We start from the raw sequence: 115,343 nt of genomic DNA on the forward strand, positions 1-115,343 counted from the left end.
AAGCACTCCGTGCAGGATGCGCACAAATGCGCAAGGAATCTATTTGCCTGTGGCAAATTGCATTTGGCGCGCAAAGTGTACAAGCCCCTCAAAGAGTGAGGGGTTGGGGGAGATGAGGTAGGCGTGTCCACTTTGTTCTTGCAGAGGTGTGAGGCAGGTTTGCCCGCTTTGTTTTGGTATGCTTTATTTTACATACTTCTGTACGATATTCTGCAGTTCTTCCGGGTTTTGTTTGATCCAATCAGCATATGTTGTGTGTGCTTCCTGTACAGTGAGTCCGATCTCCTTTAAAAACTCAGGAATATCCGCTTCTAAAATGGTTCCCGCATCCTCACCGAACGTTTCTTCTCCCTGGATATCGCTGCCGCCGATATAGAGCTGAAATGCAGAATGCGGTTTTTTATCAATGACCTTCGTAGCACCCCGGAATCCAAGAGTTCCGATCTGATGGGTACCGCAGGATGACGGACAGCCGGAAATATGGATTCTTGGAAGGGTTCCGTCAGGGAAATCAAGCGGTCTGATTTTGTTCATGATTGTATTATATAATTTTTGTGAATCTCTGAGTCCTACCTGGCAGATTCCGCTTCCGATGCAGGCAACAGAGGTTTCAAAAAGATTTGAAGCACTGTCTTTTGTAAGCGCCAGAAGCTCTAATGCCTCATCTCTGGTACAGTTAATAAAGTAAAGAGATTCATCCGGCGCCACTCTCAATACAACCTGATCCATTTTCTGAACAGCTTCATTGATCGGTGCAATTAGTTCGGGAGGGACATTTCCGCCAAAAGGATGGTATAAGACACTGTATAGTCCGTCCTGTTTCTGAGCAGTGATGCGGAAGCTTTCCTCCAGTGTGCCGTCTCCCTCCTTTGTCACAGGGGTTTCCTGCACATCAAGATCCAGTGATTCGGTCTCCATAGCTTTCTTAAGATTTGATAAGAAAGCATCCCGATAACCTTCCCGGCCTAAAGTATCCTGCATGTACCGTGTTCTGGCCTTTCCGCGGTTTTTATAATTTCCATGCTCTGTAAATGTCATCATCATTGCTTTGATATAATAGAGGACTTTGGAAGGATCAACATGCTTGTCAATCAAAACTCCCATTTTAGCGTTATTCCCAAGGCCTCCGGCACTGTAAACCTCAAAGGTATGATCTTCACAGGCAACAAAACCTAAATCCCGGAACGTGGCGTGTGTCTCGTTTTTAGGGGAATTGGAAAAGCATACTTTTAATTTTCGCGGCATCTTCACTTTCTTTATAAAAGTAAGAAGATAATCTGCGGCCTCTTTGGCATATGGGAGAACATCAAAATACTCTCCTTTTTCCACTCCCGACAGGGGAGAGACCATCACATTCCTTGGAAAGTCGCCGCCGCCTCCGCGGGTAATAATATCGTGTTCAAATGACTCTTCTATAAGAGAAGAAACCGTAACATCACTCAGATTATGAACCTGCACGGATTGGCAGGTAGTGAGATGAAGCTTGTTAATCTCATATTTCCGGACACTGTCTGCAATAAACTGAAGCTTGTCCTTGGTGATCTCTCCGCCGGTAAAACGGAGTCTCAGCATGCTGGATCCGCCGCCTCTCTGGGCATAGCTGCCGAAGCCGCCGGAAAAACTTTTGTAGTCTTTCACGCTTACTTCTTTTTGATAGAATTTTCTAGTCATTAAATGAAATTCAGCCAGATCAGACTGAAATTCTTTTTTTAGTTCCTGGTTCATTGTTATTCTCCTTTGCGTTTCTCTGATAACGATTATAGCATTTCTAAGTGTGGGCGTCCACATTCAGGGGAATTTGGTTTTTTTTCAGTTATATGCTAGAATAGGACAAAAGAAAAAATAAAGGATGGAAATACGAAAAGATGTTTGAAAAGTTTTACCCGAATGAATATATGGACAGCACCTATTCTATTAACTTTAAAGATTATTATGACCGGGGATACCGGGGAGTTCTGTTTGATGTGGACAATACACTTGTGCCGCATAACGCACCTGCAGATGACCGGGCAATCCGTTTTTTCAGGGAATTAAAAGAGATTGGTTTTGATTTTTGTTTTATGTCCAATAATAAAGAACCCAGAGTTAAGAAGTTTTGCGAGGCAGTAGAAGGAACCTATTACATTTATAAAGCGAACAAGCCTATGGTTGGAAGCTATGAAAAGGGTATGAAGCTTATGGGAACAGACAGGTCTAATACCCTGTTCGTGGGAGACCAGCTGTTTACAGATGTTTATGGAGCCAACAGGGCAAATGTTTACAGTATCCTTGTAAAGCCTATGAATCCAAAAGAGGAAATACAGATTGTACTGAAACGGTATCTTGAAAAGATTGTGCTGCATTTTTATAAGAGAAAGTGAGAATGATACATCATGGCATATGAGAAGCTGTCCAAAAGGGCATTATATTGTATGTATACAGCAGGGGCTGCAGCGGGTACCGCAGCATTAGCGGCAATCGCAGCGGTGAATTACTTTTGGCTGTTTCCGGCCGATATCGGAACGGGAAAGCTGATCTCCCTTATTCTGATCATCCTGACTATATTTGATATGGCGGCAAGCCCGGTATTCCGGTTTCACAGATACCGTTACAGCATCAATGAGGAATGCATTGATATCAAAGAAGGATATCTGTTTGTAAAAAGGGATATCGTTCCCATAGAGAGGCTTCATAAGCTTCAGACGGCGAAAGGCCCCATCGACCAGATATTTAAAGTGGCCAAGGTCGTTGTGACAACGGCAGGCGGAGATGTGACGATTCGGTTTCTGGACGAAGAGAAAGCGGAGCACATTGCCGAGAGTCTGAGAAACCGCATCAACGAGATCGCGGCAGCGCAGAAGGAAGAGACATATGGAGAATAATGTAAGATTCCGTAATCACATCTCTATTGTGGCCGAGAGAATGGGAAGTGTACTGATTTTTGTCTTTCTTGCGTTTATGAGCGGCCTCAGTCAGAATATAAAAACACTTTTAGAGAAAGATATCCGCCTGGACGGAAAAATAGCAGAAGCGCTTCTTCCGATTCTGGCCGTTTTGGCCGTCTTTCTTTTGATTGTCATATGGCAGGTAGTGGTCTGGTCCAAAACTTATATATCCATTGTAGAAAATACTATTGTAATTGAGAAAAACACTCTGAACCGCCGGAAGAACACCATCGGTATTAAAAATATCTCCAATGTAAATACAGAGCAGAATCTATTTGAGATGATTCTGGGAACCTGTAAAGTGAAACTCGATACCGACAGCCTCTCTACAGCAGATAAGACGGACGTTAAGATTGTGCTGAAGAAAGCTGAGGCGGAGAAGTTCCGCCTCAGGGTCATGACACTTATGCGCCAGGCAGAGACAGGGGGAGCTGAAGCGGTTCCAGAGCCGGAAGCGGCTGTGCAGTATGATATAGAGGCAGGACCGGGTGACATGCTGGTTCACGGGCTTTTTTCTATGAATCTATTTTCCGTTCTTATTCTGGCAGGCTGTATTGTGGGAACAGCAGAGCTGTTTACTCAGGTTTTTGGTGCCGGAACAGCGGAAAAAGGTATCCTGGCTGTGCTGGGCAGTGCGGCGGTACTAATATTTTTCTTTTTTTCGGCACTGTGGGATATTGTAAAAGGATTTGTGCAGTATTATGATTTCAAGGTAAAGCGGCTGGAAAACAAAATATACTTAAGCTATGGTCTTTTTAAAAAAGTTCATTACACGATACCGGTAGATAAGGTAAATGCAGTAAAATTGACTCAGTCCCTTCAGGCAAGAGCGTCGGGAAGATATATGGCTGAGCTTATCAATGTAGGAATGGGAGACGACGGGAGCGAGAAGAAAGCTTTTTTAATACTCTATTCTTCAAAAAAAGATATTCAGAAATATCTGCAGCAGCTTTTGCCTGAATTTCCCGATATTCTTGCGGTCCATGTACAGAGGCAGCCTAAGTCGGTATGGGCTGCATGGCTGATCCCTGTGACAGGCGTCATTACGATGATTTCAGCGGGTCTTTTGGGCATACTGGAATTCTGGCCGGGTTTTCTTTTGCGGACTTCAGCGTCAGCAGCCGGCATTGCAGTGCTGTGTTTAGCGGGAGTTATATGCAGATATCTTACAGCAGGAGTATCTGTGGAAGATCGGTACCTGAAAGTTGCAGCAGGATATGTACGGCGTTCTATTCTTTGTGTCAGTTATGATAAGATTCAGCATCTGGAAGTAAAACAGAATTTTATAGCCCAAAAAGCAGGAATCCAGAAAGGAACCATCTATCTGCTGGCATCAGCGTTGAATGTGACACAATCTGTACCTTATTTTAAAGAAAGAGAACTGTTAAAGATCAAAAAACGGATGTTGAAATCAGATCAAAAGAAATAAAGGTCTTTGGGGAAATTAATTTTCCCAAAGACCTTTTTTATTTCATATATAATTCATATATAAATTTATTGGAAGCTGATGCTTTTATAAGAAGTGATGTCTCTCCAATGCGATCAGAATATCACGTCCTTCTTTGACACCTTCGATCATACGCCTTGTTTTTGCACTGTCTCCGATGTTGAGGACTTCAATGCCTTCATCTACAAAATGATCGTACAGAGCCTGCAGTGCCGGAGTGGCAGACTGCATTCCAAGGCAGATAAATCCGTAGTTAAAGTCTAATTCCAGATCCTTATAGTCATGACGGACAATGAAAGAGTTTTCTTTTACTTCCAAAAGATTGGCATTTGGATACTGAGTGACTTTGTATTTTTCCAAAAGCTCATTGGCTCCGGTTCTTGTAACAAGGTCCAGATCTTCTCCAAAATGAGGTTTTTTCTCCACGATGGTAACGTCAGCTTTTCTAGGTGCAAAAAATTCGACTACATCCAAACCGACATTTCCGCCGCCGATGACAACGACTTTTTTACCGGAAAGATCTGTTTTTTCAAATGTTTCAACATTGTCAACCAAATCAAAGATCGTAGAAACGTTGCCTTTTTCAAGATTTTCTTTGAGCCCCGGAATATTTGGGAGAAGAGGATTGGAACCGGTTGCGTTGACAACGATGTCCGGTTTGAATCCATCCACAAATTCAGCGGTAGCCTCAACATTCTTACAGATAAACAAGTTTTTAAGGGCCATAGCTCTTTTTTCCTGATAAGCAGGGAAATAACCGAGCCTTTTTTTGTTCGGCATGTTGCCGACACGTCTTGCCAGTCCGCCAAGCTGGTTCGTCTTCTCAATCAGAACAGTAGAACATCCCACCTCTGCGGCAGTACATGCTGCCTCAAGACCTGCGGTACCGCCTCCGATAACGACCACATTGCAGGGTTTTTTGACATGTTCTTTTTTATAGTTTTCCCCGCTTACTACAAACGGATTGACTGTACAGCGCATTGGCTTGCTGCTGAGTGTTGCAGTACATCCGTTGTTGCAGGAGATACATTTGTTGATGTCATCAGTGTTGCCGAACTGCACTTTATTGACCCATTCAGGATCTGCAATAAGTCCCCGTCCGATACCGATCAGATCAGACTGACCGCTCTGAAGAATCTCATTAGCGATTTCAGGTTCACGAATATTTCCTTCAGCGGTACATGGTTTTCCGGTCTTTTTCCTTACAGCTTTGGACATGTAAGATTTCCAGCCGTCCGGAAGGTAATCGGCGTCATGCTGATACTGGATCGTACAGGTAAGACCTGCTGATACTGCAAATACATCTACATATTCTTCAAAATATTCTACGATCTCTAATGTGTCGTTCAGTGAGTTGCCGCCTTCGGTGAGCTCATCTGCACTGATTCTTAAAAAGATCGGAATATTCTCGCCTACAACTTTGCGGACTTCTTTTAGTACAAGAGTTGTGAATCTTGCCCGGTTTTCTTTAGAACCGCCGAACTCATCTGTCCTGTCGTTGGTCAGAGGAGATAAGAACTGGTTCAGCAGATAACCATGTCCTGCCTGGATCTCAACAGCGTCAAAACCAGCGGTAACTGCACGTCTAGCAGCGTCTGCAAACTTCTGGACAATGCCATGGATCTCTTCAACTGTAAGAGGTCTCGGAATGTCTCCGCCCGCTTTTGACGGAATATCAGAAGCAGAGACAGGCTGGATGTTTGTCACTGAGCCGTCAGAGTCGGCACCGCCGTGATTAAGCAGAATGGAAGCATTAGAGCCATACTCATGGATGGCCTCACAAAGCTTGTACAGGCCGTGGATATAGTTGTCATGATCAATCCTCAGCTGGTTCGTACTTAAAGAACCCTGAGGAGATGCAACACTGGCACCCTCCACTGTGATGAGGCCTGTGCCTCCTTTCGCATGTTGTTTATAATATGCAATCAGTTTGTCACTGACTTCTCCTGTTCGCTCAGCAAAATTTGTTCCAATCGGCGTCATGACAATACGGTTTTTCAATGTCATTGATTTTACTGTAAATGGTTCAAATAGATTGCGGAAATTCTTTGCTGCCATAGTTAGTTCCTCCATTTTTCTTTCTTTTTCACTGCAATAATTATATCAAACTGTGTATACAAATGCAATGAATAATCTGCCGGCAGGGCACAGCGTATGATAAATCCTCCGGATGGACGTGCTTCATGCGGCAAAGTATGATATACTCATAACTAAGAAACCTATTCCGGAGGGATTATATGAATCTGAATCATCTGTATTATTTCAGGACGCTGGCAAAAGAACAGCATTACACAAAAGCCGCCCAGATATTGAATATCACCCAGCCAAGTCTGAGCCATGCCATCAATGCTCTGGAAAAAGAATTAAATGTCAAACTGTTTGAAAAAGTAGGAAGAAATGCAAGGCTCACCAAAGAAGGGGAGCTTTTTTGGCGTTATGTGGTGCAGTCTCTGGATATGCTGGACGAGGGCAGGCGTGTGGTAGGAGAAGTGTCAGGGCTGGCAGGCGGATTCATTGACATCGGATATATTTATACGTTAGGCAGTCATTTTATTCCGCAGAATATGAGTGACTATATGAAATTAAATGAGGGGAAAAATATCAGGTTTTCCTTTGGACAGGGAACTACAGAACAGATGATTGAGGAATTAAAAAAAGGAACCTACGACCTGGTGTTTTCTTCTTATAAGGAAGGGGAAGACCGTCTGAACTTTATTCCTGTCGTGGAGGAGGAGCTGGTGCTGATCACACCAAAAGGGCACCCTCTGGCCCGGAAAAAGTCTGTTGATCTGGCAGAGACGACCTCTTACCCGTACATTATGTTTTCCCGGAAGAGCGGTCTGAGGCCGTTTATCAATAAACTGTTTGCAAAGGTAAAAGCACAGCCTTTTATTGCATATGAGGGGGAAGAAGATTCTTCTGTGGCAGGCCTTGTGGCTGCCGGACTGGGGATCTCCATTGTGCCCAAGATTCCGATTCTTGAAACTATGGAGGTAGAAGTAATCCCAATCGCAAGACCGGAGATCAAGCGGTACATTTATCTTGTCACACAGAAGGACAAATATCTGACTCCGATCGTGCAGGATTTTATCCGGTTTATAAAATCCCGCCACCATCTTTAAACAGGAATGCAGAAGTATCCGCAGAAGATTTTCCGGTACGAGTCCAATATTGAAAGAAATGCCGGATTATGGTATACTGAAGCACATTAGACTACGATTGAAGAAAAGCGAGGAACACAATGGGAAAGTTAGAAGAGATCAGAGAGAGACTGGAAGTCTGTGACAAACAGATTGTATCTGTGCTGGAAGACCGGATGGATATTATCAAAGAGATCATGGAGTATAAAAAAGAGAAAGGGCTGCCGATCCTGCAGCCGGAACAGGAAAAACGGCAGAGAAAAATGCTCAAAGAGCATGTGAAGGAAAATACATACAAAGAAGAAATTCTTGATATTTTTACTTATATTGTGGAAAACAGCCGGAGAATCCAGGCAAGAACCTTGTTTACCCATAATATTTTCCTGATCGGATTCATGGGAGTGGGAAAAAGTACTGTGTCAGACTATTTAAGCAAGATCCTTGCCTCTCCGCAGGTGGAGATGGATCAGGTGATTGTTGAAAAAGAGAAGATGTCGATCAACAAGATTTTTGAAGAATATGGAGAAGAATATTTCAGAAACTGTGAGACCAATCTGCTCATTGAGCTTCAGAAGAAAAATAATCAGATTGTTTCCTGCGGAGGCGGAGTTGCCATGAGAGAGATCAACGTGCAGGAGATGAAAAAGAATGGAAGAGTGGTTCTTTTGACCGCTTCTCCAGAGACGATTTTAGAGCGTGTCAAGGACAGTGACGAGCGTCCGCTGCTCCGGGGACGTAAAAATACAGAGTATATCTCCGAACTGATGGAGATCAGAAGGCCCAAGTACCGGTCTGCTGCAGATGTGATTGTAGATACAGACCAAAAAAATGTCGAAGAGATCGCAGAAGAGATTGTTGGAAAGTTAACCCATCTATAAAATAGGAGGAATGAAGATGCAGTCATTTACCCATCACACACCGACAGAGATTATTTTTGGAAAAGCTTCCGAGAACAAAGCGGCGGAACTGATTAAGAAGTACCACGGTTCTAAAGTCTTTGTTGTATACGGAGGAGGAAGCGTTGTACGGTCCGGACTTCTGGACAGAGTGGCAGAAACGCTGGAAAAAGCAGGACTTCAGGTGGAAACCATCGGCGGAGTTAAACCCAATCCGAGACTGGATTTTGCCAGAGAGGCTGTGAAGAAAGCCATAGAGTTTCAGGCGGATTTTATTTTGGCTGTAGGCGGAGGAAGTGTCATCGATACGGCAAAGGCCGTGTCTCATGGGGCTGCAAATCCGGACATTGATATCTGGGAGTTCTGGTCCCGGAAAAAGACGGTGGAAAAAACTCTTCCAGTAGGCGTGATCCTGACCCTTGCGGCTGCAGGAAGTGAGACAAGTGATTCCGCAGTTCTTACAAATACAGAGATCCAGGTCAAAAGAGGTTTGAGCACAGATCTGAACCGTCCCGAGTTTGCCATTATGAATCCGGAACTTACCTATACACTGCCAAAGTATCAGGTGGGATGCGGGATTGTAGATATTATGATGCATACGTTAGACCGCTATTTTACAAAGACAAAGGGCAACCAGCTGACGGATGAGATTGCAGAAGGCCTTCTGCGAACCGTAATTGCCAACGGAAGAATTGCCATTCAGGATTCCCATAATTATGACAGCATGAGTGAAATTATGTGGTGCGGAAGTATTTCTCACAACGGACTGACAGGGCTGGGTGCAGAAAAGGACTTTGCACCTCACCAGCTGGGCCATGAACTGAGCGCCAAGTTTGACATTGCCCATGGGGCAAGCCTTTCTGCAGTGTGGGGAGCATGGGCAGAGTATTCCTATATGGAAGATGTAGACAGATTCGTACATTTTGCAGATAAAGTATGGGGGATTTCCGGAGACAACAAGGAAGAAGTGGCGAGAAAAGCCATCAATGCTACCGTCAATTACTTTAAGTCACTGGATATGCCGACCTGTTTTTCAGAGGCACCGGAAATCGGCATAAAAACAGAGGATGAGCTGTGGGCTATGGCCGATGGATGTTCCTACCAAAACACTAGAACGATCGGGTCCTTCCGTGTCCTGAATAAAGAAGATATCTTTAATGTATACAAATTGGCAAATAAATAGTTGATAAGAACTACCATTTATTATAGAATGTTATAGAACAAAATGATTAAGGAGGAAATTACGATATGGTATCCGCAGGAGATTTTAAGAATGGGTTAACCATCGAATACGAAGGCAATATTTATCAGATTATTGAGTTTCAGCATGTAAAGCCTGGAAAGGGAGCAGCCTTCGTGCGCGCCAAGTTAAAAAATATTAAGAGTGGGGGAGCGATTGAAAAATCTTTCCGTCCGTCAGAAAAGTTTGAGAATGCTCACATCGAACGTAAAGAAATGCAGTATTTATATACAGACGGTGAATTATTCCATTTCATGGATCCGGAGACTTTTGACCAGATCGCATTAGATCCGGACACCATCGGAGATTCATTAAAGTTTGTAAAAGAAAATATGAACGTTACTTTAGTTTCACACAATGGGACAGTATTCCAGGTAGAGGCTCCTCTGCATGTTGAGCTGCTCGTTACAGAGTGTGAGCCTGGAGAAAAAGGAAACACAGCTCAGGGTGCTACAAAGCCTTGTACAGTAGAGACGGGTGCGAATGTTTATGTTCCTCTGTTTGTCAACCAGGGTGATACATTAAAGATTGATACAAGAACCGGAGAATATTTATCCAGGGTGTAGACTTGTCAAGCAGTCAAAAGATCCGGGGGATTATCTGCATCATTCTGTCAGCATTTTGCTTTGCATGGATGAATGCATTTGTTAAGCTTTCAGGCGATCTCCCGTCGATTGAAAAGAGCTTTTTCAGAAACCTGGTAGCCCTGATCTTTGCATTTGTAATGATCAAGAGAAGCGGCGCCGGATTCCGGTTTCAAATGAAGAATCTGCACTGGTTTATCCTAAGGTCCCTGGCAGGGACCTTAGGTATTTTTTGCAATTTTTATGCCGTGGATCATCTAGTGCTTTCCGATGCATCTACGCTGAATAAATTGTCACCTTTTTTTGTCATTGTATTTTCTTATTTGATTCTGAAAGAAAAGATTACCGTATTCCAGTTGACTTGTATCACATCCGCATTCGTTGGCAGTATGTTTATTGTGAAGCCGAGCTTTGCATCGGTTTCTGTTCTTCCGGCATTCATAGGATTTCTGGGAGGATTGTTTGCAGGCTGCGCTTACGCCTGTGTCAGAAAGCTCGGCACCAGAGGGGAGAGAGGACCGTTTATTGTCTTTTTCTTTTCTACGTTTTCCTGCATCAGCTGTATCCCGTTTATGATCGGTGATTTTCACCCTATCTCAGGAATTCAGCTTATATATCTGCTTCTTGCAGGACTTGCGGCAGCAGGCGGACAGTTTGCCATCACGGCAGCTTATACCTATGCGCCGGGCAAAGAAATATCGATTTATGATTATACACAGATTATTTTTTCTACTCTGCTGGGATTTTTCCTGTTTGGGCAGGTGCCGGACGGATTCAGTATTCTTGGATATTTTATCATCATCGCGGCAGCGGTTGTCATGTTTTTCTACAACAACCGCAGTAAGAAAACAGAATAATATCGTTTTTTAGAGAGGAAGTTCTCCGATTTTCGGAGGCTTCCTTTTTTCTATTCTAAATGCCTTGTCTTGTTCATATATTAGGGTTATACAGCTTTACGAAGAAGGAGGAGTTCTATGGAAAACACAAGTGAGATCTACCATATTCTTCCGAGGTCTGTCCGGGGATTGATGCAGAAGAGCGGCCTGAAGCCAAATAAGCTGCAGGAAATAAGGCTGAGGATTCATCAGCCGGTGATCATCCGTTATGAAAATAAGGAGTATTTTTTGTCAACCGGCGGAAAGCTCACTTCCAGCCATCATTTTGTACATGTTCTCACAAGAGAAGAATTGAAACAGATGATGGAATATATCAGCAATTACTCTCTCTATGCCTATGAAGATCAGCTGAGACAGGGGTTTCTGACTGTAAAAGGAGGACACCGGGTGGGAGTTGCAGGCAAGGTTTCTATTGAAGACGGGGAGATCAGGACCATGAAGCATATTACGTTCCTGAATATCCGGGTGGCTCATGAAGTCATCGGCTGCGCAGAAAGTGTATTCAAACTGTGCACGGAAAATGGACAGCTTCTGCCTGTACTGATTATCTCACCGCCGGGCAGGGGAAAAACAACGCTTTTAAGGGATATGATCCGTCTGGCGTCAGAGGGCGGAGAGACCGTCGGTGTGGTAGATGAGCGCAGTGAGATTGCGGCTTCTTATATGGGGGTGCCGCAGAATAAAGTGGGCATCCGCACGGACGTTATGGACGGCTGTCCGAAGTCTGAAGGCATGATGATGCTGGTGCGTTCTATGGCTCCGAATGTAATCGCTGTGGATGAGATAGGAAAAAAAGAGGACGTGGATGCTATGCTGTACAGTGCCTACTGCGGCTGTACTTTGATGGCGACAATCCATGGAAAAGATATGGAGGAGTTAAAAAGAGTGCCGTATGTAGGGGAAATGATGCGAAGAGATGTCTTCCGGCGTTATATCGTTCTCAGTGAACAGGGAGATGCAGGCAGCGTCAAAGAGGTATTAAATGAGGAGGGGGTGAAGCTTTATGGTTAAGCTGCTTGGGGCGGCCATTGTAATTATTTCAGGGGGGATTCTTGGATTTTACCGGGCAGCACGTGAGAGGAAGAGGCTGGAGCAGGGGATTGAACTGAAACGGCTGCTTTATCTTTTACAGGGAGAGATCCGTTACGGCCTGACACCGCTTCCTGATGCCATTGGCACAATAGCGGGAAAGATGAATTCGGAGTTTTCTGTCTTTTTAATGGATGTATCAAAAAAGCTCTCATCCTATCAGGAAGAAACTTTCTCCCAGGTATGGAAGAGTTCTGTGGAGAAAGATCTTATGCCCTTTATTCAGGAAAAGAAGATGCTGGAGCCGTTTTCAGACATGGGGGATACCATCGGATATCTGGATAAGGACATGCAGGTGAAGACTATTGATTTTACCATCGAGCAGATTGAGGAGAGGATGTACCAGATTAAAGACCAGGTGATCAAAAACTGTAAACTATATCAGAGCCTAGGATTATCCTTTGGACTTCTCGTAGTGATTATTTTATTGTAAGGAGGATCTTATGAGCGTAAACATTATCTTTCGGATTGCGGCAGTGGGTATTCTGGTCACAATTCTTGTGCAGGTACTGAAACACTCAGGGAGGGATGAGCAGGCATTTTTGATTACCCTTGCCGGACTGATTCTTGTACTGTCATGGGTGATCCCTTATATCTATGATCTTTTTGAGAGTGTACAGACACTGTTCACCATATCTTAGGAGGCAGCGATGGTTAAGATTGCACTTTTCGGCATCATAGCCAGTATTTTGACACTGAAAATAAAATCCATAAGACCGGAATACGGCCTGGTGATCGGCCTGGTGTCCAGTTTGTTTCTGGCAGTTTATGCCCTGGATGAGATGGGCAAAATCATCGATTTGTTTGATACCATTGAGTCTTATTCCGGCATTCCGGGAACGTACATACAAATCCTGCTGAAGCTGGTGGGCATCTCTTTTCTGTGTGAGTTTGCCGCCAATGTCTGCAAGGATGCCGGACAGGCAACCATGGCAAAACAGGTGGAGATGGCAGGAAAGCTGTCTATACTGGTAGTGAGTCTGCCGATCCTGGAATCACTGCTGACTACACTGGAAAGGCTGATGGGATGAGACAGAAGATCATATTGCTGGCATTTATCTTTGTTTTGATGTTTACGGCAGAGGTGTCTGCAAAAGAAGAGGAAGATTTAAGCGATTATTCATTTGAGCAGGTGGAAAAGACACTGGAGAAAGCAAAGATTCATTTTTCTTATGAAGAGCTTGTAAAAAAACTTATAACAGGCAACATTAAGGGTGCTTTTTCCATGGTGACGGAAAGTATAGGCAACCAGCTGTTCTCTATCCTTTCTGAAAATAAAAATTTCATGAAGCAGCTGATCGTTGTGGCAATCATCGCAGCAGTGTTCAAAAATTTTTCAGATGCATTCTTTCAGGGAAATACGGGGGATACAGCATTTTATGTGACTTATATGATTCTGATCGGGCTGATGGCAAATTCATTTTTCTTTTTGAACTCTATTACAGAGCAGGTGATTTCCACACTTATTGACTTTATGAAAGGACTGATTACAGCATATTCCATTGCAGTGGTTGCAACCACCGGGGTATCCACATCGGTGGCATTATATGAAATGTATTTGTTTGTAATTTATATTATCTCACTTTTGGTACAGAGTGTGATTTTCCCTGCGGTCAAGATCCTGTTTGTCTTAAAGATTGTAAACCATATTTCTCTGGAAGAAAAGCTGTCCAGGCTGTGTGATGCACTGGAGTGGGCCGTAAGAGCACTTTTAAAAGGACTTTTGGCGGTAGTGCTGGGGATTCAGATGATCCAGGCCATGCTTCTGCCGGCCGTGGATTCTGTAAAAGACGGAATTTTAAAAAAAGGTGTCTCCATGATCCCGGGTGTGGGACAGGGAGTCAGCACAGTGACAACTACACTGATAGGATCAGCAGTAGTCATCAAAAACAGTATCGGGGCGGCCGGAATCTTTGCTCTCTGTGTTATCATTCTGGTGCCGCTGCTGCAGATCGGGGGAATTCTTCTTTCTTATATTGGGACAGGCATTCTGCTACAGCCTGTATCGGATAAGCGGATTACAGGTTCCCTGGATGCAGTGATCAAGAGCGGCAAGCTGCTCATCAGAACGGTATTCACACTGAGCATTTTATTTATTCTGTCTATTGCTATTGTGGCATTTTCCACGAACATTAATTACTATACGGGGTGACGGCTTATGCAGTATATTAAAGCGATTGTATTTTTCCTGATTCTCATGACACTGGTAGGACAGCTGTGTCAGGGAGAAAAATATAGGCCATATATCCGTCTGGTAACCGGATTTATGCTGCTGGCACTTATGATGAAACCGGTGGCATACGTTATGAATCTGGGACCTGAAGATCTGCCTGTATTTTCAAATATGGCATCGGGGAGCACGGAGTCTTCCTTCCGCAGCAAGGCTATAGACAGCTATAAGGACAGGGAGGAAAAGAAAATAAAAAAAATCCTTGCCTCTTATAAGATCGAAGCCGAAGAAGTAGAAGTGGATGTAGATGATGGAAAGGATGAGACGGAAATCAGCGGCATATCTGTAAAAGTGAAAAATGAGAAATCAGAAGGAAAGAAAGTAAAAACCATACTTTTGAACTTCTATAATGTAGATGAGAGTCATATCAATATAAGTGAGTAGGAAGTGTATGATGGACAAAAAGGAACTGATTCAAAAAATTGAATCTATGGGTACAAAAAAAATCGTCTTGATTTTCGTTCTCGGCATTGCTCTGATCGTATTTTCTTTTCCTTCAGCGGGAAAGAGCACTTCAAAGAGTGAAAAGAGCACAGAAAGCCAAGAGGATACGTCATCCACGGACGCCTATGTCAAAAAACAGGAGAAGCGGCTTGTAGCTGCTCTGAAACAGGTGGAAGGTGTGGGAAAAGTTAAAGTGATGATTACTCTGAAATCTTCAAAGGAGTCGGTTGTCAACAAAGATACGCCGTATGAGGAAAGTACAAAAAAGGACGAAAAAACAGTGAAGGAAGACGAAGAGACTGTTTTGGTCGAGAAAAACGGGGAAAAAGTCCCTTACATAGTGAAGGAAGTAGAACCTGAAGTGGAAGGAGTTGTAGTGGTGGCACAGGGCGGAGGAAGCGATATCATCAACCAGAATATCGTCGATGCGGTGAGTGTGTTGTTTCACATTTCATCTTATAAAATAAAGGTGTTAAAAATGGAGGACTAAGGAAATGAAGAAAATCGTGAAAAAAAATCAATTAATCATCACAACTCTGGCTGTTATTATCGCGGTCGCGGGCTATGTCAATTATACGGGGCAATACATCACGACTTCAAAGGATAAAGCAAAAACTGTGAGCAATACGGCAAAGACAGCATCCCAGAGCCAGGCCAAGGATGACATTACAGACGTGGGAGAGGCAGTGCTCACCAATGCCCAGGTCAGCAATTATGTGGCGAAGGCAAAGCTTGAAAGAGAGCAGACCCACAGCAAGGCCAAAGATACTCTGGAAGAGATCATCAAAGACAAAACAGTCAAAGACAGTGTGAAGCAGGATGCGGTTGATAAACTTTCCACACTTGCAGAACAGATGGAGATGGAGACGGCTACCGAAAATCTGCTGGGAGCCAAAGGATTTTTGAATTCCATCGTAACGATCCAGAACGGAAACGTGGACGTTTTGGTAAACCTGAAAGATATATCAAAAGTGGAGAGAAGCCAGATTGAGGATATTGTCACAAGAAAAACCGGCTGCAAGCTTGAAAATGTAGTAATCACATCAATTAAAACAGAAGATTAGAGATTCGGTGTGTAAATTCCAGGGGACGGGATTTGCACACTTTCTTTTTTCTTGCATAACATCAATAAGTTTTGGTATAATTAACATACTGTATATATGAAGGATCATAAAACAGAAGGAAAAGTTTTTAGAAGCAATCAGCAGGAGGCTTTTTATGGAGAATAAAAGTAGTAGTTATAAGGTTGAGGAAAAAGGGCTGCTCGGAGAAGTGAAAATCGCAGATGAAGTCATTGCGATCATCGCGGGGCTGGCAGCGACAGAGGTAAAAGGCGTTGCAGGCATGTGCGGCAATATTACAAACGAGCTGGTGAGCAAGCTGGGCATGAATAAGCTTTCCAAGGGAGTTCGCGTCAATGTGGAAGGGAATCATGTCAGTGTGGATCTGGCTATAGAGCTGGATTACGGCGTCAGCATTGCACAGATTTCAAAAAAGGTGCAGGAGAAAGTGAAGACAGCCATAGAAAATATGACAGGGCTGACCATTGAAGAAGTAAACGTAAGGATCGCCGGCGTAGCGCTGGAAGAGGAATAATCAAAAGAGGCGGAGCTGTGAAGAGCAGTTCCGTTCTTACTGTAAAGAGAAAGGACCGTAAGATGACAAGGAGTAAATTAAGAGAGCAGATGTTCCGTCTGTGCTTTTCCATTGATTTTCATGCAAGTGAGGAGTTTGAAGCGCAGGCTGACCTGTACTTGGCAGAGAATGATATTTTCAGAAACAAAGAAAAAGATTACATTAAGAAAAGGACTCTCGACATGCTGGCCCATCTTGATGAGATAGACCAAAAGATCAATGAAAACAGCAAAGGATGGGATATCAAAAGGCTTGGAAAAGCAGAGCTTACGATCTTAAGGATTGCAGTTTTTGAGATTATGTTTGATGAGGATATCCCTGATAAAGTGGCGATCAATGAGGCCGTGGAGCTTTCCAAGACCTATTGTAATGAAAAGGCAGCCTCTTTTGTCAACGGGATCTTAGGAAAGATTGGTTAAATGAACAAAATATTTTCAGTTGCGCAGATTAATGCGTATATTAAAAGGATCTTTCAGAGCGATTATGCTCTGAACCGGATCTATATAAAGGGAGAGGTCTCCAACTGCAAGTATCACTCATCCGGCCACATTTATTTTTCGCTGAAGGATGATAAAAGCCAGATTTCCTGCGTAATGTTTGCCAATCAGAGGATGAGCGGGCTGGATTTCGACATGGAGAACGGACAGACGGTCATTGTCTCAGGCAGTATCAGCGTGTTTGAGAGAAACGGCACATATCAGCTCTATGCCAATGAGATTTCCCTGGACGGCATCGGAAGGCTTTACGCAGAGTTTGAAAAGCTTAAGGAAAAACTGTACCGGGAGGGCTTATTTGACCATGAAAAGAAAAAACCTGTCCCCAAGAATCCAAAGACTGTGGGCATCGTCACGGCAAAGACCGGGGCAGCCATCCAGGATATTATAAGTGTGGCAAAGCGCAGGAATCCTTATGTGCAGCTGGTGCTGTATCCTGCACAGGTACAGGGTGACGGCGCGGCGGATACCATCGTAAAGGGGATCCAGGCTCTGGACCGGTATGGCGTGGATACGATCATCATTGGCCGGGGCGGCGGCTCTATAGAGGATCTCTGGGCATTTAATGAGGAAAAGGTGGCAAGAGCAGTCTATGCGGCCAGAACACCGATTATTTCCGGTACAGGCCATGAAGTGGATACAACGATAGCGGATTATGCGGCAGACCTGAGAGCACCTACGCCTACAGCGGCATGTGAGCTTGCAGTACCGGATATCAGAGAGACATTGGATGCCATTGACGCAAGGAAGCGTAGGCTTTCTGCACAGATGCAGTACATTACTGGTAATTACCGTTTGAGAGTGGAGAGATACCGCAGGAAAATGCACGGCTTTGATCCGAGGCTTAAACTCCAGGAACAGAAAATGATCTTTGCAGAGCTGGAAGAACGGCTCCGCGGGCGGATGGAGTATCTTCGCAAAGACTACCGCCACAGGCTTGAGATTTATATGGAACGGCTCCACGGCATGTCACCTACAGCAAAGCTGATTGGGGGATATGGATACCTGTCAGTGGGAGAAAACCAGCCGGTGACGTCTATAAAAGATGTCCGGGAGGGAGATGAGGTGATGATTACCATCGCCGACGGACAGATCCGTACAGAAGTTAAAGAAAAGCTAAAAAATGTATGACAATCAGTGTCAGATAGAAATAGAAACTGTGGACATAGTCATGATCCACGGTTTCTTTTTTTATTACATTTGGAGTGCGATTTCCCAAATTCAAGAATAACAGAAAAAACAGTAAATATAATTATAATATAGAGACAAGCAAATTCACACGATACTCAGATGATGTCTGGTATCAGAAAGGAGTGAAGACAGGCATGGGGAAAGTAATTACCGCTGGCAACTGGATGGGATTTTTGGACGGGGAGAAAAAACTATCTGAAATTAACCTTCCCGGCACACATGATTCAGGGACAAAGTACGTGGAAAAAAATAAAGAAAAGTACTGCTGCCAGTCATTGTCGCTGGCAGAACAGATGGAAATCGGAGTTCGATATTTTGACATACGCTGTGTTGCTGGGTCCAAAAAAGAAAGCCCCGGTATAAAACACGCTGACACGTGGTGCCTGAATCCGGAAATGAAAACTGAACATCTTCATTTGGACAAGCTGGTTCAGGATGCAAAGTATTTTTTACAAAACCATCCTACGGAAACTTTGGTCTTTCAGATTAAGAATGAAAAATGGAATTCTGGAGATGCAAATCTGGTTTTTCATATAGGAAAATATATTAAAGACGGAACTATGTGGGCTATGGATAGGATTCCTAAAATAGATGAAGTCAGAGGGCGGATTGTACTGGTCCGCAGGTTTACTTATTCAAAAAATGATTATGGACTTGAGAAACAAGAATTTGGCCTGAACTTAAGTTCATGGGATTCTGAATGTATGTGGAAAGCGGGGGAACATACTTTTGTTTGGGTGAATGATAAAGCATATATTCAGGATCGTTATAAGACCACAGCAGAAGAGAAACTGAAATTACTTAGTAAGGCATTGGCTGAGATGAATAATCTGAATAATAACAAAAAGACAATTCCCGCCCTCGAATGGTGTATTAATCTTGCTAGCTGTACCAAGCCAAATCCTAAACAAGCTGCGGTAGAAGTGAATCAGAGGCTGAAGGAGCAATCTCAATTCTGGGATGGAAGGAAACTGGGGATGTTCATCGTAGATTTTGCCGAAAAGGACTTAATATCTAAAATTTATCTTTCTAATTTTGAGAACTTTAACGGGGAGGAAAAAGAAATTCACAGAGAGGAAACAATCCTAAGCCATGCAAAACCATTTAGGGGACAGACTCACAGGTCCAGCGGCAATTTTTCCACCCGGTACATACAGGATCCTAATGGAAAAGAACCAAAGTCATTATTGTGGGAAATTATAGCCGGCGACAATGATGAGGCATCAAAAATTTCATTCCAGGTTTATGAAGATGTAGCCGGAGGATTTGATAAAGGAAAGTTTGGTGATAAAAGGATTACATCCGGAACGAGAACTCCGTTTATAAAGGAGAGAGAAATTTATATATATTGTCCGGAAGGAGCAAAGGCTTCATTTAATGTACGGATTACAGGAATGGATACTGCACCGGATCCAAAGTTTAAATAGAAAAAGAAATTCAGGACAGTGATGTCAGCAGAGCGGCCGAGAACAGAATTATGGCGGCTCTGCTGTTTTTTGATTTTATAAAAATTTAAGTTGAATGAACGTCTGTTCAGCATTATAATAAGAACAGTCGAAATAAGGAAAAGATAATTCAAAGAAAATATGATATAATTTAAAAAATAGATGCAGAAAGGGTATGAGGTATCACAGATATGGCCAAGAAGAAATTTCAGATAGATGAAGGGTTTTCACAGCTGGATGAGATCATCAAGCAGCTGGAACAGGAGGATGTGAAGCTGTCGGACGCTGTAGATCTCTATACAAAGGGTGTGGAGGTTTTGAAGGAATGCAGAGACTCCCTGGATCAAGTGGAGAAGGAACTGATCATTTTGGAGCAGGATGGAGAACAGAATGGATAATTTTAAGCAGGAGATGGCAAATAGGACGGAACACATCGAAGCAGTGCTGGACCATTATCTTCCCAAACCGGAAGGACCGGCAAAGACAGTGCTCACGGCTATGAATACAACGGTCAGAGCAGGAGGCAAGAGACTCAGGCCCATGCTGATGGAAGAGGCCTATAAGATGTTCGGAGGTGAGGGAAAGGTTATAGAGCCATTTATGGCTGCGATTGAGATGATTCACACCTATTCCCTGATTCACGATGATCTGCCTGCTCTGGATAACGACGATTACCGAAGAGGGCAGAAAACCTGCCATATTGTCTATGGAGAAGATATGGCAGTTCTTACCGGGGATGCTCTGCTGAATTATGCTTTTGAAACTGCCGCCGGAGCCTTTGATATGGAGGGGACAGATCTTATAAGGACTGCAAAAGCAGTACAGATTCTGGCCTGCAAGCCGGGCATCTACGGGATGATCGGCGGCCAGGTGGCTGATGTGGAACTGGAAGGCAGAGAACTTTCTATTGACGAGATCATGTTTATTCACAGCAACAAGACCTCAGCACTGATCGAAGCATGCCTGATGATCGGCGCAGTGCTTGCCGGTGCTTCGGACACCCAGGTTCATGATATGGAACAGTGCGGCAGGAAGATCGGACTGGCATTTCAGATTCAGGATGATATTCTGGATATTACAGGCAATGAAGACGAGATCGGGAAACCAGTGGGAAGTGATGAAAAGAATCACAAAACCACATATGTGACCCTCAAAGGGCTTGAACAGGCCAAAAGAGATGTGGAGAAGATCTCTATGGAAGCGGCCGCTGTCCTTAAAGACTATGATGAGCCGGACGGCTATCTGACCGGTCTGGTGGAATATCTGATACACAGGACCTATTGAGCAAAAGGCAGATATTGAAGGAGTCAATATGTTAGAACAGATAAAGCATCCCAACGACATTAAAAATATAAATCCCAAAGATTACAGACTTCTGGCAAAAGAGATCCGGAAGTTTTTGCTTTTGAATGTGAGCAGGACAGGAGGCCATCTGGCTTCCAATCTGGGAGCTGTAGAGCTTACGATGGCACTGCACCTTACGATGGACTTTCCGAAAGACCAGCTGGTCTTTGATGTGGGGCACCAGTCCTATGTCCATAAGATCCTTACCGGCAGGATGGACGGGTTTAAAAGCCTGCGTCAGTATGGCGGGATGAGCGGTTTCCCAAAACGTACAGAGAGCGACTGTGACGCCTTTCACAGCGGCCACAGTTCTACTTCCATAGGAGTTGCTCTGGGCCTTTCACAGGCCAGGGATCTGAGGGGAACGGATGAGACGATCGTGGCAGTTCTGGGGGACGGGGCACTTTCCGGTGGTATGGCCTATGAAGCTTTAAACAACATGGTCAGGCTCAGAGAAGAGAAACGAAAGCTGATCGTAGTTCTCAATGACAATAAGATGTCCATATCGGAAAATGTAGGCGGCATGTCCGGCTACCTGAACCGGGTCCGCTCAAAAAAAGAATACGTAGACTTTAAAGGAAATATAGAAAAATCTCTTATGCAGATCCCGGTGGTGGGGGAACCTATTGCCAAAGGATTAAAGAGGTCCAAAGACTCGATCAAACAGCTGTTTGTGCCGGGTATGATGTTTGAGGACATGGGGATTACTTATATAGGCCCCATTGACGGACACAATGTACCGCTTTTGGCGGAAACTTTTCAGCGTGCCCAGAAGCTGGAGGAGCCGATTATTGTCCATGTGGTCACCAAAAAGGGAAAGGGATATAAGTATGCAGAACAGGATCCTTCCCGTTTCCATGGAGTAAACCCATTTAACGTAAGGACTGGAAAAGCGCTTAAAAGCGGGTCCGGGCCGACCTGTACGGATATATTTTCGGACACGGTTGTGGAGCTTGCCAAAGACGACCCGGATATTGTGGCTGTTACAGCTGCTATGCCGGAGGGCACAGGACTGTCTAAGTTCCGTGACAGATATCCGGAACGTTTTTTTGATGTGGGCATTGCCGAGCAGCATGCGGTCGCATTTTGTGCGGGTATGGCGGCAAAAGGACTGAAGCCCGTTGCGGCCGTTTATTCAACATTTCTCCAGAGGGCTTATGACCAGCTTCTTCATGATGTGGGCATCGGAAATCTACCTGTGCTGATCGGCGTGGACCGGTCCGGCCTGGTTGGGGCTGACGGGGAGACACATCAAGGTATCTTTGATGTGACGTATCTGTCCTCTATCCCCAATTTTACAGTGACAGCGCCTGTCAACGGAAGGGAATTAAAAGAAATGGTCACCTATGCACTTACGGAAGAGGAAGGGCCTGTGGCCGTAAAATATTCCAGAGGTCCGGCATCAGACCTGTTTGAAGAAGATTTTTCGCCGGTTAAAAAGGGAAAAGGATGTATATTGAAGAAAGGTACAGAGATTGCCCTGATTCCTCTCGGCAGTATGATGGAGGAAGGTTATGAAGTGTATAAGGAGCTGGTGAAGCTGGGTTATGAACCGACGCTGGTGAACCCGAGATTTGTAAAGCCTCTGGATACTGATCTGATCTGTTCTCTCATGGAAGGGCACCGCTTGATTGTGACAATGGAAGAGGGTGTCTTAAACGGAGGATTCGGACAGCAGGTGACTCAGACTCTCACAGAACATGATTACAAAGGAAGGATCCGGAATATCGGCATTGATGACCAGTTCGTAGAGCATGGTTCTGTGGATGAGCTTCGAAAGATGCTGGGGCTTGACAGCGCCTCAATGACAGACAAGATCAAAGAGTGGATTGGAGATAAAGCATGAAAGAACGATTAGATGTCCTGCTTGTAAAAAGAGGACTGGCAGCATCACGTGAGAAGGCAAAAGCCATTATTATGTCCGGTGTAGTCTTTGTGGACGGACAGAGAGAAGATAAAGCCGGGACGATGATCAAAGAGGAACTGCCCATTGAAATCAAAGGAAAAACTTTAAAATATGTGAGCCGCGGGGGGCTGAAACTGGAAAAGGCGATGAAGCAGTTCGGTATCTGTCTGGACGGCAGGGTGTGTATGGATGTGGGTGCATCCACCGGCGGTTTTACCCATTGTATGCTGCTGAACGGGGCCAAAAAAGTTTATTCCGTAGACGTGGGACATGGACAGCTGGACTGGAGCCTGAGGAATGATGAAAGGGTTGTATGCATGGAGCGCACGAATATGCGCTATGTGACTCCTGAGGATATTGATGAGCCTGCACAATTTGTATCCATTGACGTCTCTTTTATCTCACTGACCAAGATCCTGCCTGCAGTTTACGGGATACTGGAGACCGGAGGAGAGGTTACCGCCCTGATTAAGCCTCAGTTTGAGGCCGGCAGGGAAAAGGTTGGGAAAAAGGGCGTTGTGAGAGATCCTGCAGTTCATGAGGAAGTCATTGAAAAGATCACAGAGTTTGCCTGCTGCAGCGGTTTTGAACTCCTCCACCTGGACTATTCTCCGATCAAAGGACCGGAGGGGAACATTGAGTACCTCCTTCATATGAAGAAAACAGAAGAAATGCAGCATGAGAATGTTCTAAAAGAAAAAATTCCGGAAGTGGTGGGGGCATCCCATGGCGATCTGGAAAAGGCAAAAGAGTAGAAGAAGGTAAACAATGAAGAATTTTTTGATTATGACCAATGAAGTGAAGGATCCCGGTTTTGCTGCATCGAACCGGATTAAGGATTATCTTGAGGCGAGGGGCGGGAAGGCTGTCCTGCGGGAAGATTTTACGGAGGACACACAGACCTACTCCAACATTCCGGAAGATGCGGAATGTGTAATTGTACTGGGAGGAGACGGAACCATGCTTCATGCATCCCGGCTGATCGCACCCCATGATCTCCCTGTGGTAGGGGTCAATCTGGGGACGCTGGGATTTCTGACTGAGATCGAAATGTCCCATCTATCAGAGGGCCTTGATGACCTGCTCAGCGACCGCTTCCATATCGAAGAGAGGATGATGCTGGAAGGATGTATCTTTCACCGGGATATTTCCTGTTACCGGCTGTCCGCCCTCAACGATATTGTGATTACCAGAAGCGGTTTCTCCAGGATCATTTCGTTTAAGATCATTGTCAACGGTGAACTTCTGGATGTATATGCGGCGGACGGAGTTATTATCTCCACGCCTACCGGATCTACAGGATACAATCTCTCTGCGGGAGGGCCTATTGTCAATCCGGAGGCAAATGTCATACTGATTACGCCGGTATGCCCGCATTCCCTGCAGGCGAAGAGTATTGTTTTGGGAGAATGGGACACCATAGAGATTCATATACAAAAGGTGAGGAAAACCCAGCTTGAAGAGGCTTTGGTTACCTTCGACGGCCAGGTGGCGGAACGCCTGAACCCAGGGGATATTATAAAAATCAACAAGTCCCGGAAGGTAGCGAAGGTCGTCAAGGTTCAGGAAAAGAGTTTTTATCATACACTCCGTGCGAAAGTTGGTGGAAAAGCATGAAAAAAAAGAGACAGCAGGCAATTATTGAACTGATTGCCAAAAGCCCTGTTGAGACTCAGGAGGAGCTTACAAACCGCCTGAACGAACAGGGTTTCAGTACAACCCAGGCCACGGTTTCCAGGGATATCAGGGAGCTTGAGCTCACAAAGATCCCCCTTCCGGACGGAAGACAGGCATATGGACTTTTGGCTGCCAGGGAAAAAGAAGTGGCAAAGACCTATCAGCGGATTTTAAATGATGCCATCGTTTCTATCGAGACAGCGGGAAATCTTATGGTTATCAAGACTGCCGCAGGTATGGCGATGGCATGTGCCGCTGCGCTGGATGATCTGGACCTTCCCGGACTTATGGGTTCCATCGCGGGGGACGACACGATCTTCTGTGCAGTCAGAGAACAGGAAAAAGGCAGCGATATCATCGGGGAGATCCGCTTGATGATGGAAAGCACAAGTGATAAGTAGGTGAACTATGTTACAGAGTCTGCATGTAAAAAATTTAGCTTTAATTGACGAGATTGAGATCCAGTTCGATGAGCATTTAAATATTCTGACCGGTGAGACAGGTGCTGGAAAATCCATCATCATCGGTTCCATTGAGAGCGCCCTTGGGAAAAAGGTTTCCAGGGATATGATCAGGCCGGGACAGAAGGAGGCTTTGATCGAACTCTTATTCTATACAGATGATGAGGATATTCTTGGGGATTTAAGGGAAAAAGACCTGGCTGCAGAAGACGGCATGATTTTGATAAAGAGAGTGATCTCCGAGAAACGCAGTGTCAACCGTATCAATGACTGTATGGTTACGTTAAAGACCCTTCAGGAGGTTGCTGAAAGGCTCATGAACCTTCACGGACAGCAGGAGCATCAGTCGCTTTTAAATGAAAAAAATCACAAATCGATTTTAGACCATTTTTTAAGCCAAAATGGGAAACAATATGTAAAAGAGACAAAAACGTCTTTTGAACACCTTCAGAAGCTGCTGAAACGGCAGGAAGAGTTTACTGTAGATGAAGCACAGAGACTTCGTGAAATGAGTTTTTTAAATCATGAAATCCAGGAAATTGAAGATGCACAGCCTGTGAAAAATGAAGATGAAGCTTTGGATGAACAATATCAGAAGATGGTTCACAGCCAGGAGATCATGGAGGGTATCAAAAAAACTTATGAATGTACCGGAAATGAAGCAGACATATCTGTGGGGACACTGCTCTCAAGCGCTTTAAAACACCTTCAGGGTATCGTAAATCTGGATCAGGCACTTGGGGATACGTATGAACAGCTTCTCCAGGCAGAGGATATTATTAATGGATTTAACCAGCAGATCTCAGAATATATGTCATCCATGGAATTTGATGCCGAAGAATTTGCCAGGACAGAAGAAAGGCTGAATCTGCTCAACAGCCTGAAAGACAAGTACGGCAGGACCATTGAGGACGTGTTAAGCTACCGGGATAAGGCACAGGAGAAACTTTTAACCTACGAACATTATGAGGAAGAAAAAGCCCTTCTTCTTGAACAGACAGCCCGGGCAGAAAAGATGTTTTATGAAACGGCAGGCAGGCTGTCAAAAGAGCGGAGAAAAGCGGCAAAGATTTTGGAACAGCAGATTTTTAAAGCTCTCTCAGACCTTAATTTTCTTTCAGTCAAGTTTCAGATTCAGGTCTCATCTTCTGAGGCAGCCAATGCTGATGGAATTGATAAAGTATCTTTTCTGATCTCAACCAATCCTGGCCTTCCGGTCCGTCCTATGGCAGAGGTGGCATCAGGAGGTGAGCTTTCCAGGATTATGCTTGCCATCAAATCCGTTCTTGCAGATGTGGACCAGGTGGGAACCTTGATTTTTGATGAAATAGACACAGGGATCAGCGGAGAGACAGCGAACAAAGTGGCCCGGAAGATGGCCGTTATCGCAAAAGACCATCAGGTGCTGGCGATCACTCATCTGCCCCAGATTGCAGCAATGGCTGACTCTCATTATTATATTGAAAAGCATGCCGACAAAAAGAAGACCACGACTACCATACAGAGACTCTCACAGGAGGATTCCTTAAGGGAATTGGGCCGGATGATCAACGGCGATGATCTCACAGAGGCCGTTTTAAAAAACTCAAAAGAAATGAAATGTTTAGCAAATGACGCAAAATTATACTGAGTGCTTTTCGTTGGTTTCAGACATAATAAAAAGGATGTATCGCATAAACGCATACGTCCTTTTTTAAATCATTAAATGATTTAATCTGTTTAGGAGGAAACCATGAGAAAATACTACTACCGAAAACTTCTCATTGCTCTGTTTGTCATAAACATCGTAGGAATCTGTGCCGTTTATTTCAAATACTGCAGAAATGTACTGCCCAATGCTATTGAGCTGACCATGGGTGAAAAAGCATGTTTAAAGTATGACGTGCCGGCGGTTGGAACCGTCAAAGATCAGAAGGTCAAGCTCAACAGGCCCTTTGTTCTGACCAAAGATTCTGTTGGACAGGATGAGATCAAAGCAAAGCTGTTTGGAACCATTCCATTAAAGAACATTAAGGTAAATGTGGTCAAACAGAAGACATTGGTGCCCAGCGGCAAGATTGTGGGCATCTATGTGGAGACAAACGGAATCCTGGTATTGGAAACCGATATGATCACCGGGGTAGACGGAGGCAATCACGCTCCAAGCTCCAATAAATTATATCAGGGTGACTATATTCTGTCAGTCAATGGGTCAAAGGTTGAGACAAAGGTTGATTTTATGAAAAAAATCAATGAAAGCAATGGCAGGGAAGTCACTCTGGAAGTGATCCGGAACCATAAAAAAACAAAGATCAAAGTTCAGCCGGTCCAGTCTGTCACAGACAGCCAGTACAAGATTGGAGCCTGGGTGAGGGACAATACTCAGGGGATCGGAACCATGACTTATGTGGCAGGAAACGAGTTTGGCGGCCTGGGACATGGGATCTGCGACATGGATACCGGAAAGCTGATGGACATCAAAGGAGGATATCTGCTGACTCCGCAGATTGATACAATCCAAAAAGGAAAATCCGGTTCTCCCGGAGAGATTGTCGGGAGCATTTATTACAAGGAGGCAAATCTGCTGGGAACGATCCGTAAGAATACCAAATACGGCATTTACGGAACCACCCAGTCGGATAAGAAAGACAAAGCATACCGCATCGGCTATAAGCAGTCGGTTAAGACTGGCAAAGCACAGATTATAAGCTGCATCAGCGGCAGGAGAGAAACCTATGATATTGAGATCAAAAGTGTAGATCAATCCAACCATGACGTATTAAAAGGTATGGAGATTGAGATAACTGATCCGAAACTGTTGAAGCAGACCAATGGTATTGTTCAGGGTATGAGCGGAACTCCTATCATTCAGAATAACCACATTATAGGTGCTGTGACCCATGTGTTCGTTGACGATTCGACAAAAGGGTACGCTACCTTCATTGAAAATATGCTAAATTCCTCTAAATAGAAAGGTTTTGCTGTTATTTACAAAGAACTTGCGAAGGATAAGGGGTGTTTGTAAACTTTGCAAATATATATAATTATATTGTAAATAAAAACAGAATCGGAGGACTTAACATGAGCAAAATTAATGTGGCAATCGCGGATGATAATCAGAAAATGGTCAGTATGATGACTCAGCTATTAAACTTAGATCAGGATATAGAGGTCATCGGAAGTGCAGGAAACGGTGAAGCAGCCGTGGAGATTATCAAAGAGAAAAAGCCGGACGTTGTTCTTCTGGATATTATCATGCCGAAGCTTGACGGAATCGGGGTATTGGAAAAGCTTCGTGATGAAAGACTGGAAAAACAGCCGACGGTAATTATGGTGACTGCCATGGGACAGGAGAGTGTTGCAGAGGAAGCAATGGAACTGGGAGCATCATACTTTATCCTGAAACCATTTGATTCGGAAATGGTAATCCGAAAAATAAAACAAGCAAAATTAGACAAAAAAGTACAGAAGCCTTTTGTCGCATTAAAGAACCAGGAAGGGCTGAACAGGAATCAGCTGGAGATTATTATAACAAACATTATCCATGAAATAGGTGTGCCGGCTCACATCAAGGGATATCAGTATTTGAGGGATTCAATTATGCTGGCCATCTACGACATGGATATTTTGAATTCGATTACGAAACAACTATATCCAACAATTGCCAAACAGTTTGGTACTACATCTAGTAGAGTTGAGAGAGCGATCCGTCACGCAATTGAAGTTGCCTGGGGACGCGGAAAGATGGATACCATTGATGCTTTGTTTGGATATACGGTTCATGCGGGAAAAGGAAAACCAACAAATTCAGAATTTATTGCACTAATTGCAGATAAAATCAGACTGGAATACGGCGATCGAATCGTGTCGCAAAAAATGTCTGAAAATGATGTAAGATAGTAAATATTGTTTGATTATGCGATTGACAAAGGGGAATATGCTTGATATATTTCTCTCTTAGAATGGTTAGATTTGGATGGAGGGGTATACATAATGTATGATAAGCGGAAAATTTTGATAGCTGTAAGCAGTCAAAATGAGGCTAAGGAACTTTGCAGAGAAATGGAAAATGAAATGAAGGTAGTTGGAGTTGCTTACGATGGTGCATCTGCAGTGAAACTGATTAAGGAACAAGAGCCTGACGTGGTAGTTATTGATATTGTCCTCCCGGTTTTAGATGGATTAGGCGTGATTGAACAGTGCAACGGTACCATAGCTGAAGACAAAATACCTTCTTTTATTGCAATTACTTCCATCGGAAACCAGAGACTGATTGAATGCATCAGCCTGATGGGTGTCGATTACTGCATGATGAAGCCGTTTCATACAAACGTCTTAATTGACAGGATCAATCAGATGATGAGAATGAAAAGGGTGAACACCGGCTATCAAAAAACATTTGAAGTGAAAAGTGAACCTGTTCAAAAAACGTTTTCAGAATATGATATTCAAAAAGATGTGACGAAGATCATCAGAGATCTGGGTATACCTGCTCATATTAAGGGTTACCAATACATTAGGGAAGGTATTATCATGGCAATCCATGATGTCAATATGATGAATTACATAACCAAACTTTTATACCCAACCATAGCTCAGAAATATAAAACAACTTCCAGCAGTGTGGAACGGGCAATCCGCCATGCCATTGAAGTGGCCTGGAGCAGAGGAAAGATCGAACTGCTGGAAGAGATGTTTGGATATACAATCAGCGCCGGCAAAGGGAAGCCGACAAATTCAGAATTCATTGCACTGATCGCAGATAAACTCAGACTTGAATATCATATGAATGCATCTTGACAGAAAGAAAAACCGCCAGAACACTTTTTCGGTTACAGTTCTTTGATGCCTGAGATATCAGGGATGCACATCATAGAATAATTGGTATGGTAAATAACAAATCCAGGCTTTGCTTTCGGCGGTTTTTTTAATTCCTTTCGCTGGATATAATCAATCTCTACTTTTGGTGCCTGACGGCCGCTGGAATAATAAGCGGCAAGCTGCCCGGCTTCTTCAAACGTAGTATCCGGCAGAGTATCTGCCTGTTCTTTTTTGACGATTACGTGGGAGCCAGGCATATTTTTTGCGTGGAACCACCAGTCTCCCCCGTTGGCAAACTTAAAAGTCAATTCATCGTTTTGATAATTGTTTTTGCCGACATACATATGAAATCCGTCGGAAGAAACAAAATGCAGCGGTTTAGATTTTGCCGGCTTTTTTACTCCTTTTGAACCGCGTTTTTTCAAATAGCCATAATCTGAAAGTTCCTGCTTGATGGATGCAAGATCCTGTTCATTTTCTGCAAGGGAAAGAGAAGACGCAATCGATTCAAGATGCATCAGGTCATCCTTTGTCTCCACTGTAAGCTCTGAAAGAGCTTCAAAGGTCCGTTTCAGTTTATTATATTTGGTAAAGTATTTCTGTGCATTCTCCTGCGGAGTTTTTGCCGGATCAAGAGGAATGGTGATTTCCTCGTTGGTGTAATAGTTCAGGCACGTGAGGGATTTGGATTCAGGCTCAAGCCCGTATCCATATGCCTGAATCAATTCTCCGTATATTTTGTATTTATCTCTTTTTTCCGTATCGAGAAGCTGCTTTCTCTGCAGGTCATATTTCTTGCTCGTGCGTTCAATGGAAGTCTGGACTATTTTTCTAAGATCCGCAGACTTCTGTTTCATTCTTGTGTACTTTTCCTTCTCAGAGTAATAGCTGACTAAAACATTACTGATGGAAGGAAAGACTTTCACATCATAAGATGAACCGTATGATGTCATAGGAAAACAGGAAAATTCTTTTGGTTCCCCATTCTGATATATTATATTGGGCGTATAGTCGTGCTTTTCTACAGCAAGGGCCAGTTTCTTAAGCTGACCATACAGGTCGGAGCACTGATCTTCTGTAAGTGAATCTGTGGGCTGATTTCCGTCTGCTCCGGCGCGGTAGCAGATTTCGTTTGCCAAAAAAGAACTCATGCCTGTGATGGAAGAGCAGAGAGCTTTAGCCACAGATAAAGGTTTGGGTTTGATCTCACTGAGAAAATCCTCCAGGGTTAATACGTCAATATCTTTTTTATGCTGTGTAGGAGGCTTGCAGTACTCCATTCCCGGCAGTACTTCCCTTTTGGAACTCATATTGGCTCCTACGTGCCGGATGCTGTCCAGAATTGTCCCGTTCTGTCCTACAAAGATCAGATTGCTGTGTTTCCCCATAAGTTCAATAATCAGTTTTTTCCGGCATACATCACCCAATTCATCCAGATGTTCCACTGTAAGTTCAATGATTCGTTCATAGCCCGGCTGATTCACAGAAATGATCCGGCCGTTGCTAAGGTGCTTTCTCAAAAGCATGCAGAAATTAGGAGCCTGTATCGGATTTTGTTTCCCCTGTCCCGACAGATAGACGATCGGCAGGCTGGGGCTGGCAGAAAGATGAAGTCTTAAATTTTCACGGTTCTGTTTAATAACAAGCGTAATCTCATCCGCCTCCGGCTGGTAAATCTTATAAATTCTTCCTTGCAGAATCTTTTCATTTAGTTCGTTTACGATATTTGAAATGACAAATCCGTCAAATGCCATAGCTGCACCTCCATTTTTTAGACACTCGTATTATAGCACGTGTTGCTTTGTTTTGGTTGATTTTTTGCTGGCAAAGCAGGTATAATGGAAAGGTAATTTGCAGAATATGGAGGACCGAGTCAATGATAGATGAACAAAACAGAACATGGTCAGACCGCAGGCATCTGCTGTGGTGGCCGATTACCTTTACAAAATACAGGGTTGAGAACCAAAGATTATATACGGAGACAGGAGTTTTGTCAACACATGAGGAGGAATGCCTTTTATACAGGATTATGGATGTTTCTTATGAGAGAAGCTTCGGCAACCGCATTTTCGGCACCGGCACCATAAGGCTTACCACAAAGGATGTCTCAACTCCTGTTATCGAACTTAAGAATATTGCTGATTCCAGAAGAGTCAAGGATCTGCTGAGTCAGTGGATTGAGGATGAACGGATCGCCAAACGGGTAGTGGGACGTGATATGTACGGGGCAAGCAGCCATATGGATGAAGATATAACGGACAGGGATATGTAAAGCAAATGCTGCCACTGCGGAAATGAATTTTTCTGCGGTGGTTCTGTCATATACCGGCGCAGAAAAGGTTGACAAGAAAAAGAGAGACTGGTATGATTACTAAAGTGTTTAATGTGGTAGCGAATTAGCACTTTAATTTGTTAAAGCAAAGAAGGAGAAGAATTATGAATCAAAAGAGGGTCCATACGCCGGAAGGAGTAAGGGATATATACGGATTAGAATGCAAAAAAAGACTCAGGTTAAAGGACAAATTAAATCATGTATTTCAGCTTTACGGCTATGAGAACATCATAACTCCGACCTTTGAATTTTTTGATATTTTTAACAGTGAAAAAGGAACTGTTTCTTCCAAAGAAATGTACAAATTTTTTGACCGGGAGGGAAACACGCTGGTCCTCCGCCCGGATATTACACCTTCTGTAGCCAGATGTGTGGCAAAGTATTATGACAGTGAAGAACGGAACCTGCGGTTTGCTTATACAGGAAATGTGTTTCAGAACAATTCCAGCTATCAGCTGAAGCTGAAGGAAACCTGTCAGATGGGTGCAGAGCTTATCAATGACGCATCCAGCCACGGGGACGGAGAGATTATTGCCATGGCTTTAGATTGCTGCCTGAATGCGGGGCTTAAGGACTTCCGCCTGACCATCGGCCAGGTAGAGTATTTTCAGGGGCTTGTGGAGTGCATCGGAGATGAAGATGTAAAGGAACAGCTGAGAGAGCTGATTATCAATAAAAACTTTTTCGGACTGATTGAATTTGTGGAGGGACTTGATATTCCTCAGAATGTAAAGGACGTTTTTGTACAGTTCAATGAGCTGAACGGCGATGTGGATATTTTAGATAAGGCCGATGCCCTTGTATCCAATGAGACATCCAAGAGGGCCATCCGGAAGCTGAGAAAGGTATACCGGATGCTTCAGGTATATGGGTTGGAACAGTACATAAGTTTCGATCTGGGTATGCTGAGCCGCCACAACTACTATACCGGGGTTATTTTTAAAGCCTATACCTACGGAACCGGAGATGCAGTGCTGAAGGGCGGACGTTACGACAATCTGATTGAACAGTTCGGCAAGAAGGCGCCTTCTGTTGGATTTGCCATTGTGCTGGACAATCTGATGATGGCTATGGAGCGCCAGAAGATTGAAATGGAAGCGGATGTCACTGATATGCTGATTATTTATGAAGAAGATGCCATGGAAGCTGCAATTCCGGCTGCAGTGAACTGCAGGAAGGAACAAAAGACGGTGATATTGGAAAAACGCAGCAGAGACCTGGAAGAATATAAAGCTATGGCTTCGGAACAGTCGATCGGATGTATTTTATATTATGAAACCAGGGACACAGTAAAGGATTTAACGAAAGGGCAGTGACATGAGATATATAACATTTGCATTGGCAAAAGGAAGGCTTGCCAAGAAAACATTATCTTTGCTGGAGCAGATAGGGATTACCTGCGAAGAGATGAAGGATGAAAAAACAAGAAAACTGATCTTTGTGAATGAAGAGCTTAAGCTTAAGTTTTTCCTTTCCAAAGCAAGTGATGTTCCGACTTATGTAGAGTACGGGGCAGCTGACATCGGAGTGGTCGGAAAGGATACGATTTTAGAAGAAGGGCGTAATCTTTATGAGGTGCTGGACCTTGGGTTCGGGAAATGCAAAATGTGTGTGTGCGGACCGAAAGAGGCCAAAAAATATCTGAACGGCAGCCAGCTGATTCGGGTGGCATCCAAGTATCCGAACATTGCGAAAGAATATTTTTATAACAAAAAGCTCCAGACAGTGGAGATTGTAAAGCTCAACGGATCCGTGGAGCTGGCTCCTATTGTAGGACTTTCAGAGGTCATTGTGGATATCGTGGAGACAGGTTCTACTTTGAGAGAAAACGGTCTGGAAGTGCTGGAGGAGATTTGTCCGCTTTCTGCAAGAATGGTTGTGAATCAGGTGAGCCAGAGAATGGAACAGGAACGGATCAGCAAGATTGTCATTGCATTAAAAAAGTTATTGGACGAGAAGAAACAGGGGTGACACTATGAGAACTGTAAGGATTAACAAAGATTCCATCGCAGACATTTTAAATAATCTGCTGAAAAGAAGCCCGAATCACTATGAGGGGTATCAGGAGCAGGTGGATGCCATCGTCAGTGATGTAAAGGCAAGAGGCGATGAGGCACTGTTTGAGTATACGGAGAAGTTTGACGGAGCGAGGCTTACGGCTGATACTGTGCAGGTCACAGAGGATGAGATAAAAGAGGCCTATGAGAAGGTAGAACCGGCTCTCTTGGAGGTAATTAGGAAGTCTATTGCCAATATCCGTGACTTTCATCAGAAGCAGAGACAGAACAGCTGGTTTGAAACACAGGAGAACGGCATTCTGTTAGGACAGAAGGTAACGCCTCTTGCAACCTGCGGTGTTTATGTACCGGGCGGAAAGGCAGTTTATCCGTCTTCCGTGCTTATGAACATAGTTCCGGCCCATGTGGCAGGAGTGAAGGAGATTGTCATGGTGACACCTCCGGGCAGGGACGGCAAAGTCAATCCGAATACTCTGGTTGCAGCAAAAGAGGCAGGTGCTTCAAAGGTATATAAAGCAGGAGGGGCACAGGCTGTTGCGGCACTGGCTTTCGGAACAGTATCCATTCCAAAGGTGGATAAGATCGTAGGTCCGGGAAATATTTATGTGGCGCTGGCAAAAAAAGCAGTATACGGAAATGTGAGTATTGATTCGATTGCAGGACCCAGTGAGATCCTGGTTTTGGCTGATGAGAGCGCAAATCCCCGGTATGTGGCAGCAGATCTGCTGTCCCAGGCAGAGCATGACGAGATGGCAAGTGCTATCTTAGTGACCACAAGTGAGAAACTTGCAGAGCAGGTTTCCAAAGAGGTTGACGGATTCTTAAAGCAGCTCTCCAGAACAGAGATCATGGAGAAATCTCTCAATTCTTTTGGCTATATTCTGATCGCAGAGGATCTGAAGGAAGCAGTAGATGCAGCAAATGCCATCGCATCGGAGCATTTAGAGATTATGACAGAAAATCCATTTGATGTTATGACCAGAATTCAGAATGCGGGAGCGATTTTTATCGGACCGTACAGCAGTGAACCGCTCGGCGATTATTTTGCCGGACCGAACCATGTGCTTCCGACTAACGGGACAGCCAGGTTCTTTTCTCCGCTGAGCGTAGACGATTTTATCAAGAAATCCAGTGTGATCTATTATTCAAGAGAAGCCCTGGAACCGGTCCACAAAGATATAGAGACATTTGCAGAGCAGGAAGAGTTGACAGCCCATGCCAATTCGATTAAAGTGAGATTTGAAAACGAATAGAGAAAGGAAGCATTATGAGTCGCAGTGCGGAAATTATCCGGAATACAAGTGAAACAAAGATTAAACTGTTTATCGATTTGGACGGACGCGGAGCATCTGAAGTTGATACCGGCATTGGTTTTTTTGACCACATGCTGATCAGTTTTGCAAAGCATGGTTTTTTTGACCTTAAGGTAAAGGTAGAAGGGGACCTGCACGTGGACAGCCATCACACGATCGAGGATACCGGAATTGTCCTCGGTGAGGCGATTAAACAGGCGGCCGGTGATAAAAAAGGGATCAGGCGGTACGGCTCTTTTATTCTGCCCATGGACGAGACACTTGTGCTGTGCGGACTGGACCTGTCAGGAAGACCTTACTTTGAGACGGATCTTTCCTTTACGGCAGACAGGGTCGGCGGATTCGATACGGAGATGGTACGTGAGTTCTTTTATGCAGTATCCTATGCCAGTGCCATGAATCTGCATATCAGGAAACTGACAGGTACAAATAACCATCATTTGATGGAGGCGGCATTTAAGGCATTTGCCAAGGCGTTGGACGAGGCAGTCAGTATTGACCCGCGGATCACAGATGTGCTTTCTACGAAAGGGGCATTATAAATGGAACGACAGATAAAAATAATCCCATGTATTTATGGAGAAAAACTTTCAGAATCCGCCAAGGCATTTGATCATGCAGGTGCGGATGCTGTCAGCTATTATGACACAAAAGTAACGGCTGAGGTTATAAAAGAGATCACCAAAGATATTGATATTCCTCTGTATGCAGGGGGCGGCATTGAGGATCTGGAAAATGTGAAAAAGATTCTCTATGCAGGAGCTTCTAAAGTCTGCCTCGGAAAGACGGTTCTTGTGGACAAGGAGATCGTTAAGAAGGCCAGTGACCGGTTTGGAAAGGATCAGATCATCGTGTCTGTGGATCTGGATATCCAGGAGGATGCAGCTGCATTTGCAAAAGAAATGAAAAGACTTGGAGCAGGGGAACTGCTGCTGGTGGCAAACAAGGGATATGAAGTTTATGCAGACCTGATCAGAAAGATCAGAGAGGTATCCGGTCTTCAGCTTATGGTCAGTATACCTGATGTAAAGGAAGCGGTCAGAGTGCTTGAGCTTACCGGCGCCGATGACCTGGCAGTGGCGTCTGCAGAGTCATTTCCGGTGATGGAGCTGAAACATCAATGCAGAACTTCAGGACTCCAGGTGAATACTTTTGAAAGTTCTATGAGCTTTGATGAATTTAAATTAAACAGTGATGGAATGCTAACGGTGGTAACTCAGGATTATAAGACCAATGAAGTGCTCATGGTCGCTTATATGACAAAGGAAGCGTTTGAAAAGACCGTAGAGACCGGTGTCATGACCTATTACAGCCGCAGCAGGAATGAACTGTGGACCAAAGGGGATACATCAGGACATTATCAATATGTAAAATCTCTGACCATTGACTGTGACAGAGATACCCTGTTAGCCAAGGTAGAGCAGGTTGGAAACGCCTGCCATACCGGAAATTATTCCTGCTTTTTCACAGATCTTGTGAAAAAGGAATACAAAGATGACAATCCGATGGAAGTGTTTCAGTCTGTCTATGATGTGATTATGGACCGGAAAGAACACCCGAAGGAAGGCTCCTATACGAATTACTTATTTGAAAAAGGAATTGATAAGATTCTCAAAAAAGTCGGTGAGGAAGCCACAGAGATTGTGATCGCAGCCAAGAATCCGGATGTGGAAGAGATGAAGTATGAAATATCTGACTTCTTATATCATCTGATGGTGCTGATGGCGGAACGGGGCATGACATGGGACGAGGTGACCAAGGAATTAATTGAAAGAAAATAATTGTCATACGCTGTCCGATTTGATATAATTGCCACATGAGCAAACCAAAGAACCGTGGTTTGATAAAGGAGGCAGGACATGCACGCATATTTATCAGAGTTTGTCACATATCTGATCAAGTTTATTTTTTTGCTTGCAGTATCGGCAGGCGGCGTCTTTTTCGGAAAGAAGCTGGCCGTCGGTAAGATGCAGAAGAGATCACAGAAAGCAAAGGAAGAGGCAAAGCAGGATCAGGAATAAGATGTGTAAGATAGAATGGAAAGCCTTCTGAATGTAACAGAAGGTTTTCTTTATGCATAGGAAATTCCTTCAGAATATCCCGTGCAGCAAGAAAGAATCCCGCTTGCAGGATGCTGTTCAGTTTCATATTAATTTTAGGAGGATGAAAATTTGAAGTCATATGGAGTAAACGAATTGAGGAAAATGTTCCTTGATTTTTTTGAGAGCAAAGATCATTTGGTGATGAAGAGTTTTTCTCTGGTGCCCCAAAACGACAAGAGTCTTCTGCTGATCAATGCAGGTATGGCACCGTTAAAACCGTATTTTACAGGACAGGAAGTGCCGCCAAAGACCAGAGTTGCAACCTGTCAGAAGTGTATCCGTACCGGAGATATTGAAAACGTAGGAAAGACTGCAAGACACGGTACCTTTTTTGAGATGCTCGGGAATTTTTCTTTCGGAGATTATTTTAAAAAAGAGGCGATCCGCTGGTCCTGGGAGTTTTTAACTGAGGTTGTAGGGCTTGACCCGGACCGTCTGTACCCGTCTGTATATCTGGATGATGACGAGGCGTTTGAGATTTGGGAAAAAGAGATCGGCATTGCGCCTGAGAGGATCTTCCGTTTTGGAAAAGAGGACAACTTCTGGGAGCATGGAGCAGGACCCTGCGGGCCATGTTCAGAGATTTACTATGACCGGGGAGAGAAATACGGCTGCGGAAGTCCGGATTGTACTGTAGGCTGTGAGTGTGACCGCTACATGGAAGTCTGGAACAACGTTTTTACTCAGTTTGAAAATGACGGAAACGGCAATTACGAAGAACTGGAAAATAAAAATATTGATACCGGAATGGGTCTAGAACGCCTGGCTGTTGTTGTCCAGGAAGTGGATTCCATCTTTGATGTGGATACAATCAAAGCAATTCGTGACAGGATTTGTGAATTGGCAGGAGTGACATACGGGGCAGATGAGAAGAATGATATTTCAATCCGGGTTATCACAGACCATATCCGTTCTGCATCCTTTATGATTTCTGACGGGGTCATGCCGTCCAATGAAGGGCGTGGATATGTGCTCCGCCGTCTGATCCGCCGCGCTGCCAGACACGGAAGAATGCTCGGAATGAAAGATCTGTTTTTGGCAGGCCTGAGCAAAACGGTTATTGCAGAATCCAAAGACGGATATCCGGAACTGAAAGAAAAAGAAGAATTTATCTACAAAGTTCTTACAAAGGAAGAAGAGCAGTTTAACAGGACCATCGATCAGGGACTTCAGATTCTTGCAGAGATGGAAGAGGATATGTCACGGGAAGGAAAGAAGGAACTTGCCGGAAAGGATGCTTTTAAGCTCTATGATACTTATGGATTCCCGCTGGATCTGACAAAAGAGATTCTTGAGGAAAAGGGTATCTCTGTAGACGAGGATGGATTCCGGAAATCCATGGAGCAGCAGAGAGAGCAGGCGAGGGCAGCCCGTGAGACAACGAACTACATGGGTGCTGACGCAACCGTCTATGAGCAGCTGGATCCGGCTATGACCTCTGAGTTTGTGGGTTATGATACGCTGACTTGTGAGTCAGAGATTATCGCTGTGACAACAGAGACGGAACTGACAGATACCTTAGTGGAAGGGCAGAGAGGTACCATCATCTGTTCAAAGACACCGTTTTATGCCACCAGCGGAGGACAGGAAGCGGATCAGGGTGTAATACTAAGCGAAAATTCTTCTTTTGCAGTGGAAGATGTGATTAAACTTTCCGGAGGAAAGTTCGGACATATAGGCTATGTGAACGAAGGCAACTTAAGTGTCGGAGAAAAGGTTTTACTCAATGTCAATGAAAGAAACCGCCGTCAGACAGAAAAGAACCACAGCGCAACCCATCTTCTCCAGAAAGCACTGCGCACTGTATTGGGAAGCCATGTAGAACAGGCTGGTTCCAGCAACAATGCAAAGCACCTGAGATTTGATTTTACTCATTTCTCTCCGATGACACCGGAAGAAATTAAAAAGGTGGAGAGTATTGTGAATGAAGAAATCGCTGCAAATCTGCCGGTAGACACAAAACTGATGTCTATGGAGGATGCGAAGGACACAGGTGCTATGGCACTGTTCGGCGAGAAATATGGGGATGAAGTGCGTGTAGTTTCCATGGGCGATTTCTCGGTGGAATTATGCGGAGGTACTCATGTGCCTAACACAGGATCCATCACGGCATTTAAGATTCTTTCAGAAACCGGTGTGGCTGCAGGTGTCAGGAGAATCGAAGCAATCACAGACAAAGCAGTCTTTGAATATTATGAGAAAATGGAAGAAGAACTGTTTGAGGCTGCAAAAGTTGTAAAATCAACACCGGCCAAGCTGATGAGCCGTCTGGAAGCCTTAATGGCGGAACTGAAAGAGCTGCACAGTGAAAATGAATCTTTAAAGAGCAAATTAGCGAAGGATGCTCTCGGAGATGTTATGGACCAGGTACAGGAAGTAAGCGGAGTGAAGCTTCTGGCTGCAAAGGTGGCAGATGTGGATATGAACGGTCTTCGTGAACTTGGCGATTCCCTGAAAGAAAAACTTGGGGAAGGCGTCATTGTACTGGCATCCTCTCTTAGCGGAAAAGTATTCCTTGTTGCCATGGCAACCGACGGAGCCCAAAAAGCCGGGGCACATGCAGGCAATCTGATCAAAGGCATTGCAGGATGTGTCGGAGGCGGCGGAGGCGGCCGCCCGAATATGGCACAGGCCGGAGGGAAAAAGCCGGAAGGAATCGATGATGCGATTGCGAAGGTGAAGGAAGAGCTGGCTGGACAGCTGGACAAATAAAAAACATATTAAAAATCCATGGACATGCAGGAAGAATCTGCTGTCCATGGATCTTTTTTTGTTTCATTAGGTAATCTTTTAAAATTATTTCTTAATTTATGTCACAAATGACAGGTCAAAAAGGTTATATAGGTAAGAGCTTCTAGCAACAAGTTAAAGACGAATTCATTTTCAAGTTCCAAATTTAGCAAATAAATGCGTAGGGAGGAAAGTCAGAATGCAAAAAGTTAGCATATTAAGAAATATTGTTTTATTAATAGTACTATGCTGCATATTCCAGGGATGTGTAAAAAAGGATAATAAAGAAGGTCATAAAATACAAATATCCCAAAAAGAAGTACAAGTTTTAATTAAAGATGCCGAAAAACGCCTAGAGACAGGTATGAATGAATCTCTGAAAGAAGTAAAGTATGATCCTGAGTATTACAAAAAAATTCGTTATAAAACAAGAGAAGAATTTATAAAAGATATGTTGAGTGAAACATTTAAAAAGAATTATACTACTGATCGTATTATTATTTTACAAGCGTATTATAAAGATACAGGAGAAATAGATTCGATGATATATGGCAAGGATCCGAAAACTGGAAAATGGAAATATCTTCAGCGGTTTCGTTAATTGCATTCTTGCAATCAAAATGAAGATTTTTGAAGCGATATAAATAGGCGTTGGTATTAAATGGAAAATCATAAAATAAAAACCATTGAGTCTCCTAATATTAATATAAGAGCCTAATGGTTTTTATTTTTATGGACTATCTCAACGAATAAAGTTAGTATGCTTTTACGGATTTACTTTTTGAGTATGCTCCGTATACTTTCTGGTTCGTTGAATCGTAGTAGTAATATCGAACCTGAACATAATATCTGGCATTTTTCTTTAATCCCGTTTTTGTATATACATTTTTGCCTAATCCAGTTGTTTTGTAGGTTGCTTTTTTCATACTGCTGCTGCGGGAATAGCGGAAACGGAATGCACGTTTTGAACCATCTGCTTTTGTGCTGGTCTTTGATGTTGCAACGAATCCAACACCCTTGCCGGATTTACCTTTTACAGACAAAGCAGAAGCCCTGCCGACACTTAACTTAGAAAACTTTGCAGTGAGCGTTACATTTAATCTGTCATCTGGAACAGTTGTCACTGTTTTGCCGTTGTAAGTCCATCCAGCAAACTGGTAACCTTTTCTTCCGGCTGCTTTGTAGCTTCTCTTGTTCCATTCGGGCAGCTTACTGCCGGCAGTTTTGTTTGATAACGTTGTAATGGATTTGTTCTTATATCCTTTTAAAATCAGGTTTGTTTTCTTTAAGGATTTGAAGATATCGACTTGACAGATCGGATCACTGCCTTCGTCAAAATCAAAGGTTAAATATTGTGTTCCGACAGCAAATTGACTGAAATAATCTTTGCTGATTGTTACATAATCGGTTCCAACGGTATAATCTTTTCCGCTTGCTAAGGTTTGAGAACCATTTTTGATGGATTTTAAGGTCCGGCCGTTATTTTCGATTCCTATAACAATATCGGTTTGTTTTGATAAATCAAATTTCTGGGGAGTCTTAACAGTTGCATTTTTCATCGGTGTAATTTTGATAGTTCCGAGAGTAGTATCGGTTATTTCATTGTTAAATGCATTTCCTGCAGAAGTTACGGTAATTGTAAAATCACCTTCCGGCAATGTATTTAAGTCGGCCTGAGTAAAAGTAAAGGTTACCTCGCCGTTTTTAACAGCATTGGCTTTCGCTGTGAATTTGACTGTATTGCTGCTGTCTTTGATGGATGCAGTTAACTCCAGTGCAGCTGGATTTGTGTCTGAAAAGAATGCTTTGTCAAGTTTCGCCTTGATTTCCCCATCGGCAGCTTCAAAATCACTTCTGGATTTTGTCAGGGTAACAGACTTGTCAATGGTTACTGATGGAGTTTCCTTGTTAACTGTAACGGAGCCAATGGTTGCTTCTTTAACAGAATTTGCGCTGGAAGCTGTAGATTTGGCTTTGATTTCGTAAGTACCTGCAGGTAATAGGTTCAAGTCTTTACGTGCAAATTGAAAGATTACCTCAGCGTCTGTATCTGTAGAGGTTGTCTTGGCAGTACTAGTTGATTTAATTGTTTTCTCTACAGTTCCATCTTTATATCCGATAGTTGCTTCCAAGGTCACATTTAAAGAAGTGGATGTTTTAGACAGAGATGCCTTTACATCCTTATCTTCCGAAAATTGTGCAACTGTTCCTGTGATTGAAGCAGTACCGGAAATAGTAGTCGTCGTTGTTCCTTCATCTGCACGGATCGGAGTTATGGTAAATACAGTAACCATAACTATACATAACATTACGCTGCATAGTTGTTTTAATTTTTTCATATGTTACCTGCCTTTCTTAGTTGAACTGGTTGCTTAATTAATTCGTTTGTAACAAAGATTACAAAAATTAATGCTTAATACCATATTAACATATATTGGATAAAAATAGAATTGAAATATACCGGTATATTCAGAAAATTGTAATAAATTTCTTTAATATATTTGATATAATAGAGAATGACGAATAAGAAACAGAGAAAGGAGTAAAACTGTATGCTGAAGAAAAAGAAACAGATCTTTCAGGGAAGATCGGTAAAAAAATTTAGCGAGATCAGGGATATTTTAGATATTTATCATGTAAAATATACTTATCAGGTAAAAGATACAGTTAATGACACTGGAAGTGATTCACCACTTTCTTTTTTAGGCCGTCAGCAGGGGATGGCCCCCAGGGCTTTCACAGGAAGTGCCGGAGTAGCTGGAGAAGATTTAAAAAACTATGTCATTTATGCAAATGAAGAAGAGATAAAGGAAAAGGTCCCCGAGCATCTTCAAAAAGAGATAAAAGACACTCTTTAAAAGCCCTTCATAAAACTCATACTTTTCATCAAAAAACTGGTTTTTACTATTGACGAATATCCCAATTATGGTATAATAATCTAGTGCAAGAAAGTGCCCAAACAGTCATAATGCACAATATAAGGCTGGAGGGGAGGTCAGGAATTAAGAATGTCAAACGTTATCGTTAAAGAAAATGAATCTTTAGACAGCGCTCTTCGCAGATTTAAGAGAAACTGTGCCAAAGCAGGTATTCAGCAGGAAATCCGCAAAAGAGAGCATTACGAAAAACCAAGTGTTCGTCGTAAGAAAAAGTCTGAAGCGGCTCGTAAAAGAAAAGTAAAATAATAGAAGCAGGCATCGTATACTTAAGGTATACGGTGCTTTTCTTTTGCATATATTAAAACAACGATAGAATGCTTAAGTGTGCGGCTGCGCCAAAAGCATAGTGAGGGTTTGTATGAAGAAAAAGCCAAAGGAGGCATTAGCCAAAGGTTTATCCCTTCCAAGAGATGTGGTCTTTGGCGATTTTATTATTACCTTGACAGGCAATGAACAGGTAATGATTGAAAATTATAAGGGAATCCTGTCTTACGAAGAGAATCAAATTGTCGTCCAGGGAAACCATGTGGTTTTGAGGATCATAGGGACAAATCTTGTCATTCAATATTATTCCATGGAAATTATGAAAGTGACCGGTGAAATTACAAGACTGGAATACGCATAAAGGAGAATCAGGATGGTCAGATTAATACAATATTTTTTTGGAAGCATTTTTATAGAGATTTCCGGTCCTTCCGTGGAACGTTTTTTGAACCTATGCGCAAAGCAAAACCTGGTGCTGTGGAAGCTGAAACCAGGAGGGAAGGGATATCAGTGTTCTATACAAAAGAGAGCCTATGAAACTGTTTTGACACTGGCAGAAAAAACGGGAACTGCAGTAGAGATTCAGGGGAGAAAAGGGCTTCCCTTTTTTTTATTGCAGCACCGAAAGAGAAAGATGTTTTTCTTCGGTATCGGCATGGCCTTAGTTTTAATGTTTTTAATGTCGCAGTTTATCTGGGAGATTACGGTCACCGGTAATGAACGGTATTCAAAAAGTGATATGCTCAAATATGTAAGAAATAATTTTTATCAAATTGGTACCTTTAAGAAAAAGATTGACTGCAATCTTTTAGAGGAACATATTCGGGAGGACCATGAAGGCATTGCCTGGGTATCCTGTTCCATTAACGGCACCAGATTACATATTGACATTAAAGAATCACTGGACAGAAAAACAAAACAGAATCCAAAAAAGCCATGTGATATAGTCTCTAATAAGAAGGGGACCATAACTGCCATGTCTGTGAAAAGCGGGACACCGCTGGTACAGGTAGGAGACAAGGTAAAACCAGGAGACACTCTTATTTCCGGGATGATCTATTACTACAGTGATGATTATCAGGTAACAGAAACCAGCAGGATCAAGGCAGACGGACAGATTATTCTTAAAACAGATGAGGATTACAAAGAGACAATACCAATCGCCACATACGAGAAAAAATTTGTATCTAAAAGTACAAGGGTGGAAAGTGTACAGCTTTTGAATTGGCAGCTGAAGCTTCCGATCAAAGAACAGAAAGGAGATTTTGATGTATTTGGAGAAAAGAAACTGCTGCACATTGGGGATCTTTACTTTCCGATCGGGATCACCACAAAGAGATTTGAAGGATATGAACCTAAGCGCAGAGTACTGACGGAAGCTCAGGCGCAGAGTAAACTGAAAAAACGTCTTGCTTCCTATTTGGAAAAGAAAAAGAAAAAAGGAATCAAGGTCATAAAGACCAATATCCGGTATCAAAGGCAGGGAAACGACTATGTCGCCAAGGGAACTATCCAGGTTGAAGAACCGGTAGGAAAGATCAGAAACATTAAGTCACTCACAAAGAAACAGGTGGATAAAATCACGCCTACAACAGCAACACCACGCTGATTCTGTTATACAGGGATCCACAAAATGTTGAAAAGATCCAGGGCAAATGGTAAACTACTAGTAATATAAGAAAATAAAAGGTTGAGGAGTAACTATGAATCCGATAGAAATAGATGTGGAATTTCCTTCAGAGCATGGAGGGAATGTATTTGGACAGTTTGATGTTTACATGAAGAAAATCGAAAAAACTCTTCATGTAAACCTGATCTTAAGAGACGGGCAGCTGAAAGTGGTAGGCAGCGAGGAAGCTGTAAGAAAAGCGCAGTCCGTGATCGGAGAGCTTCTGGAGCTTTCCAAGAGGGGCAATATTATCACAGAACAGAATGTCAATTATGCCTTATCTCTCTCTATGGAAGAAAAAAGCGGCCATCTGCTGGAATTGGATAAGGATGTTATATGCCATACCATTCAGGGAAAACCTGTGAAGGCAAAGACACTGGGACAGAAGAAGTATTTAGAACAGATTTCGGAAAAGATGATCACATTCGGCATCGGGCCGGCCGGAACGGGAAAGACATATTTAGCCATGGCTATGGCAATTACTGCGTTTAAAAATGATGAGGTAAACCGGATCATTTTGACCAGACCGGCGATAGAAGCGGGTGAAAAGCTGGGCTTTCTGCCCGGTGATCTGCAGAGCAAGGTCGATCCTTATCTCAGACCTCTCTATGATGCCCTTTATGAGATCATGGGAGCAGAAGCCTTTATGAAGAATATGGAAAAAGGGCTGATTGAAGTGGCGCCGCTGGCCTATATGAGGGGAAGAACCCTGGATAATTCCTATATTGTTCTCGATGAAGCGCAGAATACCACACCGGCTCAGATGAAAATGTTTCTCACAAGAATCGGATTTGGTTCCAAAGCTATTATTACCGGAGATTTGACACAGAAGGATCTTCCGTTTGACAGCATATCCGGTCTGGAAGAGGCTGTGAGAGTGCTCGGAAAGATTTCGGATATCGGTATCTGCCGGATGACCAGCAAGGATGTAGTGCGCCATCCTCTCGTACAGCAGATTGTCACTGCCTACGAAAAATACGAAGATGGAAAGAACCGTAAGAAGAAAGAGAAAGCTCCGAGGAAACGAACGAAAGACAGGTAAGATTATGAGTGTTTTTATAGAGAACGAATACGAAGGAACAGCTGATATAGATTGTGAAGTAATTGCGGGACAAGTTATTGAGGCTGCTGTAGATTATGTAAACTGCCCTTTTGAGTGTGAGGTAAACCTGATGCTTGTGGGAAATGAAGAGATACATCAGATCAATCTGGAACAGAGAGGGATTGACCGTCCTACAGATGTCCTCTCATTTCCGATGATTGAGTATGAAAAGCCAGCCTGTTTTGAGGGATTAGAGGAAGATACGGCAGCTTTTCATCCGGACTCAGGAGAATTGATGCTGGGGGATATTGTAATTTCTATGGACAAGGCCAGAGAGCAGGCAGAGGCCTACGGACACAGCCTAAAAAGAGAATATGCTTTTTTAATTGCCCACAGCATGCTTCATCTGTTTGGCTATGACCACATGGAAGATGATGAACGTGCGGTGATGGAAGCAAAACAGGAAGAGATCCTGCAGCTGGTCCACTATACAAGAGATTAGAGGTAACTATGGGAAAAAAACAAAAGAGCAGTTTTTTAGTACAAGGAACCATATTGATTGCAGCCCAGATGCTTTGCCGTATTATCGGATTGCTGTATAGAAGGCCGTTATTTTCTGTTATTGGTGAACAGGGAATGGGTTATTATGGATTTGCATATACGATCTATAGCATGGTTTTATTGATAGCATCGTTTAGTATTCCGCTGGCAGTATCCAAAGCGATTGCGTCCAGACTTGCGATGAAACAGTATAGGAATGCACAGAGAGTATTTCATGGTGCTTTAATTTATGCAGCTGTAGTTGGCGGGGCAGGTTTTATATTCACATATGTGGGAGCACCTTTTCTTGTCCCGAATGAGGGATCTGTTTTTGCGCTTAGAACGATGTCACCTACAATCTTTTTCTCTGGAATTTTAGGAGTACTGCGCGGATATTTCCAGGGGCACAATACTATGGTGCCAACCTCTGTATCACAGATTATTGAGCAGATTTTAAATGCAATAGTCAGCGTTGTTATGGCATATGTTTTAGTGGCACCTTATGTAGGACATGCTACAAAAGCAGCAGCTTTCAAACTTGCAGAACACGGTGCGGCGGGAAGTGCTATAGGTACAGGTGCAGGTGTTCTGGTCGGACTGTTATTCTGCTTTATTGTTTATTTAAGCTATCGGCCTAAAGTAAAAATACAGGTCAAGCACGATAAAACAAAAAAAACGGAATCTTACAAACGGATTGTAAAGATTCTGATTTTTACAATTACTCCGGTCATTTTCAGCACATTTATTTATAATTGCAGTGCCAGTATTGATTCCACTTTATTTGGTCATCTGCTGACAAACAAGGGATTGCCGGAAACAACAGTGTCTGCTTTTTATGGACTGTTTTCAAGCCAGTATAATGTATTGATTAATGTTCCAATTGCTATCGCATCCTCTTTATCTAATGCCATCGTACCTGATATTGCAGGATCCTATGCGGTCAATGATCAGGATGCAATCAAAAGTAATATTGATATTGCTGTCAGATTTATATTGCTGATTGCGATACCTTGTGCAGTTGGAATTGCCGTTTTAGCCAAACCCGTGATTGGGCTGCTGTTCGGACCGAAATATGCAGTCGAGGGATTAAGTCCGAGAATGCTGCAAGTCGGTGCGGTTTCTATTGTATTCTATTGTCTGTCTACTATGACAAATGGTATACTGCAGGGGCTTGGAAAGATGAGAGTCCCAGTAAAGCATTCAGCTATTTCAGTTGTGGCAAATGTAGCGGTTTTAGTGCTTCTGATTCAGACTACAAATGCGAATGTCTATGCAATCGTTTTAGCTACCGTAGCTTTTTCAGTTGTTATGAGCGCACTTAATGCCCGGGCACTTACGAAATTTACAGATTACAGGCAGGACCTGAAAAAATCTGTATTGAAGCCTGTTTTCAGTGCAGGCATTATGGGGATTGTTATTTTTATAATTTCTTGGGCTTTTGAGCAGTTTATATCTGGATCCAGCCTGGGATATGCGGTTTGTCTTGCTGTGGCAGTTCCTATAGGTATGATTATTTATTTTGTATTTGTAATTAAATTTAAAACTTTTTCTGAACAAGAATTAAAACAAATGCCGAAAGGACATGCTATTTTGAGATTAGCTCAAAAGTTAAAATTGCTGTAGCCTTAATACTAAAATATCAGTTTTGGTGTACATTATGACAGGCAGGCACATTAACAGAAATTAAAATTTTGGTCACAAAAGCCTTCTTTCTTTCGTTATCTTTATAAAGGTACATAGAAAGGGGGCTTCTTTACTTAATACAGGAGGAACTTCCTATGCTTGCAATGATCATGGCAATTGAGGATGATAAAGACCGTCACAAGGCGGAACAGCTGTACCTTACATACCGGAATATTATGTTTTATGCAGCAAAAAGAATACTTAAGGATGATGCGCGGTCAGAAGATGCACTGCAGAATGCCTTTGAGGGCATCATTAAAAATCTGGATGCGGTTGCCGAAATTGATTCTATACGTACCAAGTCTTATGTTATTCGTGCGGCAAAAAATAGTGCGATCAGCCTTTATAGAAAAGACAGCCGATTTGTGTCATTCGATGAAGAATTTGCGGTATCGGAACTGGAAATGTTTCAAAGTATGGACATAGATGATGATGTGAGAAATTTAATGGAAGCAATTTATCAAATTCCGCAAATATACAGAGATGTTTTAATACTGAAATCACTGCATGGGTATTCAAATCGTGAGATAGCAGCTGCATATCGGGTTTCAGAGAGTGTCATAAGAAAGAGAATGGAGCGGGCAAAGGCGAAATTAAATCAGATTTTGGAAGGGAGGTAAAACATTTATGGATTTAGATGTAAGTGCTGACTTATTATATAAAGCATTAAAAGAAATGGATGAAATCGAACTAAATATATTGAACGAAGAGGCATCTGTTAAGCACATTTTTACTGATAACTTTGAACAAAATATGGAGCGGATGCTTAATAAAGTAAAAAGGAAAGAATGGTTTTCTAGTACAACTGTAATTCGAAAGGCTGCGATGGCTGCAATAATAGTTCTTGCTGGACTCACGGCAGTGACGGTGACTGTTCCAGCTTTCAGAAAGAAATTTATTTACATGTTAGAAAAAACATTTCCAAAATTTTTTGAAATTGAATTAGATAAGGATAGATCAGAAGAACCTTTAAAGAAAAAAGATTTTACCTTAGATAAAGTCCCCTTAGGAATGAGACTTGTAAAGCGAGTGGAGGGAGAGAGGGAAGTCTACAAAAATAAAATGGGAGGATTTCTTAGTTTTAAATATGGGGAAATGCCTGGTGCTGCTGTATGGGCGGATATTGGAAGTTTAGAAATTCAACCAGATAAATTATCAGGATTATGGCAAAAGGAAAAAATTATTGGCGGCATAAAACAGTTAACATGGAAGGATGCTGATTTTATCTTTTCAATTTCCACAAATGAAAATAATTTGGATTTATATACTTTGGCTGATCAAATCAAGCGTAAATGGACAAAGTATGTTCCTACCTATATCCCAAATGGATTTCGCAGAACATACTTTGATGATGATTCAGAAAACAGTTTCGTTTATGAAAAAGGAGATTTCTATATTGCAATAGATTATGAGGATGTTGATGCTGGCAGTATTTCATTTGATAATGAGCATACAATAATAGAAAAAAAGAAATTTTCAGGGCATCCTGCATATTTTACTAGGCAGATGAACAAAAAGGACAAAACTAATGGTATAACATGGTATGATAATGAGTATCTTTTTGGTGTGACGACAAATTTATCAGAAGAAGAAACGTTTAAAGTGGCACAGGGATTAAAAAAATGTAACAAAGATTTCGATAATATTTGTGAGAAATATACAAAATAGAAAAACTCAAAGATTTTTGGTCACAACGAGGCCTCCTCAAACGTTGTATTTATGTAAGAGATCATAGATACAACGTTTGAGGAGGTAGTTTTATGCACAGAAATAGAAAAAAATATGTATTGTTTATTATGAGTTTAGTGTTATTACTTTTTATTACAATTCCAGTATTTGCAGAAGATGGAAATATCACAGCAACTATTCTTTCAGAAGAGGACTTTGTAGAAGATAATGAAATATCTCCATACTCACTGGCAACGGAGAAAGCAAGATGTTACTTCTCTTCGAATAAGAATCCTTTGGTGTTATGCGCAAAGTTCAGAGGAACAGCAGCCGAGAAAAGTATTTCTATAAAGCTATCTTTGCAAAAATTTGTAGATGGGAAGTGGAAGGTAGAACAGTCATGGACTGGAAATACGAAAAAAAAGGTTTTTACAATTACGAAAAGAAAATCAGTTGGGGTGGGAAGATATCGTGGAAAAGCAGTCTTTACAGTGAAAACAAATAGTAAATCTGAAACATTTACAAAATATAGTAATGTAATTGATAAATAGTAAAACGCAAAAGTATTGAAAAATGGAAGATATTTTCCATAAGGAAATATAAGGGAAAAATAGAAACAAATCAAAAAAAGAAATATTTTAAATTAGGAGAAGATGAGATGAAAAAATTAAAAAAAATAACAATATATATAATAACATTTTGTATTATTATAACAGGCATTATAGGAATAAAAATTCTGTACCCGCTAATGAAAAAACAGAATATGAACAAGTAAAAATTATTTTGGGTCGATATTTTGATGATTATTACAACTCTTTTATCAATTGGGAAAAATTTGATACAACACTATATACAGAGATGAATCAAAATACTTATTTATATAATAAAATTCATGAGTATGATGTACTTACAAGTAAAAATATAAACACAGGTTTTAATGATTTTCAACTGAGTATTAAGTATAAAACTATTGAAATTAAGAAAAATTACGCAAAAGTTTTTTTGAGTTATGACTTGAATTATCATTATAAAACAACAAAGAATGTTCTTTCGAGGCTTAGCAATGTACCATATACTTTTGAACTAATTAAGAAAAATAATAGTTGGAAGATTATATCTATCCAAACAAACTTTGAAGACTATGATTACTTTAAAGATGAAGTTAAAAAACAAGGTATAGTTGCATCTTCTGGAAATATTGATAATTATAAAGAAAAAATAGATAGAGTTTTTAATAAATTAGTAGATGAATCAAAGTTAATAAATATTAAGAATAATTTGTCCAATGTTCGAATTGTACAGGACTCTGGATCGCTGCGTTCAATATCTAAGGGATATTCTTATACAAATGGTTTGGAGTATGCAAAACGTTTTGCGGTATCTCCGCAATCAAAACGTTTATTTTATACTGCTCCTGGAGATAATGATTGTACGAATTTCGTTTCACAATGCGTGTGGGCTGGATATGGCGGTTACATAAAAAATGATGATAAAAAAAACAAACAGAATATTAAGAATAAAGTCCGTATGGTTCCTGGAACATGGTATGGAGGAACAGGAGGGGGAAGCAGTTCTTGGGAGAGTGTTAATTCTTTTTGGGCGTATACAACTAAGAACAAAACCCATGGCCCAAATGGAAAAGGGTTTAATAATAATGCTTTGTGCACAAAGTTATCTAATATTGGACTTGGAGATGTTATTCAGAGTAGAAATGGAGGTAAAAAGAATGTTTATAAACACAGTATGTATGTAACATTAATAAAAGATAGACAAACTTATGTTAGTCAACATAAAGATAGGTATAATAGACCGTTGACTGATGTAATTTTAAAAAATGGGGGCACAAAAAAATGTTATTTGCGCAGAATTCAATTTTCAAAAGCAACTTTTAGTAAGTAATAGAAAGGAGATTAATGATGAAAAAACTATATGTTCTTTGTTTTCTAATCATGATAAGTTTTACAGCCTGCAGCAGTATTGAGAACAGTAATTCAACAGCGAAAGATACTAAAGTAACTGAAAGGGAAACAAAAAACCAGATATCGTGGGGGCAGGGTGAAAAAGAAATACAGCTATTGATAAAACAATTGAAAGAATACCTGAAAGAGAACCATATTAAATATAAATCTATAGAATATGGTAAGGGCAGCTATGATAAGTATGGAATTTTTCCAGAGGACCAGATCAATGATCAAGAAAAAAAGTATCTTCCAGATGATGTGTGCTATTTTCTTGTTTTCGTTCCGGAAGGTTCAGGAGAAGCAAATCCGGCTACAGCAGTATTCGTTCGGGATAACAAAACATGGAAACTGAGTAATTATTATAACAAATAGAAAAGAAATTTAAAATTAATAAAAGGTGAATAAATGTGAAAAGATTATATAAAACGAATTTGTTATTCTGGCTTGCTGTTGCGTTATACATTTTAATTATTGTTCCATTTGGCCCGTCATTACAGAAGGTATTGGCTGCAACTTTGATCTCAGCAGTTTTCTTAATCTGCCATCTGGGTATGGCTTGGAATCTTGAGACTCAGGAAAAGAAAAAACAAAAAATATTAAAAGACGGAAGAAATATTCTTTTATTAGAGGTCATAATGCTGATAGTCTATTTTATATGCTGTTGTTTGATATGAAAAGGGATCAATGATCAAGAAAAAAAGTATCTTGCAGATGATGTGTGCCGTTTTCTTGTTTTCATTTCGGAAGGTTCAAGAGAAGCAAATAAAGAAAAGGGCCTATAACTAATTTCCTTTTTCTGTTATAATATAAGAAAAAGTGGAGGATAGGCATGATTCAAGTATTAGAACAGATGCAGAAGGAAAAGAAGATGGTCAGTTTGTTTCGGCATGCCGGAAGTAACGAGGAAGCAGTCACAGGATATATCCTGTATGTGACAGAGGATGAACTTCTCATGGCAAAGATTTCAGCCCGGGGAGAATACGACGGCTACATATTGGAACGCCCGGATCATTTTTTCAGTGTGCAGACAGAGGGAAACAGGGAGCATCAGCTGGGAATGCTGTATCTTCATAAGAAGAGAGGACACGGACAGATTATAAAAAATGAACGCCAGACATGTATGGATGTTCTCTTAAGATATGCACGGGAACAGGGCATGCTGATGAGCTTTTATATGGATGAGGACGGCAGATATTCCATTCTCGGTTTTGTTTTGGAGTTCAGCACAAATTTTATCAAAATCCAGAAGATCGACCAGGACGGCTTTGAAGATGGTTTTGTTTATCTGGACACTCAAAAGATTGTCACCTGCCGGTGTGATACTGCAATGGAACAGGATATTCTCCTGCTCAATCATGTAAATTGCTGAATTTAAGATTTTTTTGAATAAGACGGTTGATTTTGGGAACGCTTAAGGAAAAGGAGTGTTTCGTATGAACAAAATCAATCGTTTTTTATTAATATATATGGTAGTCATCACAACCCTCTGCGGGTATATGTGCTATGTGGCTTTTTACCAAAAGGATACCAGCCAGGACAAGCTGGTTCATCAGGTCCAGTCTACAATTATTAAGGAACAGACTACAAAAGAACAGGCATCAACGGATAAAAAGGAAAAGACAACCTATGGACTGGCACTGCGTGACGGCAGTCTTGTGATTATGAATAATCAGACAAAAGAAGTTTTTGAATACACTGATTTAAAAAAGAGTGACCTGCCTGATGAGATTCATCGGATGCTGAAAGAAAAGAAGAAATTTCATTCTGTGGAAGAAGTTTATCATTTCCTTGAGTCTTACAGCAGTTAGCACTATAATCTAAGATAGAAGATAAAATTCAAAAAAATAGATTGAGGTGACCGGAATGAAAAGAGTATTTTTGATCGTGCTGGACAGCTTTGGCATCGGGGAAGCACCGGATGCAGAGGACTTCGGAGATGAGGGCAGCAATACACTGCGTGCGGTTTCCCAAAGCCAGTATTTTGATCTGCCGAATCTTCATAAACTGGGATTGTTTTCTATTGACGGTGCAGAGATCGAGGGTGAAAGACAGGAAATTGTGCCGATTGGCACCTACGGGCGTATGACAGAACAGTCCAGGGGCAAGGATACGACGATTGGACACTGGGAGATCGCAGGCATCATATCCGAACAGCCTCTGCCGGTTTATCCGCAGGGATTCCCTGAGGAAGTGACAAAGCTTTTTGAAAAGGAGACCGGGAGACAAATTTTGTGCAACCGTCCTTATTCCGGCACTGAGGTGATTAAGGACTATGGAGATGAGCATGTAGAGACAGGAGCGCTCATCGTATATACATCAGCGGACAGCGTATTTCAGATTGCAGCCCATGAAGATGTGGTGCCGCCGGAGGAACTGTACCGTTACTGCAAAATTGCCAGAAAGATTTTGACTGGAGAGCATGGCGTAGGGAGGGTCATTGCCCGTCCATTTACAGGAAGCAGCGGAAATTATACACGGACATCCAACCGCCATGATTTTTCCATAGAACCGCCGAGAGTGACCATGCTGGATCAGCTGAAAGAAAAAGGTCTGGATGTGATAGGCATTGGAAAAATCCACGACATTTTTGCCGGAAAAGGGCTGACCGAATTTTCATATACGAAAAATAACGAAGACGGAATTGAACAGACCAAAGAATGGATGAAAAAAAGATTTGAAGGGCTGTGTTTTGTCAACCTTGTAGACTTTGACATGCTCTATGGACACCGAAACGATGTGGACGGGTATGCAAAAGCTCTCACATATTTTGACAAGCAGCTGCCGAAACTGATCGGACTTATGCAGGAGGGAGATGTACTGATGATAACGGCCGACCATGGATGCGATCCGTCGACGCCTTCTACAGACCATTCCAGGGAATACACGCCATTTCTTATGTACACCCATGGACAGACAAAAGGAGTAAACCTGAAAACAAGAAAAACATTTGCGGACATCGGGAGCACTGTGTTAGACTATTTTGGTATAGAATCAAAAATAGACGGAACAAGTGTTTTGGAGGAAATAGATGAAATATGATGTAATCATCGCAGGAGGCGGAGCATCTGGCATGACGGCGGCTATCACAGCGGCGCACAGAGGATGCTCCGTCCTTGTGCTGGAACGGATGGATAAACTGGGGAAAAAGATTTTGGCAACGGGCAATGGACGGTGCAATCTGACGAACAGCTTTCTGGATCAGGACTGTTACCGCGGTGAAAAACCGGGATTTCCATATTCCATGCTGGAAGAATTCGGGGCGGAGCAAACCCTGGATTTTTTTCAGTCCATGGGAATGCTGGCCTCTGATGTGGAAGGATACTATTATCCCGCATCTATGCAGGCAGCAACGGTAGTAGATACTTTGGCCGGAAGGATGAAGAGTTTAGGCATTGATGTAAAAACCGGAGCTGAGGTTGAGGAAATCAAAAAGGTCAGGGAAACATTTCATGTGAAATGCGGCAAAGACCGGTATCAGGGCAGAAATATTATATTGGCTGCAGGCGGAATGGCTCAGGAGAAGCTGGGAAGCAACGGGAGCGGCTACAGGCTGGCGAAAAGCCTGGGACATACCGTCACAGATCTGTTTCCTGCTCTGGTGGCTTTGGAATCATCAGAACCATTTTTTAAGCATTTGGCAGGAGTGCGCAATGTCTGCAGTCTTTCTGTTTATGTGAACGGACAGAAGACAGTGTCACAAGAGGGCGAGGTTCAGTTTACGAAATATGGGATATCCGGGATTCCTGTGTTCCAGGTCAGCCGGTATGCCATTGATGCTCTGCGGAAGAAAAAGAAAGTAGAGGTTATCTTAAATCTGATGCCGGAACAAATCACCTTAAAGGAGATGATGGATTATTTCCGGAAGGTTGGAAGCTATAAGACAGCAGAAGAATTTCTTTGGGGATTTATGAATAAGAAACTGGCATTTACAGTGCTGAGCCGTCTGAAGATTCATCCGGAGACAAGTGTAAAGGATCTGGGACAGAAGGAAATGAGACAGATACGCACAATGATACAGAAATTTACGGTTCCTGTTTCGGGGTATAAGGGGTTTGATATGGCCCAGGTAACTGCAGGAGGGGTATCGGTCAGGGAAGTCGTGGAAGGCACCCTGGAATCCAAGATCCACCGGGGACTGTATTTTACCGGAGAAATTTTGGACGTTGACGGCACATGCGGCGGCTATAACCTTCAGTGGGCTTTTACTTCAGGGTACATAGCCGGCAATCAGATAAAGGCGGTAAATCAATGATTAGAATCAGTCAGATAAAGCTTCCGGCAGTTCATACAAAGGAACAGCTGGAACAAAAAATTAGAAAGACGGTGCATCATGCGCCGTTTCAGAGCTGCCAGATCTTTAAGCGTTCTCTGGATGCCAGAAAAAAAGACCAGATCAGCTATGTGTACACGGTTGATGTAGAGATGGAAAGAGAGCAGGAGTTTCTGAAAAGAAATAAAAATCCGAAGATAACGAAAGCAGAAAAGAAGCAGTATCAAATACCGGTGTGCAAAAAGGAAATGCCGGTGCGGCCCGTTGTGATCGGCATGGGGCCGGCCGGATTGTTTGCCGCACTGGTGCTGGCTGAAGCGGGACAAAAGCCGGTGCTTCTTGAACGGGGCAAACCGGTGGAGGAACGGATAAAAGATGTGGATGTTTTTTGGGAGACAGGGATTCTGAATCCTGAGTCTAATGTACAATTCGGAGAAGGGGGAGCAGGAACTTTTTCGGACGGAAAACTGAATACTGCTGTCAAAGATAAGTTCGGACGAAACCGGTTCGTATTGGAAACCTTCGTAAAACACGGGGCACCGGAAGAGATCCTATATGACGGGAAACCCCATATCGGAACAGATCTGCTTTTAAGAGTCGTGGCAAATATGAGAAAAGCAATCTGTGACGCAGGGGGAGAGGTCCGGTTCGAGAGCAGGGTGACGGATATACAGACAAAGGAGCATAAGCTGTCAGCCCTGATCATCAATGACAAGGAAATTTTGAATTGTGAAGCAGCCGTATTTGCAGTGGGACATAGTGCAAGAGACACTTTTGAAATGCTGTATGACAGAAAGCTTTTTATGACACCCAAATCCTTTGCCATCGGGGTGCGTGTAGAGCATCCGAGACAAAGAATTGATGAATCTCAGTATGGAAAGGGTGCAGAAGGCAGGAACCTTCCCACAGCATCCTATAAATTAACTTACCGGGCCTCAAATGGAAGAAGTGTCTATTCTTTCTGCATGTGTCCGGGAGGATATGTGGTCAATGCATCCTCTGAGGAAGGCAGGCTGACAGTCAACGGTATGAGCAACCATGACCGTATGGCAAAGAACTCAAACAGTGCAATCATCGCCAGCGTGACACCGGAGGATTTTGGTAAGGACCATCCTCTTGCCGGGGTGGAATTCCAGAGAAAATGGGAGGAGAAAGCTTATCAGGCAGGAAGGGGGAAAATTCCGGTCCAGAAACTGTCTGACTTCAAAGAAAATAAACCCAGTGAATGCTTTGGGACGATTCTTCCGAATACCAAAGGAGAGACTGCATTTGCAAACATAAGAGAATGTCTGCCGGATGAGATTTCTGATGCTATTGCGGAGGGCATGGATGCCTTTGAAAAAAAGATCAAAGGGTTTTCAGACGGGGATACAGTTTTGAGCGGTGTTGAGGCGAGGACCTCGTCTCCGCTCCGCATGGAGAGAGATGAGACATTCCAGGGCAGCATTTCAGGCATTTACCCATGCGGGGAAGGAGCCGGATATGCAGGCGGAATCACGTCTGCGGCTATGGACGGCATAAAGACGGCAGAACAATTAATCGAAAATATGGGTAAAAAATACAACATATTGTGACGGAAAACGTCTGGACACACAATATATATTGGTTTATAATAAGGGACAGAATATGTGAAAGGGTGAAGATAAATGAAAGTTATTAAGAGAAATGGCAGCAAAGTGGAGTTTGACCCGGCTAAAATTGAACTTGCCATCTTAAAAGCAATGAGGTACGGCAGCGGAGTTGTAGACGAAAAATGTGCAAAAGATATCTCCTTTGAGATCCATGAACAGCATCAAGGGGATGAGGATATCAGCATCTACCGCATCGAGGACCAGGTATTTGAAAAGCTTATCGAGAAGCAGCAGATCCTTACGGCCAAAGCTTACGAGGGCTATCGCAAGGTCAGGGAGTTCCAGAGAGAGACGAATACGATTGACAATGAGGTGTTTGGGATTGTGACTGGTGAGAACCAGGAAGCGCTGGATGAGAACTCGAACAAAGATCCAAATATCCTGGCTACCCAGAGAGACTTAATCGCCGGAGAATTCTCCAGAGATTACTGCAGAAGAATGATGCTGCCGCCGAAAATTGTCCAGGCTCATGATGACGGAATCATTCACTTTCACGACATGGATTATTATATCCAGCAGATGCATAACTGTGATCTGGTAGACTTAAAAGATATGTTCAGAAACGGCACGGTCATAAACGGAAAGCTGATCGAAACGCCGAAATCCCTTCAGACTGCATGCACCGTGGCGACTCAGATCGTACAGCAGGTGGCCAACGGGCAGTACGGCGGACAGACCATCTCTCTCTCCCACATCGCTCCGTTTGTAAGAGTAAGTTTTGAAAAGCATAAGAATAAGGTCAGAAAAGAAGGAGAGATGATCGGCAGGGCATATACAGAGCAGGAAGTCGAACTGATTGCAAATGACCGCCTGCATGATGAGATCGTATCAGGGATACAGACGATCCAATATCAGATCAACACCTTTTCTACAACCAACGGACAGGCACCGTTTTTATCTGTCTTTATGTACATAAGTGAAGAGCCGGAATATGAACGGGAAACGGCAATGCTGATTGAAGAAATGTTAAAACAGCGTTATGAGGGCATGAAAAATCCGGTAGGAGCTTATGTGACTCCTGCATTCCCTAAACTTTTGTATGTATTGGATGAGAACAATGTGCCAAAAGACAGCCAATACCGTTATCTCACAGATTTGGCAGTGAAATGTGTTGCCAAGCGCATGATGCCGGACTTTATTTCTGCAAAGATTATGAGAAAGAATTATCAGGGAGAGGTTTTCCCGTGTATGGGATGCCGCAGCTTTTTAGCCCCATGGAAGGATGAGGATGGTAATTATAAATGGTACGGCAGATTCAACCAAGGTGTGGTGACGATCAATCTGGCCGATGTTGGACTTTCCGCTGAGCAGGATATGGACAAGTTCTGGAACATTCTCGATGAACGGCTGAGTCTGTGCCGTGAGGCTTTGATGCTCCGTCATGAAAGTCTTAAAGGAACGATGTCGGACGTGAGTCCAATTCACTGGCAGTTTGGAGCGATTGCAAGGCTGAAGCCGGGCGAGCCGATTGACAAGCTGCTGGAAGGCGGATATTCAACTCTTTCTCTCGGATATATCGGACTTTATGAGTGTGTCCTGTCGCTTCTTGGAAAAAGCCATACTACTAAAGAAGGGGATGAGCTTGCCGTTCAGATCATGGAACGCCTGAGAGGGGCATGTGATCAGTGGAAGGGTGAAACCGGACTGGGATTCAGTGTATACGGAACACCGGCAGAGTCAACGACTTATACATTCGCAAGAAGCCTGAAAAAACGGTTTGGTATTGTGGAAGGGGTCACAGACAAGGACTACATCACCAACTCTTACCACGTAAATGTGACAGAGCCTATTGATGCTTTTGACAAGCTTGGATTTGAAGCTAAATTCCAGAGTATTTCTTCCGGCGGAGCCATCAGCTATGTAGAAGTGACAAATTTAAACCAGAATCCGGAAGCTTTGTCAATGCTGATTGATTATATGTATGACACCATTCAGTATGCAGAGATTAATACGAAATCTGATTACTGTCAGGAATGCGGATTTGACGGAGAGATTCTGCTGGATGAGAACTATGAATGGTATTGTCCGAACTGCGGAAATAAAAGCCATAAAACTTTGAACGTCTGCCGAAGAACCTGCGGATATCTGGGAGATAATTTCTGGAACAAAGGAAGAACCCAGGAGATCGGGGAACGTTTTGTACATTTGGACAATCAGGTACAAGAGGTGAACTGATATGCGGTATGCACAGATCAGAAAGATTGATATTTCCAATGGGACAGGGATCAGAACATCCTTGTTTGTGCAGGGATGCAGAAGGATGTGCAAAGGGTGCTTTAATCCGGAGACCTGGGATTTTGAGGGCGGACTGGAATGGAATGAACATTCGGAGGAAGAATTTCTCACATTGACCGGCAGAGAACATATCACAGGTGCAACGATTCTCGGGGGAGAGCCTATGGAGCCTGAAAACCGTGCAGCTGTAAAGGAATTATTGAAAAAACTGAAACAGCAGTATCCGCAAAAAAATACGTGGATGTATTCTTCCTATCTGTTTGAAGAGATCCTGGAGTTTGATCCGGAAGTACTTAAATTCTTGGATGTGTTAGTGGACGGTCCTTTTGAGGAAGAAAAAAAGGACTTGAATTTAAGATTCCGGGGAAGCAGCAACCAAAGGATTATTGATGTAAAGAGATCTCTGGAAACCGGAATCATATGTCTGCGAGAAGGGCGGCCATAAAAGAGAAGGTGCCTTTTAACAATAAGTTTTTCTTCACTGTCGGAAGGCGGCCTTTCCAGAGCCGACTGGAGATAGTGGAGAAAAACACATAGTGTTTAGATAAGAAAATCAGAAGCGGCCATTTCTGTATGGTGTTTCTGATTTTCATTGTTTTTCTTACAATTAAAAAGGACTCTGTACAAAATGCTCACGAATGCACGATGTGTGGAATTATTCCAAAGAAACAAAAATGTACTTTTTGTTCTGTTTTTCTGCAGGAATGACGTCGATTTTTCAGAGATAATACATTGATTTTTTCAAAGAAAGGGGATACAATAATCATACCCAAAAGGGCATCCCGTATTCTGCACCCTTCGGGTGGGCATACTATGCATGATAAGGGATAAACTGCGCCGATAAGCAGATCGGCAGGAGAGGACAGGATTACTGCACATGGAAAACAGAGAAAAACTAAAAAGCAAGAAGAGGATCGTAGTAAAAGTAGGGACATCTTCACTGATTCATCCAAAGACAGGACACCTGAACCTGTTTCGTCTGGAGAAGCTGGTACGGGTTCTGACAGACCTGCACAACGGCGGAAAAGATGTTATCCTCGTTTCATCAGGAGCCATCGGGGTCGGAGTCAAAGCACTGGGTCTTAAAGAACGGCCGGATTCTCTGCCCATGAAGCAGGCGTGCTCTGCTGTAGGACAGGGCCAGCTGATGATGATCTATCAGAAGCTTTTTGCAGAGTATAACCAAGGCTCCGCTCAGATATTGATTACAAAGGAAACAATGCTGAATGATATGCGCAGGTTCAATGCCAGAAACACATTCAACCAGCTGCTCAGTTTAGGCATTATCCCGATTGTAAATGAAAATGACACAGTATCCACGGAAGAGATTGAGTTTGGGGATAATGATACCTTATCTGCGGTGGTCACCGCAGTGGTAGAAGGGGATCTTTTAATTCTGCTGACAGATATAGACGGTTTATATACAGATGACCCTCATAAAAATACAAGAGCAAAACTTATTTCAGAGGTTCCGGTGATCACCGAAGAGGTGGAGAACATGGCGAAAGGTGCCGTTACCAAAGTAGGAACCGGAGGAATGGCGACAAAGATTGCTGCGGCAAACATTGTGACTGACTGCGGGGCTGATATGGTGATCGCCAACAGCCGGGATTTCAACGATCTGAACAGGATTGTGGCCGGAAAAGACATCGGAACATTGTTTTTGGCCCATAAGAGAGAACACTTTGATTTTAGAAAATATTTGACAGAATGTCCGTATTTAAATTCATAAATTTGGCTGGAAAGGAATAGTATGAACGAAGACAAGATTAGAAGAATCAATGAACTGTATCACTTAGAAAAGTCCATTGGGCTTTCAGAAAAAGAAAAAAAAGAACAGAAAAAACTGCGTACCGAGTATATCCAGTCGGTCCGTGCAAATCTGCGGGGCCAGCTGAATAACATCAGTATCAAAAATGAGGACGGAAGCGTTACTCCGCTGAAGCCGAAAGGGAAGCACTGAGATAAAGCAGGGAGGTTGTTATGTTAGAGCAATTAGGGAAACAGGCAAAAGAAGCATCTGTGATTCTGGCCCAGGCAGCCATGAATGACAAAAATGAACTTCTCAGAGAAGCGGCAGACCAGCTGGTCACAAATCAAAATTACATTTTATCTGAAAATGTCAAAGATGTGAAGGCGGCAATGGAACGGGGCATGTCAGAGGCATTGGTGGACCGGCTTACTCTGACAGTAGACCGGATCGAAGGGATGGCAGAAGGACTGAGGCAGGTAGCAGATTTGGAGGATCCCATCGGGGCTGTCACAGAGATGAAGCCCAATAAGAGCGGACTGCTCATAGGGAAAAAAGTTGTGCCTCTGGGAGTTGTGGGAATTATTTATGAATCCCGCCCGAATGTCACTGCAGATGCATTTGCCCTGTGCTTTAAGACGGGAAATGCATGTCTGCTCCGGGGCGGAAGCGATGCTATACATTCCAATATCGCGATTACAAAAGTTCTTCAGGAGTCTTTGGAAAAGAATAAGATGCCGGTATGCAGCATCCAGCTCCTGGAAGATACAAGCCGGGAGACAGCCACAAAGATGATGCAGATGAACGACTATATCGATGTGCTGATCCCAAGGGGCGGTGCAGGTCTGATTCAGAGTGTTGTAAAGAACAGTACGGTTCCGGTCATTGAGACAGGAACAGGAAACTGTCATACATATATTGATGAGTATGCGGACCCTGACATGGCGGTAAACATTGTGGTCAATGCCAAAACCCAGAGGCTGGGAACATGCAATACCTGTGAATCCCTGGTTATTCATAAGAATGCTGTACAGACGCATCTGCCGGCTATCGTGGAGGCTCTGTTAAAAAAAGGAGTGCAGGTCCGGGGAGACGAGCGGGTGATGGAGGTCAATGACCAGGTTATAAAAGCTACAGATGAAGACTGGGGAACAGAATATCTGGATGCCGTGATCTCTGTAAAGGTGGTTGACAGCTTTGATGAAGCAGTCCGCCATATCAACCGTTATAATACAAAGCATTCGGAGGCTATTGTCACGGATTCCTATTCCCGTGCTCAGGAGTTTTTAGAAAGAATCGATGCAGCAGCAGTTTATGTGAACGCTTCTACCAGATTTACAGACGGGTTTGAGTTTGGATTTGGGGCAGAGATCGGAATCAGTACTCAAAAAATTCATGCCAGAGGGCCAATGGGGCTCAATGCTCTGACAACAACCAAATTCATTATTTATGGAAATGGGCAGATCAGGCATTAGGAAAAGAAAATTCCAAAGGAGGAGTTCTCAGGACAGGGGACTCCTTTTAGATTGATAATTAATTCACATTAAAAATGCGGAATTGTTTCTTTTTCTGTGCAAAAAATAGAAAAAAGCAAGATAGTGAAGAAATTATAGTGAAATGTATGTTATTTCATGGAATTTTATTTGTGAAAAAATTGTCGAAAGTTGATTTTGCATGCTAAACAATTTATCATAAAGTATATGGAAATTTAAGAAAAGAGAAAGGAAGGCTTAAGAATGGCATTGTTTACATTTAGCGGCGGAGTTCATCCGGATGACGGGAAAGAATACGCAAAAAATTCCCCGATCACCGAGTATCTGCCGAAAGGAGATGTTGTTTTACCTGTCGGCCAGCATATTGGAGCACCTGCGAAACCAATCGTACAAAAAGGTGACCAGGTACTGGCAGGGCAGAAAGTTGCGGAAGCGGGCGGTTTTGTATCTGCAAATATTTTCAGCTCTGTTTCCGGGACCGTAAAAGCGATTGAACCGAGGGTGACTCCCGCCGGAGCAAAAGTGAATGCGATTGTAATTGAAAACGACGGAGAGTTTAAAGAAGCAGAATTTAAGGCAAAGCCGTATAAGGAAATGGCCAGGGAAGAGATTCTTGCCGCGATCAAAGAAGCGGGAATCGTCGGACTTGGAGGTGCGGGATTCCCTACCCATGTAAAATTGGCACCGAAAGATCCGGATGCCATTGAGTATATTATTGTCAATGGGGCAGAGTGCGAGCCTTACATAACCGGAGATTACCGGATCATGATGGAGACTCCGGAAGTTCTTGTGGAAGGACTGAATATTGTGCTGGATTTATTCCCGAAAGCTAAGGGAATTATCGCAGTGGAGGACAACAAAAAAGATGCCATCGCCAAAGTGAGCGGGTGTGTCAAGGGAGATTCCAGGATTACAGTAGCAGAATTAAAGACCAAGTATCCGCAGGGTGCAGAGAGGTCTCTGATCTATGCAACGACTGGAAGGGCCATTAATTCCAGCATGCTTCCGGCAGACGCAGGATGTATCGTGGACAATGTGGCAACGATTGTTGCAGTAAAAGAAGCGGTAAAAGAAGGAAAGCCTTTATTCAGACGTGTGGTAACGGTAACTGGAGATGCAGTGGAAAGCCCGAAAAACCTTTTAGTACGCACCGGAACCAATGTCAATGAACTGATCGATGCAGCCGGAGGATTTAAGGGACAGCCTGAAAAGGTAATCTCCGGAGGACCGATGATGGGTATGGCTATGTTTACCACGGATGTTCCGGCGGTTAAAACATTTTCATCACTGCTGGCCTTTACAAAAGATCCGGTATCTGCAGTGGAGCCGAGCAACTGTATCAACTGCGGACGCTGTGTCAGTGTCTGTCCTCAGAAGTTAATGCCGGCAAGACTGTCTGTACTGGCGGATAATAATAACTTTGAAGCCTTTGAAGCACTTCATGGAGATGAATGTGTGGAATGCGGGTGCTGTTCTTTTATCTGTCCGGCGAAGAGAAACCTGGCACAGTCAATGAAGACAGGACGCAAGCAGGTCTTGGCAAATCGTAGAAAGAAGTAAAGGAGAGGTACATATGAACGAAACATTATATCGTGTTTCAGCAAACCCGCATGTAAGGGACAAAAGCTCAACACAAAGCATTATGCTGGACGTAATTCTTGCATTACTCCCGGCTACAGTTTTTGGTATCTATATCTTCGGTGCATCTGCGGCTGTGACGATTGCGGTCTCCATTGTTACCTGTGTGGCTGCCGAGTATATCTATCAAAAATTAATGAAACAAAAAGTATCCGTCAATGATTTCAGTGCGGTTCTTACCGGCCTTTTGCTGGCTTTGAACCTGCCGGCAGGCGTTCCTTTCTGGATGCCGGTACTGGGCGGTATATTTGCAATTATCGTCGTAAAACAGGTTTTCGGAGGACTGGGACAAAACTTCATGAACCCTGCACTGGGTGCCCGCTGTTTTCTGATGATCTCCTTTGCGGCAAGAATGACTACATTTACATATGACGGAGTGACCACAGCGACCCCCCTGGCTTTGCTGAAAGCAGGCAAAAGCGTAGATCTCGGAAAGATTTTTACCGGTTTTATTCCGGGAACCATCGGAGAGACATCTGCCGTTCTGCTGATCTTAGGCGGTGTCTACCTTGTATTAAAGAAAGTAATCTCACCTCTGATCCCTTGTATCTATGTGGGAACAGTGGCTGTTTTTGTACTTCTTTTTGGAGGACATGGCTTTGATCTTACCTATATGGCGTCTGAAATCTTTGCAGGAGGACTGATGCTTGGTGCAATCTTTATGGCAACAGATTATGTAACATCACCAATCACTTCCAAAGGAAAGATCATTTTCGGTGTTCTCTGCGGACTTTTGACTGGTATTTTCCGTCTGTTCGGACCGATGGCAGAAGGTGTTTCTTATTCCATCATCATTGCGAACCTGATTGTTCCTCTGATTGAAAAGATTACAATTCCCACACCGTTTGGAATTGTGAAGGCAAAAGGAGGCAAAGACAATGAATAAAAGTTTAGTAAGTGATTGTATTAAATTATTTATCATCACTCTGGCTGCCGGCCTGATCCTTGGCTTTGTTTACAATGTGACCAAAGCTCCGATTGCAAAGCAGGAAGAAAAGACAAAACAGGAAGCATACAAAGCAGTATTCAAAGATGCGGACCGTTTTGAAGCGGTAAAATTAAATACAAAAGAGATAGAAAAAGCGCTGAAGGCAAAGAATCTTGGACAGAATACAGTCAATGAAATTGCCAAAGCAGTTGATAAGAGCGGAAAAGAACTCGGATATGTATTTTCAGTGACCAACCCTGACGGGTACGGCGGAGACATCACTCTTTCTGTAGGAGTGAAGGATGACGGTACGGTCAACGGATATGAGACTTTGACAATCTCTGAAACCGCAGGTCTTGGTATGAAGGCAAAAGAAGATGAATTCAAGAGCAACTTTAAAAATAAAAAAGCAAAACAGTTTGAAGTCGTAAAGGACGGTTCAGGAAAGAATGATGACGCAAAGGTTGATGCCATCAGCGGTGCTACGATCACCAGCCGTGCGGTTACAAGCGGCGTGAACAGCTGCGTTGCTTTGATGGATACATTGAAAGGAGGTAATTAAGATGAAAACAAATCCAGCAGAACGTTTGATCAATGGTATTGTCAAAGAAAATCCTACTTTCGTCTTAATGCTCGGAATGTGTCCTACCCTTGCGGTAACAACATCCGCTATTAACGGGGCAGGCATGGGACTCTCTACTACAGCCGTTTTAATGTTTTCCAACCTGATTATCGGACTGATGAGAAATATTATTCCGGACAGAGTCCGTATCCCCGGATATATTGTTATCATAGCTTCTCTGGTAACGGTAGTGCAGTTCCTTTTACAGGGCTATGTACCGTCACTGAATGCAAGCCTTGGTATATATATTCCCCTGATCGTTGTAAACTGTATCATTCTGGGGCGTGCAGAGTCTTTTGCATCAAAAAACGGAGCAGTGCTTTCATTTTTTGATGGTGTCGGCATGGGCCTTGGATTTACAGTTGCCCTGACAGTGATCGGAGCATTCCGTGAACTGCTCGGAGCAGGTACGATCTTCGGCGCTAAAATTATGCCGAGTGCTTATGAGCCAATTACAATCTTTATTCTGGCTCCTGGTGCCTTCTTTGTCCTGGCCTGCCTTGTGGCAATCCAGAATAAAGCAAGAAGCAAGAAACCGAAAAAAGCAGGAGAGCCTCAGGCTTCCGGATGCGGCGACTGTTCAAGCTGCGGAAACGGTGCCTGCGGAAGCCGGTTTTTTGATAACAGCGTAGACGATAAATAGGGAGGATGAACAATGTCAAATTTATTATTAGTTGCAATCGGTGCAGCGTTAGTTAATAATGTAGTACTGAGCCAGTTCTTAGGCCTTTGTCCTTTCCTTGGTGTATCTAAGAAGGTTGAGACTGCCGGCGGAATGGGTGCTGCGGTTATATTCGTTATCACCATTGCCTCAGCAGTTACATATTTTGTATATGCAGGAATCCTTGTGCCGCTTCATTTAGAATATCTGCAGACCATCGCATTTATCCTTGTCATTGCGGCTTTGGTACAGTTTGTTGAAATGTTCTTAAAGAAGTCTATGCCTGCTCTGTATGAGTCACTGGGTGTATATCTTCCGTTGATCACAACCAACTGTGCAGTGCTTGGTGTTGCATTAAACAACGTTCAGTATGATTATAATTTTGTTACCAGCGTTGTCAACGGATTTGGAGTGGCTGTCGGATTTACTATTGCCATTGTAATCCTGGCTGGTATCCGTGAGAAATTAGAATATAACAACATCCCGGAATCTTTCAAAGGAATGCCGATCACTCTTGTTACGGCAGGTTTGATGGCGATCGCTTTCTTTGGATTCTCAGGAATCATATAGGGAGGTAGCAAAAATGGATATTACAGCAATTATCCTTGCGGCTGTTGTAGTCGGAGGAATTGGTTTGGTCATTGCTATTCTTTTGGGAATCGCTTCTGAGAAGTTCAAGGTTCCGGTAAATGAAAAAGAAGTAGCAGTCCGCGCAGAGCTTCCTGGAAATAACTGCGGAGGATGCGGATATGCCGGATGTGACGGACTTGCAAAAGCCATTGCAAACGGAGAAGCTGCGGTCAATGCCTGTCCGGTGGGAGGGGCCCCGGCAGCAGAAAAAATCGGTGCCATCATGGGTGTGGAAGCCGGTGACTTTGTAAAACAGGTAGCATTTGTAAAATGTGCTGGAACCTGTGAGAAAGCATCAAATAAATATGAATATACAGGCCAGATGAGCTGTGTAGAAGCTATGAACGTACCCGGAGAAGGGCCAAAGGCATGCTCTTTTGGATGTATGGGGTTTGGAAGCTGTGCGCAGGTCTGCCCTGAGAATGCTATTTCCATTGTCAATGGCATTGCATATGTTGACAAGGAAGCATGTATCGGCTGCGGAAAATGTACAGATATTTGTCCGAAGGGCCTGATTGAGCTGGTTCCTTATGACAAAAAGCATCTAGTACAGTGTAATTCCAAAGACAAAGGAAAAGATGTCATGTCCGTATGTAAAGCCGGATGTATCGGCTGCGGTCTTTGTGCAAAGGAATGCAAGCTGGGAGCTATTACAGTAGAAAATAACATTGCCCATATAGATTATGAGAAATGTGTCAACTGCGGCCTCTGTGCAAAGAAGTGTCCGAAGAAGATTATCACTGCTTAGAAATAAAAAGGCTGTATCTGAGATTAAATCAGGTACAGTCTTTTTTTGCACATTTTTCTCCGCCCGGCATACACTATTATAACTATTTTTCTGGGGTGGCTTATCATGAAATTTTTAGAATTGAGGGAGAAAGACGTTATTAACTGCCGGACCGGAGATAAGCTGGGATGTGTGCTGGATCTGGAGTTCGATCCCGGATCAGGGCAGATCTTATGTCTGATCGTTCCGAAAGCTACAAAGGTGCTTTGCTTTGCAAAAGGGGAATTCTATTATATTCCGTATAAAAGAATCGTGAAAATAGGCTGTGACACTGTGCTGGTGGATATAATTGAAAAAGAATGTTTGAAGTGATTTAGAAAAAATGATATACTTCCCTTAATGAATGGAAAATTTTGAGGCAGACATGTTCTGCCTCTCACAAAAGAACGAAATGAACAGTCCGGGAGGTAGAAAAGATGAGATGCCCTTATTGTGGAAGTGAGAATTCCAGAGTTATTGATTCCAGACATTCGGAAGACAATAATTCCATACGCAGAAGAAGGCAGTGCGATGACTGCAGCAAGCGTTTTACGACCTATGAAAAGATCGAGACGGAACCGCTGTCAGTCATCAAAAAAGATAAAACAAGGCAGATGTATGACCGCTCCAAGATAAAGGCCGGGATTGTGCAGTCCTGTCATAAACTGCCCATCTCTATGGGGCAGATTGATCAGCTGGTAGATGAGATTGAGAACAAGATCTACAATCTCGGACAGAGAGAAGTGGAAAGCTCTGTCATCGGCGGAATTGTCATGGACAAGCTGAAGGAGCTCAACGAAGTAGCATATGTCCGTTTTGCGGCTATTTACAGAGAGTTCAAGGATGTGAATACCTTTATGAGCGAACTTAAAAAATTGCTGAAATAATTGTAAATATATAGAATATATGATAATATAGAACATGTTGTAGGCTGTAAGGCTTCCGGAGAGAAGGAGGCTTTATGTTTTGTTCAATGCTCAGCGGCATTGTCTCAGGTGCCGCAGGCTGTATTATACAGGTTGAAGTGGAACTTCGGAGCGGCCTTCCATATTTTACTATGGTGGGCCGCCTTTCTAATGAGGCAAAAGAGTCCAGACACCGGGTAGAGTCTGCTCTGCGCGCCCTTGGATGTCCGCTTCCGCCTATGAAAGTGACGGTAAACCTATCTCCTGCTGACATCAGAAAGACAGGAACTGCATTTGATCTGCCCATCGCAGCGGCCGTTATGGCCGGTCTTAATTATATCCCCATTCAAGAAGAAATGAATATCTGCATCTTAGGAGAGCTGGGCCTTGACGGCAGCATCCGCGGCATCCGGCAGTGTCTTCCAATCATTCTGGAGGGAAAACGCCGGGGAATCCATAAGTTCATGGTGCCCTATGATGATATGGAAACGCTTGGACATGTTAAAGATGTGGAACTGGTCCCGGTAAAACATTTATCCGATGCGGCAGCTTTTTTTCGCAAGGGGAAAATTCTTACTTATAAAATTCCCAAAAAGGATAAAATCCTTGAGAAAAAATCTTTTGATTTTTCAGAAATAAAAGGCCAGGTCTTCTTAAAGAGAGCTTTGGAGATAGCTGTTACCGGAAGGCATAACATTCTTCTGATCGGTCCTCCCGGATGCGGCAAAACCATGGCTGTTCAATGTGTTTCTTCTATTATTAATAGATTGACGGAGGAAGAATATCTGGAGGTACAGTCGCTGTACCAGGCAGCGGGTATTTACAGAGACGCAGAGGATTTCTGTCCGCCTTTTAGGATGCCGCATTCCTCTGTCTCAAAAGGTGCGCTGATCGGAGGGGGAGCGGTTCCAAAAATCGGTGAGATTACCCTTGCTCATAAAGGAACTCTTGTATTAGACGAACTCTCCCAGTTCGATGCTAAGTGTCTGGAGGCCTTAAGGCAGCCGTTGGAAGACCGGCGGATTATTTTGAACAGGCTTGGGAGAGACTACACCATGCCGGCGGACTTTCTTTTAGCTGCAACTATAAATCCCTGTCCCTGCGGCAACAGCTTTACTCCGGAGGCATGCCGCTGCAGCATGAGCGAAAAACGCTCTTATTACCATAAACTTTCGGGGCCGATTCTGGACCGCTTTGATTTGGTCATCACTGTAAGGCAGGAAGCCAGAGAGTTGGATTCAGTCTCGGAAAGTTCAAAAGATATCAGAGCCAGGGTTTTAGGGTCTGTGGCAGAGGAACAGCAGGAACTTTTAAATACCCCTTACTCATATTATGGGCAGGTGAGAGCAGAAGATTTGGAGAAAATCTGTCCTCTGGACTCAAAATGCAGACAGATTTTAAAAGAAGAACGGATCAGACATCATATTTCTATGCGCGGTATTCATAAGATGATGAGAATAGCAAAAACAGTGGCCAGGATGGAGCACAAAAACAAAATTGAGGAAAGGCACATCATAGAAGCACTGTCTCTGAGAAATATGGATTTTTTATCGGAGGTTTCCGGATATGAATGAGAAGATGTTCTGGTTTTGGTTTACATCCCTTCTAGAAATAAACAGAAAGACACAGGGAGAACTGCTCTCCGTGATTATCCATCCGGAAGAGCTTCGGAAACTCAGTGCGGATACAGCAAAGACGATTCTTTCCAAGAGACAGTACCGGCTGTTTTTGGAGACCAGAGAGGACTCTTTTATCTGTAAAAAGTATGAAGCCTTAAAAGAGCAGAACGCAGACTATATCATATGGAAAGAATCCGATTATCCGGAGAGGCTCAGGCAGATTTATGATTATCCCTTCGGCATTTTCAGAAAAGGCAGGCCAGCTGATTCCAGGCTTGCTATCGCGATGGTCGGAGCCAGGTCCTGTACTCTGTATGGAAGAGAGATGGCTGAATATATGGCGCGGGAGCTGGCCAAAAGAGGTGTTCTTATCGTCAGTGGTATGGCCAGAGGCATTGACGGTGCATCCCACAGGGGAGCATTAAGCGCGGACGGATTAACAGCGGGGGTTTTGGGCTGCGGTATTGATCAGATATATCCCAAAGAACACAGAAAATTGTACAGCCAGGTAGAGGAGCAGGGTGTGATCTATTCTGAGTATGGACTGGGTGTGGAGCCGTTTTCTTTTCTTTTTCCTCAGAGGAACAGAATTATCAGCGGACTGGCTGACGGCATTTTTGTAGTGGAAGCCAGGGAGAGAAGCGGATCTCTTATCACAGCAGACTGCGGACTGGATCAGAACAAAGAAATTTTTGCTCTTCCCGGCAATGTGACAAGTTCTGCGTCCGGGGGCTGTCACCGCCTGATTCAGCAAGGCGCCAAGCTGGTTTCTTCTCCGGAGGATATTCTTAATGAATTTCCAAAATTCAGAGATATTTCACATAATGTCTGTCAATTTGATAAAAATTCACTTGCTAGAGGTGAAAAAATGGTGTATGATGTTTTGAGTTTGGAACCCAAATGTCTGGAACAGATAGCCAAGGAGTCAAACTTGCCCGTTTCGGAGGCAGTGACATCTTTGTTCTATTTAGAACGGCAGGGGTTGGCAGAAGAAATACTGAAAAATTATTACATAATAAAATATAATTAAGAGGTGCAAAAATGCCAAAATACTTAGTAATTGTAGAGTCACCAGCGAAAGCAAAGACGATCAATAAATTTTTAGGGAAAAATTATACAGTCATTGCATCCAACGGTCATGTGAGAGATCTCCCTAAAAGTACCATGGGAATTGATTTGGAACATAATTTTGAACCAAAATATATTACGATCCGCGGTAAGGGAGAAGTTTTGGCGTCATTGCGGAAAGAAGTGAAAAAGGCAGATAAAGTTTATCTTGCAACTGACCCCGACCGGGAAGGAGAAGCGATCTCCTGGCATTTATACTATGCTTTGAAGCTGGAAAATAAAAAATGCAGCCGGATTACATTCAATGAGATTACAAAGAATGCAGTCAAGGAATCATTAAAGCATGCCAGGGAGATTGATATGGACCTGGTTGACGCCCAGCAGGCGAGACGTGTTTTAGACCGGATTGTAGGATATAAAATCAGTCCTCTGCTGTGGGCAAAGATCAAGAGAGGATTAAGCGCAGGACGGGTACAGTCTGTTGCGCTGCGGCTGATCTGTGACAGAGAAGAAGAGATCAATGCTTTTATACCGGAAGAATACTGGTCCCTGGATGCCTTCCTGAATGTCAAGGGAAGCAAAAAGCCTCTGGAAGCTAAGTTTGCAGGGAATAAAGACGGAAAGATTGAGATCAAAAATGAAGAGCAGCTGAAAACGATTCTTGATGAGCTTGAGGGGGCAAAGTTCCAGGTTGACAGCGTAAAAGTAGGGGAGCGTGTTAAGAAAGCACCCCTGCCATTTACAACCAGTACCATGCAGCAGGATGCATCCAGCAAACTGAATTTTCCGACAGCAAAGACTATGAGAATTGCCCAGCAGCTGTATGAAGGTGTGGACATCAAAGGGAAAGGCACAGTCGGACTGATTACCTACCTGCGTACAGACTCCACCAGGATTTCAGAAGAGGCGGACAAAAATGCCAGAGAATTCATTTCCGAGACTTATGGAAGTGATTTTGTGGGAAACGGACAAGTTGGAAAAAAGGACAACAAGAACGTACAGGACGCCCATGAAGCCATTCGTCCTACTTACATTGAAAACACCCCGGCAAGCATAAAAGAACAGCTTTCCAGAGACCAGTACCGGCTGTACCAGCTGATCTGGAACCGGTTCATGGCCAGCCGTATGAGTTCAGCCAAATATGAAACCACATCTGTAAAGATTGATGCCAATGGATACCGGTTTAACGCTTCAGCATCTAAGATCGTTTTTGACGGATTTTTGACTGTATATAATATTGACAATGAAAAATCAAAGGGAAATGTCATGCTGAAAAGCATTGATGCTTCCACAGAGCTGAAATTGAAAGAGTTTGATCACAAACAGCATTTCACTCAGCCGCCGGCACACTACACAGAAGCCACTTTGGTGCGTACCTTGGAGGAGCAGGGAATCGGACGGCCGAGTACCTATGCACCTACCATTTCTACGATCATTGCCAGGAGGTATGTAGTAAAAGAGAAAAAGAATCTGTATGTGACGGAACTGGGAGAAGCAGTGAATACCATGATGAAAAAGGCTTTCCCGTCTATTGTGGATGTGCATTTTACAGCAACAATGGAAGCTCTTTTAGATATGGTGGAGGAAGGGAAAGTTCACTGGAAATCAGTGGTGGAGAACTTCTACCCGGATCTTAAGGAAGCCGTTGAGGCTGCTGAAAAGGAACTTGAGCAGGTGACGATTGAGGATGAAGTGACAGATGTGCCCTGTGACCAGTGCGGAAGAAACATGGTTGTCAAATACGGGCCGTATGGGAAGTTTCTTGCCTGTCCCGGATTCCCGGACTGCAGAAATACAAAGCCTCACTTTGAGAAGATTGGGGTTCCTTGTCCGCTGTGCGGAAAAGAAGTCGTCTTAAAGAAAACAAAGAAAGGCCGGAAGTATTATGGCTGTGAAGACAATCCAGAGTGCGAATTCATGTCATGGCAGAAACCTTCTACTGTCAAGTGTGAACGCTGCGGGAAGTACATGGTAGAGAAAGGTAAAAAACTGGTTTGTTCAGACGAACATTGTGGATATGTCTGTGATCTGCCGAAGGAGGAAGAAGTTACAGAATAATAAGGAGTAGCTATGAGTGTACAATTATTAGATAAAACCAGGAAGATTAATAAATTACTGCATAACAACAATTCACAGAAAGTTGTATTTAACGACATCTGCCAGGTGCTGATGGAAGTTATGGACTCCAATGTCATCGTGATCAGCAAAAAAGGAAAGATCCTCGGCATTTGGAATTCAGAAGAGATAGAATCCATCCAGGAGATGATCGGCGGCAAGATCGGAGATTATATTGACACCAATTTGAATGAGAGGCTTTTGACCATCTTATCAACCAAAGAAAATGTGAATCTCCAAACCCTTGGCTTTGAAAGTGACATTCATCATTACTGCGGGATTATTTCCCCAATAGACATTGCAGGAGAGCGGTTCGGCACTCTGTTTATGTACCGGGTAGAGGATGACTATACAATCGATGACATTATCCTTGCAGAATACGGAACGACAGTCGTGGGGCTGGAAATGATGCGTTCTGTCAGTGAAGAAATGGAAAGTGAACGCAGAAAACGGAGCATCATTGAGTCTGCATTCCGAACTCTTTCCTTCACCGAATTAGAAGCGGTTCATCATATTTTTGATGAATTGAGCGGCAGCGAAGGAATTCTTGTAGCCAGCAAGATTGCAGACAGGTTCGGAATTACACGGTCTGTCATTGTCAATGCGCTGCGGAAGCTGGAGAGCGCAGGGGTTATCGAATCCCGTTCTTCCGGAATGAAAGGTACTTATATTAAAGTAGTAAATGATCTGATTTTTGATGAATTAAACAGATCCGGGCGTATCTAGGCCCAAATTGCGAAATTTTTCTTGCATTCACCAAAACAGATGTGCTATACTGTCAAAGGTAAAAATAAACACGCCGTTGGAATTCCGGTAGGTGCCGAAAGGTTTGCCGGGATAGTGACAATGGTGGAAGCATAACCAAAGGAGATTTTTTATGAGCGTTATTTCAATGAAACAGTTATTAGAAGCAGGTGTTCATTTCGGACATCAGACCAGAAGATGGAATCCTAAAATGGCTCCGTATATTTACACAGAGCGTAACGGAATCCACATCATCGACCTTCAGAAATCTGTAGGAATGGTTGATGACGCATACAATGCAGTAAAAGACTGTGTTGCAGAAGGCGGAAAGATTTTATTCGTAGGAACAAAGAAACAGGCTCAGGATTCTATTCAGACTGAAGCAGAGCGCTGCGGAATGTTCTATGTAAACCAGAGATGGTTAGGCGGAATGCTTACAAACTTCAAAACAATCAGAAGCCGTATCGACCGTTTAAAGAAGATCAAAAAGATGGAAGAAGACGGAACATTTGAAGTTCTTCCAAAGAAAGAAGTATTAGAATTAAGAAAAGAAATGGATAAATTACAGAAGAACCTGGGCGGAATCGAAGAAATGAACGAAATTCCGGATATGATCTTCATCGTTGATCCTAAAAAAGAAAATATCTGTGTTCAGGAAGCACATACATTGGGAATTCCGCTTGTAGGTATCGCAGATACAAACAGTGATCCGGAAGATTTAGAATATATCATCCCAGGTAACGATGATGCTATTCGTGCAGTAAAATTAATCACATCCGCAATGGCTGACGCTGTTATTGAAGCAAACCAGGGAATGGATGCTGCTGATGCGGAAGAAGAAGCTGCAGAAGAATAAGATTTAAATCTCAGGTATAACCAAAAGGGCACACCGTATTTCATACCCTTTGGGTGGACGCGCTATGCGCGGTAAGGTATACACTTTTATTTGGAGGAGAAATCATGGCTATTACAGCAGGAATGGTAAAAGAATTAAGAGAAATGACCGGTGCGGGAATGATGGACTGTAAAAAGGCATTAAACGCTACCGATGGAAATATGGAAGCAGCTGTTGAGCATTTAAGAGAGCAGGGACTTGCAAAGGCTGAAAAGAAAGCAGGACGTGTTGCAGCTGAAGGACTGGTTGCTACAAAGCTTTCTGATGACGGAAAGAAAGCTGCTATCGTGGAAGTAAACTCTGAGACAGACTTCGTGGCTAAAAACGAACAGTTCCAGACTTATGTTGCAGAAGTGGCAGATCAGGCACTTACAACAGGCGCAACAGACATTGAAGCTTTTCTTGCAGAAGAATCTAAGGCAGAAGCCGGAAAAACTGTAAAAGAAGTATTAGACGGAAAAATCGCCATCATTGGTGAGAACTTAAACATCCGCAGATTTGCACAGATGGACGCAGCAGAAGGATTTGTTGCTTCTTACATCCATGCAGGCGGAAAGATCGGTGTATTGGTAGAAGTTGAGACAGATGTTGTCAATGACGCCATCAAAGAAATGGGTAAAAATGTAGCTATGCAGGTAGCTGCTATTGTTCCTAAATATACAAGCAGAGATGAAGTTTCTAAGGATTACATTGATCATGAAACTGAAATCTTAAAAGCTCAGGCGAAGAATGAAAATCCGGACAAACCGGATAATATCATCGAAAAGATGATCATCGGACGTCTGAACAAAGAGTTAAAAGAAGTTTGTCTGTTAGATCAGGTTTATGTAAAAGCTGAAGACGGAAAACAGTCTGTAGGAAAATATGTAGAAGAAGTAGCAAAAGCTAATTCTGCAAAGATTGCAGTCAAAGGATTCATCCGTTTTGAGACAGGCGAAGGAATCGAAAAGAAAGAAGAAAACTTTGCTGAGGAAGTAGCAAAACAGATGGGCGGCAACTAGGAAGAAAAGTTTGCAATTAAAACCCTGTAACTATAGGAAAAATAAAGATATTATACCCCTTGAAAACGTTGGATTTACAGCGTTTTCAAGGGGTTTTTTGTGTCAGAAATGTAATTATAGTGTTTTTGGGATGGATTTTGGAAGAAGGTTCTTCCAAAATGGCAATTCCTTGTTTCCTCATTCGTGACGGCATTGCGCATCTCAAACAAGCAGGAATATTATACCAATGAAAGATGGCATTGGCATAAAGATGAATCTGTTTTTATATAGTGGAGTGGATACAATATTATCATTTTATCAATATCCAAACAAAAAAGAGAACTTATACAAAGCTCTCTTAACATTTGGTAGTCTAGGGTAGTGCTTATCAACTACATGCTACCATTACACCATATCGCCGCAAACCCCTAGACCTAGAAATAAGATTTTTTCCTTCATAGAAACTGTTCCTTTCTTCAATACAAATTTAACGGTATTGTAGATAAGACCTGAAACTATTGAATTAAATAGCAATCCTATTATGGTGGCGATACTTGGAATTGAACCAAGTCCGGTTGCTAACTATATTAATGTTTTTATTTTACAAAAAAGCGCAAATATAGTCAAGTAGTAAGAAATGATTTTATACAATCAGCAGTGAATTGGATTTTATAATGTAGTATAGATGGAACTAGCTAAGAAATTGTGATAAAATACCTAATAAATCAAACAATTACTATTGTAGATAGGAGTGACTTATGGCAAAAAAAACTATAGGTGACTGTGCATTGTGTAGAAAGAAAAATGTTGAGTTAATGCAAAGTCACATTATTCCGAAGGCGATATATAAGCGAACAAAAACTTATGAGAATTCTCGTTTTCGAGATTTCTATGAACCGCAAAAAATCTATCAAGATGGCGAAAAAAAGCCAATGCTTTGTCACGAATGCGAGGAATTTTTTAGCTGGTATGAAACAAAGTTTTCAAATCTGTTTTTAGATAAATATTTAGCTGAACCAAATGATATGTTACCAAATGTTACAGCAGAAATAAATTTTTATATTCTTACAGTGGCGTGGAGAATATTGTATGATGATTTATATGTATACAACTCTTTTTCTAATGATATTGAGAGAGATTGTTTAGAAGAATATGAAAGCAAACTTGGAAAATCCATTTATGAGAAATATATTGAAGAAAATCCAACGGAGGTAAATACAAGGACTGTAATAGAGGAACCAAATCTGTGTGGTAAATGTTTTGGAGAAATTATAGCTGAAATTGAGAAATGGAAGAAAAGTAATTCTCCAGAGGATATGTCTGAGATAAAGAATTATATATACAGGTTGAGCGATTTAGGATTTACTGATGCAGTAACTCAGCTTTTTGACTCGATGATTTTTGGATATTCATTCTATGATGCCACACGAACAAAATACTATATTATTTCCGGATATAAGGGGCTGATTATTACAACAGTCTTTCTAAGAAAAAGAAGTATTCTGATTACTGATGATAAGAAATTGTTGAGAAAAACTTGTAAATCAGAAAAGATAATCAAGGAAGACATAGCTAAGGAAATTACTTATTTGCTTTTAGAGATGGGTAGTAAGTATCCTGAAGTTCAAGAAAAATTAGATAAAAATAGTCTGAGAGAAAAAATTGAAAAGCGATATGAAGGTAAACAAAAATTAAAATAAAATATAAGTACATAGCCAAGAGATTGCCTTTTAATCGTAAATCCTTCGACTTATTTTATTTTTGAAGCTGATTTGATTGAATGAGAACATATTAAAAGCAGAATCAGAAAGAGTCAGACAAAGGCTTCTGTTAGGGTAAATTACGAAATTCTTGATTTATATTGGAATCTGGGCAAAGATATATAGTTAGCAAATAAAAAGACCGCTAAGTGGGGCGATGGTTTTCTTGCCACTATGAGTAAAGACTTACGGAAGATCTTTCCCAATATATCAGGTTTTTCAGTCCAAAACTTGAAAAGTATACGCTATTGGTACAAGTTTTATAACATTGATGAAAATGGCTTACAAGCTGTAAGCTAAATAGAGTTGATTGAAAAAATAGAAAAAATATTCCATGGGACACAACTAGCGGATTGTTTATAAGTGCCATAGCATAGAGGAAGCCTTGTTTTATCTGCAAAAGACAATGGATAATGGATGGAGCAGAAGTGTTTTAGAACATCAGATTGATGGCGGTTTATATGAAAGACAAGGTAAGGCGATTAACAATTTTCAATTAAAGCTGCCAGAGCAACAATCTGATTTGGCAGAGCAGACATTGAAAATTGCTTGGATTCTAAATAAAATATATGATATAGTTTGCTTTATTTCTCCTAGTGAAATTAAGGAACAAGGCTAAGCCGATATAACTTAGGGCAGTTCTTGACGGAATGAACGCTGTTAATAGTATCATGATATGAATGAGGACTTGAGAGGTTATAATCTTTCAGGTCCTCTTGTTAATTACTGGACATTATGTTTGAGGTAGAAACTTCCTTTTTCTAATTTTTCACAAAAGCTGTAACAGGAAACAGCGGTTAGCGTGGTACATGATGTGGGTGAAAAGGAAATTAAGAAAGTAGTTAAAGAGAACCAATGGGAATTTAAAGACCTTTATCCTAGTGCAATTCGGCATACGTTTTGTATCAGGTATTATTTGAAGATGAGATTGCAAAGTTTGGTAACATGAGTGAGGAAAGTAAGGTACAGAAAAACGAAAAATCTGCCTAATGTGCATAAAGAAGTACCCAATATAGATGAAATAGAGAAGTATTTGCTTATTCTTTAAAATAGAAAGGGAATGCCGTGAATGTTAAGGGTATATTGCTAAAATTATATACCCTTAATTTTAGGGAAATTCCCATCGGATGACAGTCTGTTAAAAATGCTGTATCTGACCACAGCGGACATTACCAAAAAGTGGACAGCCCGCCGTCAAGACTGTGGTCAGATCCATTCCCAGTTGGAGATATATTTTGAAAAAGACTGGAAAATCGAAGCATATAAAAGACATCTGATTTCAGTTTTTTCTGTTTACACAAAACTTGAAACACTCTCCGACCATATATTAAACCAGGGATTGAAAATATCATAGAAGATCAGTATTTTATTTCAATTTTCCGTAATACATATCGCTTTTATCAGCGATGATTTTCCACAGCCGCTCGGACCGGCAATCCCCAAAAATGAACCTTTTTCAATTGACAAGTCTATATTTTTTAATATGTTTTTCTCATGATTGTAAGAAAAATTTAGATTATGAAGGTGAACGATATACGGACAGTCAACTTGATTTTGCGTATTGCTTAAAATACCGGAATAAGAAAAATCGCAAGGGATATCTGTCATTTTGAAAAAATCTCCTGCTAAAATCAAACTCTCTGAAAGTTCATCTAATATTCTATGTAGTTCCTGTAATGGTTTGATAAGCTGTGAAAAACAAAGATACGATGTCAATACAGCCCCAACACTAATCTTACCTTGTGTTGCTAAATATGCTGAAGTACCAATCATCAGAACAGTAAAAAAGATTTCGTTCATGAATTTTAAAGTATCATATTTCGCCATTTGCAAATGGTGTTTCATTTCTTTCCGTCTCAGATATTCTGATTTAGTGTTAAATCTTTTTTCCTCTAACGTATTGCTGTCTGTCATTCGGATAACTTCTATTCCGTTAAGCAGTTCAACAATTGCCCCGTCCATATTTGATTTTGTTTCCAATAATTCTATCCGAATTCCTTTTTGTGTACTAATTTGTCTAAAAACAATTACGATTCCGATAGGAACAACCAGAAGCATTAGCATTGCTAAACTTGCCGGCAATGTAGTGAAAATGACAACAATTGCTGCGGCACTATTGAAGACAGCCGGGGCTAAATCCATAAAAATAAGTTTTTCAAGTTTCACGGTGCCCTCTAAACACCGATTTAATTTGCCATGAATATTTCCTGTCATGTGTTCCCTGAAATAGGTCAGAGGTGCTTTGAGCAATGAGGCGATAACCATTCCTCTTGCTTTTTTTCAGTTTTCGTTGCTATATCTTCAACGAGGATTCTCCACAATATTTTTATAAGTTCATTTATAATGTTGACAATCATAATGATAAGCAGGATTGGAATGATTTTATAAAAATAAAGTTCGGTCTGAGAAAGTATGTCATCTGTTAACCAGCCGATTGCTTTGGGAGTGATTTGAGTTAATATCGAGGATATAATCATAATAAACACTATGATTATAAAAGTTATTGTTTGTTTCCAATCCAGTAAACTATATACTTTTTTTAATATTTGTTGTGTTTTCACTCTTGTCACCTCCGTTATCATGAATTAAACAAGGTATCTGTAATAAGATTTCCCTATCTTCCTTTCATCATATCAGTAAAGTCCCAAAAAAAATTCATCTAGATCAGCATCAAAAATGGTTTTCAATGCAATTAATTCACTGACTTTAATATTCATTCTATTTGTCTCGATTTTTGCATAGGTGCTCTTGGAAATTTCAATCCCAATAAGCTGTAATTGTGCGACTGTTTGTTCTTGTGTTAAACCTGCATTATTTCTTAAGCGTTGAATATTCTCACCAATATCCATATCTGGTCTGATTTTTTGCATGTGTAGTCCTCCCAATAATTCGTAATAAAGAAACTTAATATTGATTTTAATTAGTATTTTGATTATAATGTTTCGTTATTAAGAAGGAAAGACAGAACACAAACTTTCTGAGAGTGCTTGTAGTGGGCAAGGAGGAAATATAGCATAAGTGATGTAATGTGATAAAATGTGTGTTAAGATTAGTGAAAGAGGAACAGGAAATCAGACTCCACAGGAAAGGAAATGGAGGATTTCCACAGAACCCTGAATAAATGCGGCATAGCACATCCTGCATTTGAAGTAGAGGATGTTGAAGTGGCATTACAGCTTTTGCTTGAAAAAGGCGGTAAACAAATTGGAGAAGTGGTAAAGACAGCGGTCTTTGTATATGCAGCAGACTGTGAAGGAAATATTATTGAGATGCAAAGCTGGTCAAAATAGGTCTTATGAACAGTTAACGGTATGTGGCTGACCGAGGACAAGCCGGGGGTATTCACAAATCGAAAAAACTTGGTTTTTGAGAAAGAGGGATAGGATGGGCAGCTTACGTAATATTTTTATTGCTATATCAATGGGAATAGCAGTTGGTGTCGTAATTGGCGGTTTGAAATCTATATTTCGCAAGAAAACACCTTCACAAGAACAAATAGAATTTATGCGAAGATTAATAAATAGATTTGCAATTATATTAAAATACAGTACGATTAGTCTGCTTGTGATCGGATTACTTTGGTGTATTTACTTTCTCCTTTTAGGAATTACTGTTCCGGCACAAGCAGAATATGCAGATAATATGGCAGAATTAATAGTTTCCGTTTTAACCGTAATATCCATTATATTCGCCTTTGTTGAGTTTATAAGACCAAAAGATAAAAAGTAAACATCAGCCGAGAAGACTAGTTATATAAGAGAGGATGTGTGATTCGATGATAACAGGATACTATTGCACGAATATTTTTACTAAGCAGGCAAAAGAACTTATTGAGTTTTATAGAGAAATATTAGAAATACCCTTTATTAAGACTGATGTGGACGAATCAAATGGGGTTTATCTTGGCTTTTTAGAAAATGCACCCACTCTTTGTATATGGGATTGTAAAGTATTCGATGCACAGCCAACGGGACATCAATCATTTGTTTTTCAAACAGACAATCTGGACTTAACTATGGAATGTCTGAAGAAAAAAGGGGCTGCCCTGTCTGAAGCCATTCGATATGATTGGGGAACTTATGAAGTACGATTAAATGATATTGATGGCAACGAAATAGTAATAACTGAGTTTATATAATTTACAAAAGCCAGTTTATATTGATGCAGAGAGTAATAAAAATTAGAATTTATGAAGGAGGCTGTCATGCTTGATATAATACCTGATGCAGAACAAATGACAACTTTAGTTGGAAAATCTTTGTATGAAATATGGAATAAATTGTGTGCTCTAATTGACGGAAAATATGACATGGATCGTTTGTGGAATAAAGGCGGTAAAGCATGGACATATGAATATAAATACCGTCGTGGAGGAAAAACTCTATGTGCATTATATGCAAGAGAGAACTGTATAGGATTTATGATCATTTTAGGAAAAGATGAACGCTTAAAATTTGAAAAAGATAGAGAAAATTACTCAAAGGAAGTTCAAAGAATTTATGATGAAACTCAAACTTATCATGATGGGAAATGGATGATGTTTGAGCCGACAGACACTTCTTTGTTTGATGATTTTATCAGGCTGTTGAGAATTAAAAGAAAACCAAACAAAAAATAGAAATAAATGGGTAAATTAGAATTTGAAAAAGGAGGGTTTTAATGCAAAATATTTTTAAAATTGATGGTGAAGAACAATTTCTTAAAGGGTTAGAGTTATTAACTCTCAATGAACAATGGAATCTTAGGAAAGCATTAAGTTACTTTTGCATAGCAGCCGAGAAAGGGCATAATGAAGCAATCTTCCAAGTTGGTTATTTATCTTTGTTTGGCATGCCCCAAATTGCACAAAATGTTTCAAAGGCAGTTGAATGTTTCAAAATATCAGCAGAGTCAGGATTAGTTATTGCCAAATACTATTTGGCTGAATGTTATCTTTCGGGAATGGGAATAGAAAAGAACGAAAAATTAGCCATTGAATTATTTCAAGAGACTTTAAAATTAGGTTATGTTTGGTCGGCTGATAGGTTAAGTGACATTTATAAATATGGAATTGGCATTCAAAACAATAAAGATAAAGCATTAGAGTATAATAATTATGCAAGACAAGCAAAGCTACCATATGCGGAGATTAAGTATTTAGGTTTAATCACAGGTCGGTGATACTTTTTAGTTATGCAATAAACTACAAATCCCAGTTTTATGATGAGATCTATGGGCAGCTGACAGTATAAGGCTAGCCAAAGATTAATAGGAGGAATTAATATATGCAAGACTTTTTTGAAGCTCTGTCCAGCGAAAGAAGAAATACAGCACTGCCTGAAGAGTTTGATTATTTTGGAAAACTTATCGGGAGTTGGAAAATCAACTATACTGAGAGTAACAACTCCCGCGAAATCAAAGGCGAATGGCATTTTTCATGGGTTCTTGAAGGAATGGCAATACAGGATGTCATCATCCTGCCTGATTATGAATACGGAACATCACTTCGCATCTATAATCCTGATACACATGCATGGGATGTAGCATATGGCTACACAGGAAAAATAATACGGCTTGAGGCAAGAAAACAAGACGGAATGATAGTTCTTACATATATTGATGATGAAAGAAGAAAGTGGGTTTTCGTCAAGATTGATGATAACAAATTTCATTGGCAGAATGTTACTGTCAAAGATGATGGAGAATGGCATATAAATGCGGAAATCTATGCTGAACGCATCTGATAAGCATGATTTGAAAGGAGCAATAGGTTGAAATACACTTGTACGGTTATAGCAGTAGCAGACATCAATGCCGCAAGAAATTTTTATGAAGATTTGTTCGGACTAAAAATTTATCAGGATTACGGAATAAATATATCCTTTACCTGTGGCTTGTCTTTGCAGCAGGAGTTTCATTGGCTTGTTGGTTTGCCCAAAGAAAACATATTGAAAAAATCCAATAATATAGAAATATGCTTTGAGGAAGAAGATTTTGACGGCTTTTTAAATAAGCTGAAAAAGTATCCTGACATTGAGTATTTAGGAGAAGTCTTTGAGCATAACTGGGGACAGCGTGTTGTTAGATTTTATGATTTGGACGGGCATATCATAGAGGTTGGAGAAGATATGAAAATGGTAATAAACCGCTTTCTTGCCTCTGGTATGACTATGGAAGAAGTATCGGTAAAAATGGATGCGTCTGCTGAGGATTTAACAAAACTGCTGAACAGCTAGATTCCGGTGTGTCCATGAAGTATTTCATTGACACCCGGATATATGCCAGATGTCGTCAAAAGAAATTTCTTCTTTTCCCACAAAGATTTTACGAAACACCGTATCAATAAAGGACACCGTTCCCTCTGTTTCTGCATATACGTCTTTTTTGTAGTAAATAATATGCACCCGCATCCCCTTGCAGATGGTCTTTATTTCTTCATTCAGACGCCGGGCATCTTCTTCTGTCAATTCTCTTTTTGGCTCTGTTTCGCGTTCGATTTCCCGGAGCATTTCATCATACCCCTTTAAAGCTGCGAACGGAAGAAACTGTCTTGCACGGTCAGCTTTCATTATGGCCTCCAATCAATATATTGCGTTTCCTGCCGGTTGCTTTATCCTGTAAACTCATTCCGCGGACAACGGCATTCTTTCCAAAGCGCTCTTTTACGGACAGGACGGCGTCCTGCAGGCGGTTTTCCTTTTCTTTTGCTTCCGGATCGCAAAACAGGTGAAGCTGCCGGCAGGAATTTTCCTGCACATGATTTGCGCCTACAGCAATCCTGCGTATAGGAACACCTCTCCGGACAGTCTGATGAAAGAACTTTTGAAATTCACGGGAGAGCTCCTGGTACGAGTCTGTCCGTTCTGAAAGCTTTCTGGTGCCTCCGGATGGGGAACCTTCTCCTTTGGAATATCCGATGGTCATAGAAATGGAATTGGTTGTCAGCTTTCGGCTTCTGAGTTCCAAGGTCAGTGTATCGACCATTTCTTTGAGCACCAGGAGGGCATCATCATAGGAATAGTTTTCAAAAAGAATCTGGCTTTGGGTGACAGAACGGTCTTTTGCCTCATATGCATGAATATCTTTTATGGTACACGGTTCCCTTCCGTGTGCATGGTCGATCAGGAATTCTGCATTGACACCGAATTCTTTATAAAGGATCTTTTCTTCCATATGTGCGGCTCCATAGAGATCGCGGACTCCGTAACGCTCCAGACGTTTAGCGATACCTTTTCCGATGTTCCATATATCTGTGATCGGACGGTGGTGCCAGATTGTCCTCTTAAATTCTGCTTCGTCAAGATAACCGATATGATCGGGTGTATGCTTTGCCGTGATGTCCAAAGCTATTTTTGCAAGGAACAGGTTTGTACCGATACCGGCTGCTGCACAAATACCTGTTTCTTCATAAACGGCGTTAATCAGCATGACAGCCATTTCTTTTGGAGTTTTTTGATACGTATTCAGATAAGGGGTAAAATCTAAAAAACATTCATCAATGGAATAGACATGGATATCTTCTTTACTCACATATTTCAGATAAATCGAATAGATATGAGCAGAGTATTGCATATAGCGCTTCATTCTCGGTTTTGCGGTAATGTATGTTATGGTTTCCGGAATTTCAAAAAGACGGCAGCGGTTTTTGATTCCAAGAGCTTTCATTGCAGGCGTAACAGCAAGACAGATAGCACCCTGGCCTCTTGATGGATCGGCTACAGCGAGATTCGCTTTAAATGGATCGAGGCCGCGCTCGACAGCTTCCACAGAAGCATAAAAGCTTTTTAAATCAATACAGGCATAAATCCTTTCCATAAGTGAATTACTCCTTTCGGCCTTAAGTATAACATAGATGATATTAAAAAAGAAACATATGTTCGATATGTTTTGGAGGTAATTTATGGGAAAAATTACGGCACATGCAAAATTACTTGACATTGAGTTAACTCCAAGTAGTATCCTGAAATAAAAAGGAGGTTTTAAGTATGAAAGTGTTAATGATAAACGGGAGTCCCCGTCCGAAGGGAAATACCTGCGTGGCACTGCATGAGATGGAAAAAGTCTTTTTGGCAGAGAATATTGAAACAGAAATAGTCCAAGTTGGAAACAAAGATATCAGGGGCTGTGTGGCGTGTAACTCCTGTGCAGAAAAAGGGAAGTGTGTGTTTGATGATATCGTCAATGAGACAGCGCTGAAATTTGAGAAATGCGATGGCCTGGTGGTTGCCAGTCCGGTCTATTATGCTTCTGCAAATGCCACATTGGCCGCTTTTCTGGACCGGCTGTTCTACAGCACACATTTTGATAAAACGATGAAAGCAGGAGCGGCTGTTGTAGCTGCAAGACGCGGCGGCTTATCTGCCACCTTTGACCAGCTGAATAAATACTTTACGATCACAGGCATGCCGGTTGTATCCAGCCAATATTGGAACAGCATACACGGCAGAGAGCCCGGTCAGGCCAAACAGGATGAGGAAGGCCTTCAAACCATGAGAACCTTAGCGAGAAACATGATTTTTCTTATGAAAAGTATTGCCCTTGGAAAGAATGCATATGGGCTGCCTGAAAAAGAAGAATTTTGTCCTACCAACTTTATCAGATAGTTATAAACGAAATAAAAAAGGAACGCCCCTTAGACAGAAGATATATCTGCCTAAAGGGCGTTTTTTTTATTGCCTTTGGCAAATTACATTTGGCGCGCAAAGTGGACGGGACACTTTATTCTTTAAATTCTGGACTTATAGTTTCACAGATACGAATGTGCCGTCCGATGCTTCCACGTGAATAATTTCCAGGCCTTTGTTTTCTTTTAACATATCCAGACATTCCCTTAATATCATAGAGCATGTCTCTTTTGTTATGAAATCACAGTAAGGTTTCGGTGTATTTAACCTTAATCTTTCAAACACACTTTCAGGAATAAATCTTACAGCAAAGCCAATCATGGCAGATGGGAGCGGGATAAACATATGAAGTCCTTTTGTCCGGATTTTTACTTTCATATTTGCATCCTCTATTTGTCAACGAAAACTCTTACAGTTGTTCCGTCGGCCGCTGCCACATTGACAAAATCACCTTCAATCTCATCATCCAGACATTCGGAGACAGCTTCCATCATGCTGGAAAGATCTACGCCTTCCAGGTCTTTTTCCGGAATGGGAAGCTTCCCGGTTACTTTTAAGATCTTTTTGATGGCTCCCACTGGAAACTGTACGTTTACTTTGTCTCCGGAAATACTGTCTACAATGACACGAAACATTTTTTTGTCGTAGCTGCCGCTTTTTATGACGGTCTGCCGGGACGGCATATCTGCATTCATAGCAGACATCAGTTCTGCACCTTGTTCTGCTGTTATTGTCCCGTCTTCTACCATTTTTAAAATCCTTAATTTTTCATCCATAATACAAACTCCTTCTTGTTTTGTGCTATTTTAACTTTGCAATTGCCTGTTCTGCTGTTATTTCTCCATTTTCCAATGCTTTTAAGATTTCTTCTCTTTGAATGGACGGTTCCTCAGGGACAGATTCATAACCAAGCTGCTTTATGACAGCGTCCAGTTTAGAACGGACCGTAGGGTAGGATATTCCAAGTGCTTTCTCGACCTCTTTAATATTTCCGCGGCACCGGATAAAGGTTTCTGTAAAATATAGTTCCTCATCTGAAAGATAGTCAAATTTGCTGAGCCGAAAATTGTTTTCAATAACGGTACTGCAGGAGCCGCATTTTAGTCTTGTGACGGTTAAGTCATGATTACATACCGGACACCGGCTGATAACTTTTTTCATATTATCATTTCCTTTCTGCTTTCTTATAATATAATATCAAAACTTAAAAATGTCAAATATAAAATTAATAAAATTAATAATTAAATTAATATTATTAATGTAAAGGCAATTATTATAGAATGATAAAAAGGCAGATGTTTTTTGAGACACATATTTATAATGACCGCTATACCGCAAAAAAGCATAGCGGTTTACTGTACATTTTCGGTATTATTTGATATTGTTAAGCAAAGGAAAATAAGCAGATAAAACAGGGAATAAAATTAAGGAGATCGGGGAGATTACAGGAATGGAGCAGAAGATGTATGGTGAGGGTTTTTCGGAAGATATTTTAAAAAGCATGGATATAGGAATGAGCATGCACCGTATGGATGAGATTTTTACAGTCATCTGGGGAAATGAGGCCTTTTACCGGCTGGCAGGCTGCACAGAGGAGGAATTTCTTCTCTGGTTTCCGGATCTAAAGCAGTACGGCAGGGCAAAAATGCAGGACTTCGGACCTATGATACAGCATTTTCAAAATGCATATGGCCGCGGAGAAAGAAGTGCGGAATATGAGATGCAAATGCCAGGGAATCAGGGGAGCCTTACCTGGGTGAAAATAACGGGAACCTTTGGCCGGCCAGATGAAGATGAAACCGGGACAGTTTATCTGGTATATACCGATATCAATGAATTAAAGCTAAAACAAACTGAGCTGCTTCAAAGAGAAGAAGAACGCACGAAAAATTTTGAGTGGATGCTGTCCGAGTATGCAGGAAATGTGTACATCAGTGATATGGATACTTATGAACTGCTGTATTTAAACAAGCATTCCTGCAATACACTGCAGACAACAGAGGATAAACTGGTAGGGAGAAAGTGCTATGAAGCCATACAGGGCAGAAATGCCCCCTGTCCATTCTGTACAAATGAATATTTAAACAAAGATGAAGCATATGAATGGGAATTTTTCAATCCCAATTTGAAGCGTACCTTTATGATCAAAGACAGAATGCTGAATTGGAACGGCCACAGAGCACGCATAGAGCTGTCCTATGATATGTATAGTACAGAATATAAGCTGGCCAAGAAAGACCAGGAGAGAGAAGCGATACTAAAAACCATTCCGGCAGGAATGATCCGGATAGATGCCAGAGATCACCGGTCAGTACTGTGGTGCAATGATATTTTTCTGGACATGATAGAATATACAAAGGAACAGTTTGAAGAGGAACTTCACAACCGATGTGCATATATGCACCCGGATGACTTTAAACGTGCAAGCCTGATGGCTCAGGATATGAAGAAGACCGGAGAAAATGCGGTCCTTGAAGTGAGGGCTTATACCCGTTCAAAGGAGGAACGTATCTGGACAGTTACTCTGTGCTATGTAAGCGGAGAAGACAGCTGGGACGGGATCCCGACCTTGTACAGCATCGGTTTGGATATCACGGCAGAACGGAGAAAGATGGAGAAACTGCAGCACCGTGCCGAAAAAGATGCGTTAACCGGCATTTATAACCGTGCCGAAACAGAGAAACAGATCCGGCAGTATCTTGCAGAGAACGAAGATACCATGAATGCTTTATTTATGATTGACACGGATAATTTTAAACAGATCAATGATACAAAAGGACATATGACGGGGGATACGGTCCTGTCAGCGATGGCATCCGGCATGAAAAAACTGATGCGAAGCAGTGATGTTGTAGGCAGAATCGGGGGAGATGAATTCACAGTATTTATGAAGAATATATCTTCACAGAAAGATGCAGAAAAAAGAGGAAAAGAACTGCTGAACATGTTCAGGCATTTGTTTGAAAATGATAAAAATCCTGTCAATATTACCTGCAGTATAGGAATCGCTGTCTATCCAAGAGACGGCAGGAATTTTAAAGAACTGTTCGTAAAAGCAGATAAGGCCTTATATCAGGCAAAAAGCCGGGGTAAAAATAACTATGTCATATATGGGGAGAATTCCATAAAAGGACTGGAGGACAATACTTATGTTTCACTCCGGACAGAGATAGATTCAGAAAAAAGATATGCAGAGAGTTCTGATAATCTGACCCGTTATGTATTCCGGATTCTGTACCAGTCAGAGAATGTAGATGAGGCGGTCGACACTGCTTTGGAGATTGTAGGAAAACAGTTTGATGTAAGCCGTGCCTATGTGTTTGAAAATTCAGATGACAGCCGGTATACATCCAATACTTATGAATGGTGCAGCGAGGGTGTCTCACCGGAAATAGCGAATCTGCAGAATTGTGATTATGCGGACTACGGAGATTATATAAAACTCTTTGGGGAAGATTCTATCTTTTATTGCCGGGATATCCATACTCTGGCGCCTGAGCAGGAAGCGCTGTTTTCTGCTCAGGGAATACACTCTACGCTGCAGTGTGCCTTCTGGGATGACGGAGTGTTTCAGGGATTTGTCGGGTTTGATGAGTGTACCGGACTGCGTCTGTGGACGCAGGAAGAAGTCAGTACTTTGTCGCTGATTGCACAGATTCTTTCTATCTTTTTGCAGAAAAAGAAAGCAAAAAGGGTCCACAAGGAGATGCAGCAGTATCAGACTGTTTTGAACAGTCTGGGTGACTGTATTTTTGTAGTAGAAGAACATGGTATTTTACTGTACGGAAATCAAAAGTTCAGAGATACTTACCCTGAATACAGGGTTGGGGAACTGTGCCGATGTGCGGCTGAAGGATCTCCCAAAATGCCGATTATATGGGACCGCAAGGAGGCCTATCTCTGCATACAATGATGCAGAAGATCAAAAACCGGAAATGTGTTCTGCGCCTTCAACACCGATTTCCAGGAGTTCCTTTTTTGCCGATGTAAAATTACGTTCAAACAGTGTCCGGAAGGCCCGGGCAAGTTCATTGTAGTCTGCACGGACACAGCCGCTGCGGATAGATGAAGAGATCGAGGACCATCCGGCAACAGGTTCAGAACCTGTTTTATCAAGGCGCAGGATGCTGCCTCTTAGCAAAAGGAGGGTAAGTTTACTGTAAATATCCTGTATGGCAGCCAGAGGGCAGTACCGGACTACAGCCTGAAGACCGATGCTGATCGTATGCACCATAGAGTTTGTCTCATCGGGCATCGATGCAGCGCTGTAAAGATCCTCCAGCATTTCCCGGGGGACATGGGGAAACGAAGCGAGCATCACCGGTTCACTGATGACGGCAAGTATCTGCAGAGCTTCCAAAAAGACTCTCAGATTGTCATCCAGAGTCAGATCCTTCAGCTTATATGGAATCTCAGATCCGCCCCGGGAGACAACAAAGGTTCCGACTCCATTGACTGTTTCCGTGATATCCAGCTTGTTCAGAAGACTGATGGTTCTTCGGGCAGTTATTTCAGAAATGTGGTAAATATCAGCCAGGGCCGGACTGCCGGGAAGGCGGACACCGACAGGGTAGACGTTCTGGTTGATTTTGCAGATGAGATCAATTGCAACAATGTCGCAGTAACGGATGCGTCCTTTGCGGGGCTCCCAGCTGAAAACATCAGGAGATCCGCTGCCGGGGCAGTTACCGGACTCTGTATTTTTAAGAAATTCTTCAATGCTGTGAAAAAACAGTGTGCCTAATCTCTCCAGTTTTTCTTTCGGAAAGCCGGCAGTATCTTTTGGTTTTGTCTGGAGATAGTCTGTATATTCTAAAGTGATTTTCTTCAAAAGAGAATCAGCCTTTTCTTTCCCATATTTTAAATATAAAATATCCAGGAATGCACTTCCTGAAAAAGAACTGATATCGTAATAAAGACTGAGAACCGTTTGATTCCCGAACTGAAGGAGGGTCTGTTCAAATTGCTGGTAAAGATCACGTCCGGCATGACGGCCCATAAAAACCTTTTGGTACCGGGGAGAAGAAAAGGTTTTCCCAGCATGCTGAATAATATACAAACAGAGTGCAGGAGAGATCAATTCGAGACTCTGGCATAAATCAAGAAGAGACCTTCTGCGCCGTTTGAAAATATCACTTTCAAGATAATTGTCATAAGGCTTATTTAAGACGGTTGTGGCACTGCCCCTGCAAAGTTTTATGAGGCCGTCAGACTCCAGCATTTTGAGTGCTCTCTGGGCAGGACAGTAGGAGACCTGGAACTGCCGGGCAATTTGTTTCGCAGAGGGAAACCGTTTCTCGTCATCATAAAAGCCCATCTGTATTTTCCCTGAAAGATTGCGATAAATCGTCTGTTCCTGACTGTGATAGTTGGACATATTCTTGCATCCTTTCTCGTGATGTGTTTAGGAATAATGCAGGCATTCCGTAAATTCTTTTCTTAATTATAATAGCATAAATCGCATTGAAACGATGATATTTACACCAGATTAAAACAATATATGATATAATATGAGCAAGCTATAAGTAAAAGGTTTTTATTGGATATAAAGGGGAGACAAAATGGCAAACAGAGAAAAGGATGATTGTCTGGAAACTGATAAGTTTTCTGTTGATTTGTCAGAAATCATAATTTTTGAGTGGGATATAAAATCAGACAGGCTGACATGTTCCCGGAGCGATGGAGTAAAGGTCCGTTGCAAGAACGTATACAATGATGCTGGCAGGAACAAAAAATTATTTTCGCTTATCCATCCGGAAGATGTTTTGCTGCTGACCAGATTTCAGGACAAAGTAAGACAGGGGAACTTGTATTCTTCGGCAGAATTCCGTTGTTTGAATTCTGAGGAGAAGTATAACTGGTGCCAGATTTATGCTATAACCCAATATGACAGTGATAATATTCCGGCGAAAGCGGTGGGAACTTTTTGGAATGTCCAGAAGGAAAAACTTAAGCTGCAGAAGTTAAGGCACAGAGCTGAAAAAGATGCTTTGACAGGAATTTATAATCGGGAAACGACAGAAGAACAGGTACAGGAATACCTGGAGGCACAGCCGGACAGTTCATGTGCCTTATTTATGATTGATACGGATAATTTTAAACAGATCAATGATAGAAAAGGGCATATGCTTGGGGATGTGGTTCTTTCCGAAATGGCCGGTACTATGAAAAAGCTGATGTCTGAAAACGATATTGTGGGAAGAATCGGAGGAGATGAGTTCACTATATTTATGAAGAATATTTCTTCCCCGACTGCGGCTGAGAAAAAAGCAAAAGAGCTGTCCCAAATGTTTGGCCATCTATTTGAAAACGAAAAAGAAGCGGTGCAGGTGACTTGCAGCATCGGTGTTGCTCTGTACCCTGAAAACGGAAAAGATTTTAATTCTTTATACCGGTGTGCGGATATTGCTCTTTATCAGGCAAAAAAGCAGGGAAAAAACAGATATATAATGTACGATAAGGACAGGCCGTTATGTACGGAAGAGGCGGAATGCTCTTTTTTAGGTACAGCAATCGATTCAGAGAAACAATTCTCTGATGGGCCGGACAATCTGGCCCGCTATGTTTTTCGGATTTTATATGACATGAAAGACATGGATCAGGCAGTTCAGACTATTTTAGAGATCGTAGGAAAACGGTTCGATGTGAGCAGGGCTTACGTTTTTGAAAGCAGTGAAGACGGGGAGTATTGTTTTAATACATACGAATGGTGCAATGACGGAATATCTCCGCAGAAAGAGAAACTGCAGAATATTAAATACAGTCAGTTCGGGGATTATAAAACTCTGTTTGCCGATAATTCGGTTTTTTACTGCAGAGATATTCATACACTGCTGCCGGAGCAGGTGGAGATTTTTGAGGAACAGGGGATCCATTCCACGCTTCAGTGTGCTTTCTGGAATGAAAATGTATTCAGCGGGTTTGTAGGGTTTGATGAGTGCACAGGGGTCCGGCTGTGGACAAAGGAGGAAGTAAACGCCTTGTCTCTTATTTCACAAATCCTGGCTACTTTTTTGCAAAAAAAGGAGGTTTCAGAGCGGAATCGGAAAATAGAGCAGGAACTCCAGTTTGTCAGAGAGGCCGGATTTCCTGTGAAATGCGGAGATGAAGATTATCATATTGCTGCTGAAAAAAGCATTGTGGACTGCATTCACTGCCTCACTTCTTCAGAATACTTGGAAGATTCCATTGAGTATGTATTAGAGATTATTGGAGAGTATTATCAGTCGGACCGCGTTTATATTATTGAAATAGATGAGGAACGGAGCGTTGCCAGCAATACATATGAGATTTGTGCAAAGGGAGTAAAACCGCAGAAAGAGATTCTCCAGGATGTCTCTATTGAAACTATTGCGTTTTGGCTTCAGGGATTTGAAGCCGGAGATTATATAGAGGTGGAGGATGTTGAAAGCCTGGGAGATGACCGGCGGTTGGAATATGAGATATTAAAGACTCAGGGAGTTCAGAGCCTGCTTGCAGTGCCGCTGCATGTCAAAGGAGCAGTAAAAGGATTTTTGGGAATTGATGATCCGAAACGATATAAAAAGAATATCCGATATTTAAAAGAGCTCTCATATTTTATTGAAAATGAGATTTCCAAGACAATATTACAGAGAAAACTGAAGCGGATGAGCTATCAGGATTCTATGACAGGTCTGGAAAACAGGAACAGCTATGCAGAATACTGCAGCAGTTTTGCAGAACAGAGTCCGGTACCGGCAGGAGTCATTTTTATGGATATTAACGGACTCAAAATCATGAATGATACAAAGGGCCATATCTGCGGAAATATGCTGATTATGCACATAGCAGATAAAATGAAACAGTATTTTCCGGACGGAAGAAAATTCCGCCTCAGCGGAGACGAATTTTTAATTGTGACAGAAAAAATGGAGTATGACAGGTTCAGTAAGATGCTTCATGCCATGACAGAGAGCCTGTCTGAGAATGGCCGGTGTATCGTGTCGGTCGGAACCACATGGAGTGATGTGCGGACTGACCTGCTGCAGCTGGTTAATAAAGCGGACCGGCTTATGCACCTTAACAAACAGGATTACTATAAGAAGAACGAGAAGATAGCCGCTGAGAAAATGCCTTTATTTAAGGAATTGCTGGAATCTATTATCAATAAGGAATTTGTACTGTATCTGCAGCCGAAATACTGTGTGAAAGAAGATCGGATAAAAAGTGCGGAGGTTCTGATCCGGTATAAAGAAAAAGATGGAACGGTCATATCACCATTTCAATTTATCCCTCTGCTGGAAAGTGAAGGGCTGATTTCTTATATTGATTTTTTTGTGATGGAAGAAGTGTGCAGGCTTCTTACAAAATGGAAGGACACCGGGCTGTCTCATATAAAACTTGCCATTAACTTTTCCAGGATCACATTGCTGGACGACCATTTTTTTGAGCAGTTTTGGAGTGTTTTTCAAAAATACAGCTTAAGTCCCGGACAGCTTGAAGTGGAAATCACAGAAACTCAGGAAACACTGAATAAAAAACAGATGGCACAATTATTGGAAAAGATGAAAAAACATGGATTTTCGATTGCTTTTGATGATTTTGGAGGCGGAAATTCTTCTTATGAATTTTTGATGATGACCAATTTTGATATGCTGAAAATTGACAAAGGGATTATACAAAAATATCAGGAGTCGGAGAAAGGAGAAATCCTCATAAATCACATTGTGGAGATGAGTCATGCTATTGGAACGCAGTGCTGTGCAGAAGGGGTGGAGACAGAAGAACAATTTGAGTTTATGAAAAGGGCCGGATGTGATTATGTTCAGGGGTATTTGATCAGCAGGCCTGTTCCGGCAGAACAATTTGAGGAAGAATTTATGCTGCGCCAAGACACTTAATAAGTTGTAATTAAAAATGCTGTTTGCTATATGATTGAAGGAGAAGGGGTATGGAACATCAGAAAACGAAGCGGCTGGAAGAAAGAGCCGGTACAAATATGGTTTATGAGGAAACGGACTGTAAAAATCCTAAGCCGGAGCAGCAGAATCGCCAGTTAGAAAAAAAGGCCAGCTACTTTAAGTGGATGCTGGATGAATATGCAGGCAATGTATATATTGCGGATATACAGACCTACGAACTTTTATACCTCAATCAGGCTGCCTGCGAGACACTGTGCCAGCCGGCAGAAAAGCTGGTTGGCCGCAAGTGTTATGAGGTTATTCAGGGGAGGGAGGAACCATGTCCTTTCTGTACAAATGGCCTTCTGACAGAAGATGAGTTCTATGAGTGGGATTTTTATAATCCGGTTCTGAAACGTACATTTATAGTAAAAAACAGGATCGTTAATTGGGAGGATCACAGGGCCCGGCTTGAACTGTCACATGATAATATGAGTCCGGAGTATAAGCTGGAGAAGAGAGACCGGGAGAGAGAAGCCATTATAAGATCTATTCCGGGAGGATTTGCACGTGTGGATGCCCGGGACTTTAAGACAATTATCTGGTATGGGGGAGAATTTCTTCCTCTGATTGGCTATACAAAAGAACAGTTTCAAAATGAGGTTCACTCCCAGTGTGACTATGTGCATCCGGATGATTTAGCCCGTGTGGAGGAAGTGATGCGAAAATCCAAGGCGACCGGGGAAGATAAAGCCATAGAGGCGCGTATTGTGGCCCGTGACGGAAAAACCAAGATCCTGACCATGACCTTTAGCTATGTGAGCGGAAAGGACAGCTGGGACGGGTTAGATTCCTTTTACAGCATTGGAATAGATATAACAAAGGAGAGAGAAGAACAGGACAGACAGCGCATTGCATTGGAAGATGCCTATCAGGCGGCCAGAGTGGCAAATGCAGCAAAAACAAATTTTCTATCCTCTATGTCACATGATATCCGGACTCCGATGAATGCTATCATGGGTATGGCTGCTATTGCGCAGGCAAATCTGGAATATCCGGATAAGATAAAAGACTGTATGGACAAGATTAATACTTCCAGCAGGCATTTGCTCAGCCTGATCAATGAGGTTTTGGATATGTCAAAGATCGAGAGCGGGAAGATAAATATTGCATTGGAGCAGGTCAGCCTTCCTGAAATGGTCGAAACAGTTACTTCGATGTGCCTTCCTCTGATAAATGAAAAGCACCAGTATTTTGAGATGAGCATCGGACATGTATCCCATGAAAATGTGGTGGCAGACGGAGACAGGCTCAGGCAGGTTTTGATGAATATCCTGTCCAATGCAATAAAGTATACTCCCGAAGGAGGAACCATTACTCTGCGCATCAATGAGCAGTATTCGCCTAATCCGAAGAAAAGCCAGTACGAGTTTATCTGTATTGATACCGGCATTGGAATTTCCGAGGATTTTCTGCCGCATATCTTTGATCCGTTTTCACGGGCAGAAGATTCCCGTATTAGTAAAATCCAGGGGACCGGTCTGGGGATGGCAATTACAGAGAACATTGTGCGAATGATGAACGGTACCATAGGAGTGGAAAGCAAGATTGGAAAGGGAAGCAAATTTACGGTCTCTGTCCCTCTTGAAATTTGTGGGGAGGAAGCACAAGGCAGCGATGAATTAACCGGACTTCCGGTATTGGTAGTGGATGATGACCAGATCACTTGTGAGAATGCCGCTGCACTTCTCCACGAGATCGGCATGCGGGGAGACTGGGTTTTATCGGGGAAAGAAGCCATTGACAGAATTGCAGAAGCCCATGAGAAGCAGGAGGATTTCTTCGTTGTCATTCTGGACTGGAAGATGCCGGGGATGGACGGGTTGGATGCGACAAAGGCCATCCGCAGAAAGTTAGGTGATCAGGTTCCAATTATTGTGATATCCGCCTATGATTATTCTGATATTGAAGAAGAGTTTTTGGAGGCCGGCGCTGACGCATTTATCACCAAGCCTCTTTTTAAGTCGAAGATGCTGCAGGTTCTGCATTTATTTGTCTCTGCGGACAAAGGAAATGATACAGAGACTAAAGAGGAAGAGAATGGGACAGAAATAGAAGGCAGAAGAGTGCTTCTGGTAGAAGATAACGATATTAACCGGGAAATTGTTACAGAGCTGCTTGAAATGAATCAGATCAGTGTAGATTCAGCCGGAAACGGACAGCTGGGCAAAGAAGCCTTTGAAGCATCAGCACCGGGGGATTACAGTGCTATTTTAATGGATATCCAGATGCCTGTAATGAACGGCTATGACGCGACAGCAGCTATCCGCAGTTTGGAAAGGGATGATGCCCATACGATTCCCATTATAGCCCTGACGGCCAATGCATTTACTACAGATGCGGCAAAAGGCTACAGTGTAGGTATGAATGATTATCTTGCCAAACCAATAGAGATTGAACACCTGATGCAAGTTCTGCGCAGATGGATGGGAAAGAGAAGTAAGTAATCATCTGCACACTTATAAAGGAAGAAAGGTTTGGATAGCCTATTGAATTTACTTCATAAAATCAGTACAATAAAAGAATAGTACATAATGTTTGGCTGAGAAAAGGGGATTTTATGAAGAAGTACAAGGGAATCGTTTTCTTCGATTATGACGGAACGACCGTAGATGACACAGACGGCATAAATAAGGCAACAAAAAAGACCATTGAATCTTTGGAAAAACTAAAGGGAAATGGATATTTGACAATGCTGTGTTCTGGGAGGAGCAGGCGGTTTTTAGAAAATGATATTGATAAATTCGAGGGAGCGATCACCTGCAATGGATCCTATACGGAAGTCGGCGGGCAGGTTGTCACGGATATTCATATTTCAGAGAAGACAATGCAGGAAGTGATCAGACGGTATTTTTCAAAAGACACTGCGCTGCATTTAGAGACACAGGACGTTACATATTATATGCATTATAACCAGCAGTTTTATCGGGATTTCCGAGACTTTTTGGGGTTCCCGGACTGTTGGTTTGCACCCTGGGAAGACCGGAAGGATGAGCATATTACAAAGATTGTTATAAATTATGAAAGGGAAGAACTGGTTGACAAGTTACAATCAGAATTTGCAGAGGAGTTACAGTGTGTAAAACCTTTTGAAGATCTGAATATTTTAGATATTATGTCAAAAGGAGTGACAAAGGGAGATGCTATTGTAAGACTTATGGACAGGCTGGGAGTCCATAAAGAAGACTGCTATGCTTTCGGCGATTCTGACAATGATATTGAGATGCTGGAGGCTGTGGGAACGGCCATTGTCATGGGCCGGCACAGCAAGGCAGCAGGCAGGGCGGCAGATATGCTGACTGGTACTGTGAGAGAAGAAGGAATTACAAGAGCTTTGGAAAATATAGGATTGATTTAACGTCTGTGAAGAAAGTATATCTGTTCAGAGACCTTTTTTATTTCATAGAAGAGCGTTCCGTGAAATAAAAAACACTCCGTGCAGGATGCGTACAAATGCGCAGAGAAACTATTTGCCTTTGGCAAACCGCATTTGGCGCGCAAAGTGAACAAGCCTCTCAAAGAGTGAGGGACCTAAGAGATAAGGTGGCTCGTTCACTTTGTTCTATTACATATAGTTATATATATATTTACAGGGGGTAAAATGATAATAATTCTGTCCCTGCAGAAAGCAGGAGAGGGGAGACAGTATGAAGAAACTATCGATTTTATTAATGGCAGTCTGCTTGTTTTTCAGTCAGCTGACTGTGGCAGAAGCAAAAGAAAAGGCATCGCCCGATGAGGGCAGCAATAATTACCATGCCATAGATTATGAGGTGTCGGAGTCAAAAACAAAAAATGCACAGTTCCGTTCGCGAAATGTACTGCCGGAGGTATATGACGCACGGACACAAAATTATGTGACCAGTGTTAAAGATCAGAATCCATTTGGTGACTGCTGGGCATTTTCTGCTATGTCTACCGCTGAGACCAGTGCTTTAAAGAATAATTTGGCATCTGACAAGGCCAGCCTGGATCTGTCAGAGCTGCAGCTGGCGTATTTCTTTTATCACCGTGTGAACGATCCTCTGGGAAATACCGGGGGAGACCGGAATACAGCGCTGTCCGCTGTGGGCACAGATGATTATCTGCAAAACGGAGGAAACAACTGGATGACGGCAGTGAGTCTTTCTCAGTGGGCCGGACCTGTCGCTGAAAGCAGGGCTCCTTATGTAAATAACTCCGTTGATTATCCAAAATCTCTGGATGCGGATCTTAATTATCTCCATACAGAATATGCCATGAAAGATGCTGTTTTTCTTCCGGATAATGATATTGAGGGGATAAAACAGGCCATTATAAATTATGGATCTGTCAGTATCGCTTATGCTTCCGGAGGAATTAATACCAAATATTTTTACAGCGGCAGTACAGCATTTGACCATTCAGTTACCATTGTCGGATATGACAACAATGTTTCAAAAGAGTTGTTTGGCAGCCAAAAGCCGGAAAATGATGGTGCATGGATTGTAAAAAACAGCTGGGGCAGCTGGGCTGGTGATGAGGGATATTTTTATCTTTCCTATGACCAGCCGCTGAATGCTGTTGTAGCTTATAATTATATGTCAGCTGAACAATATGATAATAACTATTTTTATGATGGATCTGCAAGTATGATGAAAGGCAGCATGGAAGGAGACTTGACTGCAGCTAATGTCTTTCAGGCCAAAAGCGGAAGTGATAAAAACCCTGAGTATTTGGGCGCAGTTTCTGTAGGGATAGCCAACGCAGATACGAACTACAGTGTCCAAATTTATACGGATTTAAAGGATCCCTCTGATCCATACAGCGGAACAAAGGCGCTTTCACAGCCGGTTACCGGCTTTAAAGCGTATGAGGGGATTTATACGATTGAACTTCCCGATAAAATAAGATTAAGTCAGGGAAGCAAGTTTGCAGTGGTTGTCACACTGAAAAATAAGGATACAGGGTCTGGCAAGATCCTAATAGCCCAAGACTGGAATTATAACTGGATATCCATGAAGGAAGAAACGGCTCCGCAGCAGAGTTTTGTACTTGAAAACGGCAGTTGGTACGATACAAGCAAAGATAAGTTCTGCTGTCGGATTAAAGCATTTACTGATTCAGATGCCTTGAAAATACAAAAAGCAGAAATTGAAGTAAGCAGTAAATCCTATATTTATAATGGAGAAGAATTAAAGCCATTACTGAAAGTTACTATGGAAGGACAGACATTAAATGAAGGTACGGATTACAGTATTAGATATGTTAATAATGTAAATGCAGGGAAGGCGACTTTAATTATTACTGGAGAAAACGATTATTGTGGTATAAGAAATATATCTTTTACGATTCAGCCGCGCAGTCTTACAGAAGCAGATATCGGGAGCATTACTTCCGTAAATTATAATGGAAGAGCACAGACTCCTGCGGTTACTGTTAAAGATGGGGCTGTCACTCTCAAAGAAGGAAGGGATTATACACTGGCCTATGACGGCAATAAAAATGTTGGAAAAGCATCAGTGACGATTAAGGGAATAGGAAACTATACTGGAGAGATTACCAGGAACTTTACAATCGTTCCATGTAATGTGAATAAGCTGAGCTGCGGCAGTATCAGCCCGAAGACTTATATAGGAAAAGCACAATATCCGGATATCCGGATTACAAACAATGGCACGGTTCTAAGGAAAGGAACCGATTATTTATTATCCTACCGAAACAATACCAATGCAGGGACGGCAGAGGTCACCATTACAGGAAAAGGGAACTATACCGGCCGTATGGCCAAGTATTTTAAGATTGCCAGACGCGGAGTAAATACTCTCAGTATCAGCAGGATTTCTAACCGCATTTATAGTGGGAAGCCTATAAAGCCTTCTGTGACAGTAAAATATGGATCAAAGACTTTAAAAAAGAATACAGATTATACTTTAAGCTACAGCAGCAATAAAAATACCGGAAAAGCCACAGTGAAGGTAACAGGAGCAGGAAATTATACGGGAAGTGTGGTAAGAGCGTTTTATATTGTTCCAAAGAAGACAAGTATTACATATGCGAAGTCTAAAAAATCCGGAAAGGTTACTATAAAATATAAAAAGGCAGCAGGGGCAGGCGGATATCAGATTGCCTACCGTAAAAAAGGAACAAAATCTTATAAGTATATAAGAACGTCCAAGCGTTCCTATACGATATCAAAGCTTTCCAGAAAAAAATCCTATCAGATAAAGGTACGTCCGTACAAAACTGTAGGGAAAACAAAATATTACGGCAGCTATAGTGCCCAGAAAACGGTTCGTATCCGTTGAAAGGCCGGCTGAACTTTTATAAAAACAGAGAAAGAAACATTTTGGTGCCGCGGTGCCGGGATGTTTCTTTTTGCTCTTTCATGGGAAAGCGCGTCCTATGAAAGAAAAAGCACTCCGTGCAGGATGCGCACAAATGCATAGAGAAATTATTTGCCTGTGGCAATCGCATTTGGCGCGCAAAGTGTACAAGCCCCTCAAAGAGTGAAGGGTTGGGGGAGATGAGGTGGGCGTGCCACTTTGTTCTGAGTGTTGACATTTTGATCATGGAGTAATACTATATATAATAGTTCACAAAGTAAACTATTTGTTTGATTGAGGATATGGAGATATTAATGAAAGATAAGAATTGGCTGGAATCAATGAAAAAGCTTGGTGCTGTTCGTTTATTCTCAAGTTTGTATGTGAAGAAATCCAGAAAAGGTGCACTGACATCGGCGCAGGAAGTAGACCTGCTGTTTCGTACGGCATTTGCAGGGGATAAAATGACTCCTTTGGAACTGAGCCGTGCCATGGGTGCGAGCAAAACCATTGTCAGCAGACTGATTGAAGATCTGAAAGAAAAGAAATTGATCACGAAACTGTACAATAGAGGAGATAAACGCAGTTATTCTCTGAAAATCACAGAGGAGGGCAAAGAGGAATTGGATCGCATGTATCATTATTATCTTGGGCCGCTCTATGAACTTCAGGAAAATCTGGGAGAAGAGAATTTTGAACTTTTAATGAAACTGATCGAAAAGGCAAATAAAAGAAAGCAATCAAATATTTAAGGAGGAATTTCTTTGACATTTTATCAGGAATTACAGTTAAACTCAGCCGGATCAAAGCAGTTGATCCAAAAGACGGAAGATAGGAAAGAAAGAAGACGGCATATCCTTATTTATAATTTAAAAGTGTATATGGTGCTTGCATTCTGTTTTGCAGTTGTAGCAGTTTATACCGGATTTTTGGGTTCATCAAACAGTGTTGTGGGAGTGACGGTACTTTTGACACTGCTGGTGCTAAGGCAGGTGGATTTTGGTATTAAGACATCCCATGGAGTATGGGCAGTATTTTTGATTTTTGGTATACTGGCTGTTGGTCCAAGACTTTCAAACATGATAGATCCGCTTCCGGCATGCTTTGTCAATATAGCCTGTATCCTGGGGATTTTAGTGCTGGGCTGCCACAATGTGCTTATGGCGAACCAGTCAACTTTTGTACTAGGATATTTACTATTGCAGGGATATGATGTGAGCGGGCATGAGTTTTATATGAGAGTCATCGGCCTGGCTGTGGGAGCTGTTATCTGTGGGGCAGTTTTTTATATTAATCACAGAGACAGAAGCTATAAGAGAAGCTTTTTTGATCTGTTCCGGGAATTTGATCTGCGTTCTTTCCGCACCAGCTGGTATTTAAGACTGACATTGGGGGTCTCTACTGCAATGCTTGCCGTATCCCTGCTCCATATGCCCAGGGTAATATGGGCCGGAATTGCTGTGATGTCTGTACTTCTCCCTTTTGCAAAGGATATGGAATACAGGGCAAAACGCAGAGCTCCTTTTAATATTTTAGGATGTATTATTTTTCTGGCTTTATATTGGATCCTTCCGGACAGCATGTATCCTTTCATCGGACTTGCAGGAGGGATCGGGGTAGGTTATTCTGCAGGATATGAATGGCAGACTGTATTTAATACCTTTGGTGCCCTGGCTATTGCCGCAGATGCTTTTGGACTTCAGGCTGCCATTGTTTTAAGAATTGTAATCAATGTCTTTGCATCAGTTTATGCTGTGCTGTTTGACAAAGGATTCCGCAAAGCGGCATCATGGCTGGGAGAAGCCGCAGACAGCAGGAGTATCATGGAAGACGGAATATAATAATACAAGTTCTCCGGCCTGCACTAAAGGGAATTCTAAAAACAGAAAAATTCACATCCCTGAGACAGCAGGCCGGAGAACTGGTCTAAATATTATAGATATTTTTCTCCGTATCCGTAATTTTCTACTACATAATCAATATCCTTATCGCCCCGTCCGCTTAAGCACACTAAAATGGAACCTTTTTTCATTTCCTGTGCTTTTTTTGTTGCATAAGCTACGGCATGGGAACTTTCAATCGCCGGAATAATGCCTTCATAACGGGAAAGCTCAAAAAACGCCTTCATAGCGGCTTCATCATCCACTGTATCGTAAGTTACTCTGCCCAGATCATGCAAAAATGCGTGTTCCGGACCGACGGAGGGATAGTCAAGGCCGCTGGCAATGGAGTAAACAGGAGCAGGCTCGCCGTTTTCATCTTTCAGCATGATGCTTTCAAAACCGTGCATGACACCTTTTTCCCCATAAGTCATAGAGGCGGCATGATCGCCTAACTTTGAGCCGCGGCCCAAAGGTTCAATCCCCACAATATCTACTGCCTCATCTACAAATGGAATAAACATGCCGATGGAATTGCTCCCGCCTCCCACACAGGCACAGACCACATCCGGCAGCAGACCGGTCATTTCCAGGAATTGTTCCTTTGCTTCATATCCCACAACAGATTGAAAATCACGGACCATCAGCGGAAATGGGTGCGGACCCAGAGCAGAGCCGATGCAGTAGATAGAGTCTTTATAGTTTTTAGCGTAGGATTCAAATGCAGAATCTACAGCTTCTTTTAACGTCTTTAATCCGTGAGAAACAGGGACGACATTTGCACCGAGGATTTTCATCCGGGTAACGTTTGGGGCCTGTTTTGCAATGTCAACTTCACCCATATGTATCTCGCACTCTAATCCAAAAAAGGCTGCCGCAGTGGCAAGGGCCACACCGTGCTGTCCGGCACCTGTCTCAGCGATCAGACGCTTTTTGCCCATGAATTTTGCCAGAAGTCCTTCTCCCATGCAGTGATTTAATTTGTGGGCGCCTGTGTGATTTAAGTCCTCCCGCTTTAGATAAATCTGACAGTTTCCGTACAGCTTGGATAACCGTTCACAGTGATAAACCGGGGTAGGCCTTCCCTGGAATTCTTTGCGGATTCTTCTAAGCTCGCTGATAAACTGTGAAGAATGGCAGATCGTCTGGTAAGCATCTGAAATCTCCTCAAAGGCAGGGCGGAGTTCGTCTGTCAGATAAGCACCGCCGTAAGGGCCGAAACGGCCTTCTGAATCAGGATAGTTTCTAAGATATGTTCTGTAATCCATAATTTCCTCCTGTGTTGTTGTTATTATATTTTATTTTATCATGAATAGGTGCTGAAAGAAATCTGTTTTCCTATGCATCCCGTGCTAGGTCAGACGTTCCTGCTCAATCCCAAGCTGTACAAAAAGTTCTTTGCACACTTCGTATGATTTGGCAACATGATCGGAAACAGCATCTGCCAGGCCTTCCGCATTCTTCAGACGGAGTTCACGCTGAAGTCTGCCGGCATATTCTGTGTAAAAGTCACTGCTTTCCAGCCGATGGAAGAATACATGAAGGGCATGTCCCCAAAGCAGCAGTTTATACAGCTGGCGGTAGGTTTCCCTGATCAAAGCAGAGGGACTGTTCTGGCCTAAAAACTGAAGACAAGTGTCGCCCAGCAGATAAAGAGTGTTTTCGTCAATATGTCTTTGAATCTGGCCGGAAAGCTTCTGAAATCCTGCAGCATCCAGCGAAGAAAAGGTATGGACGGCTGCGTTTCTGCAGGTCAGGGTACAAATTTGGAGGGCCTGTAAAAAGATCTTTAAATTAGCTTGAATCTGAGGAAGTGAAAAATTTGGAGCGTCTCTGTTCCTTCTGGAAACAATCTTTGTGCCGATTCCGTTTACGGATTCAGTGACACGCATTTTCCCCAAAAGTTCAAGGGTTCGCCGCATAGTGATGGGAGATACCTCATATTCCTGGGCAAGTTCCTGGCAGGAAGGCAAAAACTCTTCCTGTCTGTAAATGTTTAAATTGATTTTGCTTAAAATCTCAGCAGCAAGAGTATAACATATCTGAGGGCGTTTCCGGTAAATATGCCAGCGGAAAGGGACTTGCTCTGCCGGCGGGCATTTATCAGGCAATTTAGATAACTGGCCAAGAAATTCTTTCAGCAGATTTTCGTGAAAGTGCTGCGCTTCCCTGGCTGCCTCGTCTGCCTGCCCGTTCTTAAATAAATTTAACAGCCGGTCATAATGAACGGAAACCTGCTGGTCTGCATCATCAAAGTCCGAAGGGGTGCGCATATAAGGGATTCTTAAATAGCGGACGATTTCCCAATAAAGATTAAGCAGAAGGGGATTGTCAAACTGCTGTGTGATCTCTGCATAAAACCGGGTGATCCGCTTGGCAGCATGGCCATTGGTCTTTCTAATCTGAGAATGGATCCGTTTTACTGTCTCATGCTTTTGTTCCTGAAAACACAGACTGTTGACAGGGTCAAAGATAATACCGGAGAATCGTGCAATATCTTCCATTCCGTCTTTGTGCGTAAGGAAATAATGAAGATACTGCTGTTCGGACTGTTTGACCGGAGTGTAAATAACGGTGGCGGCCTTCCGCTCTGAGGTCTCGATATAATTCTGCTCCTTCATCTTGGAGAATACTGCCCTGACGGTCAGCGCACTGACCTGGAAATGCCTGCATATATAGCTGATGGACGGCAGACGGTCGCCGTGCACATAGTAGCCGGACAGTATTCTGGAAGTAAAATAATCATAAATAATATCGGTCATTCTGGTATCCTGCATGAACGGAGTCTCCTTTTTGAAATAATTAATATTATAACATAATTCTGCAGGAAAAATATATACTGGCGGGAGGATCATTCTGTATTGAATATTCAGGGATTATCGAATATAATAATTAAAACTGATTATAAACTGAACAAGGTAGATGAAAGTAAAAGTTAAAAGGGGTTAAGAGATGTTGATTGATGAATGTTATAAGCGGATAGGCGCAGATTATGAAGATGTAGAGAACAGGCTTGGAAATAAGGAGAGAGTGAAAAAATTCCTTTATTTATTTTCTGAGGATGACAGTTATTTAAAGCTTGTAAAAGCCCTTGAGGAAAACCGGGGACATGAAGCATTCCGGGCCGCACATTCTCTCAAGGGTATCTGCATGAATCTGAGTCTCACAGCACTGCTTAAGCCCGTGGAATCTCTGACAGAAGAACTGAGAGACGGCAGGATCACAGCGGAGGCAGAGGAAATGGCAGAACAGGCCAAAAAGGAATATCAAAGGATTTTAAAGTGTATTTCGGAGCTGAAACAGGAAGAAAGCTGTCACTGATTCGTACAGAGGGCTCAGGAACGGAGGAAACTATGAATAAGCAGGGAACGGGAAATGGAAATAATGACGAGTATGAGACATTGATGAACATGCTCGGGGCCAGTGTCAGCAAACATCTGCTGGATGAACATTTTACTCTGATTTGGGCCAATGATTACTATTACGATCTGATCGGCTACAGCAAAGAAGAATACGAGGAAATCTACCAGAACCAGTGTGACAGGTATTATATCAATGATGAACTGGGCATTCATGATGAAGAACTGTGGGAAAAAATCGGCGAGAAAGTTGTGCAGGCCGTTCAGGAGGGAAAAAGCGGGTTCAGAAGTTCTTACAAGATGCGCCGGAAAAGCGGCGAATACATCTGGGTAAATATGTCTGCTACATTCATAGATGAATATATAGACGGCTGTCAGGTGTCCTACACGGTAATGACAGATATCAGTGATGTCATGAAGATGAAAATGGAACAGTCTATTACATACGATAATCTTCCGGGATTTGTTGCAAAGTACCGGGTAGAAGAAAATCTGAATTTTATTCTCATGGAAGCCAATACAAGATTTTTGGATTTTTTTGGTGAAGACAGCTGGAAGAACATGGACTACTCTTTATTTCGGAAAAATATAGAGCAGAACAAGGAGATTTTTCTGGAAAATCAGGAACGTCTGCTGAGCGGAAAACCGGTCCATTTTACTGTGCGTATGAACAGCTGGAAGGGCAGTGAAGCATGGTTTCAGATCAATGCGGTCTGTGTAGAGTGGCAGGCGGGGTATCCGGTTTATCTGGTCGTTTATATTGATGTGACAAATGAGACCGAACTGCGGCATATGCAGAGACAGCTGGAGAAGCAGGCGGAAGAACTCCGGAATGCACTTGGGCTTGCCGAGAAGGCCAATCAGGCAAAATCAGACTTCTTGTCCCGTATGAGCCACGACATAAGGACTCCGATGAATGCCATTATCGGTATGACGGATATTGCAGAGACTCACATGGATGATGCGGACAGAGTGAAAGACTGTCTGAAGAAAATATCTTTGTCCAGCCAGCATTTACTGGGGCTGATCAATGATGTTCTGGATATGTCAAAGATCGAGAGCGGGAAAATGGCACTGCAGAATGATATTATGTCTCTGCCCGAGGTGCTGGAGAATATTGTTGCAATTATGCAGCCCCAGCTGAAGTTAAAGAATCAGCAGTTTTCAATCCGCCTGAAAAATGTAATCCACGAGCAGTTTTTCAGTGATGCATTGAGGCTGAGACAGGTATTTCTGAACATATTGTCAAACGCCAATAAATTTACTCCGGAAGGCGGGAAAATCACGATGGATGTAGAAGAAACAGAGTCTCCCGATCCGGACACAGCAATGTTTACATTTGTGGTCCGTGATACAGGAATAGGAATGACTCCGGAGTTTCTCGAACATATTTTTGATGCATTCAGCAGAGAGAGGGACAGCCGTGTAGATAAGACGGAAGGAACAGGTCTGGGCATGGCCATCACGAAAAAGATTGTGGAGCTGTTAAAGGGAAACATTGAGGCAGAGAGCAGGCCGGGGCAGGGGACCACATTCCGTATATCCATGCCCCTGAAAATTGAACAAAATACGCTGGCAGAAAAACAGTTTCCGGAACTGCATGTGATTGTTGTAGATGACGATGCGGTCATGTGTAATTATACTGTGGAGATGCTCCAGAGAATTGGTGTATATGCGGAGTGGACAGACAGCGGTGAAAAGGCGCTCAAAAAGATTGAGGAAACAAAACGGGCAGGGGGAAGATATGATGCAGTGATTCTGGACTGGAAGATGCCGGATATGGATGGACTTCAGGCGACCAGGCATATCCGGAGTCTCTGCGGGAAAGAGCTTCCTATTCTCATTATTTCCGCCTATGACTGGAGCGATATTGAAAAAGAAGCCCTTGAAGCAGGAGTCAGCGGATTTCTTTCAAAGCCGGTTTTTATTTCAACATTATGCAGAGGACTCAGAAAGTATGTGGTTGGAAGACAGCAGTCAAAACTACAGGAGATTTCGGATATCGGGACGGATTTTAAGGGCAGAAGGTTTTTATTAGTAGAAGATAATATGCTCAATCAGGAGGTTGCAAAAGAACTGCTGGAGGATCTTGGCGCACAGATAGAGATTGCGGCCGATGGGGCTCAGGGAGTTGATGCTTTCAGCCAATCTCCAAAAGATTATTATGATTTAATTCTGATGGATGTCCAGATGCCGGTCATGGACGGATATGAGGCAACGAGGACCATCCGGGCCCTGTCCAGAAGTGATGCAGAGACAGTTCCGATTCTGGCTATGACAGCCGATGCTTTTGCAGAAGACATCAGTATGGCAAAACAATCAGGTATGAACGGACACCTGGCCAAACCGCTGGACAGAACAACGTTAAATCGGGCAATTAACAAATATATGAAGACTTCGTCCTCCGGCAGCAAAAAGCTGTGACGATTATGAATGGTATGTAGGACAACAGACGGCTGTGCGGAAATATTTCTGTACAGCCCTTTTTCATTTCATAGGAAAGAGCGCCTTATGAAATAAAAAACGCTCCGCAGGATATCGAAAACGAAAAACACTTCACCGGGAATCAGTCACAGTTCTGTGATAGTTGTGAATTTTTAAGTGCCCGGGTATTTCATATGTTAAAATAGAATGGAAATGACACGGAGGTGAAGGATGCAGAAGATATTTGTGATCGAGGATGACAGGGAACTGAATGAAGGAATATGCTATGCTTTGGAGAAAGAGGGATATGCTGCTTCAAAGGCATATTCCCTGGCGGAAGCCAGAGACTTATATTTGCGGGAACATGCGGATCTGGTGCTGCTGGATGTAAACCTGCCGGATGGTGAAGGATTTTCTTTCTGCAGCTGGGTTAAAGGCCAGAGTGACCTTCCTGTACTGTTTTTGACGGCAAGGGATTTGGAAGAAGATGCGCTGAAAGGATATGGGCTGGGGGCGGAGGATTATATTACAAAGCCATTTTCCATGAGAATATTAAAACATAAAATTAAAGTAGTTTTAAAGAGAGCAGGGCAGAATGGACAGGAATTATTTGATGACGGATTTTTAAAGATTGATTTTGCTTCGGCAAAGGTCTGGAAAGCAGGAAAAGAATGCATGATAACCCCTACAGAATTCCGCCTGCTGAAGCAGTTTGTATCTAACAGAGGCCAGCTGCTCCCGTATTCTCTGCTGCTGGAACGTGTCTGGGACACAGATGGAAACTTTGTGGATAAGCACGCTTTGGCAGTGAATATTAACCGTCTGAGAAAAAAGATTGAAGATCAGGAGCACCGGTATTTAACAAATATTTACGGGATGGGATACCAATGGACAAAATGATGATACTGGCGGCAGTTTTTGCCATTGCCGCCCTTTATATGGGTTTGAGCAGGCGGCGCATGAAAAAAGAAATCTATGCTTTTACCAACAGGCTGGAGTCATGTTTAGATGCCATGGCTTTAGGCAGGGAGATGGAGCAAGATGCGGACGATGAAGATACTTTGTGGAGCAAGGTGTATGAGAGGCTCAAAAGGCTGGACCGGATCTGGCAAAAGAAGAATGCAGAAAGTCTGGAGGAAAAGAAAAAGATCAAGGAACTGATCTCTGACATTTCTCATCAGACGAAAACTCCCATCGCCAATATAAAATTGTATGTGGAACTTCTTCAGGAAGAGGGTAACGGACAGGAGCACCGGTTTCTGCAAAAGATCGGAGCCCAGACAGAAAAATTAGATTTTTTGCTGAAAAGCATGGTAAAAATGTCAAGGCTTGAGACCGGAGTAATCGGGGTCCACTGCAAAAGACAGTCTTTATCGGAGACTTTGGGCAGGGCCGTGTCGTCCATCGTACCCAAGTCAGAGCAAAAACAGATCAGGCTGTCTGTGGATTGTGACAGCTCAGTCACGGTCATGCATGACAGCAAATGGACCGAGGAAGCATTGTTTAATATTCTGGAAAATGCAGTGAAATATACAGGACAGGGCGGAAGTATCCGGGTCTCAGTGTCTGTCCAGGAGATTTTCACAAAAATCAGTATAAAGGATACCGGAAAGGGGATTGCTCCGGAGCGGCAGGCAGAGATCTTTGCAAGGTTTTACCGGGAGCCGGAGGTGTATGATCAGGAAGGAATCGGGGTAGGGCTTTATCTGGCGAGAAACATCATGACGCTTCAGAACGGCTATATTGAGGTCAGGTCCGAACCGGGAGCCGGGGCTGATTTCAGGCTGTATCTTCCCAACAGATAAGCTTTTTATTCCGGTCACAGTTTTGTGAATATGATGCTTTGTGAACAGTTTGTGATTTTTATGAGATATGCTTGAATCATCAAAGGAAGGAGATAAAACAATGGAATCAGAGATTGTGAGCACACAGGCATTAAAAAAATATTACAAACTGGGAAATAACACCGTAAGGGCATTGGACGGAGTGAATTTTCAGGTAAGAGAACGTGAATTTATCGCTATTGTCGGAAAGTCGGGAAGCGGAAAAAGTACACTGCTTCATATGATCGGAGGCCTGGACACACCCACAGCGGGGAAAGTGCTTGTGGGAGGAAGGGATTTAGGGGAGATGAACAGGGAACAGCTTGCTATTTTCCGCAGAAGAAATATTGGTTTTGTATTCCAGCACTACAATCTGGTGCCGGACCTGAATGTTTATGAAAATATTACACTGCCCATAGAACTGGACGGCACCCCTGTAGACAGAGAATTTGTGGACGAGATTTTAACTTTGTTAAATCTTGAAGAAAAAAGAGCGGTAATGCCTCATACGCTGTCCGGCGGACAGCAGCAGCGTGCGGCTATTGCCAGAGCCGTTGCATCAAAACCGGCGATCATACTTGCTGATGAGCCGACCGGAAATCTGGACACGGCATCCGGACATGATGTTCTGGGACTTCTGCGCACAATGGCCAGACAGTTTCAGCAGACCGTCGTGCTGATTACCCATGACCAGGATATCGCACAGCTTTCTGACAGGATTGTCCATATCGAGGACGGCAGGATTGTGGGAGGGAGCAGAGATTATGCTGGAAAATAATAATCATAAAATTATTACAAAGATGGCCGTATCATCCCTCAAAGGCAGCAGGCAGAAATTTGCTGTGATCATTGCTGCTGTTATGCTGTCTGCCTTCATGCTTTTCAGCGTTCTGACCGTGGGAACCACATATTTTCAGATGCAGAGGATACAAAATATTCATATGCACGGGGCTGATTATGATGCAGCCTTAATGGGCGGCTTTACGGCCAGGCAGAAAGCTTTCTGTAAAAACCATCCGGACGTTTTGTCAGCCGGCGTAGGGGCATATGCAGGGTATGCCGAAAAAACAGATGCAGATGATACTCTGCATACCTCTCTTATTTGGAATGATGATACCTCCTGGGGGCTTCAGATGAGACCGGCGAGAGAAAAGGTCAGGGGATATTATCCGAAAAAGGAAAATGAGTTAATGGTTACAAAGGAAGCTCTGAAAGACTGCGGAAAGGAAAACCTGGACGTGGGAGATTCCTTTCAGCTGACCTATGCTGATTTGAAGGGATCGCACACAAAAACTTTTCTTATCACCGGTATTTGGGAAGGCTACGGAGATCAGCAGGTATTCGGTGTTTCGGAGGCGTTCTACAAAAAAACCGGATACCAGCTGGGCAATATGGGCGTGCTGTATGTAAAATTTAAGAGCAGGATCCTTTCTGAGAGAGAGCAGCTGAAATTTCAGGAGGGATTAAACCTCAGCAGCCGTCAGAGCTTTCAAGTTATGGGAGAGATGAAGAAGTCTGTAGGAATCCTGGCAGGAATGGCCGGTCTGGTTCTGATAACCTGTCTGAGTGCTTATCTTCTCATTTATAACATCCTGTATTTGTCTGTCTCCAGGAATATCCGTTATTACGGACTTATGCGGACTGTGGGCATGACTTCAAAACAGATCTGCCAATATCTGCAAAAACAGATGCTGTTTGTAGGAGCGGCAGGGATCGGAATCGGGATGCTCCTTGGCTTTGCATCTTCTTTTCTTATCATACCCCATGTTGTGAGAAGCCTCGGCATCCGGGAAAGCGCCATTCACATTTCATTCCATCCTTTCATTTTCTTTGTGAGTGTATTTATCACAGCAGTCACCATATACCTGGGAAGTTTAAAGCCTGTTAGAACCGCAGTGTCTGTATCCCCGGTAGAAGCACTGGGCTATCAGGCGGCATCCGGAAAGAAAGACAGGCGTAAGCCGGGCAGAGGAAATATTCTTTGGAGAATGGCAAAGGAACAGTTTGGCAGAGATAAGAAAAAAACAGGGATTGCAGTTCTTTCCCTTGCAGCCAGTTTATCTATATGTCTTTGCCTGATTACAATTGTTGACAGCCATGGTGCAAGGACGATTGTGTCTAATTATATGGATACAGATCTGACAGTCAGAAATGATACGGCTATGAAGGATGATGAGGAAGAATGGAAGCAAATTATAAAGCCTTCGGCCGTAAAAAAGATCAGAGAAAATGAAGGAGTCAAAGGGATACACACGATGCTGGGGGCAAAAATGGAATTGCCCTGGGAGCCGGAGTTTTCTGACGAATGGATGAGAAAATTTTATGAAGTGTGGATGTATAGTTCCTACAAAGATGATATCGAAGATTATAAGAAACATCCGGAAAAATACGGAGCTGTTATGGTGGGAATCGGGGATGATGAATTTGACGATCTAAATGAAAATCTCGAACAGCCTGCTGACAAAAAACAGTTCCAAGACGGAAAGATTTGTATTATATACCGAAGCGGTCTGCAGCTGGATGCAGATAAGACTAAAAGGGTGAAATACCGTCTGGCAGCAGGACAGAAGACAGAAATATCACAGATGAAGATTGCCGGATTTACAGACGATGAATACTATGGAGGATTTATGGGGAAAGGACCGGCTGTCATCGTGAGCAGCCGTTTCCTCAGGCAGCAGGTAAAGGCCCCTTATATTATCAAATTAAATATACGGTACCAGAAGGAATATGACGAAAAAACAGAAGCGCAGATAAAGAAAAGTCTGGAGCAGGGTACTGCTGCAAAGGATCTTTCTTATGATTCTAAGATTGAGAACATGAAGGTGACCAGAAAGGCACAAGGCAATATGACAGGAGTCGGAGCGGGGATCGCTGTAATTCTTGCCTTGATCGGCATGACGAACTACATAAACACTGTTTTCGGAAACATCCAGAGCCGGCGGGTGACGCTGGCGGTCATGGAAAGTGTGGGAATGACCAGAAGACAGGTGAAGTCCATGCTTGTGCGGGAAGGACTGTTATTTGCAGCATCATCACTTCTGATCACTGCCACAGCAGGCTTGGGCGCAACTTATCTGTGTTATCAGTCTATGAACTATATGAACATTCCGTTTACGGTGCCTTGGGTGCCGGTACTGGCCGCTGTATTGTTATCCTCAGCAGCGTGTATTGTGATCCCTTTGGCCGCATACCGGATACTGGAGGGGAAAGCCGTCATTGCAGAAAGAGTCAG

Annotated in this window: 115 protein-coding genes and 1 pseudogene (1 of these 116 running past the window's edge); 101 read left to right on the forward strand and 15 right to left on the reverse strand. The window is 42.4% G+C overall.

The annotated features are described in order from the left end of the window. Nucleotides 1-183: 183 nt before the first annotated feature. A complete protein-coding gene (locus KH180_RS06275) occupies nt 184-1,725 on the reverse strand; it encodes a nitrite/sulfite reductase (protein ID WP_290757963.1) in 1,542 nt (513 codons plus the stop codon). A 140-nt stretch (nt 1,726-1,865) separates the two neighbouring features. Between KH180_RS06275 and KH180_RS06280 the strand changes: the two genes are divergently transcribed. Genes KH180_RS06280 through KH180_RS06290 form a run of 3 tightly spaced genes read left to right on the forward strand, consistent with a single transcriptional unit; the run spans nt 1,866 to nt 4,353 of the window. After that, nucleotides 1,866-2,360 (forward strand): YqeG family HAD IIIA-type phosphatase, encoded by a 495-nt coding sequence (locus tag KH180_RS06280; RefSeq protein ID WP_290757965.1) that lies wholly within the window; start codon nt 1,866-1,868, stop codon nt 2,358-2,360. 12 nt (nt 2,361-2,372) lie between these two features. Then, entirely contained in the window at nt 2,373-2,861 is a 489-nt protein-coding gene (locus KH180_RS06285; RefSeq protein WP_290757967.1) for a PH domain-containing protein, read from the forward strand. Then, entirely contained in the window at nt 2,851-4,353 is a 1,503-nt protein-coding gene (locus KH180_RS06290; protein ID WP_290757969.1) for a PH domain-containing protein, read from the forward strand. The genes KH180_RS06285 and KH180_RS06290 overlap by 11 nt, the downstream gene beginning before the upstream one ends. Nucleotides 4,354-4,437: 84 nt before the next feature. Here KH180_RS06290 and KH180_RS06295 read toward each other — a convergent pair whose 3' ends face one another. Further along, nucleotides 4,438-6,429, reverse strand: a complete 1,992-nt coding sequence (locus KH180_RS06295) for an oxidoreductase (protein ID WP_290757971.1) — start codon at nt 6,427-6,429, stop codon at nt 4,438-4,440. Between the two features lie 179 nt (nt 6,430-6,608). Between KH180_RS06295 and KH180_RS06300 the strand changes: the two genes are divergently transcribed. From KH180_RS06300 to spo0A (KH180_RS06430), 27 genes are all read left to right on the forward strand, one after another. Next, complete coding sequence (locus KH180_RS06300; RefSeq protein WP_290757973.1) at nt 6,609-7,493, forward strand: LysR family transcriptional regulator; 885 nt, start codon at nt 6,609-6,611, stop codon at nt 7,491-7,493. 119 nt (nt 7,494-7,612) lie between these two features. Then, nucleotides 7,613-8,389 (forward strand): shikimate kinase, encoded by a 777-nt coding sequence (locus tag KH180_RS06305; RefSeq protein ID WP_290757974.1) that lies wholly within the window; start codon nt 7,613-7,615, stop codon nt 8,387-8,389. 10 nt (nt 8,390-8,399) lie between these two features. Further along, nucleotides 8,400-9,590 carry an iron-containing alcohol dehydrogenase gene (locus KH180_RS06310; RefSeq protein ID WP_290757976.1) on the forward strand — a complete coding sequence of 397 codons (1,191 nt, stop codon included), beginning with the start codon at nt 8,400-8,402 and terminating at the stop codon, nt 9,588-9,590. Between the two features lie 65 nt (nt 9,591-9,655). After that, a complete protein-coding gene (efp, locus tag KH180_RS06315; protein ID WP_290757979.1) occupies nt 9,656-10,213 on the forward strand; it encodes an elongation factor P in 558 nt (185 codons plus the stop codon). Nucleotides 10,214-10,215: 2 nt separating this feature from the next. Then, nucleotides 10,216-11,088, forward strand: a complete 873-nt coding sequence (locus tag KH180_RS06320; RefSeq protein ID WP_290757981.1) for a DMT family transporter — start codon at nt 10,216-10,218, stop codon at nt 11,086-11,088. 117 nt (nt 11,089-11,205) lie between these two features. Then, entirely contained in the window at nt 11,206-12,138 is a 933-nt protein-coding gene (spoIIIAA, locus tag KH180_RS06325) for a stage III sporulation protein AA (protein WP_290757984.1), read from the forward strand. Then, on the forward strand, nt 12,131-12,649 hold the full coding sequence (locus tag KH180_RS06330; protein WP_290757985.1) for a stage III sporulation protein AB: 519 nt from the start codon (nt 12,131-12,133) through the stop codon (nt 12,647-12,649). Before spoIIIAA ends, KH180_RS06330 begins: the two co-directional genes overlap by 8 nt. Nucleotides 12,650-12,659: 10 nt before the next feature. Beyond that, nucleotides 12,660-12,857 carry a stage III sporulation protein AC gene (spoIIIAC, locus tag KH180_RS06335; protein ID WP_006567206.1) on the forward strand — a complete coding sequence of 66 codons (198 nt, stop codon included), beginning with the start codon at nt 12,660-12,662 and terminating at the stop codon, nt 12,855-12,857. Nucleotides 12,858-12,866: 9 nt separating this feature from the next. Then, nucleotides 12,867-13,247 (forward strand): SpoIIIAC/SpoIIIAD family protein, encoded by a 381-nt coding sequence (locus KH180_RS06340; protein WP_290757998.1) that lies wholly within the window; start codon nt 12,867-12,869, stop codon nt 13,245-13,247. Then, the gene (locus KH180_RS06345; protein WP_290758001.1) at nt 13,244-14,368 is read left to right on the forward strand and encodes a stage III sporulation protein AE; all 1,125 of its coding nucleotides are present in this window, start codon (nt 13,244-13,246) and stop codon (nt 14,366-14,368) included. The genes KH180_RS06340 and KH180_RS06345 overlap by 4 nt, the downstream gene beginning before the upstream one ends. Nucleotides 14,369-14,374: 6 nt before the next feature. Further along, nucleotides 14,375-14,830, forward strand: a complete 456-nt coding sequence (locus KH180_RS06350) for a stage III sporulation protein AF (RefSeq protein ID WP_290758003.1) — start codon at nt 14,375-14,377, stop codon at nt 14,828-14,830. A gap of 7 nt (nt 14,831-14,837) precedes the next feature. Continuing rightward, complete coding sequence (locus tag KH180_RS06355) at nt 14,838-15,380, forward strand: stage III sporulation protein AG (protein ID WP_290758005.1); 543 nt, start codon at nt 14,838-14,840, stop codon at nt 15,378-15,380. A 4-nt stretch (nt 15,381-15,384) separates the two neighbouring features. Further along, nucleotides 15,385-15,954, forward strand: coding sequence for a SpoIIIAH-like family protein (locus tag KH180_RS06360; protein WP_137328465.1), 570 nt, complete (start codon nt 15,385-15,387; stop codon nt 15,952-15,954). A gap of 154 nt (nt 15,955-16,108) precedes the next feature. Continuing rightward, the gene (locus KH180_RS06365) at nt 16,109-16,486 is read left to right on the forward strand and encodes an Asp23/Gls24 family envelope stress response protein (protein ID WP_290758009.1); all 378 of its coding nucleotides are present in this window, start codon (nt 16,109-16,111) and stop codon (nt 16,484-16,486) included. Between the two features lie 17 nt (nt 16,487-16,503). Next, nucleotides 16,504-16,944 (forward strand): transcription antitermination factor NusB, encoded by a 441-nt coding sequence (gene nusB, locus KH180_RS06370; RefSeq protein ID WP_290758012.1) that lies wholly within the window; start codon nt 16,504-16,506, stop codon nt 16,942-16,944. Next, on the forward strand, nt 16,945-18,150 hold the full coding sequence (gene xseA / locus KH180_RS06375; RefSeq protein ID WP_290758016.1) for an exodeoxyribonuclease VII large subunit: 1,206 nt from the start codon (nt 16,945-16,947) through the stop codon (nt 18,148-18,150). Between the two features lie 194 nt (nt 18,151-18,344). Then, nucleotides 18,345-19,637 (forward strand): phosphatidylinositol-specific phospholipase C domain-containing protein, encoded by a 1,293-nt coding sequence (locus tag KH180_RS06380; protein ID WP_290758019.1) that lies wholly within the window; start codon nt 18,345-18,347, stop codon nt 19,635-19,637. 209 nt (nt 19,638-19,846) lie between these two features. Further along, the gene (gene xseB, locus KH180_RS06385; RefSeq protein ID WP_290758022.1) at nt 19,847-20,053 is read left to right on the forward strand and encodes an exodeoxyribonuclease VII small subunit; all 207 of its coding nucleotides are present in this window, start codon (nt 19,847-19,849) and stop codon (nt 20,051-20,053) included. Next, on the forward strand, nt 20,046-20,939 hold the full coding sequence (locus KH180_RS06390; RefSeq protein WP_290758025.1) for a polyprenyl synthetase family protein: 894 nt from the start codon (nt 20,046-20,048) through the stop codon (nt 20,937-20,939). The genes xseB and KH180_RS06390 overlap by 8 nt, the downstream gene beginning before the upstream one ends. Before the next feature lie 28 nt (nt 20,940-20,967). Further along, nucleotides 20,968-22,845: a 1-deoxy-D-xylulose-5-phosphate synthase gene (dxs, locus tag KH180_RS06395; RefSeq protein WP_290758028.1), complete on the forward strand. Its 1,878-nt coding sequence runs from the start codon at nt 20,968-20,970 to the stop codon at nt 22,843-22,845. Continuing rightward, on the forward strand, nt 22,842-23,660 hold the full coding sequence (locus KH180_RS06400) for a TlyA family RNA methyltransferase (RefSeq protein WP_290758031.1): 819 nt from the start codon (nt 22,842-22,844) through the stop codon (nt 23,658-23,660). The genes dxs and KH180_RS06400 overlap by 4 nt, the downstream gene beginning before the upstream one ends. A 13-nt stretch (nt 23,661-23,673) precedes the next feature. Continuing rightward, nucleotides 23,674-24,522 (forward strand): NAD(+)/NADH kinase, encoded by an 849-nt coding sequence (locus tag KH180_RS06405; RefSeq protein WP_290758035.1) that lies wholly within the window; start codon nt 23,674-23,676, stop codon nt 24,520-24,522. Further along, nucleotides 24,519-24,983, forward strand: coding sequence for an arginine repressor (gene argR / locus KH180_RS06410; RefSeq protein WP_290758037.1), 465 nt, complete (start codon nt 24,519-24,521; stop codon nt 24,981-24,983). Before KH180_RS06405 ends, argR begins: the two co-directional genes overlap by 4 nt. Before the next feature lie 7 nt (nt 24,984-24,990). After that, nucleotides 24,991-26,673, forward strand: coding sequence for a DNA repair protein RecN (recN, locus tag KH180_RS06415; RefSeq protein WP_290758041.1), 1,683 nt, complete (start codon nt 24,991-24,993; stop codon nt 26,671-26,673). A gap of 102 nt (nt 26,674-26,775) precedes the next feature. Next, nucleotides 26,776-27,993, forward strand: a complete 1,218-nt coding sequence (gene spoIVB / locus KH180_RS06420; RefSeq protein WP_290758043.1) for a SpoIVB peptidase — start codon at nt 26,776-26,778, stop codon at nt 27,991-27,993. 110 nt (nt 27,994-28,103) lie between these two features. Next, the gene (gene spo0A / locus KH180_RS06425; RefSeq protein ID WP_290758045.1) at nt 28,104-28,922 is read left to right on the forward strand and encodes a sporulation transcription factor Spo0A; all 819 of its coding nucleotides are present in this window, start codon (nt 28,104-28,106) and stop codon (nt 28,920-28,922) included. 93 nt (nt 28,923-29,015) lie between these two features. After that, entirely contained in the window at nt 29,016-29,822 is an 807-nt protein-coding gene (gene spo0A, locus KH180_RS06430) for a sporulation transcription factor Spo0A (protein ID WP_290758048.1), read from the forward strand. Nucleotides 29,823-29,854: 32 nt separating this feature from the next. Here spo0A (KH180_RS06430) and KH180_RS06435 read toward each other — a convergent pair whose 3' ends face one another. After that, a complete protein-coding gene (locus KH180_RS06435; RefSeq protein WP_290758050.1) occupies nt 29,855-31,597 on the reverse strand; it encodes an Rqc2 family fibronectin-binding protein in 1,743 nt (580 codons plus the stop codon). A 122-nt stretch (nt 31,598-31,719) separates the two neighbouring features. Here KH180_RS06435 and KH180_RS06440 point away from each other — a divergent pair, with 122 nt between their 5' ends. From KH180_RS06440 to KH180_RS06480, 9 genes are all read left to right on the forward strand, one after another. Beyond that, on the forward strand, nt 31,720-32,115 hold the full coding sequence (locus KH180_RS06440; protein WP_290758053.1) for a PH domain-containing protein: 396 nt from the start codon (nt 31,720-31,722) through the stop codon (nt 32,113-32,115). Between the two features lie 164 nt (nt 32,116-32,279). Beyond that, nucleotides 32,280-33,491: an ATP phosphoribosyltransferase regulatory subunit gene (hisZ, locus tag KH180_RS06445; protein ID WP_290758055.1), complete on the forward strand. Its 1,212-nt coding sequence runs from the start codon at nt 32,280-32,282 to the stop codon at nt 33,489-33,491. 1 nt (nt 33,492) lies between these two features. Next, nucleotides 33,493-34,146: an ATP phosphoribosyltransferase gene (gene hisG / locus KH180_RS06450; protein WP_290758057.1), complete on the forward strand. Its 654-nt coding sequence runs from the start codon at nt 33,493-33,495 to the stop codon at nt 34,144-34,146. Nucleotides 34,147-34,150: 4 nt separating this feature from the next. Beyond that, a complete protein-coding gene (hisD, locus tag KH180_RS06455; protein ID WP_290758059.1) occupies nt 34,151-35,446 on the forward strand; it encodes a histidinol dehydrogenase in 1,296 nt (431 codons plus the stop codon). 14 nt (nt 35,447-35,460) lie between these two features. After that, nucleotides 35,461-36,048, forward strand: a complete 588-nt coding sequence (hisB, locus tag KH180_RS06460; RefSeq protein WP_290758062.1) for an imidazoleglycerol-phosphate dehydratase HisB — start codon at nt 35,461-35,463, stop codon at nt 36,046-36,048. After that, nucleotides 36,049-37,287, forward strand: a complete 1,239-nt coding sequence (gene hisIE, locus KH180_RS06465) for a bifunctional phosphoribosyl-AMP cyclohydrolase/phosphoribosyl-ATP diphosphatase HisIE (protein ID WP_290758065.1) — start codon at nt 36,049-36,051, stop codon at nt 37,285-37,287. It abuts the gene before it with no gap. Nucleotides 37,288-37,365: 78 nt separating this feature from the next. Continuing rightward, nucleotides 37,366-37,527, forward strand: a complete 162-nt coding sequence (locus tag KH180_RS06470; RefSeq protein WP_290758067.1) for a hypothetical protein — start codon at nt 37,366-37,368, stop codon at nt 37,525-37,527. Between the two features lie 150 nt (nt 37,528-37,677). Beyond that, nucleotides 37,678-40,320, forward strand: coding sequence for an alanine--tRNA ligase (gene alaS, locus KH180_RS06475; protein ID WP_290758069.1), 2,643 nt, complete (start codon nt 37,678-37,680; stop codon nt 40,318-40,320). A gap of 217 nt (nt 40,321-40,537) precedes the next feature. Then, complete coding sequence (locus KH180_RS06480; RefSeq protein ID WP_290758071.1) at nt 40,538-40,939, forward strand: hypothetical protein; 402 nt, start codon at nt 40,538-40,540, stop codon at nt 40,937-40,939. A gap of 154 nt (nt 40,940-41,093) precedes the next feature. On the opposite strand, the gene KH180_RS06485 is transcribed toward KH180_RS06480, so the two are convergent. Further along, nucleotides 41,094-42,677, reverse strand: coding sequence for a X2-like carbohydrate binding domain-containing protein (locus tag KH180_RS06485; protein WP_290758073.1), 1,584 nt, complete (start codon nt 42,675-42,677; stop codon nt 41,094-41,096). Between the two features lie 213 nt (nt 42,678-42,890). Between KH180_RS06485 and KH180_RS06490 the strand changes: the two genes are divergently transcribed. The 41 genes and pseudogenes from KH180_RS06490 to KH180_RS16840 form a co-directional block, all read left to right on the forward strand. Beyond that, the gene (locus KH180_RS06490) at nt 42,891-43,196 is read left to right on the forward strand and encodes a hypothetical protein (RefSeq protein ID WP_290758076.1); all 306 of its coding nucleotides are present in this window, start codon (nt 42,891-42,893) and stop codon (nt 43,194-43,196) included. 150 nt (nt 43,197-43,346) lie between these two features. Then, nucleotides 43,347-43,523: a 30S ribosomal protein S21 gene (rpsU, locus tag KH180_RS06495; RefSeq protein ID WP_006567174.1), complete on the forward strand. Its 177-nt coding sequence runs from the start codon at nt 43,347-43,349 to the stop codon at nt 43,521-43,523. Nucleotides 43,524-43,635: 112 nt separating this feature from the next. Next, nucleotides 43,636-43,902: a YabP/YqfC family sporulation protein gene (locus KH180_RS06500; protein ID WP_290758080.1), complete on the forward strand. Its 267-nt coding sequence runs from the start codon at nt 43,636-43,638 to the stop codon at nt 43,900-43,902. 12 nt (nt 43,903-43,914) lie between these two features. Continuing rightward, nucleotides 43,915-45,150, forward strand: coding sequence for a sporulation protein YqfD (locus KH180_RS06505; RefSeq protein WP_290758083.1), 1,236 nt, complete (start codon nt 43,915-43,917; stop codon nt 45,148-45,150). A gap of 94 nt (nt 45,151-45,244) precedes the next feature. Next, nucleotides 45,245-46,252 carry a PhoH family protein gene (locus KH180_RS06510; protein WP_290758086.1) on the forward strand — a complete coding sequence of 336 codons (1,008 nt, stop codon included), beginning with the start codon at nt 45,245-45,247 and terminating at the stop codon, nt 46,250-46,252. Nucleotides 46,253-46,256: 4 nt separating this feature from the next. Further along, entirely contained in the window at nt 46,257-46,754 is a 498-nt protein-coding gene (ybeY, locus tag KH180_RS06515) for an rRNA maturation RNase YbeY (protein ID WP_290758089.1), read from the forward strand. Between the two features lie 8 nt (nt 46,755-46,762). Continuing rightward, nucleotides 46,763-48,415: a putative polysaccharide biosynthesis protein gene (locus tag KH180_RS06520; RefSeq protein WP_290758093.1), complete on the forward strand. Its 1,653-nt coding sequence runs from the start codon at nt 46,763-46,765 to the stop codon at nt 48,413-48,415. 155 nt (nt 48,416-48,570) lie between these two features. Further along, nucleotides 48,571-49,095: an RNA polymerase sigma factor gene (locus tag KH180_RS06525; protein ID WP_290758096.1), complete on the forward strand. Its 525-nt coding sequence runs from the start codon at nt 48,571-48,573 to the stop codon at nt 49,093-49,095. A gap of 7 nt (nt 49,096-49,102) precedes the next feature. Next, entirely contained in the window at nt 49,103-50,143 is a 1,041-nt protein-coding gene (locus KH180_RS06530) for a DUF4367 domain-containing protein (RefSeq protein WP_290758098.1), read from the forward strand. Between the two features lie 92 nt (nt 50,144-50,235). Beyond that, nucleotides 50,236-50,694 (forward strand): hypothetical protein, encoded by a 459-nt coding sequence (locus tag KH180_RS06535; protein WP_290758101.1) that lies wholly within the window; start codon nt 50,236-50,238, stop codon nt 50,692-50,694. A 232-nt stretch (nt 50,695-50,926) separates the two neighbouring features. Further along, nucleotides 50,927-52,042: an amidase domain-containing protein gene (locus KH180_RS06540; RefSeq protein WP_290758104.1), complete on the forward strand. Its 1,116-nt coding sequence runs from the start codon at nt 50,927-50,929 to the stop codon at nt 52,040-52,042. Between the two features lie 17 nt (nt 52,043-52,059). Beyond that, a complete protein-coding gene (locus KH180_RS06545; protein ID WP_290758106.1) occupies nt 52,060-52,476 on the forward strand; it encodes a hypothetical protein in 417 nt (138 codons plus the stop codon). A 35-nt stretch (nt 52,477-52,511) separates the two neighbouring features. Beyond that, nucleotides 52,512-52,778: a hypothetical protein gene (locus KH180_RS06550; RefSeq protein WP_290758109.1), complete on the forward strand. Its 267-nt coding sequence runs from the start codon at nt 52,512-52,514 to the stop codon at nt 52,776-52,778. Nucleotides 52,779-52,933: 155 nt separating this feature from the next. Beyond that, nucleotides 52,934-53,473: a hypothetical protein gene (locus KH180_RS06555; RefSeq protein ID WP_290758111.1), complete on the forward strand. Its 540-nt coding sequence runs from the start codon at nt 52,934-52,936 to the stop codon at nt 53,471-53,473. Nucleotides 53,474-53,537: 64 nt separating this feature from the next. Continuing rightward, the gene (locus KH180_RS06560) at nt 53,538-53,912 is read left to right on the forward strand and encodes a hypothetical protein (RefSeq protein ID WP_290758114.1); all 375 of its coding nucleotides are present in this window, start codon (nt 53,538-53,540) and stop codon (nt 53,910-53,912) included. 55 nt (nt 53,913-53,967) lie between these two features. After that, nucleotides 53,968-55,143, forward strand: coding sequence for a phosphopentomutase (locus KH180_RS06565; RefSeq protein WP_290758116.1), 1,176 nt, complete (start codon nt 53,968-53,970; stop codon nt 55,141-55,143). Beyond that, entirely contained in the window at nt 55,133-56,356 is a 1,224-nt protein-coding gene (locus tag KH180_RS06570; RefSeq protein WP_290758119.1) for an NAD(P)/FAD-dependent oxidoreductase, read from the forward strand. Before KH180_RS06565 ends, KH180_RS06570 begins: the two co-directional genes overlap by 11 nt. Continuing rightward, nucleotides 56,353-57,948: an NAD(P)/FAD-dependent oxidoreductase gene (locus KH180_RS06575; protein WP_290758122.1), complete on the forward strand. Its 1,596-nt coding sequence runs from the start codon at nt 56,353-56,355 to the stop codon at nt 57,946-57,948. The genes KH180_RS06570 and KH180_RS06575 overlap by 4 nt, the downstream gene beginning before the upstream one ends. Before the next feature lie 72 nt (nt 57,949-58,020). After that, complete coding sequence (nrdD, locus tag KH180_RS06580; RefSeq protein ID WP_290758125.1) at nt 58,021-60,180, forward strand: anaerobic ribonucleoside-triphosphate reductase; 2,160 nt, start codon at nt 58,021-58,023, stop codon at nt 60,178-60,180. A 1-nt stretch (nt 60,181) separates the two neighbouring features. Further along, nucleotides 60,182-60,685: an anaerobic ribonucleoside-triphosphate reductase activating protein gene (gene nrdG / locus KH180_RS06585; RefSeq protein WP_290758127.1), complete on the forward strand. Its 504-nt coding sequence runs from the start codon at nt 60,182-60,184 to the stop codon at nt 60,683-60,685. A 432-nt stretch (nt 60,686-61,117) separates the two neighbouring features. Continuing rightward, a complete protein-coding gene (gene proB, locus KH180_RS06590) occupies nt 61,118-61,972 on the forward strand; it encodes a glutamate 5-kinase (protein ID WP_290758130.1) in 855 nt (284 codons plus the stop codon). Nucleotides 61,973-61,993: 21 nt separating this feature from the next. Further along, the gene (locus KH180_RS06595) at nt 61,994-62,203 is read left to right on the forward strand and encodes a DUF896 domain-containing protein (protein ID WP_290758133.1); all 210 of its coding nucleotides are present in this window, start codon (nt 61,994-61,996) and stop codon (nt 62,201-62,203) included. A 20-nt stretch (nt 62,204-62,223) separates the two neighbouring features. After that, complete coding sequence (locus KH180_RS06600; RefSeq protein WP_290758136.1) at nt 62,224-63,465, forward strand: glutamate-5-semialdehyde dehydrogenase; 1,242 nt, start codon at nt 62,224-62,226, stop codon at nt 63,463-63,465. Between the two features lie 261 nt (nt 63,466-63,726). Then, on the forward strand, nt 63,727-65,043 hold the full coding sequence (gene rsxC / locus KH180_RS06605; protein WP_290758137.1) for an electron transport complex subunit RsxC: 1,317 nt from the start codon (nt 63,727-63,729) through the stop codon (nt 65,041-65,043). Nucleotides 65,044-65,056: 13 nt separating this feature from the next. Next, complete coding sequence (locus KH180_RS06610; protein ID WP_290758139.1) at nt 65,057-66,007, forward strand: RnfABCDGE type electron transport complex subunit D; 951 nt, start codon at nt 65,057-65,059, stop codon at nt 66,005-66,007. Beyond that, nucleotides 66,000-66,611, forward strand: coding sequence for an RnfABCDGE type electron transport complex subunit G (locus KH180_RS06615; protein ID WP_290758142.1), 612 nt, complete (start codon nt 66,000-66,002; stop codon nt 66,609-66,611). Before KH180_RS06610 ends, KH180_RS06615 begins: the two co-directional genes overlap by 8 nt. A gap of 1 nt (nt 66,612) precedes the next feature. Next, nucleotides 66,613-67,314: an electron transport complex subunit RsxE gene (gene rsxE, locus KH180_RS06620; protein ID WP_290758144.1), complete on the forward strand. Its 702-nt coding sequence runs from the start codon at nt 66,613-66,615 to the stop codon at nt 67,312-67,314. A gap of 12 nt (nt 67,315-67,326) precedes the next feature. Continuing rightward, nucleotides 67,327-67,902, forward strand: a complete 576-nt coding sequence (rsxA, locus tag KH180_RS06625) for an electron transport complex subunit RsxA (protein WP_290758147.1) — start codon at nt 67,327-67,329, stop codon at nt 67,900-67,902. A gap of 13 nt (nt 67,903-67,915) precedes the next feature. Then, nucleotides 67,916-68,710 carry an RnfABCDGE type electron transport complex subunit B gene (locus tag KH180_RS06630; protein WP_290758150.1) on the forward strand — a complete coding sequence of 265 codons (795 nt, stop codon included), beginning with the start codon at nt 67,916-67,918 and terminating at the stop codon, nt 68,708-68,710. Between the two features lie 105 nt (nt 68,711-68,815). Beyond that, nucleotides 68,816-69,061, forward strand: coding sequence for a YlmC/YmxH family sporulation protein (locus KH180_RS06635; RefSeq protein WP_290758153.1), 246 nt, complete (start codon nt 68,816-68,818; stop codon nt 69,059-69,061). Between the two features lie 104 nt (nt 69,062-69,165). After that, nucleotides 69,166-69,615, forward strand: a complete 450-nt coding sequence (gene nrdR, locus KH180_RS06640; protein WP_290758155.1) for a transcriptional regulator NrdR — start codon at nt 69,166-69,168, stop codon at nt 69,613-69,615. Nucleotides 69,616-69,689: 74 nt separating this feature from the next. Continuing rightward, nucleotides 69,690-71,207 carry a YifB family Mg chelatase-like AAA ATPase gene (locus tag KH180_RS06645; RefSeq protein ID WP_290758157.1) on the forward strand — a complete coding sequence of 506 codons (1,518 nt, stop codon included), beginning with the start codon at nt 69,690-69,692 and terminating at the stop codon, nt 71,205-71,207. Then, nucleotides 71,200-72,282, forward strand: coding sequence for a DNA-processing protein DprA (gene dprA / locus KH180_RS06650; protein WP_290758159.1), 1,083 nt, complete (start codon nt 71,200-71,202; stop codon nt 72,280-72,282). The genes KH180_RS06645 and dprA overlap by 8 nt, the downstream gene beginning before the upstream one ends. An 11-nt stretch (nt 72,283-72,293) precedes the next feature. Continuing rightward, on the forward strand, nt 72,294-74,378 hold the full coding sequence (gene topA, locus KH180_RS06655) for a type I DNA topoisomerase (protein ID WP_290758161.1): 2,085 nt from the start codon (nt 72,294-72,296) through the stop codon (nt 74,376-74,378). 12 nt (nt 74,379-74,390) lie between these two features. Next, on the forward strand, nt 74,391-75,161 hold the full coding sequence (gene codY / locus KH180_RS06660) for a GTP-sensing pleiotropic transcriptional regulator CodY (RefSeq protein ID WP_290758164.1): 771 nt from the start codon (nt 74,391-74,393) through the stop codon (nt 75,159-75,161). Between the two features lie 151 nt (nt 75,162-75,312). Further along, the gene (rpsB, locus tag KH180_RS06665) at nt 75,313-76,035 is read left to right on the forward strand and encodes a 30S ribosomal protein S2 (protein ID WP_290758166.1); all 723 of its coding nucleotides are present in this window, start codon (nt 75,313-75,315) and stop codon (nt 76,033-76,035) included. A 104-nt stretch (nt 76,036-76,139) separates the two neighbouring features. Further along, on the forward strand, nt 76,140-77,075 hold the full coding sequence (gene tsf / locus KH180_RS06670; protein ID WP_290758169.1) for a translation elongation factor Ts: 936 nt from the start codon (nt 76,140-76,142) through the stop codon (nt 77,073-77,075). A 737-nt stretch (nt 77,076-77,812) separates the two neighbouring features. After that, the gene (locus KH180_RS06675; RefSeq protein WP_290758172.1) at nt 77,813-78,754 is read left to right on the forward strand and encodes a hypothetical protein; all 942 of its coding nucleotides are present in this window, start codon (nt 77,813-77,815) and stop codon (nt 78,752-78,754) included. Between the two features lie 234 nt (nt 78,755-78,988). Next, the gene (locus tag KH180_RS16835) at nt 78,989-79,114 is read left to right on the forward strand and encodes a hypothetical protein (protein ID WP_290758175.1); all 126 of its coding nucleotides are present in this window, start codon (nt 78,989-78,991) and stop codon (nt 79,112-79,114) included. Between the two features lie 106 nt (nt 79,115-79,220). Continuing rightward, the gene (locus KH180_RS06685) at nt 79,221-79,433 is read left to right on the forward strand and encodes a hypothetical protein (RefSeq protein ID WP_290758178.1); all 213 of its coding nucleotides are present in this window, start codon (nt 79,221-79,223) and stop codon (nt 79,431-79,433) included. Between the two features lie 498 nt (nt 79,434-79,931). Then, nucleotides 79,932-80,057 (forward strand): annotated as a pseudogene (locus KH180_RS16840) (IS256 family transposase); the annotation flags it as partial. Between the two features lie 128 nt (nt 80,058-80,185). Here the strand turns inward: KH180_RS16840 and KH180_RS06695 are convergent. The 3 genes from KH180_RS06695 to KH180_RS06705 all read right to left on the reverse strand — a co-directional run bounded on the left by KH180_RS06695 (nt 80,186) and on the right by KH180_RS06705 (nt 81,684). Next, the gene (locus KH180_RS06695) at nt 80,186-81,079 is read right to left on the reverse strand and encodes an ABC transporter ATP-binding protein (protein ID WP_330624457.1); all 894 of its coding nucleotides are present in this window, start codon (nt 81,077-81,079) and stop codon (nt 80,186-80,188) included. After that, the gene (locus KH180_RS06700) at nt 81,046-81,375 is read right to left on the reverse strand and encodes a hypothetical protein (RefSeq protein ID WP_290758185.1); all 330 of its coding nucleotides are present in this window, start codon (nt 81,373-81,375) and stop codon (nt 81,046-81,048) included. The genes KH180_RS06695 and KH180_RS06700 overlap by 34 nt, the downstream gene beginning before the upstream one ends. Before the next feature lie 72 nt (nt 81,376-81,447). Further along, on the reverse strand, nt 81,448-81,684 hold the full coding sequence (locus KH180_RS06705; RefSeq protein WP_290758187.1) for a helix-turn-helix domain-containing protein: 237 nt from the start codon (nt 81,682-81,684) through the stop codon (nt 81,448-81,450). A gap of 222 nt (nt 81,685-81,906) precedes the next feature. Here KH180_RS06705 and KH180_RS06710 point away from each other — a divergent pair, with 222 nt between their 5' ends. From KH180_RS06710 to KH180_RS06740, 7 genes are all read left to right on the forward strand, one after another. Then, entirely contained in the window at nt 81,907-82,104 is a 198-nt protein-coding gene (locus KH180_RS06710; protein ID WP_290758189.1) for a VOC family protein, read from the forward strand. Nucleotides 82,105-82,198: 94 nt separating this feature from the next. Next, on the forward strand, nt 82,199-82,543 hold the full coding sequence (locus KH180_RS06715) for a transporter (RefSeq protein WP_290758192.1): 345 nt from the start codon (nt 82,199-82,201) through the stop codon (nt 82,541-82,543). 46 nt (nt 82,544-82,589) lie between these two features. Then, a complete protein-coding gene (locus KH180_RS06720) occupies nt 82,590-82,952 on the forward strand; it encodes a VOC family protein (RefSeq protein ID WP_290758194.1) in 363 nt (120 codons plus the stop codon). A gap of 66 nt (nt 82,953-83,018) precedes the next feature. After that, entirely contained in the window at nt 83,019-83,432 is a 414-nt protein-coding gene (locus KH180_RS06725; RefSeq protein ID WP_290758197.1) for a DUF3788 domain-containing protein, read from the forward strand. Nucleotides 83,433-83,473: 41 nt separating this feature from the next. Then, entirely contained in the window at nt 83,474-83,974 is a 501-nt protein-coding gene (locus KH180_RS06730) for a tetratricopeptide repeat protein (protein ID WP_290758200.1), read from the forward strand. 104 nt (nt 83,975-84,078) lie between these two features. Continuing rightward, nucleotides 84,079-84,537 carry a hypothetical protein gene (locus KH180_RS06735; RefSeq protein ID WP_290758202.1) on the forward strand — a complete coding sequence of 153 codons (459 nt, stop codon included), beginning with the start codon at nt 84,079-84,081 and terminating at the stop codon, nt 84,535-84,537. A 27-nt stretch (nt 84,538-84,564) separates the two neighbouring features. Beyond that, nucleotides 84,565-85,029, forward strand: coding sequence for a VOC family protein (locus KH180_RS06740; RefSeq protein ID WP_290758205.1), 465 nt, complete (start codon nt 84,565-84,567; stop codon nt 85,027-85,029). Between the two features lie 24 nt (nt 85,030-85,053). Here KH180_RS06740 and KH180_RS06745 read toward each other — a convergent pair whose 3' ends face one another. Both KH180_RS06745 and KH180_RS06750 read right to left on the reverse strand, forming a co-directional pair. Further along, complete coding sequence (locus tag KH180_RS06745; protein ID WP_290758206.1) at nt 85,054-85,362, reverse strand: YolD-like family protein; 309 nt, start codon at nt 85,360-85,362, stop codon at nt 85,054-85,056. After that, entirely contained in the window at nt 85,352-86,608 is a 1,257-nt protein-coding gene (locus KH180_RS06750) for a Y-family DNA polymerase (protein WP_290758209.1), read from the reverse strand. The genes KH180_RS06745 and KH180_RS06750 overlap by 11 nt, the downstream gene beginning before the upstream one ends. 170 nt (nt 86,609-86,778) lie before the next feature. Here KH180_RS06750 and KH180_RS06755 point away from each other — a divergent pair, with 170 nt between their 5' ends. Further along, nucleotides 86,779-87,396, forward strand: a complete 618-nt coding sequence (locus KH180_RS06755) for a flavodoxin family protein (protein WP_290758212.1) — start codon at nt 86,779-86,781, stop codon at nt 87,394-87,396. Nucleotides 87,397-87,531: 135 nt separating this feature from the next. Here the strand turns inward: KH180_RS06755 and KH180_RS06760 are convergent, their stop codons facing one another. Genes KH180_RS06760 through KH180_RS06770 form a run of 3 tightly spaced genes read right to left on the reverse strand, consistent with a single transcriptional unit; the run spans nt 87,532 to nt 88,578 of the window. Next, complete coding sequence (locus tag KH180_RS06760; protein WP_290758215.1) at nt 87,532-87,795, reverse strand: hypothetical protein; 264 nt, start codon at nt 87,793-87,795, stop codon at nt 87,532-87,534. An 11-nt stretch (nt 87,796-87,806) separates the two neighbouring features. Then, nucleotides 87,807-88,193 carry an SHOCT-like domain-containing protein gene (locus KH180_RS06765; protein ID WP_290758217.1) on the reverse strand — a complete coding sequence of 129 codons (387 nt, stop codon included), beginning with the start codon at nt 88,191-88,193 and terminating at the stop codon, nt 87,807-87,809. A 25-nt stretch (nt 88,194-88,218) separates the two neighbouring features. Then, nucleotides 88,219-88,578 carry a DUF2089 domain-containing protein gene (locus KH180_RS06770; protein WP_290758220.1) on the reverse strand — a complete coding sequence of 120 codons (360 nt, stop codon included), beginning with the start codon at nt 88,576-88,578 and terminating at the stop codon, nt 88,219-88,221. A gap of 289 nt (nt 88,579-88,867) precedes the next feature. Here KH180_RS06770 and KH180_RS06775 point away from each other — a divergent pair, with 289 nt between their 5' ends. After that, nucleotides 88,868-91,330, forward strand: coding sequence for a sensor domain-containing diguanylate cyclase (locus KH180_RS06775; RefSeq protein ID WP_290758223.1), 2,463 nt, complete (start codon nt 88,868-88,870; stop codon nt 91,328-91,330). A 9-nt stretch (nt 91,331-91,339) separates the two neighbouring features. On the opposite strand, the gene KH180_RS06780 is transcribed toward KH180_RS06775, so the two are convergent. Further along, nucleotides 91,340-92,794 (reverse strand): GntR family transcriptional regulator, encoded by a 1,455-nt coding sequence (locus KH180_RS06780; protein WP_290758226.1) that lies wholly within the window; start codon nt 92,792-92,794, stop codon nt 91,340-91,342. A gap of 184 nt (nt 92,795-92,978) precedes the next feature. Between KH180_RS06780 and KH180_RS06785 the strand changes: the two genes are divergently transcribed. The 6 genes from KH180_RS06785 to KH180_RS06810 all read left to right on the forward strand — a co-directional run bounded on the left by KH180_RS06785 (nt 92,979) and on the right by KH180_RS06810 (nt 104,463). Further along, nucleotides 92,979-96,278, forward strand: coding sequence for an EAL domain-containing protein (locus KH180_RS06785; protein WP_290758228.1), 3,300 nt, complete (start codon nt 92,979-92,981; stop codon nt 96,276-96,278). Nucleotides 96,279-96,328: 50 nt separating this feature from the next. Beyond that, a complete protein-coding gene (locus KH180_RS06790; RefSeq protein WP_290758230.1) occupies nt 96,329-98,785 on the forward strand; it encodes a PAS domain-containing hybrid sensor histidine kinase/response regulator in 2,457 nt (818 codons plus the stop codon). A 113-nt stretch (nt 98,786-98,898) separates the two neighbouring features. After that, on the forward strand, nt 98,899-99,696 hold the full coding sequence (locus tag KH180_RS06795) for an HAD family hydrolase (protein ID WP_290758233.1): 798 nt from the start codon (nt 98,899-98,901) through the stop codon (nt 99,694-99,696). A 289-nt stretch (nt 99,697-99,985) separates the two neighbouring features. Further along, a complete protein-coding gene (locus tag KH180_RS06800) occupies nt 99,986-102,604 on the forward strand; it encodes a C1 family peptidase (protein ID WP_290758234.1) in 2,619 nt (872 codons plus the stop codon). A 332-nt stretch (nt 102,605-102,936) separates the two neighbouring features. Further along, nucleotides 102,937-103,374, forward strand: a complete 438-nt coding sequence (locus tag KH180_RS06805; RefSeq protein ID WP_290758238.1) for a MarR family winged helix-turn-helix transcriptional regulator — start codon at nt 102,937-102,939, stop codon at nt 103,372-103,374. Between the two features lie 12 nt (nt 103,375-103,386). After that, nucleotides 103,387-104,463: an FUSC family protein gene (locus KH180_RS06810; protein WP_290758241.1), complete on the forward strand. Its 1,077-nt coding sequence runs from the start codon at nt 103,387-103,389 to the stop codon at nt 104,461-104,463. A gap of 92 nt (nt 104,464-104,555) precedes the next feature. Here the strand turns inward: KH180_RS06810 and trpB are convergent, their stop codons facing one another. Together trpB and KH180_RS06820 are read right to left on the reverse strand one after the other, a co-directional pair. After that, nucleotides 104,556-105,770, reverse strand: a complete 1,215-nt coding sequence (gene trpB / locus KH180_RS06815) for a tryptophan synthase subunit beta (protein WP_290758244.1) — start codon at nt 105,768-105,770, stop codon at nt 104,556-104,558. A gap of 84 nt (nt 105,771-105,854) precedes the next feature. Next, nucleotides 105,855-107,279, reverse strand: a complete 1,425-nt coding sequence (locus KH180_RS06820; protein ID WP_290758247.1) for a GntR family transcriptional regulator — start codon at nt 107,277-107,279, stop codon at nt 105,855-105,857. 175 nt (nt 107,280-107,454) lie between these two features. Here KH180_RS06820 and KH180_RS06825 point away from each other — a divergent pair, with 175 nt between their 5' ends. The 6 genes from KH180_RS06825 to KH180_RS06850 form a co-directional block, all read left to right on the forward strand. Beyond that, nucleotides 107,455-107,823 (forward strand): Hpt domain-containing protein, encoded by a 369-nt coding sequence (locus KH180_RS06825; RefSeq protein WP_290758249.1) that lies wholly within the window; start codon nt 107,455-107,457, stop codon nt 107,821-107,823. A 32-nt stretch (nt 107,824-107,855) separates the two neighbouring features. Further along, on the forward strand, nt 107,856-110,285 hold the full coding sequence (locus KH180_RS06830; RefSeq protein WP_290758252.1) for a hybrid sensor histidine kinase/response regulator: 2,430 nt from the start codon (nt 107,856-107,858) through the stop codon (nt 110,283-110,285). Between the two features lie 231 nt (nt 110,286-110,516). Further along, nucleotides 110,517-111,185 carry a response regulator transcription factor gene (locus tag KH180_RS06835; protein ID WP_290758255.1) on the forward strand — a complete coding sequence of 223 codons (669 nt, stop codon included), beginning with the start codon at nt 110,517-110,519 and terminating at the stop codon, nt 111,183-111,185. Beyond that, on the forward strand, nt 111,173-112,090 hold the full coding sequence (locus tag KH180_RS06840) for a sensor histidine kinase (protein ID WP_290758258.1): 918 nt from the start codon (nt 111,173-111,175) through the stop codon (nt 112,088-112,090). Before KH180_RS06835 ends, KH180_RS06840 begins: the two co-directional genes overlap by 13 nt. Before the next feature lie 100 nt (nt 112,091-112,190). Further along, nucleotides 112,191-112,886 (forward strand): ABC transporter ATP-binding protein, encoded by a 696-nt coding sequence (locus KH180_RS06845; protein ID WP_290758261.1) that lies wholly within the window; start codon nt 112,191-112,193, stop codon nt 112,884-112,886. Continuing rightward, a protein-coding gene (locus KH180_RS06850; protein ID WP_290758264.1) for an ABC transporter permease crosses the window boundary here: on the forward strand, nt 112,873-115,343 show its 5' portion. 13 nt of this gene lie beyond the right edge of the window; the window shows 2,471 of its 2,484 coding nt (coding positions 1-2,471); its start codon is at nt 112,873-112,875; its stop codon lies off the right edge, out of view. The genes KH180_RS06845 and KH180_RS06850 overlap by 14 nt, the downstream gene beginning before the upstream one ends.

This window comes from Anaerostipes sp., from assembly GCF_018381315.1.
Classification (GTDB): Bacteria; Bacillota; Clostridia; order Lachnospirales; family Lachnospiraceae; genus Anaerostipes.

What these genes read in the sequence shown, in the direction of transcription:
- KH180_RS06275 (WP_290757963.1), bottom strand. Translation starts at nt 1,725, where the DNA reads ATGAACCAGGAACTAAAAAAAGAATTTCAGTCTGATCTGGCTGAATTT.
- KH180_RS06280 (WP_290757965.1), top strand. Translation starts at nt 1,866, where the DNA reads ATGTTTGAAAAGTTTTACCCGAATGAATATATGGACAGCACCTATTCT.
- KH180_RS06285 (WP_290757967.1), top strand. Translation starts at nt 2,373, where the DNA reads ATGGCATATGAGAAGCTGTCCAAAAGGGCATTATATTGTATGTATACA.
- KH180_RS06290 (WP_290757969.1), top strand. Translation starts at nt 2,851, where the DNA reads ATGGAGAATAATGTAAGATTCCGTAATCACATCTCTATTGTGGCCGAG.
- KH180_RS06295 (WP_290757971.1), bottom strand. Translation starts at nt 6,429, where the DNA reads ATGGCAGCAAAGAATTTCCGCAATCTATTTGAACCATTTACAGTAAAA.
- KH180_RS06300 (WP_290757973.1), top strand. Translation starts at nt 6,609, where the DNA reads ATGAATCTGAATCATCTGTATTATTTCAGGACGCTGGCAAAAGAACAG.
- KH180_RS06305 (WP_290757974.1), top strand. Translation starts at nt 7,613, where the DNA reads ATGGGAAAGTTAGAAGAGATCAGAGAGAGACTGGAAGTCTGTGACAAA.
- KH180_RS06310 (WP_290757976.1), top strand. Translation starts at nt 8,400, where the DNA reads ATGAAGATGCAGTCATTTACCCATCACACACCGACAGAGATTATTTTT.
- efp (WP_290757979.1), top strand. Translation starts at nt 9,656, where the DNA reads ATGGTATCCGCAGGAGATTTTAAGAATGGGTTAACCATCGAATACGAA.
- spoIIIAA (WP_290757984.1), top strand. Translation starts at nt 11,206, where the DNA reads ATGGAAAACACAAGTGAGATCTACCATATTCTTCCGAGGTCTGTCCGG.
- KH180_RS06330 (WP_290757985.1), top strand. Translation starts at nt 12,131, where the DNA reads ATGGTTAAGCTGCTTGGGGCGGCCATTGTAATTATTTCAGGGGGGATT.
- spoIIIAC (WP_006567206.1), top strand. Translation starts at nt 12,660, where the DNA reads ATGAGCGTAAACATTATCTTTCGGATTGCGGCAGTGGGTATTCTGGTC.
- KH180_RS06340 (WP_290757998.1), top strand. Translation starts at nt 12,867, where the DNA reads ATGGTTAAGATTGCACTTTTCGGCATCATAGCCAGTATTTTGACACTG.
- KH180_RS06345 (WP_290758001.1), top strand. Translation starts at nt 13,244, where the DNA reads ATGAGACAGAAGATCATATTGCTGGCATTTATCTTTGTTTTGATGTTT.
- KH180_RS06350 (WP_290758003.1), top strand. Translation starts at nt 14,375, where the DNA reads ATGCAGTATATTAAAGCGATTGTATTTTTCCTGATTCTCATGACACTG.
- KH180_RS06355 (WP_290758005.1), top strand. Translation starts at nt 14,838, where the DNA reads ATGATGGACAAAAAGGAACTGATTCAAAAAATTGAATCTATGGGTACA.
- KH180_RS06360 (WP_137328465.1), top strand. Translation starts at nt 15,385, where the DNA reads ATGAAGAAAATCGTGAAAAAAAATCAATTAATCATCACAACTCTGGCT.
- KH180_RS06365 (WP_290758009.1), top strand. Translation starts at nt 16,109, where the DNA reads ATGGAGAATAAAAGTAGTAGTTATAAGGTTGAGGAAAAAGGGCTGCTC.
- xseA (WP_290758016.1), top strand. Translation starts at nt 16,945, where the DNA reads ATGAACAAAATATTTTCAGTTGCGCAGATTAATGCGTATATTAAAAGG.
- KH180_RS06380 (WP_290758019.1), top strand. Translation starts at nt 18,345, where the DNA reads ATGGGGAAAGTAATTACCGCTGGCAACTGGATGGGATTTTTGGACGGG.
- xseB (WP_290758022.1), top strand. Translation starts at nt 19,847, where the DNA reads ATGGCCAAGAAGAAATTTCAGATAGATGAAGGGTTTTCACAGCTGGAT.
- KH180_RS06390 (WP_290758025.1), top strand. Translation starts at nt 20,046, where the DNA reads ATGGATAATTTTAAGCAGGAGATGGCAAATAGGACGGAACACATCGAA.
- dxs (WP_290758028.1), top strand. Translation starts at nt 20,968, where the DNA reads ATGTTAGAACAGATAAAGCATCCCAACGACATTAAAAATATAAATCCC.
- KH180_RS06400 (WP_290758031.1), top strand. Translation starts at nt 22,842, where the DNA reads ATGAAAGAACGATTAGATGTCCTGCTTGTAAAAAGAGGACTGGCAGCA.
- KH180_RS06405 (WP_290758035.1), top strand. Translation starts at nt 23,674, where the DNA reads ATGAAGAATTTTTTGATTATGACCAATGAAGTGAAGGATCCCGGTTTT.
- argR (WP_290758037.1), top strand. Translation starts at nt 24,519, where the DNA reads ATGAAAAAAAAGAGACAGCAGGCAATTATTGAACTGATTGCCAAAAGC.
- recN (WP_290758041.1), top strand. Translation starts at nt 24,991, where the DNA reads ATGTTACAGAGTCTGCATGTAAAAAATTTAGCTTTAATTGACGAGATT.
- spoIVB (WP_290758043.1), top strand. Translation starts at nt 26,776, where the DNA reads ATGAGAAAATACTACTACCGAAAACTTCTCATTGCTCTGTTTGTCATA.
- spo0A (WP_290758045.1), top strand. Translation starts at nt 28,104, where the DNA reads ATGAGCAAAATTAATGTGGCAATCGCGGATGATAATCAGAAAATGGTC.
- spo0A (WP_290758048.1), top strand. Translation starts at nt 29,016, where the DNA reads ATGTATGATAAGCGGAAAATTTTGATAGCTGTAAGCAGTCAAAATGAG.
- KH180_RS06435 (WP_290758050.1), bottom strand. Translation starts at nt 31,597, where the DNA reads ATGGCATTTGACGGATTTGTCATTTCAAATATCGTAAACGAACTAAAT.
- KH180_RS06440 (WP_290758053.1), top strand. Translation starts at nt 31,720, where the DNA reads ATGATAGATGAACAAAACAGAACATGGTCAGACCGCAGGCATCTGCTG.
- hisZ (WP_290758055.1), top strand. Translation starts at nt 32,280, where the DNA reads ATGAATCAAAAGAGGGTCCATACGCCGGAAGGAGTAAGGGATATATAC.
- hisG (WP_290758057.1), top strand. Translation starts at nt 33,493, where the DNA reads ATGAGATATATAACATTTGCATTGGCAAAAGGAAGGCTTGCCAAGAAA.
- hisD (WP_290758059.1), top strand. Translation starts at nt 34,151, where the DNA reads ATGAGAACTGTAAGGATTAACAAAGATTCCATCGCAGACATTTTAAAT.
- hisB (WP_290758062.1), top strand. Translation starts at nt 35,461, where the DNA reads ATGAGTCGCAGTGCGGAAATTATCCGGAATACAAGTGAAACAAAGATT.
- hisIE (WP_290758065.1), top strand. Translation starts at nt 36,049, where the DNA reads ATGGAACGACAGATAAAAATAATCCCATGTATTTATGGAGAAAAACTT.
- KH180_RS06470 (WP_290758067.1), top strand. Translation starts at nt 37,366, where the DNA reads ATGCACGCATATTTATCAGAGTTTGTCACATATCTGATCAAGTTTATT.
- KH180_RS06480 (WP_290758071.1), top strand. Translation starts at nt 40,538, where the DNA reads ATGCAAAAAGTTAGCATATTAAGAAATATTGTTTTATTAATAGTACTA.
- KH180_RS06485 (WP_290758073.1), bottom strand. Translation starts at nt 42,677, where the DNA reads ATGAAAAAATTAAAACAACTATGCAGCGTAATGTTATGTATAGTTATG.
- KH180_RS06490 (WP_290758076.1), top strand. Translation starts at nt 42,891, where the DNA reads ATGCTGAAGAAAAAGAAACAGATCTTTCAGGGAAGATCGGTAAAAAAA.
- rpsU (WP_006567174.1), top strand. Translation starts at nt 43,347, where the DNA reads ATGTCAAACGTTATCGTTAAAGAAAATGAATCTTTAGACAGCGCTCTT.
- KH180_RS06500 (WP_290758080.1), top strand. Translation starts at nt 43,636, where the DNA reads ATGAAGAAAAAGCCAAAGGAGGCATTAGCCAAAGGTTTATCCCTTCCA.
- KH180_RS06505 (WP_290758083.1), top strand. Translation starts at nt 43,915, where the DNA reads ATGGTCAGATTAATACAATATTTTTTTGGAAGCATTTTTATAGAGATT.
- KH180_RS06510 (WP_290758086.1), top strand. Translation starts at nt 45,245, where the DNA reads ATGAATCCGATAGAAATAGATGTGGAATTTCCTTCAGAGCATGGAGGG.
- ybeY (WP_290758089.1), top strand. Translation starts at nt 46,257, where the DNA reads ATGAGTGTTTTTATAGAGAACGAATACGAAGGAACAGCTGATATAGAT.
- KH180_RS06520 (WP_290758093.1), top strand. Translation starts at nt 46,763, where the DNA reads ATGGGAAAAAAACAAAAGAGCAGTTTTTTAGTACAAGGAACCATATTG.
- KH180_RS06525 (WP_290758096.1), top strand. Translation starts at nt 48,571, where the DNA reads ATGCTTGCAATGATCATGGCAATTGAGGATGATAAAGACCGTCACAAG.
- KH180_RS06530 (WP_290758098.1), top strand. Translation starts at nt 49,103, where the DNA reads ATGGATTTAGATGTAAGTGCTGACTTATTATATAAAGCATTAAAAGAA.
- KH180_RS06535 (WP_290758101.1), top strand. Translation starts at nt 50,236, where the DNA reads ATGCACAGAAATAGAAAAAAATATGTATTGTTTATTATGAGTTTAGTG.
- KH180_RS06545 (WP_290758106.1), top strand. Translation starts at nt 52,060, where the DNA reads ATGAAAAAACTATATGTTCTTTGTTTTCTAATCATGATAAGTTTTACA.
- KH180_RS06555 (WP_290758111.1), top strand. Translation starts at nt 52,934, where the DNA reads ATGATTCAAGTATTAGAACAGATGCAGAAGGAAAAGAAGATGGTCAGT.
- KH180_RS06560 (WP_290758114.1), top strand. Translation starts at nt 53,538, where the DNA reads ATGAACAAAATCAATCGTTTTTTATTAATATATATGGTAGTCATCACA.
- KH180_RS06565 (WP_290758116.1), top strand. Translation starts at nt 53,968, where the DNA reads ATGAAAAGAGTATTTTTGATCGTGCTGGACAGCTTTGGCATCGGGGAA.
- KH180_RS06570 (WP_290758119.1), top strand. Translation starts at nt 55,133, where the DNA reads ATGAAATATGATGTAATCATCGCAGGAGGCGGAGCATCTGGCATGACG.
- KH180_RS06575 (WP_290758122.1), top strand. Translation starts at nt 56,353, where the DNA reads ATGATTAGAATCAGTCAGATAAAGCTTCCGGCAGTTCATACAAAGGAA.
- nrdD (WP_290758125.1), top strand. Translation starts at nt 58,021, where the DNA reads ATGAAAGTTATTAAGAGAAATGGCAGCAAAGTGGAGTTTGACCCGGCT.
- nrdG (WP_290758127.1), top strand. Translation starts at nt 60,182, where the DNA reads ATGCGGTATGCACAGATCAGAAAGATTGATATTTCCAATGGGACAGGG.
- proB (WP_290758130.1), top strand. Translation starts at nt 61,118, where the DNA reads ATGGAAAACAGAGAAAAACTAAAAAGCAAGAAGAGGATCGTAGTAAAA.
- KH180_RS06595 (WP_290758133.1), top strand. Translation starts at nt 61,994, where the DNA reads ATGAACGAAGACAAGATTAGAAGAATCAATGAACTGTATCACTTAGAA.
- KH180_RS06600 (WP_290758136.1), top strand. Translation starts at nt 62,224, where the DNA reads ATGTTAGAGCAATTAGGGAAACAGGCAAAAGAAGCATCTGTGATTCTG.
- rsxC (WP_290758137.1), top strand. Translation starts at nt 63,727, where the DNA reads ATGGCATTGTTTACATTTAGCGGCGGAGTTCATCCGGATGACGGGAAA.
- KH180_RS06610 (WP_290758139.1), top strand. Translation starts at nt 65,057, where the DNA reads ATGAACGAAACATTATATCGTGTTTCAGCAAACCCGCATGTAAGGGAC.
- KH180_RS06615 (WP_290758142.1), top strand. Translation starts at nt 66,000, where the DNA reads ATGAATAAAAGTTTAGTAAGTGATTGTATTAAATTATTTATCATCACT.
- rsxE (WP_290758144.1), top strand. Translation starts at nt 66,613, where the DNA reads ATGAAAACAAATCCAGCAGAACGTTTGATCAATGGTATTGTCAAAGAA.
- rsxA (WP_290758147.1), top strand. Translation starts at nt 67,327, where the DNA reads ATGTCAAATTTATTATTAGTTGCAATCGGTGCAGCGTTAGTTAATAAT.
- KH180_RS06630 (WP_290758150.1), top strand. Translation starts at nt 67,916, where the DNA reads ATGGATATTACAGCAATTATCCTTGCGGCTGTTGTAGTCGGAGGAATT.
- KH180_RS06635 (WP_290758153.1), top strand. Translation starts at nt 68,816, where the DNA reads ATGAAATTTTTAGAATTGAGGGAGAAAGACGTTATTAACTGCCGGACC.
- nrdR (WP_290758155.1), top strand. Translation starts at nt 69,166, where the DNA reads ATGAGATGCCCTTATTGTGGAAGTGAGAATTCCAGAGTTATTGATTCC.
- KH180_RS06645 (WP_290758157.1), top strand. Translation starts at nt 69,690, where the DNA reads ATGTTTTGTTCAATGCTCAGCGGCATTGTCTCAGGTGCCGCAGGCTGT.
- dprA (WP_290758159.1), top strand. Translation starts at nt 71,200, where the DNA reads ATGAATGAGAAGATGTTCTGGTTTTGGTTTACATCCCTTCTAGAAATA.
- topA (WP_290758161.1), top strand. Translation starts at nt 72,294, where the DNA reads ATGCCAAAATACTTAGTAATTGTAGAGTCACCAGCGAAAGCAAAGACG.
- codY (WP_290758164.1), top strand. Translation starts at nt 74,391, where the DNA reads ATGAGTGTACAATTATTAGATAAAACCAGGAAGATTAATAAATTACTG.
- rpsB (WP_290758166.1), top strand. Translation starts at nt 75,313, where the DNA reads ATGAGCGTTATTTCAATGAAACAGTTATTAGAAGCAGGTGTTCATTTC.
- tsf (WP_290758169.1), top strand. Translation starts at nt 76,140, where the DNA reads ATGGCTATTACAGCAGGAATGGTAAAAGAATTAAGAGAAATGACCGGT.
- KH180_RS06675 (WP_290758172.1), top strand. Translation starts at nt 77,813, where the DNA reads ATGGCAAAAAAAACTATAGGTGACTGTGCATTGTGTAGAAAGAAAAAT.
- KH180_RS16835 (WP_290758175.1), top strand. Translation starts at nt 78,989, where the DNA reads ATGAGTAAAGACTTACGGAAGATCTTTCCCAATATATCAGGTTTTTCA.
- KH180_RS06685 (WP_290758178.1), top strand. Translation starts at nt 79,221, where the DNA reads ATGGATAATGGATGGAGCAGAAGTGTTTTAGAACATCAGATTGATGGC.
- KH180_RS06695 (WP_330624457.1), bottom strand. Translation starts at nt 81,079, where the DNA reads ATGGTTATCGCCTCATTGCTCAAAGCACCTCTGACCTATTTCAGGGAA.
- KH180_RS06705 (WP_290758187.1), bottom strand. Translation starts at nt 81,684, where the DNA reads ATGCAAAAAATCAGACCAGATATGGATATTGGTGAGAATATTCAACGC.
- KH180_RS06710 (WP_290758189.1), top strand. Translation starts at nt 81,907, where the DNA reads ATGGAGGATTTCCACAGAACCCTGAATAAATGCGGCATAGCACATCCT.
- KH180_RS06715 (WP_290758192.1), top strand. Translation starts at nt 82,199, where the DNA reads ATGGGCAGCTTACGTAATATTTTTATTGCTATATCAATGGGAATAGCA.
- KH180_RS06720 (WP_290758194.1), top strand. Translation starts at nt 82,590, where the DNA reads ATGATAACAGGATACTATTGCACGAATATTTTTACTAAGCAGGCAAAA.
- KH180_RS06725 (WP_290758197.1), top strand. Translation starts at nt 83,019, where the DNA reads ATGCTTGATATAATACCTGATGCAGAACAAATGACAACTTTAGTTGGA.
- KH180_RS06730 (WP_290758200.1), top strand. Translation starts at nt 83,474, where the DNA reads ATGCAAAATATTTTTAAAATTGATGGTGAAGAACAATTTCTTAAAGGG.
- KH180_RS06735 (WP_290758202.1), top strand. Translation starts at nt 84,079, where the DNA reads ATGCAAGACTTTTTTGAAGCTCTGTCCAGCGAAAGAAGAAATACAGCA.
- KH180_RS06745 (WP_290758206.1), bottom strand. Translation starts at nt 85,362, where the DNA reads ATGAAAGCTGACCGTGCAAGACAGTTTCTTCCGTTCGCAGCTTTAAAG.
- KH180_RS06750 (WP_290758209.1), bottom strand. Translation starts at nt 86,608, where the DNA reads ATGGAAAGGATTTATGCCTGTATTGATTTAAAAAGCTTTTATGCTTCT.
- KH180_RS06755 (WP_290758212.1), top strand. Translation starts at nt 86,779, where the DNA reads ATGAAAGTGTTAATGATAAACGGGAGTCCCCGTCCGAAGGGAAATACC.
- KH180_RS06760 (WP_290758215.1), bottom strand. Translation starts at nt 87,795, where the DNA reads ATGAAAGTAAAAATCCGGACAAAAGGACTTCATATGTTTATCCCGCTC.
- KH180_RS06765 (WP_290758217.1), bottom strand. Translation starts at nt 88,193, where the DNA reads ATGGATGAAAAATTAAGGATTTTAAAAATGGTAGAAGACGGGACAATA.
- KH180_RS06770 (WP_290758220.1), bottom strand. Translation starts at nt 88,578, where the DNA reads ATGAAAAAAGTTATCAGCCGGTGTCCGGTATGTAATCATGACTTAACC.
- KH180_RS06775 (WP_290758223.1), top strand. Translation starts at nt 88,868, where the DNA reads ATGGAGCAGAAGATGTATGGTGAGGGTTTTTCGGAAGATATTTTAAAA.
- KH180_RS06780 (WP_290758226.1), bottom strand. Translation starts at nt 92,794, where the DNA reads ATGTCCAACTATCACAGTCAGGAACAGACGATTTATCGCAATCTTTCA.
- KH180_RS06785 (WP_290758228.1), top strand. Translation starts at nt 92,979, where the DNA reads ATGGCAAACAGAGAAAAGGATGATTGTCTGGAAACTGATAAGTTTTCT.
- KH180_RS06790 (WP_290758230.1), top strand. Translation starts at nt 96,329, where the DNA reads ATGGAACATCAGAAAACGAAGCGGCTGGAAGAAAGAGCCGGTACAAAT.
- KH180_RS06795 (WP_290758233.1), top strand. Translation starts at nt 98,899, where the DNA reads ATGAAGAAGTACAAGGGAATCGTTTTCTTCGATTATGACGGAACGACC.
- KH180_RS06800 (WP_290758234.1), top strand. Translation starts at nt 99,986, where the DNA reads ATGAAGAAACTATCGATTTTATTAATGGCAGTCTGCTTGTTTTTCAGT.
- KH180_RS06805 (WP_290758238.1), top strand. Translation starts at nt 102,937, where the DNA reads ATGAAAGATAAGAATTGGCTGGAATCAATGAAAAAGCTTGGTGCTGTT.
- trpB (WP_290758244.1), bottom strand. Translation starts at nt 105,770, where the DNA reads ATGGATTACAGAACATATCTTAGAAACTATCCTGATTCAGAAGGCCGT.
- KH180_RS06820 (WP_290758247.1), bottom strand. Translation starts at nt 107,279, where the DNA reads ATGCAGGATACCAGAATGACCGATATTATTTATGATTATTTTACTTCC.
- KH180_RS06825 (WP_290758249.1), top strand. Translation starts at nt 107,455, where the DNA reads ATGTTGATTGATGAATGTTATAAGCGGATAGGCGCAGATTATGAAGAT.
- KH180_RS06830 (WP_290758252.1), top strand. Translation starts at nt 107,856, where the DNA reads ATGAATAAGCAGGGAACGGGAAATGGAAATAATGACGAGTATGAGACA.
- KH180_RS06835 (WP_290758255.1), top strand. Translation starts at nt 110,517, where the DNA reads ATGCAGAAGATATTTGTGATCGAGGATGACAGGGAACTGAATGAAGGA.
- KH180_RS06840 (WP_290758258.1), top strand. Translation starts at nt 111,173, where the DNA reads ATGGACAAAATGATGATACTGGCGGCAGTTTTTGCCATTGCCGCCCTT.
- KH180_RS06845 (WP_290758261.1), top strand. Translation starts at nt 112,191, where the DNA reads ATGGAATCAGAGATTGTGAGCACACAGGCATTAAAAAAATATTACAAA.